We start from the raw sequence: 89,123 nt of genomic DNA on the forward strand, positions 1-89,123 counted from the left end.
CGGCCCACCCGCCAGCACGCCGGCCCACCACCGCCCGCGTGTTGCTGCGGTGCGTTCGGGCATGAACCGCAAGTAGTCGGCCTGCTCGCCCATCTGCGTGATGAGCGCGATGCCAACCGTCAATGCCGCACCAAAGAGGCGCAGGTCGAAGCCCGCCGAGCCGCCCTTCTCACCGCTGTAGTGCGTAATCCCGGCAAAGGCGCCCGGATCGCGCACCACGACGAAGCAGAACGGCACGACCAGCATCAGCAGCCAGATCGGCTGGGACCAGAGTTGCAGGCGGCTGATGGCCGATACACCGTGCGTCACCAGAGGGATCACGACCAGCGCGCAGATCAGGTAACCCCACACCGGCGGCACACCCAGCGCGAGCTCCAGCGCATAAGCCATCACCGCCGCTTCGAGCGCAAAAAAGATGAAGGTGAACGACGCATAGATGAGCGACGTGAGCGTCGAGCCGATATAGCCGAAGCCGGCGCCACGGGTCAGCAGGTCCATGTCGACGCCGTAGCGCGCCGCGTACACGCTGATCGGCAAGCCCGCCAGAAAGATGATGAGCCCCGTCACCAGGATGGCCCAGAACGCGTTGGCAAAACCATACTGCACGAGCAGCGTGGCGCCGACCGCCTCCAGGATCAGGAACGAAGCCGCGCCGAAAGCCGTGTTGGCGACCCGCCATTCAGACCACTTGCGAAAGCGCTGCGGCGTGTAGCGCAGCGCGTAGTCTTCGAGCGTTTCGCTCGCGACCCAGCTGTTGTAGTCGCGCCGCACCTTGACGATGCGCTGTGGCGCTTCGTCGGGTCCAGGGGGCGTGGCGGGGTTCGGATTCACATTTTCCCGGTGCAGATTTCATGCCACGGCACAGGCACGCGCAAAGGGCGGCATGACTGTTGCAACGCTTACCCGTTGCTCATAATGCCCTGATCATGGAACTCACTCCGCGCGAAAAAGACAAGTTGCTGATCTTCACTGCCGCCTTGCTGGCCGAAAGGCGGCAGGCACGGGGACTGAAGCTCAACTACCCCGAAGCCATTGCGCTGATTTCTGCCGCCGTCATGGAAGGGGCGCGCGATGGCAAGAGCGTCGCCGAGCTGATGAGCGCCGGCCGCAGCGTGCTGACGCGTGCCGACGTCATGGACGGCATCGCCGAAATGATCCCCGACATCCAGGTCGAAGCGACCTTTCCCGACGGCACGAAGTTGGTGACGGTTCACCAGCCGATCGTTTGAAGCCCGACGACCACAACGACCATCACGAGGATCTCTTTTCATGCGCACCGCTTCTGTATCCACGAGCTTCATCGCCCTGCTCGCACTGCTGCCGCTCGCGGCCAGCGCGCACACCGGCGTCGACGGCGGACTGCACCATGGCCTGGTCAGCGGCTTCATGCACCCGCTGACCGGCGCCGACCATCTTTCGGCGATGGTGGCGGTAGGCCTCTGGAGTGCGCTGTCGGCACGTCGCGCCTGGCCCGATCTGTTGTGGGCGCCGCTCGGCTTCGCGGCGATGCTGCTGGTCGGCGCGCTGATCGGTCTGGCGGGTGTCCAGCTGCCGGCGGTCGAGCCGATGATCGCGGCATCGCTGCTGGTGCTCGGGTTGCTCGTCGTCACGCAGAAGCATCTGCCGCCTGCCGCAGCAGCGGTGCTGGTCGGCGGTTTTGCGATTTTTCATGGCGTCGCGCATGGGCACGAGTTGGCAATCCAGTCCGGCGCGGCGCTGACGCTCGCCGGCATGGTGGCCGCGACGGTGCTGCTGCATCTGTCCGGCATCGCTGTCGGTTGGGCGCTGCGTCGTGGCAATGTCTGGCTGCCGCGTGCAGCAGGTGCCGCGGTGGTGGCACTCGGCGCCGTGCTGCTCGTGCAAGCCGCCTGAACGGAGCCCTCGCATGATCCCCGGCGAACTCTTCACCGACGAAGGCGACCACACGCTCAACCCCGGCCGGCGCACGCTGACGCTGGTGGTACTCAACACTGCCGACCGGCCCATCCAGGTCGGCTCGCACTATCACTTTGCCGAGACCAACGGCGCGCTCGGCTTCGAGCGAGAAGCGGCGCGCGGCATGCGGCTGAACATCGCATCGGGCACTGCGGTTCGCTTCGAGCCGGGCCAGCAGCGCACGGTCGAATTGGTCGACTTTGCCGGCGACCGCGTGGTCTACGGCTTTCGTGGCCTGGTCCAAGGAAAACTCTAGATGGCAACGATCGGACGCCGCGCCTATGCGGAAATCTTCGGCCCCACCGTAGGCGACCGCGTGCGGCTCGCCGACACCGACCTCATCGTCGAAGTCGAGGCCGACTACACCTTGCGCGCCGGTGCCTACGGCGAAGAAGTGAAGTTCGGCGGCGGCAAGACGATCCGCGACGGCATGGCGCAATCGCAGCGCACGCGCGACGGCACAGGCAGTGGCCCGACGGCCGGTGGCGCCGTCGACACGGTGATGACCAACGCGTTGATCCTCGACCACTGGGGCATCGTCAAGGCAGACATCGGACTGAAGGGTGGCCGCATCGTCGCCATCGGCAAGGCCGGCAACCCCGACGTGCAGCCGGGTGTCGACATCGTCATCGGGCCTGGCACTGAAGTCATCAGTTGCGAAGGCAACATCGTGACGGCTGGCGGCATCGACAGCCACATCCATTTCATCGCGCCACAGCAGATCGAAGAGGCGCTGACCTCCGGCGTGACGACCATGCTCGGCGGCGGCACCGGCCCGGCGACCGGCACCTTCGCGACGACCGCGACGCCCGGCCCGTGGCACATCGAACGCATGCTGCAGGCCGCCGACGCGTTCCCGATGAACCTCGGCTTTCTGGGCAAGGGCAACGCCAGCCTGCCGGACGCGCTGCACGAGCAAATCAATGCCGGCGTGATCGGCCTGAAGCTGCATGAAGACTGGGGCACGACGCCTGCCGCTATCAGCAATTGCCTGGACGTGGCCGACGCCACCGACACGCAGGTGGCGATCCATTCCGACACGCTGAACGAATCGGGCTTCGTCGAGAACACCATCGCGGCGGTCGGCGGGCGCGGCATCTGCGCCTTTCATACCGAAGGCGCGGGCGGCGGTCATGCGCCGGACATCCTGCGGGTGGTGGGTGAAGAGAACTTCTTGCCATCGTCGACCAACCCGACGATGCCGTACACGGTCAACACGCTCGACGAGCACGTCGACATGCTGATGGTGTGCCATCACCTCGACCCGGCCATCGCCGAAGATCTGGCCTTCGCCGAGTCGCGTATCCGCAAGGAGACGATCGCAGCCGAAGACATCCTGCACGACCTGGGCGCCATCAGTATGATGAGCAGCGACAGCCAGGCGATGGGCCGTGTCGGCGAAGTCATCATCCGCACCTGGCAGACGGCGCACAAAATGAAGGCGCAGCGCGGCTGGCTGGCACCGACCGGCCAAGGCGAACTGGTCGAGACGCTGCAGCGCAACGACAACTTTCGCGCCAAGCGCTACATCGCCAAGTACACGATCAACCCCGCCATCGCACACGGCATCGCGCACGAAGTGGGCAGCATCGAGGTCGGCAAATGGGCCGACCTGGTGGTGTGGAAGCCGGCATTCTTCGGTGTGAAGCCGTTCACCATCATCAAGGGCGGCACCATCGCCATGGCCGCCATGGGCGACCCCAACGCGTCGATCCCAACGCCGCAACCGGTGCACTACCGGCCGATGTTCGGCGCCTACGGTGGTTCGCTCCACAAGAGCTCGCTCACCTTCGTGTCGCAGGCCGGCTTGGCAGCGGGCATCGGCGAAAAGTACGGTCTGCACAAGACGCTGGTGGCGGTTAAGAATGTGCGCGGCATCCGCAAGAAGCACATGGTCCACAACGGCCTGACGCCGAAGATGGAGATCGATCCGCAGACCTACGCGGTGCGTGCCGACGGCCAGTTACTGGTGTGCGAACCGGCGACTTCGTTGCCGCTGACGCAGCGGTACTTTTTGTTCTAACGCGTCTGATCTCGCCTAGCGTTGAACACGCTATTCCCTCCTCAATTTTTTTGCCCCCATGCTGACCGCCAACAAACTGATGCCGCAGGGCAAGGGCCTCGCGCCCGTGCTGCTCAAGCGTGCCGCCACCATCGAACTCGACTGGGACGTTCGCCAAAAGAGCCGCTTCGACACCGTCGATTCGCAAGGCCGGCAGGTCGGCATCTTCTTGCCACGCGGCACTGCCGTACGCGGGGGCGACGTGCTGGTGGCCGAAGACGGCTCGCTGATCCGGGTGATTGCGTCGCCGCAACCGGTGCTTGTCATCACCCATTGCACGGAGCACGGCACGCCCTTCGATCTGACACGCGCGGCCTACCACCTGGGCAATCGTCACGTGCCCATAGAGCTCAAGCCCGACCACCTCAAGATCGAGCCCGACCATGTGCTGGCCGCCATGCTGCGCTCGATGCACCTGATCGTGCGCGAGGCGGAAGAGGCCTTCGAGCCGGAGGGCGGCGCGTATGGCGCGCATGCGTCCGGCGACCATGGTCATGCGCACGGGACTCAATCTCATGCGGCCACCGGCAAGGCGCTCGTCGGCCCGGTGCTCCACCCCGACGCCTATGCACAGCCGCAAGACAATGGCCATCCGCACAGCCATGAGCAAGGTCATGACCACGGCCACGATCACGATGGTCCGCACCACGCGCACTGACCTGCATGCCTGACCCTGCCGCGCCTGTGGGCGCCCTGCCGGCGTCCAGCCTGCTCCAGCTCATCTGGCTGGCCTCGCCGGCGCTGCCCATCGGCGGCTTCTCGTACTCCGAAGGCATCGAGGCCGGCGTCGAATGGGCAGGCCTTGCAACGGAAGCGGCAGCCTCCGACTGGCTGGTCGATCAGCTGCATCTGACCCTGGCACGCGGCGACCTGTCGATCGTCGCCCAAGCCATCGACGCCTGGCGCACGCAAGACGCCGAGCGCCTCGCCCGCCTCAACGCCTGGGTGCTGCAGACCCGCGAGACCGCCGAGTTCCGCTTGCAGACCGAGCAGATGGGCCGCTCGTTCGTCGAATGGCTGAAGCTGCATCACGACGACGTGCTGGCCTCGTTCGACAAGATGCCGGTGACCTACCCGATCGCATTCGCTTTTGCCGCATCGCGCACGGGAGCCACCGTGCGCGATGGCTGCCTCGCCTTTGCGTTTGGCTGGGCAGAGAACATGACAGGCGCCGCGGTCAAGTGCGTGCCGCTCGGCCAGAGCGCCGGCCAACGCATGCTGGGCCGGCTGGCTGCTGAAATTCCGCATGCGGTCGACCACGCCATCGCACTCGGCGACGACGATCGTCAGGCCTTCTCTCCCATGCTCGCCGTGCTTTCCGCGCGGCATGAAGCCCAGTATTCACGCCTCTTTCGAAGCTAAGGTCCACACCATGTCCTCCGCCCTGCACCACATCCCCAACCGCACCAAGAAACTGCCGCCGCTGCGCGTGGGCATCGGCGGTCCGGTCGGCTCGGGTAAGACGACGCTGCTCGAAATGCTGTGCAAGGCGATGCGCGACAAGTACGACCTGATCGCCATCACCAACGACATCTACACCAAGGAAGACCAGCGCATCCTGACGGTCGCCGGTGCGCTGCCAGCCGAACGCATCATGGGTGTCGAAACCGGCGGCTGCCCGCACACTGCCATCCGGGAAGACGCGTCGATCAACCTCGAAGCCATCGACCGCATGCTGGGCGAGTTTCCGAACGCGGACGTGGTGTTCGTCGAGAGCGGCGGCGACAACCTGGCCGCCACCTTCAGCCCCGAGCTGAGCGACCTGACGATCTACGTCATCGACGTTGCCGCAGGCGAAAAGATCCCGCGCAAGGGCGGTCCCGGCATCACCAAGAGCGACCTCTTCATCATCAACAAGACCGACCTGGCGCCCTACGTCGGCGCCAGTCTGGAAGTGATGGAAGCCGACACCAAACGCATGCGCAAGCAGCGGCCGTACGTCATGACCAATCTCAAAACCAAGACCGGGCTGGCCGAGGTGGTCGCGTTCATCGAGGAGCGGGGCATGCTGGCCGAAGCCTGAGCAGAGGAGAGCGGCGCGCCAGCGCGCACCGCGACTTCGACCACGGGTTTTCCCGGAGTCGGAGTGCAGTTGGGAAGTCGCGCAGCCATTTCACGGCTGTCGCAGCCTCTGGTTTGAATCCAATGTGAACTTGTTCACGTAGAGCTTTGGCTAGCGTGAATTCGACCGGGAAATTCGGCCGGATCAAGCAGCACCGGGCCTCTCAAACCAAACCAACTTTCGAGGTGAAGTGATGAAATTGACAAGACTTCCAGTTCAGGCCTGCGCGCTGGCGTTGTGCGCCATCGCCGCGGGCGGCGCGCTCGCATCGAGCCACCGCGAGGCGCCGTCGATTGCCGGGTCGCCCAAGCTCGACGGCACCGACTTCTACATGTTCCGCAGCTACGACCCAGCCCGTACGGCCTACACGACGCTGATCGCCGACTACCAGCCCGACCAGAGCCCGTACGGCGGACCCAACTACTTCAATATGGACCCGAACGGCCTGTACGAGATCCATATCGACAACGTCGGCGATGGCAAGGAACACATCACTTTCCAGTTCCGGTTCCAGAACACGTTGCGTGACATCGCCCTTCCCATTAACGGCGTGAAGACCTCGATCCCACTGGTGCAAGCCGGCGGCATCACCGGCCCGAACCAGCCGACCAGCAATCTCCGCGAGACCTACACGGTGAACGTGGTGCGTGGCCCGCGTCGGGGTAGCCTGGGTGACCCGGTCAAGAAGCTCGACGGCACCACCGTGTTCGACAAGCCGACCGACAACATCGGCGAGAAAACATTCGGCGTGGCGCCGGGTTATGCCAACTACGCAGCCCAGCACGTGTACGACGTCACCATCCCCGGATGTGATGCGCCGGGCAAGGTCTTCGTGGGTCAGCGAAAAGATCCCTTCGTCGTCGCACTCGGTCCGATTTTCGACCTGATCAATCTCGCACCGCTGGGCTCCGTCAACGTACCGAATTCCGATTCGCTGGCCGGCAAGAACATCACGTCGCTCGAAATGGAAGTGCCCACCTCCTGCCTGACCACTGCCGGCAGCACCATCATCGGCGGCTGGACGACGTCGAGCGCACGCCAGGGACGACTTGTCGCCAGCCCGCCGAAAAGCGGCCACGGCACCACCTACCTTAACGGCGGCGCATGGACCCAGGTGTCGCGACTCGGCATGCCGCTCGTCAACGAACTCGTGATCGGGCTGAAGGACAAGGATCGCTTCAACAATTCGCAACCGAGTGACGACAAGCAGTTTCTGCCGTACGTGACAAACCCCGCGTTGCCAGCGCTGATCGAAACCTTGTTCCCCTCCGCCAAGGCTCCGACCAACTTCCCCCGGACCGACTTGATCGCTACATTCCTGACAGGTATCGACGGGCTCAACAAACCAGCCAACGTCGTGCCGTCGGAAATGCTGCGTCTGGAAACGAAGATCGCGCCGACCCCGATGGCGAACCAGAGCAACCTCGGCGTAGCCGGTGGCGACCTCGCGGGCTTCCCGAACGGACGCCGGCCGGGTGACGACGTGGTGGACATCGAGTTGCGCGTGGCCATGGGTGCACTCTGCGTGTTGACCACCGATACCGACAAGTTCAAGCTTGGCTGCAAGCCATCGGACGCACCGGCCGGTGGCCTGCCATTTACCGACGGCGCACTGCAAACGCCCGCCGCGTTCCCTGCCGTGTTCCCATACCTCAACACGCCGCTGCCAGGCGCCGTGACCCAGCAGCAGCCGTAAGGAGTTAGCACCATGAAGAACAAGCTTCTGAAACTGGGCGTCGCGCTCGCTGCGGCACTCGTGCTCACGGCCTGCGGCGGTGGGGGTGGCGGAGGTGGCTATGTGCCGATCGGGACAGCACCGCCGGCGCAGAACCCTCCGCCGCAGACCACGCAGCCCCCCATGATGGCGGATGCCTACGACAGCTTCATTTCGTATGTAAAACAGCTCGTGGCCGGTACCTCGGAGACCGACCCACCGGCCGACGTGTCGAAGTTCGACCCGCCGCCGACATCGGAAACCAAAGACCCGGTCTCTACGCAATAGAGAAGGCCCAGTGGTCGCGTTCGCATGATCCGATACGGTGCCGCCGCAGCCTCGCTGCTCGCGGCGGTACTCTCGGTCTTCGTCGCCAGCGGCACGGCACATGCCGTGCCGCGGGTGCCGACGAGCGACAACGAGATCGTCGAGTCGCTTCCTTCTGTGGCAGGCTGGTCACGCGAGGAGCGCCGTCTCCGTCGCGAACTGGTCCAACGGCCGCGCGACGAGGGCACTGCCCTCGAAGCCGCCAAAACTTATCTCGATCTCGCGCGTTCGCAAGGCGACGCGCGCTACGCCGGCTACGCCATGGGCGTGCTGCAGGCATGGCAACCACTCACGGCGACCACGCCCAACCGCATCCTGGTGATGCATGCGACGGTCGCCCAATTTCTTCATGACTTCGATGGCTCGGAGCGCACGCTCAAGCTCGCGCTCGCTGCCGACCCGTCTAACGCCCAGGGCTGGCTCACGCTGGCGACCATCCTCCGAGTGCGCGGCCGCTATGCCGATTCGGATGCGGCATGCCGCTCACTGGTCAAGCTGCGACAGAACCTCTATGCCGTGGCGTGCCTGGCCGAGAACGCGGGCCTGCGTGGCGACCATCGCGGCGCGCAGGAGTCGTTGCAAAGCCTGCTCGACAGTCCGCCGCTGAAAGATCCGCGCCAGAACGCGACGCGGCAATGGCTCCTGACGACAGTGGCAGAAATCAATGAACTGGCAGGCCGTGCGCCCGCTGCCGATACCGCCTACCGCCAAGCACTGGGCGCCGAGCGCGCAGGCTACGACGTGCTGGCCTACAGCGACTTTCTGCTGAGCCAGAACCGACCGACCGAGGTCTTGCCCCTGCTCAAGTCCGAGCCGCGCAGCGACGCCGTGCTGTTGCGCATCGTCATGGCCACGCAACGGCTCGGCGAACAAAAGAAGTTGAGCGCCGCGCAACGCGCAACGGCGCAGAGCGACGTGGACGAGCTGGCCGCGCGCTTCGATGCGGCGGCGCTCCGGCCCGGCAGCACGGTGCTGCATGCGAGAGAGCACGCGATGTTCGCGCTCGACGTACAAAAGGATGCGCACCGCGCGCTCGAGCTCGCGCGGCTCAACGTGCAGTTGCAGCGCGAGCCGATCGACCTGCTTGTGTTCGCACGAGCCGCCGCCACGGCCAACGACGATGCGGCGCGTGCAGAAGTCAAGGCGTTGATGCAGCAGATCGGGCTGCGCGATGCGCGGGTCGATGCGGTCTTGTGATGAGGCGTGCCTTTGTCGTTCGCGTCCTTGCTGTGCTGGCGATCGGCATCGTGTTCATCCTTCCCGCGCAAGCCCACAAGGCCAGCGACGCCTACCTGCAGTTGAGCCGTGCCGGCGACCATTTGAACTTGCGCTGGGACATCTCGCTGCGCGATCTCGACGCCATGCTCGACATCGATAAAGACGGCGACCAGAAGCTGAGCTGGGGCGAAGTCAAGGCACGCATGGACGACATTCGTGCCTATGCGCTGGCGCACCTGCAATTGCAGCAAGGGCGCTGCGTGTTGAACGAAGCGCAGCCGCCCGCCATCGAAAGCCGCGTCGACGGCACCTACCTCGTGCTGCAGCTTCAGTCGCAGTGCGCTGCGGGCGATCGCCTCGATGTCGACTACCGGTTATTCAAAGAAGTCGACCCGACGCACCGCGGCTTGTTGCGCGTCGACATGGGCAGCGCTGCGGCTCCAGCGCTGCGGTCGCTCGATCCGGTGGGCGGAGCAGTTGCTGTGGCGCTGCCGCACGATGCGACGACTGCGTCACCCTCACCGCAATCCTCCGGCGACACCAGCTTTCTCCTCGACGGCATCCATCACATTCTGATCGGCTACGACCACATCCTGTTCCTGATCTGCCTGCTGCTGCCCGCCGTGCTGGTGCGCACGCGCGAGGGCTGGCGGCCGGTGGCGCGGTGGCAGCAGGCGGTGTGGCCGATGTTGGCGACCGTCACGATGTTCACCCTTGGCCACTCGATCACGCTGGCGCTGGCGGGGCTCAAGATCGTGTCGCTTTCACCGCGCCTCATCGAGCCGGCCATCGCGCTCACCATCATCGTGGCGGCGGTCGACAACATCGTGCCATTGCTGCGCGGGCGCCGTCGCATCTTCACTTTTCTGTTCGGCCTGATTCACGGCTTCGGCTTTGCGAACGTGCTGGCCGAGCTCGACTTGCCAGTCGCGAGCTTCGTGTCGGCATTGCTGAGATTCAACCTCGGCGTAGAGGCCGGCCAGTTGATCATCGTGACCATTGCGCTGACGGTCTTGCTGGCACTGCGGTCTTGGCGACGCTACCCGCCAGTCGTGTTGCGCGGCGGTTCGGTCTTTGCGGTGATCGTTGCCGCGCTGTGGTTTGTCGAGCGGGTCTTCGACCTGAAGATCCTGCCGGTCTAGCAGCTCTGATTGGAGCAGGCAGCTTGCCGACCACTTGCTCATCAACGCCGAGTGGTCGCCGTTGCCCGGGCGGCGACTGTAGCCTGGGAAGTCAGGGGTCGAAGCGGCGCGAGCGACCGCGCGCCCACATGGATCGAGCTCTACTGGCCGGCGAGCTGAACGCTCAGACCTACTAAGTTTTTTTCGATGGGCTTTTCGAGGCGTCCTTAGGGAAGTCCAGCACGTCCATCGCTTCCTTCAGGCTTTGCGCCGCACCCGCCAAGTCGTCCCACGGCTTGTTGCCGACGTCGAGGCGGCTGTGAATGTTCGCAAGCTTCCACTGGTCGCCACCGGTGACGTGGTCGATCTCGTCCCAGCCGATTGGCACCGACACGCCAAGGCCCGGCCGGGAGCGCAGCGTCCATGCACACGCCGTCGTGGCGCCGAACCCGTTGCGCAGGTAGTCGACGAAGATCTTGCCGACGCGATTGCGTGGCCCGCTCTTGGCAACGAACATCTGTGGCAGGGTGCTCGCCAGATGCTGGACGATGGCTTGCGAAAAGTCCTTCACGGTGTCCCAGTCGAGTTGCTTGCGAATGGGCACCACGACATGCAGGCCCTTGCCGCCGCTGGTTTTCACGAAAGACCTCAGCTCCAGTTCTTCCAGCAGCACGCGGACCAGCTTGGTAGCTTCCTGGATGGTCGCCCAGCTAACGCCCTCGCCGGGGTCGAGGTCGAAGGTCATGCGGTCGGGCTTGCCGATGGATGTCTTCACCGCATTCCACGTGTGGAACTCGATCACGTTCATTTGCGCTGCCGACAGCAGGCCTTGCATGGTCGGTATTTCGAGGTAGCGGCCGTGGTCGGGGTCGAGCGCGGGGTCGAGCTCACGCACGCCGGGCAGTTTGCATTTGTCCAGGTGCTTTTGAAAAAACAAACTGCCGGCGATGCCATCCGGCGCACGCAGCAAGGACACCGGGCGGTTCTTTAAGTGGGGCAGCATCAACGGCGCAATCAACGCGTAGTAGCGAACGATGTCGATCTTGGCGGCGCCGGTGCTGGCGTCCACTACGCGATCCGGGCTGGACACCTTTAAACCCGCGGGCAACGAGGTCGATGTCTTCCCCGACATCGACGCATTTTGAACATGCACCGGTTTCTCCCGCACGATGGCTGTCGGCGGCTTGTCCGTTCTCAGCCCATGGAACACAGAATGGCGCACGCTGCCTGTCGTCGTCCATTCGCCGAAAGAGACTTCTGCGATGAGTTTGGGCTCGACCCAATGGGCCTTGCGATCGATCGCAGTCTTCGCAGAGAACGGGCTCTTTTCGGCCGCGAGCGCATCGAGTTGCTTCCGCAATTGCGCCAGCGATTGCGCGTTGAAGCCGGTGCCGACGTTGCCTGCATAGCGCAGTGCACCCTTGTCGTCGTGAACACCCAGCAAGAGCGACCCGAGACCAGCGCGCGATCCCTGCGGATCGGTCCAACCACCGATGACGAACTCCTGCCGCTGGGTGCATTTGAGCTTGATCCAGTCCGGCGAACGGCTGGCGCGATAGATGGAATCCTTGCGCTTGCCGATGACGCCTTCAAGGCCGAGCTTGCATGCGGACAACGTGATGTCGCGGCCCGACGCGTCGAACTCGTCGCTGAAGCAGATCGCATCGGAATCGATGCCGTCGACCAGCGACTTGAGGATGCCACGCCGGTTTTCCAACGCCACTTCGCGCAGGTCCTGTCCGCCGCAGAACGGCAGATCGAAAACGAAGTACACGATGTCTTTGGTGCGTGCCTTGTCGAAGGCGTTCTGCAGCGCCTGGAAGTCCGGCACGCCCGCACTGCCATGGACGACGATCTCACCGTCTAGCCAGCACGGTGGCAACCCGGCCTTGCGCAACGCTTGGGCCAAGTGCTCGAGCTTGTGCGTCCAATCGTGGCCGTTTCGGGTGAAGAGATTGACGTTGGCGCCGTCGACGCGTGCCAGCAAACGGTAACCGTCGAACTTGATCTCGTACAGCCAGTTGGCAGGGTCGGACGGTGGCGCGTCGACCAGGGTGGCGAGCTGCGGCTTGAGCGCGGGCGGCAGCTTGGCGCGCTTGATCCCTGGAATGCCGATGGGCTCGATTGGTGAGTTATCCGCCTTACGGGTCTTCATCGTGCGTTCGCCTCCATCCGGTGCTGGCAACTTCGCGACGCTATCGGGCAGCTCATCGACCACGCTGTACTCGGTGGCGGAGCGCTCGTATGCGTCGTGCTCCTTGATGAGCAGCCAGGGCGGTTGCTTGTCGGCGTCCCTGCCCTTCATGCGCACGAGGGTCCAATGCCCATGCAGCTTGTGGCCATGCACCTCGAACTTGAGCTTGCCGGTGCGATAGCCCTCGCGCGCGTCGCCGATCGGCGCCCAGGTGCCTTTGTCCCAGATGATGACCTTGCCGGCGCCGTACTGCTTATCCGGGATCTGCCCTTCGAAGCTGTTGTACGCGATGGGATGGTCTTCAACCTGCACTGCCATGCGCTTGTCCGCCGGGTCGAAGCTCGGACCCTTGGGCACAGCCCAGCTTTTCATGGTGCCGTCGAGCTCGAGGCGCAAGTCATAGTGCAGGCGCGTCGCCCAATGCTTCTGGATGACGAACTGCAGACCGCGCTTCGACTCTGCACGACTCTCGCCGCCGTCCTGCGGCTCCGGCGTGATCGAGAAGTTCCGCTTGGCTTTGTAAGGCCCGAGTGCATCGTGTTTCGCCATGGCGATGCAGCCTAAGCCCGAGTCCCCTTCATGCACTGTAGGACGGCGCAGCGTCGCTGCATGAGGTCAGGTTACAAGCCCGAGCCTTTGCCGGCGCGCAAGCTCTGCGCCGTGATGCGGCCGAGTTCTTCGGGACAGCCGGTTGGCGAAGAGTGTCGTGCTGCTCCGCGGCGGGGCAGCACTCTACCGCCGAGCACCTTGATTCGGGCCCGGTTCGGGAAGTCGACGCTCAGTGCTTGATCAGCAACTTGAGAACGTAGACGATGACCGCGCAGATCAGGATGGCGGCAACGATGCGCCCCCACGGCAGGCCGCCGTGCGACCGCGCCTGCACGAAATCCGCCCGGCTCAAAGGCGTGAACTTGCTGTGGTCCGGCTTGTCTCGCGCCCAATCATGGAAGTTGTCGCGTTCGGTGTTCATGTAAGCCATTGTATTTACACCTTGAAGCAGTGGTAACTCCATTCAGGGGCAAAAACATGCCTCTCGTCACCTGCTGCCAAGGGCGACTCAGCGTGCGCCGGTCGCGTACTTCGCTTCCAGCGCATCCAGCGCCGGCTTGCCTACCAGCCGCTGCCGCTCCGCGAACGACACGACCAGGGCAGGGTCCTCGTCGATGCACCCCGTCTCACGCAGCACTGTCAGCGCTTTCTGCATGCCAGCGACGGCGCCCTGCAACGCCGCGTTGGCATAGAGCACCAGGCCGTAGCCCAGCCCGGCCAGTTCGTTGGCGCTGAAGATCGGCGTCTTGCCGCCGATCACCATGTTCATCAACTGCGGCCGCGCCAACCGCTGCGGCAGCGCGCGAATCTCGTCGACCGTGGTCACGGCTTCGACGAACAGGATGTCGGCACCCGCTTCGCTGAACTTCTGCGCGCGTTCGAGTGCCGCCTCGAAGCCCTGAGTAGCGCAGGCATCGGTGCGCGCGAGGATGAGCAGGTCAGGGTCGGTGCGGGCGTCTACCGCGGCCTTGATCTTGGCGACGGCTTCGGCGGTGCTGATGACATCCTTGCCGGAGAAGTGGCCGCAGCGCTTGGGCGAGACCTGGTCTTCGAACTGGATGCAATCGGCGCCGGCACGTTCGAGCACGCGCACCGTGTGCCGCACGTTCAGCGCGTTGCCGAATCCGGTGTCGGCATCGACGATCAGCGGCAGGCTGACCGCGTCGCGGATTCGTGCCGTATGGTCTGCAATCTCGTGCAGGCCCATGAAGCCCTGGTCGGGCAGGGCGAACCACATGTTGGTGACGCCGGCGCCGGTGATGTAGATGGCCTCGAAACCCAGGTCCTCGATGACGCGGGCGGAGAGGGCGTTGAAGGCACCTGGCACCAGCACGCCGCGGCGCGCCTCGGCCAGCGCGCGAAGGGTTTTGCGTGGGCTGCTTGACATGAGGTGGAGGGTAACTCCCCTCAATCCTCAATCCTCAATCCTCCGCACTCGGTGCTCGCGCGACCAAGCAGCTGTGCGCCTCGCTGTAGTTTCCCGAGAGCCGGCCCCATCCGTTTGAACAGATTCCGAATCTTTTCAAGTGGATCCTGCGGGGTCAGGCTGCCCTGGCCGATAGCGGTGACGGCGAGTCAAAGAGTGCCCGGCAGCTGTATCAGTTGTCGGATATTGGCGCAAAACTTGAAAAAATGCAGCACTTCAGGCGCGAGCAACGACCGCTCCGTTGGTGGGATCAACCTGCTCGAACGGCACGGCGCCAGTGGCCTGATCGGCCTCCGGCGGGCTGCCGGCCTCGATGAAAAGGCGCTTGATCATCGGGTAGCGCGCTCGCACCTCGCGCTGTAGCGTCGAGATGGTGGCGGCCGCCTGGTCGGTGGCGGTGCCGTCGTCGAAGTCGAGATCGATGGTCACCAGCGCGTCATCGGGCCCGATGTACATCGACAGTATTTCCCCGACGCCGTTGACGCCCGGATGCGCCAGCGCCAAAGCACGAATCTCGCGCGCGGTTTCCGGGCGAATGCCCTCACCTATGAGCAACCCGCGCGACTCGCGAATGAGCAACACCGCCACGCCCACCAATAGCACCCCGATGACCACCGACGCCGCGCCGTCGAGCGCCGGCATCTCGAGCCGGTGACTGGCGTAGATGCCGACGGCCGCGACCAGCAGACCGGCCAGTGCCGCCGAATCTTCCGCCATTACCGTGTAGGTCGTCGGGTCCTTGCTGCGGTGGAGCGCTGTCCAAAACGGCTGCCCGTGGGTCTGGCCAATGAACTGCTTCAGTGCGATGGTGAAGCTCGTGCCTTCGAAGACGAAGGCGGCGGCCAGCACGATGTAGTTCCACATCGGATCGCGCATCGGCTCGGGATTGCGAATGTGCTGGATGCCTTCATAGAAAGACACGCCGCCGCCCAGACCGAAGATCAGTACCGCCACGATCAGGCTCCAAAAATAGAGCTCCTTGCCATGCCCGAAAGGGTGCTCCGGCGTTGCGGGCCGCTGGCTCAGCCTAAGGCCGACCAGCAGCAAGATGCCGTTGAAAGTATCGACCGCCGAATGGATGCCCTCCGACAGCATGGCCGAGCTGCCCGTAACGCCCGCGACGACGAACTTGGTGACGGCGATCGCCACGTTGGCGCCGATCGCGCCATAGATTGCAGTTTTGGATTCGGCCATGCGTGCATGTTGACGGAACCCGGTCGATCAGCGTGTGGGACTGTCGAGCATCAAGATGAACCAGCGCAATCCCTGCGTGTCCCAGATCTGCCGCCGTGCGGAATCGCGCGCGTACCGATGGCGTCTTTCACGCCGTCATTGTCTCCAGAACGCGAACACCGAGGTTCTTTTTTTGAGGGTTTTCCCTAGGTTTTCCGGTTCAAAATTCAGCCCATGGACAGCAATCGACACCACTTCCGGACCCGTCGAGTCATCCAGAACACCTAAGGAAATTGAAATGAACACCTCGAAGATCCTCGCTGCCGCTGCACTCACACTCTTCGCCGCCGCTGGCGCGCAAGCAGAAACCTATGACGGCGTGCACGCGCTGACGCATGAAGCAAACCGCACGCAGGTGCAGGCTCAGGCCGTTGTCGCCGCACACAGCGAAAACCCATACGCTGAAGGCGCCGACTCGGGTGTGCTGACGATCGCGTCGTCGACCGACCGCAGTGGTATCCGTGCGCAAGCCGTCGCTGCAGCGCACAGCCCTAATCCATACGCTGATGGCTACGGACAAGGCGTCTTGACGCTGGCCGGCAGCACGCTCGACCGTGCCACCGTGCGCGCACAAGCTCGCGCTGCGGCACGCGGCATCAACTCGGCTTCGCTGTAAAAGCCGGTGCGCGCCGGGACATAATCCTGGCGCGCAATTTGCATCCGGCAGAGCGCAGAGTAGAAGCGTTCAGCCCTGGGCGAGTTTTCGCATTTTTCGCACTCGCGGCAGGAAATTGCTCTTTCAAGTTCGTATCCCCACACGCAACCCGAAGGACTTTTCATGCTGGTCACCCAACAACCCGTTTTTCGCAAGTTCTGGCATGCCGTCATGCCGCTGACCGAACTTGCCAACGGCCCCAGACCTTTCAAGCTGCTCGGCGAAGACATCGTGCTCTTCATGGATGCCGACGGAGAGCCGGCCGCGCTGCGCGACCGTTGCTGCCACCGCACCGCGAAGCTGTCCAAAGGCTGGTGCGTCGATGCCGAAGGCAAAGCCTGCGGCCAGGGCGCGATTCAGTGCGGCTACCACGGCTGGACCTACGACCGCAGCGGCCAGGTCGTTCGGATTCCCCAATACGAAGCAGACCGCGCGATCTCGCCCGACTACAAAACGCCGGCCTACCACTGCACCGCTCGCTACGGCTTCGCCTGGGTGGCGCTCGAAGACCCGATCGCCGACATTCCGGCGATTCCCGAATTCGACGACCCGGGCTATCGCACGATCTTCCAGTTCTACGAAACCTGGAACACCAGCCCGATGCGCGCGCTCGAAAATTCGTTCGACAACTCGCACTTCAGTTTCGTGCATCGCGGCACTTTCGGCGTGGCCGCCAGCCCGAAGCCGAGCAAGTACAACCTGGTCGAGAACGACAACGGGTTCTATGCCGAGACGGTGATCGAAGCGGTCAACCCGGAGAAGTTTCACGCCATCAGCGGCGTGACCGAGCCGATCACGACGCGACACATGCGCAACGCCTACTTCTTGCCCTTCTCGCGCCGGCTCGACATCGAGTATCCAGCGCCAACCGACGGGGACGGACAGCCCGTCAAGCCGGGCAAGCGACACATCATCATCAACTGCTTCACGCCGATCGACGACGGCCGCATGCAGCTGTGCCAATGGCTCTTTCGCAACGACACCGAAGCCGACTGCGCCGCGCAGATGCTGACGGCCTTCGATGAAGAGATCACGCGCGAAGACAAGGACATCCTCGAATCGACCGACCCCGATGCGCTGGTCGACACGCGCCGGCGCGGCGTCGAATATTCGATGGATTCCGACCGGCCCGGCATGTTGATACGAAAGCATCTGATGCAATTGCTGTCCAAGCATGGCGAGGCCGAAGTCCACCGCGCCATGAAGGTCGTCACGCTACGGCAGGCCGCCTGATCAGACGGCTTTGTCGTCCTCATCACTGCTGCCCTCGAGCATGTCGCGCAGCATTGCAAGCGCCGCTTCCGCCGTGGGCGCCATGACGGTGGAGCGTGTCAGCATCAGGTTCATGCGCTGGCCCAGGCCTTCGACCAGCACGCCGCTTTGGGTCTCGCGCAGATTGCCGTCCGAACCTGGCGTGGTCGGGATGACCGCGGCCACGCGGCTGGCGTAGGTGCCTTCGGGCACGCCGTACGTGACCACCGGCTTCTGCAGGGCAGCGGCAAAGCCGACTTCGAAAGCCGTGCCCGAATCCGGCTCGACACCTCGAAAGCTCATCAAGTTGGCGATCACGCCATCGGCCTCTTGCATGAGCGCCACGTTGCCGTCGTAGATGCGCTGCGCCAGTTCATCGTCGGTTCCAACGAATCCTTCGGAGATCCCGCCATCGGACGGCACCAGGCCGACCATACCGAGTCGTTCGCAATGGGCCAGCAAGCTCTGGAAAATCTGCTTGCTGTCGGGAAAGAAAACGTCGGGTCCGGCGAGGTAGACGCGAGGACCGCTGGCTCTGGCTTTCATTTCTTGCATCCCATCTCAAGCCAGCGGCAGTTCGATAGTGCCAGCCAGCGGAACCTGATCGATGCGCTCGGCGCTGGCGATGACGATAGCGCGCTCAGACGAATTGGCACGTTCTCCCAGCACGCGCCACAGGCAGCGAATCGAGACCGCGTCGAGCGCACTCGTCGGTTCGTCCAGCAAGGTCAGCGCCCGACCGGAAGCCAGCGCGCTCGCCAGCCAGACCTTGCGCTTGGAGCCGGTCGACAACATGTACATCGGCTTGTCGATGTGCGGGGTCAACGAAAACCCATCGACCATGTCTCGCCACGCGCTCTCGTCGAATGCCGCGTCGCCCTCGCGCAAGGTCGCCGTGCATGCGCGCGCCGTCATCTGATCGAAAATCGATGTCCCTGAGTCGACGAAGAACACGTTGCGTCGATAGGCTTCAGGGCTCTCGTCCAATCGCCCGCCCGAGAGCGTCAATCGGCCGCTGGCGGGCTGCACGCCGGCCATGATTCGCAGCAAGGTCGATTTGCCGCCGCCGGTATCGCCGAACATGAGTGTCACGCCGGAGCCGATCGATGCAGACCAACCACTGGCAAGGGGCGGTTGCTCCGGATAAGTGAAGTTCAAATCCTGTATTTGCAGGAAGGGGGGATTCAACGCGATGTTCATCGGCGCCACCGTACCTCAATGCCGAAGCCGACCTGCGGAACCGCCGTTCAGCAGGCTCTTTGTAGGAAAGCTTCTCGTGTTGAGGCCGATACGTCGACGCGTTGCTCCGATGCGCGTTGAATACGCTCTACAAACACACCAACATCCCCGGAGTCACCATGCGCATCCACGTTCTTGCCATCGCCGTTTTATCTTTTGCCGTCCTGAGCGGTGCCGCCGAAGCCAAGGGCTGTCTGAAGGGCGCTGCAGTCGGTGGCGTCGCGGGCCACGTCGCCGGCAAGCATGGCGTATTGGGTGCCGCAGCCGGTTGCGCCATCGGCCACCACGAAGCCGCCAAGAAAGACAGCGAGTCTGCGGCCAAGGCGCAAGCTCAGGCAGCCACGCAATCCGCTGCAGCACCAACCCAGCCGCTGAAGAAATAAGACACCCGCAATCGACCCGCGTCGGCCAGCCGTTCGCTAGTCCGGAACGGACTCGCTGACGGCATCTGTGGGCTGCACAAACAACAACGCGCGCCCGCTTCCGCTCGACTTCGCAAGGTACATCGCCGCATCGGCAGCGCGCAACAGCGCATCGGCGCCCGTACCCGAGGCAGGGTAGAGCCCCACGCCTACGGAAGTGCCGAGGTGGAGCACGTGCCCTTCGATTTGCATCGGCGTGCGAAAGGCGTCGAGCAAGGTTTGCGCGAACATCATCGCGCCCGCCGGCCCGTCGACCTGACGCCTTAGGATCGCGAACTCATCGCCGCCCAGCCTCCCGACCACGTCGGATACATCGACCAGTCGCCGCATGCGATCGGCCACCTGCACCAGCACCTTGTCGCCGATCGCGTGACCGAAGTGATCGTTGATCGACTTGAACTTGTCGAGGTCGATGAAGTACACGGCAAAGATTTCACCGGTGCTTTGTGACTCATCCGTCGCGTCATGCAGCTCTTCGAGAAACACCTCGCGATTGGTCAGAGCGGTGAGACCGTCGTGCTGCGCCATGTGCCGAATACGCTCTTCACTGCGCTTGCGCTCGGTGATGTCGGCATAGGTGCGGACGACGCCGCCGCCTTCGATAGGCACGCTCTGGATTTCCACCACTTGCCCGTTCGGACGCATGCGGTCGTAGCTGTGCGGCCGATCGAGAATGCCGCCGCCACGAACAAAATCGAGCACATCCTGCGGCGTGTGCATGAACTCGTCGCTGGCCCATTGATGCGCCAGCACCTGGCTGAACGTCGGTCGAGACGCCATCAATTCCGGCGGCAGGTCGAGCAGTTCCATTGCACGTCGGTTGCAGACTTCGACCACCCGGTCGGCGTTCACCATCATGATGCCCTGCTCCATCCGGTCGAGCGTGGCTTCGAGCAGCATCGACTTGCTCTGCAACTGCGCCTCACTCTCCCTCGCGCGTGCTTCGGCAACGCTCAGGAGGTGGTGCTGGCGCTTGAGCAAGGTGATGTCGACATGCACGAAAAATCCCTTGCCATCGGGGCTGCGCTGCGCGATCACACGACTCCACCGGTCGCGGGGCAGCGGCAGTTCGAAGGGCGCGCCGGCAAAACGCATGTTGTCGACCAGCGTCGCCAGGCCGCGCTCGTACAGGGCCTGCTCTTCGCTTGCGTGCGCATCCCAGGCGGCGCGGTAGACGTCGGCAAACCCAGTGCCGACCGCCGCTGCCCTCGCAGCCACGCCATACATCGAAACGAATGGCTCGTTGACCCAGAGAATGCGGTCGGCAATATCCGTCACCATCACGCCGTCGGCCACGTGGTCGAGCAGTGTTGCTTCGACAATGACCTGCTCACTTGCCTGTCGGGTGCTGGCCGGTTCGACGTTCATGCCGTCTGCAGACTCCGTGGCTACGCTTACTTCGGGCTCAACCTTCCACAGGCGTACCCGGCACGCTCCCGGCACGGGAAACGCCGTCACCTGGAGGCGCCTGCCCAAATGCTCGAATGAAAAGGGGCGCTGCTGAGTGCGGTGGCGATCCAGGCCTTCCTGCACGTAACGCTCGATCAGCGGCAGCTCGTCCGGGCCCAGGCGCTCCCGATAGAAGCGGCTCAGATTGTCGACGTAAGGCTCACCCACATGAACGTAGGCTGCGTGCTCCGGAAAGAACTTCAGGAACGTCCGGTTCCAGAGCACGGTGGCATCGGCACTGTCGAAGACGCACATCGCAACGCCCAGCCCATCGAAACCTTCGGCCATCGGACGAAGCATGTTCAAGGTCTCGATCTGCCCCGTCTCGGGCGGCATAGGGTTGTCGGCTGCGTTCATTCCACCATCTCCGCATCGAGCTCGGCATCGAACTGTTCGAAGCTCACAGGCCTGCCGAAGAAGTAGCCCTGGCACAACAGGCAACCGTGTTTCTCCAGAAACTCCAGCTGCTCCTGCGTCTCGACCCCTTCGGCGACGATCGACAGATCCAGGCTTTTCGCCATGCCGATGATGGTCTGGATGATGAGTTCGACCTTGGGGTTGACGCCGATGCCATGCACGAAGAACTTATCGATCTTTACCTGATGCAGCGGCAATTGCGTCATGTACGACAGCGACGAAAAACCGGTGCCGAAATCGTCCATCGAAAACTGGATGCCGATGGCGGCCAGCGATCGCATCTTGCGGATCGTCTCGCTCACTTTGTCTTGCAGCAGGCTCTCGGTCAGTTCGAGCTTGAGCCGCGACGGGTCGGCGCCGGTGCGGATCAGCACGTCGCGAACCTGGTCTGCGAAGTCGTCGCGGCGGAACTGGCGCGCACTCACGTTCACCGCGAGCACCAGATGCGACCGCTTCGGATGGTGGCTCCAGCGTTCCAGCTGCGTGCAGGCCTGCTCCAGCGCCCACAAACCGATGGGCACGATCAAGCCGGTCGTCTCGGCCAGCTCGATGAAGCCGGCCGGCGGCACCATGCCGCGATGCGGATGCATCCAGCGGATCAGGACTTCGGCACCTATGACCTCGCCTTCCGAGGTTACCTGCCGCTGGTAGTACAGGACAAACTCTTTGGCCGACATGGCGGTGTGCAGTTCGTTCTCGAGCGTGGCGCGCGCGGTGATGGTGGTCTGCATCGCCGTCTCGAAAAAATGCATGGCGTTGCCGCCCGCCGTCTTGGCGTAGTAGGTGGCGATGTCGGCCTGCTTCAGCAATTCTTCGAGCGACAGGTCCTGCGCGCCGAAGAGCGTGGCGCCGATGCTGCAGGTGATGTGGTGCTGCTGGTTGCCGAGCTCGAACGGCTGCTGCAGTTCCGACAGGATCGCCTCTCCCAATGCCTTGGTCTGCATCGCTGCGACAGCCGGGTCTTCGCTTAGATTCTCCAGCAGCATGACGAATTCGTCGCCGGCCAGCCGGGCCACGGTGTCGCCGTCGCGCATGCTCACCAAAAGCCGGAAGGCAACCTGCTTCAAAAGCAGATCGCCGATGATCTGGCCGCGTGCGTCGTTGAGCGTCTTGAAATGGTCCAGATCCAGAAACAACAAAGCGCCCTGGCGCGGGCGGCGAGCGTTGTTGTCCGTAGCCGCCTGCAACCGATGCAGCAGCAGCCGCCGATTCGGCAGCCCGGTCAGGTTGTCGTAGAACGCCAGATGCTCGATTTCGCGTGCAGCCGATTTGCGCTCGGTGATGTTGCGCAGGATCACGATGAAGCGCGCATCGGCCCCTTCGCCCACGGCCTTGCGCGAGACCGACATTTCGAACCAGGTGGTGCCATGCGCCGCGCGCCGCTCGAACTGGCGTCCGGTCGAAAAGCCCGATACATAAGTCTCTTCGAGCGCCGACATGACTTCGGCTGCGGCATCGGGCGGCAACAGATCCGAGATCAGATTGCCGACCGGGTGCGCCACGTCGATCGCCGGTTCGAGCGTGCGGGGCGAATGAAAGCGATGGCAGCGGCCATCGAGCCCCAGCTCGAGCAGCACGTCGGGCAAGGCGTCGAGCGTGGCCTGCAGTTGCGCCTTGCCGTCGATCACGTCGGCGATGTGACGCCGCCTCTCCGTGACGTCGCGGTACACGCACACCAGGCCGCCATCCGGTGTGCGGCTCTTGACTGCCAGCACGACCTGCCCGCCTTCGAAGGTGAGTTCGCGCTCGCCCTGCCTGGGCCGCTGGCGCCGGTCCGACTCGGTGCGCACGTCGTCGTCCTGATTGACGATCTCGGCGCGCACATGGGGCGCGCCCGCGTCGATGATCCGGTCGAACGGCAACAGCGGCGCCATCATGTTCCGTGCCCATGGGAAGGTGTCGACGAAGCGGCGGTTCCATGCGAGCACGCGATCTTCGGAGTCGAGCAGCACGAAACCGTCGACCATCGACTCGAGTGCCTGGTCGAGCGTGACCCGCGAATGCCATTGCCGCCGAAAGTGCAGCTGCGTCAGGTAGGCCACCCCCAGGATCATGAGCATGAAAACCGCGGCTGCGCCCAGAATGAAAGTGCGCTGCCGTCGCCATTCGTACAAGGCCGAACTCAACGGGATGCTCGCGACGATCAGCAGGTTGCGATGCAACGTCGGCCTCGCCACGACCAAGGCAGGCTCGCCGCTCAGGCGAGCCGGCAGACGCTGCACCTGTCCGGCGCTGCCGCGCTCGCTCAGCGCCGGCAGGATAGGCCGACCCGAAAGGTCGTCGCGCGGCGGCATGCTGGCGAGCATCGGACCTGCATCCTGCTCGAGCGTCACTTCGAGACCCCTGATGTCCGTGCCCTGGGTCAGGACGGTGGTCAGCAGGGACAACTGCACTTCGGCAATGGCCACGATGTGGTTGCCGTCCGCTAGCTGCAGATCGCGTGCGAAATAGACGACTCGCTGCGATGTCAACGAACTCACCGACGGCGTGCTGATCTCCAGCGACGAGGCAGGCTGCGCGAGCACTTGCTGCAGAAAGCCGGTCGGCAGCCGGACCACGAGCCGGGTGCCGCGCCGCTCCGACGTCGCCACCACGTCGCCCCTGGCATCGACGAAGGCGATGTACCTGACCAGCAAGTTTTGCCGCACGATCTTCTGCATCAGCTGTGCCACGTCGGTTCGCGATGCATCGGCTGTGACTGTCGCGAGCGTGGAGGTTTGCAGAGGCTCGCTCAAACTTGCCAGCAACAAGTCGACGCCCAGCAAGCTGCGATTGAGCGCGGCCTCCGAGCCTCTGACGAAGCGTACGGCCTGGCTCTCGCTGTCAGCCAGCGCCTTGTCGCGCATCTCGGATGTCAGGATCACCGCAGTGCCCAGGACGGCCAGCAGGAACAGGGCTGCGACGCCGTAGATGACGGCGATGAATCGGCGAGGCAGCAGGTTATTCACTGGATCGCGGGCGCCTTGATGTCCACCGCGGGACCAATGGTCTTTTCCCACAGTTGAGCGCAGGCTGCGCCGCACCGTTGCACCCAGGGTCCGAGCACGTTGGAGGTGAAGATCTCGCGGCGACGGCGCTCATCCGCAACGGAAGGCCGCGCCACAGTCATCGTGCCGCGCGTGCCGCGAACACAGGTGTCGGCGCCGCTGTTGCAGGCCACGCCGTCGCCGGTTTCACGCTCCGATTCGGCCCACACCGTGGCTTCGAGTTTCGGCAACTCGGTCTTCAGGAGTGCCTTCAAATCCGGCGGCAGCGTGTTCCACATGTCCTTGTTGGCGCCGAACACGGCCAGCCCCCAAGTCACCGGCATCGTGTACAGCGCGCCGGTGATCTTGTGCAGCCCCATGGTGTTGCCCGACATCGCGCCGGTGACGGCGCACTCGGTGTTGTCCGAGTTCATGTTGGACATCAGCGAAGCGAACTCGATGACCACCGGCGTCGCCTTGAGGGCACTGAAGAAATCCGCTTGGCTCACGCTCGAAACACGGGTACGCCGACCGGCGAGATCGGACAACTGCGTCACCGGCCGTTTGCAGAAGATGACCTGCGCCGGATAGACATAGACCGCAAGCAGCTCGACATTGAATCGATCGCGCAAGGTCTTCTCGAGCGTGGGTCGAAAGGCGCCGATGACGCGGCGCATCGTCGCCATGTCGGGATTGAGGCCAGCCAGATCCGCAGCGCCCAGTTCAGGCTCTTCGCTCGACACCTGGCTCAGCAACGCGGTACCGAATGGAATCACACCCAGCTTCATGAGGTTGAGCATCTCCTCACCCGGGACCCCTGCCTGGTTGAACGGCACGATGCTCGCGCTGTATTTGCCGCCGCTCAGACGGGCCAGGTCTTGCGCCCAGAAGCGCTCTTCATGCAACGTGTACTGGTTGACCGCTGCCAGTCCACCGACGATTCGCAGCCGACGTTCAGCGCCTGGTTCGCCCGCGCGCACGAATCCCGTGCCGAGCACGAGTGTTGCGACGTAAGCCAAAAGCATGCATCGCCGCACCGAGGCGAAACAACCGAATTTCATGGTCTCGATCATGGCCTCTAACTGGCCAAAGACACATCAAATTACAACCAATCGACGCACATTTTTCACGCGACGTGGTCTCCACGCGCCAGGTAATGCCGCGCCTTGTCTGCATACATGGCCTTGTCGGCGCGCTGAAGTGCCGAATCGAGGTGCTCGCGTGCTTCGCAGGTCGCTGTGCCGATGGCGAAGCTCAACACATGACCGCTTTGCCCGGAATAGAACTGGTTGTTGAGTTCGAGCAAGGAGAGGATCCGGTCGCGCATCGCTTCGGCACCCCGCTCGTCGGTCTTGGGCATCAGCACCGCGAACTCGTCGCCACCGATGCGCGCAGGCCAGGCCGGCGCATCCACCGCCATGCTCAACACCTCGCCCGCGCGCCGCAGCAACACGTCGCCGGCGGCGTGGCCGGCTTCATCGTTGACGTGTTTGAGCCCGTTGAGGTCGATGGCCAGCATCGACACCGGCCACGGGCCTTTGCGTGAAAGCCGGTTGAGCTCTTCGGAATAAAAAGTGCGGTTGTTCAACTGGGTCAGCACGTCGTGCTTTCCGAGGTATTCGAGGTAGGCCTCGGCCTTCTTGCGGGCGGTGATGTCGACCAGCGACACCAGCACCAGATCCCATGTGGCAAGTCGGTCTTCAAGCACGGCGAACTGCATGTGGATGTTGATGGTGTCGCCCGCCAGCGAGTAGTTGACGACCTCGCGCTGCTGCAGCGTCTTGCCATTCCACAGGTCTTGCAACTGGTCGGCGAAAGACTCCGTCATTTCGTCGCGAAAAACGCGCGAGAGGTTGTGCAGCAGCATGTCCTTGTCGGTGGCCACGAACATTCGCAATGTTTCGCGGTTGACGTCGATGACGCGGATCTCCTGCATGCAGCGCGTGACGAACTCGGGGTGCACCTTGATGAAGGTCGCAAAGTCGTCGATGCCGCGCTCGCGGATGTCGTCCAGCAACAGCTTGACTGCGCTGAAGTCTTCGACCCACAGCGAGACCGGCGAGTGCTCGAACAGGCCGCGCGCATAGTGCTCGCTCTCGATGCGCTCCCGCTCCGCACGGACGCGTTCGGTGATGTCGTCGAGCGACACCAGCACGCGATCCCATGTGGTCTCGTGACCCGGCAGCACCCGCACGCGCACCTGCACGTCGAGGCGGCGGCCGTCCAGCGCGTAGTTCACCGTCTGGTTGTCGAAGCACAGATGGCCTTGCCACAGTTGCGTCAGTTCGTGGACGACTGGCGCAGCCATGTCGCCGCGAAACACCTTGTCGAGTTGCGACAGCAAATGCTCCTGCGAGTCGGCCGAAAAGAGAGAAAGCGTACTTTGGTTGACACGCAGCACGCGCCACTGCGCCATGCATTCACGAACCCGTTCAGGGTCTGCTTCAAGATGCGCTGCAATGTCCTCGACGCCCTCGGCGCGCCAGCGGTCGAACAACTGCTTCAACCCGCTGTAGTCCTCCAGCCAGAGGGACACGGGGGCCAGGTCGAACATCGATTCAAAATCGGTCATGGACTCCATCGGTCGGCAATTCCTCTGTCTTGATGACAGACGTTAAACGTTGCTGGTCGCGCGCACTTCGTCGATCGTGGTCTGGCCCGCCAGCACCTTGTCGATGCCGTCTTGCCGCAGCGTTCGCATGCCTTCGCGCATGGCGGTCTCTTGCAGCTCTTCGGCGCGCGCGCCGTTTTGCACCAGGCGGCGCAGCGGGCGCGACATGACCATCAGTTCATGAATGCCGACGCGCCCCTTGAATCCGGTGTCGCCGCACTGCTTGCAGCCCACGCTTTGGTACATCTGCAGCGCGCCGTCACGGGCAGAACGCGTGAGCCAGCCGCTGCGCACGGTGTCGTGATCGGCCGCCATCTCCGTCGCTCCGAAGGAGTGCATGTAGTCCGACAGCAACTCGTCGACCTCGGCCCCGGTCGCCGGTCGGCTGGTCACGCAATGCGTGCACAGGCGGCGCACCAGACGCTGCGCCAGCACCGCCAGCAACGAGTCCGCGAAGTTGAACGGGTCCATGCCCATGTCGAGCAGCCGCGTCACGGTCTCGGGCGCGCTGTTGGTGTGCAGCGTAGACAGCACCAGGTGGCCGGTAAGCGACGCTTCGATGGCGGTCTTGGCGGTTTCTTCGTCGCGGATTTCGCCGACCATGATCACGTCGGGATCGGCCCGCACGAAAGCCCGCAGCGCCTTCGCAAAGGTCCAGTCGATGCGCGGATTGATCTGCACTTGCCGCAAACCGACCTGCGTGATCTCGATCGGGTCTTCGGCCGTCCATATCTTCCGCTCGGGCGTGTTGATGTGCATCAGAGCCGAGTGCAGCGTCGTGGTCTTGCCGGAGCCCGTAGGTCCCACGCAAAGCACCATGCCGTAAGGCCGTTCGATTGCCGCCTTGAGCTGCGCCAGGTTGCGCTCCGACAAGCCCAGCGCGTCGAGCGCGATCGGCTTGGCAGAGGCCAGCAACCGCATCACCACGTCTTCCAGGCCGTTGTTGGTCGGCACGGTCGCCACCCGCAGTTCAAGCCGATGCTGTGGTGAAAACTTCGAGAAATTGATCTTGCCGTCTTGCGGCTTGCGCTTCTCGCTGATGTCGAGATCGCACATGATCTTGATGCGGGCGATGAGCGCGTTGCGGTAGTTTGGCGGCAGTTCCAGGTACGTGTAGAGCCGGCCGTCGCGCCTGAAACGGATGCGGATCTTTTCGCGGCCCGGATAGCTCTCGATATGAATGTCGGACACGCCCTCGCGATGCGCTTCCAGGATCATGCGGTTGATCATCCGCACCAGCGAGTTGTCGGACTGCTCGATCGGCGCGTCTTCGTCGGACGAAGGCTGGCCTTCTTTTTCGAGCGTCTCCAGCAGCTCGTTGGTGCCGGTGATGTCGAACTCGATCGGCCGGTCGAGGTCGGCGCTCGCCGGTCCCACTTCGGTCGCACCGATCTTCTCGTAGGCCTTGAACAGGATCGCGTTGAGGTCGGCGTATTGCCCGAGCACCGGCACCACCTTGATGCCGGCGATGAATTCCGCCTCGTCGATGGCCGCGTGCCGGTTGGCCGGATCGTCGAGCGCCACGATCAGACGCCCTTCGTTCACCATCAGCGGCATGACCTGAAGGCGTCGTGCGGCACCGTGGCTGATCTTTCGCAGTGCCTCCGCCGCGGGCGTAAAGAGCTGCAGATTGACCAGTGGATATCCCATCTTGCGGGCCAGTGCAGTCTGCAGGTCCAGCCGCTTGATGACGCCCATGCGAATCAGCGTTTCGCCGAGCGGCACGGTACGGTCGAACTGTTGCTGGGCCAGGCCGTCGCGCAACTGCTCTTCGGTGATGAGGCCGAGCGAGATCAGCGCCTGGCCGATGCGTACCATCGGCATGCGGCTCTGTGCTTCGAGTTGCGCCACCAGTTGCTCCGGTGTAACGACTTCGGCTGACAGCACGGACTCGCTCTCGCGATCCGGCGATGCCGCACCGGAAGCCTGGTCCTCGGCTGGTTCCACGTCGAGCGGCTGCAAGCTCAAGGAAGGTTCGGCAGGCGCGTCTGGCGCCGATGCATCCGGCTCGGACAACAACACTTCCTTGAAGCTGCTGCGCGGCACGAAAAGCCGCACCACCGAGTTCTTGTCTTCACCGGCGACAAAAAGAAAAAGCCCCGGAGCGGTCTTGCGCTGGCCCAGCGATTCGCCCTCTAAAACACTGCCGTCGTTCCAGGTGATCTTGAAGGACGACCACTTCGCGGTGCCGGCGGCGGTCCCGATGGACAGTGGCCGTGTCAGGCGCAGCATGCGGAACTGATTGAAGCGCACGGTGGTCGCTCGGCTCGACTGATTGAGCTGCACATGAACCGCTTCTTCTTTCGGCAAGAAGCGCGTCAGCTTGCCAACCACGCGCTGGTTGTTCGCGCCAAAGAACTCGCAGGCCGGCGCGTCGTTGATGACGGCGTTCGGTGCGAAGCCCGGCGCGACCGGGTTCGGCCACGTGAAGCCACTGGCTTGGGCAGACTCGTCGGCGGGGCTTTCCAGAGCGGCCGCCCCGGCTGAAGATGGCTTTTCAACTTGCATCCCGGCGATGCTACGCCTGCTGAAACGCAGTCCGAGTCGGTCCCGGCATTTTTTGAAAGTCACAGGGAGTCAAAACGCCGCAAGCATGTCGCTCGCAAGTTCCTCGAAGAGCTGCATGTGCAGTTCGAAGGCGCGGCGGGCCTCGGCCACGATGGCTCGCGCAGTCGCTTCGGCAGGCTGCAGTTGTTCGAGCCCTTCCCGGTAGGCACGCTTCAACTGCACCGTTTCTTCCGATGTGCCGAACTCATAGAACGCTGTCCCTTGTCCGGGCGGCAGCGCCATGCTGTCGCGCACGATGCGTCGCAGCATCTGCCCGCCGCTCAGGTCGCCGAGGTAGCGCACGTAGCTGTGCGCGGCCAGCAATTCGGGCTGTGCTTCGTCCAGCGTGCAAAGTCGCGCCACGTAGTCCACGGTGGCCGGCTGCATGGCGTAGGCATCGGCCCAACCGGCGCCGTGCAGTGCGTCGAGGTCGGCTTGCAACGGCCCTTCGCGCCGCAACTGGGAAAAGGACAAAGGAGACAGAAGCGGATCGCTCGCATGCCGCTCGAGCGCCGGCTCCAGCGCGGCATAGATCGCATGCAGGTTGCGCAGCATGGCGCAGTAGGCCTGTCGTTCCATCCGCCCGCGGAGCAACGCGCCCATGAAGGCGCTGCGCTCGGCTTGTGTATGCAATTCGCGGGTTTCGGTTCTGAGGGATTCGGAAAGACTGGGCTTCAAGCCGGACTCCCCGTGGCCGACATGGCCACGCATCCCTTCGATCATAGGCAGCGGAACGACCCGCATGCGCGAACCGCAACAAGCGAGCGATGTCACTTCGCGCCAATCCGATCGAGCTTCGCGACCGCATCGCTGTCCAGCGTCAGATCGACCGCTGCCAGGTTCTCGTGCAGATGCCCCACAGACGATGTGCCGGGAATCAGCAGGATGTTCGGTGCACGTTGCAGCAGCCACGCCAGAGCGACCTGCATCGGCGTCGCGCCCAGCGAACTGGCAACGTCGGACAGAGCCGTCGACTGCAATGGGGTGAAGCCGCCGAGCGGAAAGAACGGCACGTAGGCGGTGCCGTATTTCGCGAGGTCGTCGATCAACGCGTCGTCGTCCCGATGCGCCAGGTTGTACAGATTCTGCACGCAGGCGATCTTGCAGATGCGGCGTCCATCGGCGATCTGCGTGGGCGTCACGTTGCTCAGGCCGATGTGATGCACCAGGCCTTGCCGTTGCAGTTCGGCCAGGGCGGCGAGCGGCTCTTCCAGCGAGCCCTCGGCTGGCCCATGCACGTCGAGCATGCTGCGCAGGTTGACGACTTCCAGCACGTCGAGCCCGAGGTTGCGCAGGTTGTCGTGCACGGCCTGCGTCAGCTCCTTGGGCGACATGGCCGGAATCCACGAGCCGTCTTCGCCGCGGCGGGCACTGATCTTCGTGACGATGACCAGATCGTCGCGGTAGGGGTGCAGCGCCTCGCGGATGATCTGGTTGGTGATGTGCGGGCCGTAGAAGTCGCTGGTATCGATGTGGTCGACGCCGCTTTCGACGGCAGCACGCAGCACCGCGACAGCGCCTGCGCGGTCCTTCGGCGGCCCGAAGACGCCGGGGCCTGCGAGCTGCATCGCGCCGTAGCCGACGCGCTTGACGGTGCGGACACCGAGAGTGAATGTTCCTGCTTTTCCGATATCGATCACGATGGTTCCTTTGCGGTTTGACTTGGCGTCTGGCGATCAATGTAGGTCGCATCGACTCGGGCGATAAGATGCCGCGCTCGGCACAGGCTGTACGGAATCTCGAACAATGGCGGCAGACCTCGGTGATCTCACGGCGCTGGTCGCGGTCGCGCGTGCAGGCGGCTTTCGCGAAGCGGCCCGCCTCACCGGCAGCAGTGCCTCCAGCCTCAGCGAAGCGGTTCGCCGACTCGAAACCCGGCTCGGCGTGCGGCTGCTCAACCGCACCACCCGCAGCGTCGCGCCGACCGAAGCCGGTGCGCGGCTCATCGACCGGCTCGGCCCGGCGCTGCTCGAGGTGGAGGCCGCACTCGACGTCGTCAACGGCTTCAGGGATCGCCCCGCGGGCACGCTCAGGCTCAACGTGCCGATCAGCGCCGTGCGCCTCGTGTTGCCACGCATCGTGCCGCCGTTTCTGGCGGCCTACCCCGACATCGTTCTCGACATCGTGGCCGATGACAGCTTCGTCGACATGCTCGCGGCCGGCTGCGACGCTGGCATCCGTTACGACGAACGGCTAGAGCAGGACATGATCGCCATCCCCATCGGCCCGCGCGAACAGCGCTACGCGACAGCGGCATCCCCGACGTATCTCGACCGCCGCGGCCGCCCCGAGCATCCGCGCGACTTGCTCGACCACGACTGCTTGCGCGGCCGCTTCGCCAGCGGTGCGATGCCGGTCTGGGAGTTCGAGCGCGACGGCGAGGTCGTGAAGGTGGACCCCACCGGACCGCTCATCGTGCGCATTGGTGCCGCCGTCGACCTCGCCGTCGATGCCGCGATCGCGGGCACAGGCGTAATCCAGCTGTTCGACGACTGGTTGAAACCGCACCTCGACAGCGGCGCGCTGGAGCCGGTGCTGCAGTCATGGTGGCCGCGGTTCTCAGGCCCGTTCCTCTACTACCCTGGCCGCCGATATCTGCCGGCGCCGCTGCGGGCGTTTGTTGATTTCATCCGGGTTTCGTAGATCAAGATTGAACAAAACCGGCATTTTGCAAAGCAATAGGGAAGCACTGGCCGCGTCGGCGAATCCGGCCCACGACCTCGCGGCGCTCGAAGGTGAAGTTCAGGCGGCTTCGCGCAGGGGAGCCAAGAGCCATGCCTGAAGGCGCCGTGCCTGGACCTAGTTTCTACCGCCTATAAGTCCGTTGTCGAGATCGACGGACATCCATGGGTGGTCAAGTTCGGTGAGGGGGAAGACGAAGACACGCCTCTCATCGAGCAGGCCACGATGCCGGAAATCGCCTCGGTGGTCGAAGACTGGCACAGGTGATCTGATGGCCGACGGCATACCGCCGACGCCGAACGTCAAGCGCCCGCTCGCACGCTGCCGAAATCGGTGAAGGCGTCGATGACGCCATCGGCATCGACATCGCGCACCGGCTCCCCGTGGTTGTAGCCATAGGTCACCAGCACGACGGGGCAACCGGCCGCGCGCGCGGCGCGCGCATCGTTGCTGGAGTCACCGAGCATCAGCGTGCGGGCTGGTGACGTTCCGAGGTATTCGCAAGTCTTCACCAACGGCATTGGATCGGGCTTTTTGCGCTCGAACGCATCGCCACCGAACACCACCTCGAAGAAGCCGTCGAGTCCTTTTGCCGCCAGCAGCGGACGCGCGAAATCGGTCGGTTTGTTGGTGATGCAGGCCAGGCGCAACCCGCGGGACCGAAACAGTTCCAGGCCCTCGCGCACGCCCGGAAAAACGGCTGACTGCTGCCCGTTGACGAGGCGGTAGTGATACTGGTAAGACGTCCAGGCCCGATCGAAGAGCGACGCTGTTCGCGCGGCTACGGTTGGCGCGAGCACATGGTCGAGTACCGAACTGATCAGGTGTTCGGAACCCTTGCCGACCATCGGCTCGACGGTCTCGGCGGTGATGCCGGGCAGGCCGAGTTCGTTCAGCATGAGGCCGAGAGCGGCCACGAAATCGCCCAGCGTGTCGACCATCGTTCCGTCGAGGTCGATGATCGTGGCGTCGTAGCGAGACAGGTCGAAGACAAGTGATTTCACGACGCCGATTTTATTTGCGCTCGGCGTCGACCCTGGCGGCTGTTACCGCTTGGCTGCGCGCAGCGCGGCGCGCAAGGCCAGATAGCCTGCCACCCACGCGGCGGCAGTGTCGGTTTCCGGCTCGCCGATCCGCCTCGGCTTGAAGCTGAATCCATCCTCCAACGAGCCGTCTTCCTCGAGCAACATCCAGTGGAATTCCCCTGGCTCTAGCTCCTTGACAGCGAGAGCCAACGATGTGGCGGCGTTCATATGTGCTTCCCGTGTTTACGTGAAGTCGACAGTTTCTGGCTGAGAAGTTGCATCTCATAGGAAGCTGTGCACAGAATCCGGCCTCAATTTCGGGCCAGCTGCATCATTCGTCCAACAGTGTCGAATGTTTCTCATTGTTCGATAACGAACATACCTAATGTGCTTCGAGTGAGCTGCCTGCAGCTATTTGCGCCGTAACTGCAGGGGCACATCCGGCGCAGTCGGTACGTGTTCTTCCAGGTCGTCGACGATCCAGTTCGGCACTGAAGAAACCCCTTGGGCAACCACCTCGCTGTATTGCTGATCTCCCGACACAAAACACATCGCACATCCACCGAGGTCAACGACGTCACCGTCGGCCAGAGTCTGCGTCACCACGCGCTGGCCATTGACGAAAGTGCCGTTACGGCTGTTGGTATCACGGATGGTCACGAAGGCTGCATCGACAGTGATCACCGCATGTCGACGGCTCGCAGCGATGTCGTGGAGCACGATGTCGTTATGCAGGCTTCGGCCGAGGGTGGTTTCCGGGGCGGTCAACTCGACCGATTCAAGGTCGCCACCGGATCTCGTCAGTATCAGTTTGGGCATGGTGTCCAACGCCGGGTTGGCAACCGAAAAGTCCGCCGCGACCTGCGAGCTTCATGATAACCACGCGGCCCGCACCGGCGCAGCAGCTTGCGCGATCAGTGTCCTGCGCGGGAGCGGTGTAGCGCCTCGGAGCGCGACTCGATCACCGCGTAGTCAGCGACCGCAGCCAGCAGCAAATCCGCGTCGACACGGTGCTTTCTTGCACTCGCACGCACGTCGTCTGCCAGTGCGGTCGACGGATCTCCTTGCGCGCTGCCGAGCCGCGTCGTCGCCGCCGAGAAGGTCTCGGCGAGATCGCGAATTTGCTGCGTATACCGGGCGGCATAGCCTTCCAGCAGCTGCTCGATGCTGGAATCCTGCACTGCACTCCCGGTGACAGCGGATTTTTCAGATTTGTCGAACGTCATGCGACGCACTCTACGGTCAATCCAAAGGCGCTCGTGTCAGCCAACGCCACGAACTTCAAGGCGCAGCGCACTCGAAACTTGCAGCGCGCCTGGGGTCACCCTGCCCTCGGTATTTGACCAGTGTCGGCCAACGGCACATCGGCCGCGCCAGGGTTTCGGCAAACGGTGCCACGGCCTGCAGGTCGACTTGCACCAGATCTTGCGGCGCGTGTGCGCGCTCGACCCAGTCGGTCAGCGTCTGCAGCATGTCGACGCTCACGGGCGCCCCGGTGCCGACATGGTCGGCGCCGGGCGTGGTGTAGAGCCGCACAAAGGAATCTGCGCGCTCTTGACCCATGCGCGCCACCACCGAGCGGTAGTAGTCGATTCCCGCATACGGGTTTTGCGCGTAGTCGGCCAAGTGCTCGCTGATCACCAGCTTGCCGCCGCGTGCGCGAAAAGCCGACAGATCCGGATCTGTCGAGTCCATCAGTGCAGAAACTTCGCGCACGCGGGGTGCGAAATCCTCGGGCCGGAATCGGCTCGGATCGAACGCCGGATCACGCGCGTAGAAATATTGAATTGCGCCATTGCCATAGAGCCAGGCACGGCTGCTGGTCGGCCCGACCGGCAACGACTGTCGCGCGGTACCGGTCTGCCAGCTGACATAGCCACCCACCGGCCCGGTGCCAGAAGCAGCCTCGCCGCCCCATCCCCAACCCGGGTAGCTGCGAATGCCGTTGGCCAGCGGAAAGCTGAATTCATACGGTGCATGCAGCGTTCGCACCGCCTGAACCTGCGCATCGCTCAGGCAGTCGGTCGTGGCTGAACCCGTGCAGCGCAATGTCGCAGGATCGAACAGCTTGCCGCACCCCATCGGGTTGCCGACGATGCCATCGACCAACCCGTCGAGCGCATCGCAACGGGCCAGCACCGCGCTCGCCAGCAGCTTGACGAGCGGCGGCGGCAGCCAGCCGTCGCCGGTTTGCGTGGCGCCCATGCGCGTGCCGGCCGCCTGCAGGCCGGCCCAGTTGATGACCGGCACGCGGCTGAAGATGCCGTCGAAATCCTGCGGATAGCGCTGGGCCAGCGTCAGCCCTTCGCGGCCGCCCTCGGAGCTGCCCATGAAGTAGAGCTTGGCCGGAGCTTGCCCGTAGCGGCGCTTCATCAGATCCACCGAAACGTCGCGCACTTTCTTGTACGACGCGTGCGCGAAATTGACGAGCGCCTCGTCGTTGAGCGCGAAGGCCTGGAGCGCGACACCGGGCGCGTTCTGGTGGCCCGAGTCGGTACCGACGGTGACGAATCCGCGCGCCAGCGGCGACGGCTGATCGATGCGCGCGGAAGGTGGCAGCCCGACCGCGTTGATCAACACGCCGTTGAAACCACCTCCGCCGTACTGCAAAGAGCGGCCGTTCCACTGGCTCGGCAGATTCACCTGAAAGCGGATCGGCGGCGCCGCCGGATCGACAGACTGCACGGCACCCAGGACCCTGCAGTACTGCGGCGTGGCAGGCACCACCACCACTTCGGGTGGTGGCGGAACAAAGGGCAATGGATTCGTCAATGAGAGTTCGCTGGCTGACACCAGCGTGGCCGATTCGATCACCGCGCCCGAGCTCGGCAGGCCGATGGCCGCGGCTGGAATCGGCTGCATCATTGCAGCGCACGCAGCCGCCGGATCGGCCACGGCGCGGACCGAGCCGGTGCCTGCGCAGCCGGCCAGCAGCGCGACGGTGAGGGCTGCCAGCGGAGCCAGCGGCGCAGTGCCGGCACGCGCCCACGCGGTCGTCGATTGCTTCATATGTCTCCTGTTGTTTTTTGAAATCGGGTGCCAGTATGAAGCAGCGCGATGTGTCACGTCGGGCCGCATTCCGCCATGTGCGAGCCGCTTGTTGCAACGAAAATAGACGCCATGCAAATGCCTCCGTCGACCCCTTTCCAGATCCGGCAATTCGATGTCTTCGTGTTTCGCGCGCCGGCCGACCCGCCGGTGCAGACCTCGTTCGGAATCATGCGCGACCGCCCTGCCGTTCTGGTGCGCCTGACCGATGCCGACGGTCATGTCGGCTGGGGCGAGATCTGGTGCAACTTCCCCACCGTGGGCGCAGAGCATCGCGCGCGGATGGCGTTGGCTTACTGCAAGCCGGTGGTCATGGCGCACGCCTGGACGCACCCGCGCGAGGGCTTCGAAGAACTCACGCGCCGCTTCGCCGTGCTGGCGATTCAGACTGGCGAATACGGTCCGTTGCATCAGATCGTCGCCGGCGTCGACACGGCGATGTGGGACCTCTTTGCGCGCCGCGCCGGCAAGCCGCTCTGGCAACTGCTGGGAGATACCGATGGCGCAGAAGACGGTGCGCATGCCCCACCGATCCAGGTCTACGCCTCCGGCATCAACCCGACCGAGCCCGACCGACTGGCGCTGCAAAAACGTGACGAAGGCTATCGTGCGTTCAAGCTCAAGGTCGGCTTCGGCGCCGAGCGCGACCTCGCCAATCTGCGCCTGTTGCGCGACGCACTGGGCAACGAAGCGACGCTGATGGTCGATGCCAACCAGGCCTGGGATTTCGACGAGGCGCGCCTTGCCGGCCAGCGCATGGCGGGCTTCGATCTGCTATGGATGGAAGAGCCGATGCGTGCCGACCAACCGGCACCACGCTGGACCGAGCTCGCGCAGACGCAACCGCTGACCCTGGCCGGCGGCGAGAACCTCACCGGCCTGTCGCAGTTCCGCGAGTTCATCGCGGTGAAAGGGCTGTCGATCATCCAGCCCGACCTCGGCAAATGGGGTGGCATTACCGCGTGCCTCGACGTCGCCCTCGAAACGGTGGCCGCCGGCAAGTGGTACTGCCCGCACTGGCTGGGTGGCGGCATCGGCCTCGCCGCGTCGATGCATCTGAAAACCGCTGTCGGCGGTCCGGGCTATGTCGAAGTCGACGCCAATCCGAACCCGCTGCGCGAACTGACTGCGCTGCCGAACTTCGTCGTGCGCGACGGCGCCGTCACGCTGTCCAACGCACCCGGCCTGGGCGTCGTGCCCGACCTGGAGGCATGCCACCAGTACCTGATCGAGATCTCGCTGACCGGTGTCTGAGACACCGGTCGCTCCTCAGTAAATGGCTGGCTCCGGCGTCGGCCCGTTGCCCGACAGGCTTTCGAAGTCGCAACCCAGATGCGCCTGCGTGACCTCGCGCTGGAACATGCGCGTGTAGCCGCGTGTGAATGGCTGCACCGGCGCGACCCAGGCCCGGCGCCGTTCGGCCAGTTCTTCATCAGACACCAGCATGTCGAGCCGGCGTTCGCCGATGTCGAAGCAGATCATGTCGCCGGTTTTCAGCAGCGCGAGCGGCCCGCCGATCGCCGATTCTGGCGACACATGCAGGATGCAGGTGCCGTAGTGGGTGCCGCTCATGCGCGCATCGGAGATGCGCAGCATGTCGCGCACGCCCTGGCGCAACAGCTTCTTAGGGATCGGCAAGTTGCCCCACTCGGGCATGCCGGGTCCACCGACCGGGCCACCGTTGCGCAGCACCAGCACGGTCGATTCGTCGACGTCCAGTGCTTCGTCGGCCATCGCCGCGAGCATCTCGGCGTTCGACTCGAAAACAAGCGCGCGGCCGGTGTGGCGCAGCAATTTCGGCGTGGCGGCGGCCGGCTTGATGACGGCACCGTCCGGGCACAGGTTGCCGCGCAGCACGGCCAGCGCCATGCCGGCTTCGGGACAGTCGGTATCGCCCTTCTTCAGCGGCGTCTCTGGGTCGAGGATGGTGCCGTCGTCGGTCGACGGCCAGTTGGCGATGTTGTCACCCAAGGTGCAGCCAGTGACGGTCATGGCCGACAGGTCGAGGTGCCTGGCGATCTTGTTCAGCACCGCCGGCAAGCCGCCGGCGAAGTGAAAGTCCTCCATCAGCTTGTCGCCCGAGGGGTAGAGGTTGGCGATGACCGGCACCTTGCGCGCGATTTCATCCAGGTCGTCTATGGTGATTTCGATGCCGGCGCGCCCGGCCATCGCCGGAAGGTGCACGGCCGCATTGGTCGAGCCACCCAACGCCATGTAAGCCGCGATGGCATTCAGGAACGATGCTTTGCTCACGATGCGCGAAGGCTTCAGGTCTTCCCACACCATGCCGACGATGCGCTCGCCGCAGCGCCACGCCATGCGGCTGTGCTCTGCATCGACGGCGGGAATGCTCATGGCGCCCGGCAGCGAAAGCCCCAGCGCCTCGGCGATGGCGGTCATGGTGCTGGCCGTTCCCATGGTGTTGCAGGTGCCGGTGGTGCGCGTCATGCGCGCTTCGAGCCCGACCCATTCGGCCTTGTCGATGTTGCCGATGGTGTACTCGGCCCAGAACTTCTTGGTGTGCGTGCCGGCGCCGACCGCCTGGCCCTTGTAGCGGTCGTTCAGCATCGGGCCGGCGGGCATGAAGATGGCCGGGATGTCCATCGACAGCGCGCCCATGATGAGCCCGGGCGTCGTCTTGTCGCAGCCGCCCATCAGCACCGCGCCGTCGATCGGCAGGCTGCGCAGCAGCTCCTCGCACTCGATCGACAACAGGTTGCGGTAGAGCATGGTGGTCGGCTTGACCATCACTTCGCCGAGGCTCAACGCCGGCAGTTCGAGCGGGTACCCGCCGGCCTGCAGCACGCCGCGCTTGACCGTCTCGGCCCGCTCGCGGAAGTGCGCATGACAGGGCGAAAGGTCGCTCCATGTGTTGATGACCCCGATCACCGGCCTGCCCATGAACGCTTCACGCGCCAGCCCTTGCGCCTGCATGCGCTGACGATGCGCGAAGCCGCGAATGTCGTCGCTGGCGAACCAGCGCTGGCTGCGCAGCTCTTCGATGGATCGGGTCGGCTTGGCGGTGTGGGTCACCGAAACATCAACGGACATACGAGGAAGACGCTTTCATTCAGTAGGTGGCGGGCGCTTTGGCCGCCGCATTCACGGGCGCGCCGGGCACCGACGCCGACTTGAAGCGCGCAGCCACGTCGTCGGCAGCCTTGCGCAGCAGCACCTGGTCGGTGGCGACCGCAACGAACAGCGCACCGAGGTTCAGGCACTCGCGGGCGCGCGGCTCGTCGATCATCAAAATGCCCGGCGCCTTGCCGCACGCCAGGATGCGGCGGATGGCGTCGTCGATGGCGGCACGTACCGTCGGGTGATTGACCTGGCCGGCCACGCCCATGCTGGCGGACAGGTCACCGGGGCCGATGAACACGCCATCGACACCGTCCACGTTGGCGATGTCTTCGAGTTGCTCCAGCGCTTCCGCCGTTTCAACCTGCACCAGCACGCACAGCTCGCGCTCGGCCTCTTTCACATAGCCGGTGTCGCGACCGAAGCGCGAGGCGCGCATGCTGCCGCCCATGCCGCGGATGCCGCCCGGCGGATAGCGCGTGGCCGCGACGGCAGCTTCAGCCTCCGCTCGGTTCTGCACGAAGGGCAGCAGCAGCGTTTGCGCACCGATGTCGAGGTACTGCTTGATGAGCACCGGATCGTTCCACGGCGGCCGCACCACGGCCGACGTCGGCTTGTCTTTTTCAGCCTGCACCGCTTGCAGCTGTTGAAGCATGAGCACCGGATCGCTCGGCGCGTGTTCGGTGTCCAGCAGGATCCAGTCGAAGCCGGCACCGGCCAGCAACTCGGAGATGTAGGGATACGGCAGCGTCGACCAGATGCCGATTTGCGGCTGCTTGGCGGCGAGTGCGTGTTTGAAGAGGTTGATGGCGGGCATAAGCACTTTCGGTTCGGTTCGAGTGGATCGGGTGGCGTTCAGTCGATCTGCACGTTGCCGGCTTTGATGACCTCGCCCATGGTGGCGTAGTCGGCCTTGATGCGTGCTTCGAATTCCTGCGGCGTCGACGACAGCACGTCGAAGCCCTGATCTTCCATCGACTTGCGGAACGCCGGTTCCTTGAGGACTTCGCGCATCTCCTTGTTCAGCCGATCGACGATCGGCGCTGGCGTGCCGCTGCGCACGAGCATGCCGCTCCAGGCGAGCTGCACCACGCCGGGCGCACCGGCCTCGGCCATCGTCGGCACGTTAGGCAACGACCTGGAACGATGCGTGTCGGCGACCGCGAGCACCCGCACCTTGCCGGCCTTCTCGAAGGCGAGCACCGCCGAAAGGTTGTGAAACATCATCGGGATTTGCCCGGCGATGACATCGTTGAGCGCGGCCGGACCGCCCTTGTAAGGGACGTGGATCAGCGACGTGCCGGTCCTGGATTCGAACTGCAGCCCGGTCAGGTGCATGGTGTTGCCGTTGCCGGCCGAGCCGAAGGTCAGCGTGCCCGGCTTGGCCTTGGCGTCGCCGACCACGTCGGCCACCGTTTTGTAGGGCGTGGCGGCACCGACGATCAGCACATTGGGCGTCTGGTTGGTCAGCGTGACCGGCTGAAAATCCTTGAACGAATCGAAACCCGGCGTCTTGTACAGATGCGGGTTGACTGCCATCGTGCTGACCGAGCCGAAGAAGATCGTGTAGCCATCGGCCGACTGTTGCCGCGCCACATAAGCAGCCGCGATGTTGCCGTTGGCGCCGGGTTTGTTCTCGATGACGATCGGCTGATTCAGGCGCTTGGCCAGTGCCTGCGCGAACGGCCGCGCGAACTGATCCGCTGCGCCACCGGCCGGCTGCGGCACGACCATCATGATCGGCTTCTGCGGATAGTCGGCGGCGGACTGCGCATGGGCGGGGGCGGCGCACAGCGCCAGGGTGGCGGCGAGAACCGGCAAGGCCCGTCGCGTCATCTTGAACTTGGGCACGTATCTCTTCGGCATCTCGATCTCTTCGTTAGATCACTTGGGCAAGGCGTGATGGTCGCCGCGCCAGAACGCGATCTGGTGTGCCACTTGGTGCTCGACCATCGGGCGCCCGCCGAGCACGCGCAGCCCGCGTGCTGTGGCGGCGGTCATCAGTTCGGTGTCGCGCGCGGCAATGATGTCGAACAGCGCGGCATCGGCCGGCAGCAGCGCCGCATCGAAGGGCATCGGATCGTCGTCGTGCAGGCCCATCGGCGTGGCGTTCACGGCCAGCCCGGCGTGGGCCAGGGCTTCGCGGCGATGGCCGATGACGAGGTCGGGAAATTTCCGCTGCAGCGCGTGTCGCAGGGCTGCGGCGCGGTTGGCGTCGGTGTCCAGCACGTCGATCTCTCGCACACCGGCTGCGGCCAGCGCGAAAGCGATCGCGGTGCCGGCGCCGCCCGAGCCTGCGATCACCACCGGCCTACCCGTATCGAGCAGCCCGTTCGCGCGTGCGGCGCCGAGAAAGCCGATGCCATCGGAGTTGGCGCCGGCCCAGTGGCCATCGGCTTCGAGTCGCAGCGTGTTCGCCATGCCGGTGTCACGCGCCTCGGCCGTGGCCCGGCTGCACAGTGCGAAAGCCGCCGCCTTGTGCGGAATGGTGAGGTTGACGCCTTGCAGGTTGGTCACGCGCGCCAGCTGCGCCAGCGTCGCGCTCAGGTCGGCCGGCAAGACGCCCATCGGCACCATGTGCCAGTCGAGCCCGGCGGCGGCGAACGCGGGGTTGTAGGTGCGCGGCGCGCGCACATGGTCGACCGGATGGGCAAGGATAGGGACGATGCGCGTTGCGCCGGTAAGGGGTGGGTGGGACACGCTCAACCCTTCACCGCGCCGGCCGTCAAACCGCTGACCAGATAGCGCCGCACCAGCATCGAGAACACCAGCACCGGCGCCATCACCAAGGAGCCGCCGGCGGCGATCTTGCCCCACTCCCAGCCTTCGTAATTCATGAAGTTGACCACTGCCACCGGCGCCGTGCGCGCATCCGTGCGGGTCAGGATGAGCGCGAAGAAGAAGTCATTCCAGGCGTACAAAAAACACAGGATGGAAGTGGCTGCGATGCCCGCCGTCGCCATCGGCATGACGATCTCGAAGAACACCGTCGGAAAGCCGGCGCCGTCCATCAATGCCGCCTCTTCGAGCGATTCCGGCACCGCGTCGAAGAAGGGTTGCATCATCCATATGACCAGCGGCAGGTTGAAGGTCATGTAGATCAGGATGAGGCCGGTGCGCGTGTCGAGCAGGCCGAGCCAGCGGTACGCCAGAAAGAACGGAATGGTGAAGGCGATGGGCGGCGCCATGCGCGTCAGCAAAATGCCGAGCCCCAGGCCGAAGCGCCCTCTTCCGGTCCAGCGCGACAGCGCATACGCCGCCGGAATACCGAGAAGCAGCGCGAGCACCGTCGACACGACGCTGGTGATCAGGCTGTTGACGAACGACTCCGGAAAGCCCGCTTGCCAGAGCCCGACGTAGTGCTCCAGCGTCGGCGTGAAGAACATGCGGGGCGGAAATTCGAGGATGAGCGGTGTCGGCTTGAACGACATCTGCAACAGCCACAGGAAAGGCAACAGCATCGCCAGCAGGATGATCGGCACGGCCCAGCGCGCCAGCGGCCAGCGGCGGCGCAAAGCCAGCACGCGTTGCGATGTCATGAGTCGATTCCCCGGTTGCGGCTGACCCGCATCGCGGCCCAGCTGATGAGCACCGTGGCCACCAGCAGCACCACGGTGATGGCGCTCGAATAGCCCAGCTCGCCGAAGTTGAAAGCCACCAGGTAAGCGTAGTAGTTGGTCACCTCGGTCACCGAACCGGGCCCGCCGCCGGTCAGCAGGAAGATGAGCGGAAAGGCCTTGATGCTGTCGATCAGCCGGAACAGCGTGCACACCAGCAGCACCGGCGCGATGTACGGCAGCACGATGTGGCCGAACACGCGCCAAACATCGGCACCGTCCATGCGCGCGGCCTCGACATATTCGGCGGGCAGCGTCTGCAGTGACGCCAGCACCATCAGGAAGGTGAACGGCGCCCACTCCCAGGTGTCGGCGATGACGATTGCCCACAGCGCGAAGTCGACATGCGTCGTCATCGCCGGCAGCGCGATGCCGAGCATCCGCGCGGCCTGGTAGATCGGACTGATGTCGGGCGTGTAGATCAGCTTCCAGATCACCGCCACGACGATGGGCGGCAGCACCATCGGGATCACGAACAGGTGCCGCAACGACTTCCAGCGGTCTTGTCCCGAGTGCACCAGAAGCGCCAGCCCGGTGCCGAGCAGCACCTGCAGCACCACCGTGTAGACCGAAAGCCGCGCCTGCACCCAGAGCGAGCCGACGAAGCGCTCGTCGCTGCCGAGCAGCTTGTAGTTGCGCAGCGGCTCGGTGAAGTCGGTGAGCGAACCGGGGTTGACCAGCGCCCCCGGCGTCAGGCTGGTGACCAGCAGAAACAACGTCGGCAAGCCCGCCACCAGCAGCAGAAACAGCAGGCTCGGCGCGATGGCCATCCGCACGAAACTGCGGCGTTGACGTTCGTAGGATGCAGCGGCCATCGGCGGTGCGGGCTCAGACTTTCGCGCCAGCGCGGCGCAGGCTGCCGAGTGCGGCCTCTTGCGCCGACTTCATCGACTCGGCTGGAGGCATCTGGCCCGACACCACGCGCTCGACCGCCTTGTTCACCACGTCGCCGATCAGCGGAAATTCTTTCACCGTGCGGTAGGCCATGTAGTTGTGCGTCTTGCTCGGCATGTCGAGCACTTCGAGGTAGAGCTTGCCGATGTCCTGGCCGTTGACCGTATTGATGCGCTTGTACTCGGCGCTCTCGATCACCGAGCGGCGGCAGATCGACGGATGGCCGGTGTCCTTCACGATGCGTGCGGTCAGCTCGGGGCTGAGCGTCCACTTGATGAACTCCCAGGCGGCTTCCTTGTTCTTGGCGTTCTTCGGAATGCCCAGGCCCTGGCTGTTCGCTGCGGGAAAGTCGCCCTTCGGCCCGGCCGGCATGCGCATCACGCGGGCCGTGTCCTTCACTTTGCTGTCGGGCGAGGTGAGCATCGCGGTGACCCACGAACTGGAGTGGATGAAGATGTTGGAACGGCCGCTGATGAGTGCGGCGCGGGCCTGGTCTTCGGTGTAGCCGAGCACGCCTTGCGGCCCGTATTTCGACAACAGCGTCGTGTAGAAAGCGGTGGCCTCGATGGACGCCGGCGTGTCGAGTGCCGGCTTGATGTCGGTGGGCGGGTTGACGAACAGATCACCGCCGTAGCCCTGGATGTAGGGTGGCAAAAACCAGTGATGCAGATTCGAGCTGACGAAGCCGGTGACCGGCCCGCTGCCGCCGTCCTGCCCATTGACCGCGTCGCACACCTTCATGAGTTCGTCGAAAGTGCGCGGTGCTTCCACGCCGCGCTTTTTCATGAGGTCGGTGCGGCTGATTCCCATCAACATGGCGCCGCCTTCCCATGAATAGCCGAAGGTCTTGCCGGCCTTGTCGAGGTACGGCAATTGCGCACCCTTGACGAAGTCGTCCGGGTTCCAGCTGGCCGGCGTGAGCTTGCGGTCGTTGCAGAAATCGTCGAGGTTGGCGAGCAGCCCGGCCGCCACCCAGCGCGCTGCCAGGATGAAGGTGACGTTGCAGAAATCCCAGGCGCTGCCGCCCGACGACAGCTCCAGGTCGGCCTGCTGGTTGTAGACCGGAAAGGCCGACAACTGCAGGTCGACCGTCATGCCGGTCTGCGCCTCGAACTCGGGAATGTATTTGCGCAGGATGTTGAAGAAGCCGTGCTGGTAAGCAGCGCCGCGCAGCTTCACGCCAGCGAAGGGCTTGGCCTGCGCGAGGGCCGGAAATGCCAGCGTGCTGCCGGCACTCACCGCCACGGTGGCGGCGGCGGCCTTGATCAGGCGGCGACGCTGGGCGTCGATTCGAAGCGGTTCGTTGGTGCGCATGGTGTGTCTCCTGGAGGCTCTGCCGGGGATGGACCGCAGGCAGGTTCGACATGCTCCTTGCCTTTGGCAGCCAGGAATATGACAGACAATTTAAATTCGTACCGTCGTGGAAAACCCGGAGATCATACGCAATTCGCCTCGTATAACCTCCATCAGCCAAATTATTATGTCTGACCAGAATATCTCCTCCATGACTTCGGCCAGCCCCGCTGCGCGGCGTGGGCCGCTGGCCGTCACCGAGGCGCTGGCGCGGCGAGTGATGGGCGGCGAGTGGGGGGACGGCACCTCGCTGCCGACCGAAGTCGAGTTGGCCGAACAGTTGGGCGTGGCCCGCACCTCGGTGCGCGAAGCCTTGAGCCGGCTCAAGGCCAAGGGCCTGCTGGTGTCGCGGCAAAAGGCCGGCACCCGCGTGCTGCCGCGCATGCAATGGAACATGCTGGACGAAGACGTGTTGCGCTGGGCCTGGTCGGGCAACGACCGCGTGCAGATGGCGCAACACCTGATGCAGTTGCGGCGCATCGTCGAGCCGGCCGCGTGCGAACTCGCGGCCACCTCGGCGCCCGATGCCGCCATTGCCGCCATCGAGCGTGCCTACCGTGCGATGGATGCTGCGGGCATGGACCCGGTCGCCTATGCGGGGCCCGACCTGGAGTTCCATCACGCCATCCTGAGCGCCACCGGTAACCCGTTTTTAGTGGCCTTCGGTGCCACCATCGAGGCCGCGCTGCGCACCTCGTTCGAGCTGTCGACGCGGCAACCCGGTGCGCCGCGCAAGAGCCTGCCGCTGCACCGCGCAGTGCTCGACCAGATCTGGGCGCGCAAGCCAGCCGAGGCGCGCAAGGCGATGGAGGAACTGCTCGGACTGACCGAATCCAACATCCAGCGCGGGGTCGCGCAGGCGGCCAATACGCCCACGGGCTGACACCTTTTTCAACGCAACGCAGCAAAGAAATTCATGGCCGAGATCCAACTCAAATCCATCAGCAAGCGCTTCGGCGACGTCGAGGTGATTCCTGACATCGACCTCACCATGCCCGACGGCCAGGTGACCGTGCTGCTCGGTCCGTCGGGCTGTGGCAAATCGACCTTGTTGCGCATGATCGCCGGCCTTGAAACGCCGAGCGGCGGCGAGGTGCGCATCGCCGGCCGATTGATGAACGACGTGCCGCCCTCCGACCGCGGCTGTGCGCTGGTGTTCCAGAACTACGCGCTGTACCCGCACAAGACCGTACGGCAGAACCTGGCCTTCCCGCTGCGCATGGCCAAGGCGTCGGCCGCCGAACAGCAGCGTAGCGTCGACGAGATCGCCGGCACGCTCGAACTCACGCCTCTGCTCGACCGCTTTCCGCGCCAGCTCTCGGGCGGCCAGCGGCAGCGTGTGGCCATGGGCCGCGCGATGATCCGCCGGCCCGAGGTTTTTCTGTACGACGAGCCGCTGTCGAACCTCGACCTCGAGCTGCGAGTGCGGCTGCGCCTCGAGATCGCGCGCATGCAGCGCACGTTGAAAGCGACCGCGGTGTACGTGACGCACGACCAGACCGAAGCCATGACGCTGGCCGACCAGATCGTGGTGTTGCGCAAGGGTCGCATCGAGCAGGTCGGCTCGCCGCTGACGCTGTACCGGTCGCCTGCCAACCTGTTCGTCGCCGGCTTCATCGGCACGCCGCGCATCAACCTCTTCAAGGTCCAGCGCTGCGAGCCGGATGCGCGCGGCACCTTCTTGAGGCTGGGCGACGCGACGCAGCAGGTGCCGCTTCATGTCCCGCTTCGGCTGCACGGCGAAGCCGCCACGATCGGCTTCAGGGCCGAGCAGGCCCGCATCGGCGAACCGGCGCCCGGCGAGGTCGTGCTGGAACTGCGCGACTGCGAAACGCTGGCCGTCGAGCAGCTCGGCGATCGCGCCTTCTGCTACCTGCGCTCGGCCCTCGGCGAGCTCGTGTTGCTCGCACCGACCGCCAACCCGCAGCTCAGCGGCACGCTGCGCCTGTCGATTGCGCCCGAGTCATTGCACTTTTTCAGCGCCGACGAGCGCGCGGTGCAAAGCGAGGCGATTCGCGCCGTCGCCTGAGTTCGCCGACTTCGAGGCACTACGTCGGCACGAAGGTCCCGTGCAGGCCCAATGGCAGCGCGTACGGCAAGGTGGCTTGCGCAACCGGTCCATCGGTCAAGGCGTCGGCGGCAAAACAGGAGAGCACCGTCTTTTTCTGCGCATAGTCGAACACGGTGCCCAGCACCCAACCCGGGCCTCGACCGTCCGGCACGAACAGGTGTTCCTCGACCACCGATTCCTTTCCATAGCTGAAGACCTGGGACGATCCCGACTCGACGTTGGTGTTGGCGATCGCACTCAACATCGGCAGGCCGACAAGCGGATTCGTCGCATGAATCACGTGGCCATGTCGCAGTCCGACCGAGCGTGGATCGATGCGCGGAAACTCGGCTTCTGCTGCCAGGTCGACCTGCGTCGCCTTGCCGCTTCCAAGGTCGAGGCTGGCGACTGCGAGCGTCGGGCTCGCAGCGCGTACCAGCTGGCCGCGCATGACGTCGCGCGTGCTTACGAAGAGGGTCGACGCATCGGCGGAGCGCGCATAGTCGACATGGACCACGGTGCCGCTTGCGGTCTCTTCTTCCCAGGCATTTCCGAGGTGAAACAGAAAGCCGACTGGCAGCATGAATGTCTGCTGCCGCTTCCAGTCTTTCTTGTCGATGACCAGCGCGCGCATGCCGAGTTCGGGCCGCCACACATGCGAGTCGAGAACGCTGGCGCCGGCCATCCTTCGCCTGACGTCGTACACCAGCGGCGGCAGCAAAAAGACGAGGTGCCTGGCGGTCACTGCGAAGTCGTGAATCATCGGCAGGTCGGCGAGCGGCAGCGCATCGGCACGTCGCAGCACGCCGTCGGGCGCGATCTCGTAAAGCAGCAACAGGCCGCTGTTCGAGCTCACGCCGAAGTTCCAGACCGTCCCGTCGGGCTCGACCCTCGGATGGGCGGAGAACGGGACGCCCGCAAGATCGGCGCGCCAGGTCTTGATGCCGCGCGTCTCCAATGTTTGCGGATCGAGGCGCGTGGCCGAGCCGCCTTCCCAAAGCGCCAGCAGTTCGCCGCCCACGTGCAGCATGCTGATGTTGGCGACGTTCATGCTGTCGGGAGAGGTCACTTCGTCGGTGCCCTTGAACACGGTGCCGAAGCCCTCCGTCAGCCGCCGCCCGGCGCGCATTTCAGCCGCGCGCTTGGCGGTCGCCACATAGCGGCCCTGGTGGTGAACCTCGCTGCCGGCGATCACGAAACGATGCGCCATGCCGTCGCCGTCGAACCAGTGGTGGTAGCGCTCACCGCCCAGGTCATGGCCGGCCGGGCCGATGCGATAGAGCGTGCCGGCGACGGCATCGGGGAAACGCCCGCGCACCCTGGCGGCAGTCAGCGGCAGGTCGCCCCTCGGCGTAGCGAAGGCCGACTTCCAGGGCATGGTCGAGGCATCGAACTGCGCCTGCCAGGCGTCCGGCGCGTCGAGCGTGTCGGCGTGGGCCGACATCGACGGAATGAGCTGCAAAAGCGGCGACACACTGCCTGCGGCAAGCAGGCGACGCAGAAGTTCACGGCGGTCCATGGCCTGGCTCCTCGCTCAGTGCAGGCGGAAGGCGATGGTGCTGTCGGCATCCACCTTGACCGCAGCCGCGTCGAACGACGGCGGACCCATGCGCCCCTTGGCATCGTTCGAATACCCGTAACGCTCGGTCGGGAATCCCACCAGATTCGTGTCGAGCTTTTCATTGCCGTTCTCGTCGGCGAAAGACTTGACCACATAGCGCCCCGCTGCCAGACCGGCAAAAGCGAACTGCGCTGTGCCGTCCCGCATTGGAACCTTCTGCGATACCAGCGGCTTGTCGGCGGCAAAGGCTTCGGCCGAGTCGAACAGCGCCACGAAGAGCGTGGCCGGAACCGTCGGTCCATCGGTGACCGTGACTTTGAGGTCGGCTGCACTGGCGGCGAACGGGAGCAGCAATGCAAAGACGGTCGCACTCAGCGGTCGGAAAAAATTCATGTCGAAGCCCCTTGGGAAGTGGAACTCCGACCATCGCGCGAAGTGTTCTCGACGGCCATCGGAATGCGACAAGATGCTGCCGGCTGGCGCGAAGCGTTCGGAGGCTTCGCGGTGAATGCCGACGGCGTCTTGCACCGGCCGATCCGGGAAGCTGAACAAGACGACTTCCACTTCGGCCTCGAGCCGCAGCGTGGGCCACGACGGCACCACGAAAGTATCAGCTCGCGCGTTACAACACCCGTGCCCGTGCCGATTGCATGAACGCCGTATCGGTCGTGGTCACGCCGACGATCTTGGCAAGCTGCCGGCTGACGGTGACATACGCGTGGCCGATGCGACCTTCGAAATACAGCGAATCGCCACGGGCCAGGTGCACCACCTCACCATCCTCGAAGTGCACGTCGATCGCACCCGAAAGCACATAGGCGAACTCTTCGCCGGCATGCCGTGCGAAATCTTCCGGGCCGTTCAGGGTGCGCGAATGGACTGTCCCGACCACCGGGCTCATCTGCTTGCCGGCCGCTGTGGTGCCGAGAAACTCATACGCGAAAGACAGGCCGCGATACACCACGCCCTTGCCAGCGCGCGTGACCACCGGCCCGTCGAGCAAGGCCGGCTCGACACCGTCGCTGGCGAACATGGCGTTCATGTCCATCCGCAGTGCGCGCCCGAGTGCCGCGAAGTTTTCGTAGCCGAGGGCGAGCTGCCCACGCTCGGCACGCGAGATGGTCGTGATCGACACGCCCGACAGCGCCGACAGTTGCGACAGGGTCCAGCCAAACGCTTTGCGAGCCGTGCGCAAACGCTTGCCGAAGGTCTCGCGGTCGAGCGTGGTGGGCTCGACCGCGGGGGCGCTGCGTGGATGTGCTTTCAAGGCTTGCCGTCCAGTCGTTTTCGTTGCCGAATTCTGCCAGCCAGAACAATGTTCATACGTACGCCGCACCGCGAACTGGCCTGAAATTTGCGTATCCGCAAATTGTGATTTACGCTGCGCCAACTTTCGGTCCTCCTTTGCCCTGCTTCTTCCCCTCAATGCACCACTTGCGCGCGGTCCGCACCATCTTCCAATGAGCGTCACGGCTTCATCACCTTCCGCAGTCCAGGCGGACTTTCTCGTCATCGGTGCCGGCATCGCCGGCGCCTCGGTTGCGCACTGGCTCGCACCGCACGGCCGGGTCGTCGTGCTCGAGCGCGAAGACCAGCCCGGCTATCACTCGACCGGCCGCTCTGCCGCGCTCTTCATGGAAAGCTACGGCACGCAACAGGTGCGCGCGCTCACGATGGCGAGCCGCGCTTTCTTCGAGAACCCGCCGCCCGGCTTCACCGCCCATCCGCTGCTGACGCCACGCGGCGCCATGATGATCGCGGCGCCGGGCCAAGAGGCGCATCTCGATGAGCACTGGGAGGTGTTGCGCGGCATGGGCAAGGGCGCGCAACGACTCGATACCGCCGGCGCCCTCGCGCTGGTGCCGGTGCTGCGCGCGGAGCAGGTCATCGGCGCCGTCTACGAACCCGACGCGGCCGACATGGACGTACACGCCATTCACCAGGGTTATCTGCGCGGCATGCGACAAGCCGGCGGCAAGTTGGTTTGCAACGCGCCCGTCGATGCGATGGAGCGCACCGCGCAAGGCTGGCGCGTGCGGGCTGGCGGTGTCACGTATGAAGCGCCTGTCGTGCTCAACGCAGCCGGTGCCTGGGTCGACACCATCGCGAAACTGGCCGGCGTGCAGCCGATCGGCATCGAGCCACGGCGGCGCTCGGCCTTTATCTTCGCGCCGCCGGAGGGCGTCGACGCATCGCGTTGGCCGATGGCTTTCGGCGCGACCGAAGACTGGTACATCAAGCCCGACGCCGGCATGCTGCTCGGTTCGCCGGCCAACGCCGACCCGGTCGAGCCGCAAGACATCCAGCCAGAAGAGTTCGACATCGCGCTGGCGATTCACCGCATCGAAGAGAACACCACGCTCGCGATCCGCCGGCCGACGCGCACCTGGGCCGGGCTGCGCTCCTTCGTCGCCGATGGCGATCTGGTGGGCGGCTTCGACGACGCAGTGCCCGGCTTCTTCTGGGTCGCGGCGCAAGGCGGCTACGGCATCCAGACCTCGCCCACGATGGGCGAAACCTGCGCGGCACTGGCGCGCGGGCTGCCGGTGCCGGCGCACGCCGCGTCGTTTGGTCTCACCGCGGAGATGCTCGGCCCACAGCGGTTGCGCAAGGCCGCAGCCCTTTCACCCACCTCTTAAGGAGCCCCCCATGCGTGTCTTCAGCGGATCTCTCGCCACCGAAACCAACACCTTCGGACCGATGCCGACCGGCCTCGCGTCGTTCAAGGACCGCGGCTACTACGCCGCGGGTAAGCACCCCGATGCGATGACGTTCTTCTCGGGGCCGCTGTGGGCGGCCCGCCTTCGCGGCAAGGAACTCGGCTGGGACCTGGTCGAGGGCATGGTTGCCGGCGCGCAGCCCAGTGGCACCACGACGCGGCACGCTTACGAAACGCTGCGTGAAGAGTTGCTGGCCGACCTCGCCGCCGCATTGCCGGTCGACATGGTGGTGCTCGGCCTGCACGGGGCCATGGTCGCCGACGGCTACGACGATTGCGAGGGCGACCTGCTCACCCGCGTGCGCGCACTCGTCGGGCCCAAGGTCGTCGTCGGCGCCGAGCTCGATCCGCACTGCCACCTCACACCGGAAATGATCGCGCAGGCCGACCTGCTGATCGCCTTCAAGGAGTACCCGCACACCGACGTGCTGGAGCGCGGCATCGAGCTGGTCGACCTCTGCGCAGCCATGGTCGAAGGCAAGATCAAGCCGGTGGCCTCGGTGGTCGACTGCGACATGATCGTGACCGTCCACACCTCGCGCAATCCGGCGCGCGCTTTCGTCGATCGCCTGCAGTCGCTCGAAGGCAAAGACGGCGTGCTGTCGATTTCGGTTGCACACGGTTTCTCGTGGGGCGACGTGCCCGAGATGGGCACCAAGCTGCTGGTCTATGCCGACGGCGACCAGGCCAAGGCCGATGTCCTGTCACGCCAGCTGGCCGACGAACTGATCGGCATGCGCGAGGCGCTGGCGGTGCGCTATCCGGACATCGACAGCGCGCTCGACGAAGCGCTGGCTTTCGCTGGCGGCCCGGTCGTGTTGGCGGACGGCGCCGACAACCCCGGCGGCGGCGCGGCGGGCGACTCGACCTTCATCCTCCGACGCATGATCGAACGTGGCATCGACAACGCTGCGGTCGGTCCGATGTGGGACCCGATCGCTGCACGCATCGCATTCGAGGCCGGAGAAGGCGCACGGCTCGCGCTGCGCATCGGCGGCAAGATCGGCCCGATGTCGGGCGACCCGCTCGACCTGATGTGCACGGTCAAGGCACTGCGCCACGACATGGTGATGACCGGCCTGGCGAATACGCCGGTGGCGCTTGGCGACTGCGCGCTGGTCGAGGCCAACGGCATAGAGGTCGTGCTGATCACGCTGCGCAATCAGGCGATGGGCACGGATGTGTTCACGCAGCTCGGCTGTGACTTGGCTTCTAAAAAGATCATCGTGGTGAAGTCTTCGCAACACTTCTACGCATCGTTCTCCAAGGTCGCGAAGCACGTCATCTACGCGGGCGCGCCGGGCGCCGTGACCATCGATTTGTCGACCTTGCCGTACCGCAAGGCGCGCATGCCGAAGTGGCCGCTGGTGCCCACCGTCGCCGCTGCCTGATTCCCTTCTTTGTTTTCAGCCCAACTCACCACCGGAGTACCGACGATGAAACGACGCACGCTTGCCACCCTCGCTGCATGGGGCAGCCTGGGCCTCTCTCTGGCGCTTGCCGGCCTGCCCGCGCAGGCGCAGACCAAGACATTGAAAGTCGTCGCGCATGCCGACGTGAAGATCCTCGACCCGACCTTCACCACCGCCTATATCTCGCGCAACTTCGGCTACATGGTCTACGACACGCTCTTCGCGCAAGACGCTACCGGCAAGCCGCAACCGCAGATGGTCGACAAGTACGCCATGTCGAAAGACGGCAAGCAGTGGAGCTTCTCGCTGCGGCCCGGATTGAAGTTCTCCGACGGCAACCCGGTGACCTCGGCCGACGTGGTCGCATCGCTGCAGCGCTGGGGTGCACGCGACAGCCTGGGCCGTGCCATGGGCGCGGTCGGTGCCGAGTGGAAAGCCGTCGATGCCAACAACTTTTCGCTGACGCTGAAGGAGCCTTTCGGCATGGTGCTCGACGCGCTGGCCAAGCCCTCGGGCTTTCCGCCGGTGATCCTGCCGGAGCGACTTGCCAAGATGCCGGCGACTTCGCCGCTGACCGAAGTGCTCGGCTCCGGCCCCTTCATCTTCAAGCGTGACGAATGGGTCCCAGGCAACAAGGCGGTGTTCGTGCGTAACCCCAACTACGTGGCGCGCAGCGAACCACCGAGCGGTTTGGCCGGCAGCAAGAAGAGCAACTTCGATCGCGTCGAATGGCTCTATCTGCCAGACGCCAACAGCGCCATCGCAGCGCTGAAGAACGGCGAGGTCGATCTGGTCGAGCAAGTGCCGCCGGACTACATCACGCCGCTGCGCACCGACAAGAACGTGAAGATCGGCGCCGGCGGCTCGTACCAGGGCTTTCTGGTGCTCAACCACATGTACCCGCCGTTCAACAACCCGAAGGCGCGACAAGCGCTCGCGATGGCGGTCAATCAGGAGAAGTTCACCGCGGCGATGGGTTATCCGCTCGATATGCGCGTGACCTACTGCGCGACGTATTTCATTTGCGGTGGCCCCAATGAAACCAGCGCCGGCGCAGAGCCCTATCGCAAGACCGATCTGGCAAAGGCCAAGCAGTTGCTCGCCGAGTCGGGCTACAAAGGCGAGAAGGTCGTGCTGCTGGTGCCGACCGACGTCACCTACCTGAACGCCGAAGCGCTGATGGCTGCGCAGACGATGCGCAACATGGGCATGAACGTCGACATGCAGAACATGGACTGGGCCTCGATCGGCGCGCGCCGTGCCAAGAAGGATGCGCCCGACGCTGGCGGCTGGAACATGTACGTGACGGTGGCCGGCGAGTTCGACGTCAACTCGCCCATTACCAACGCCTATCTCAGCGCGGCCTGCGGCAACTCGCTACCCGGCTGGCCTTGCGACAAGGAACTGGACGAACTGCGCACCGCCTGGATCAAGGAAACCGTGCCGGCCAAGCGCAAGGAGCTGCTCGACGCCTTCCAGAAGCGCGCCTACGAAGCGATCCCGTATGTGAACGCAGGCCAGTATTCAGCAGCCTTCGCGGCACGTTCCAACATCAAGGGCATCGACAAGCTGTGGTCTGGCATGCCGGCGGTGTGGGTGCTCGACAAGTAAGCAGTCGAACCAGAGACCCGAGACTTTCGCCATGGGCTACATCCTTCGCCGCCTGCTCGCCACCCTGCCCGTGATGGCGGTGGTCGCCGTCGTGGTGTTCCTGCTGATTCACCTGTCGCCCGGCGACCCGGCGGCGCTCATCGCCGGCGACCTGGCGACCGGTGAAGACATCGAGAAACTGCGCACCGCGCTGGGCCTCGATCAACCGTTGTGGCAGCAGTTCGCGCTGTGGCTAGGGCGCCTCGCGACCGGCGACCTCGGCATCTCGATCTTCACGCAGGTGCCGGTGACGCGACTGCTGGCGCAGCGACTGGAGCCGACGGCATCCATCGCGGCACTCACCATGCTGCTCACCTTGCTCATCGCCGTGCCGCTCGGCACGCTGGCGGCCTACCGCGCCGGCAGCTGGATCGATCGGCTGGTCATGCTCTTCGCGGTGCTGGCCTTCTCGGTGCCGGTCTTCATGATCGGCTATCTGCTGGTCTACGTCTTCGCGATCCAGTTGCCGTGGTTCCCGGTTCAGGGCTACTCGCGCATCGCGGACGGCGTCGGCCCGTGGCTGCGCAGCCTGGTGCTGCCTTGCGTGAACCTCGCGCTGGTCTATATCGCACTGGTCACTCGCATGACGCGCGCGACCGTGCTCGAAGTGCTGCACGAAGACTACATCCGAACCGCGCGCGCCAAAGGTCTCGGTGTGCTGCCGGTGCTGGGGCATGCGCTGCGCAATGCAGCGATCCCGATCGCCACCACCATCGGCGTCGGTATCGCGTTGCTGATCGGCGGCGTGGTCGTCACCGAGACCGTGTTCGCCATTCCCGGCGTCGGCCGGCTCGTCATCGATTCGGTGCAGCGCCACGACTATCCGGTGATCCAGAGCGTGCTGCTGATTTCGGCCGGCGTGTATGTGCTGATCAATCTGCTGATCGATTTGAGCTACCGCCTGTTCGACCCGCGCATCCAGTACTGAACGCCACCGCCTCATGTCTACCGCTCTGCCTCCTGTCGTGCCCGATTCAATCGCTGCAGCAGACGTCCCCTTCGTGCTGCCACGTTGGCACTGGGCGCGCAAGCACCCGACGCTGATCATCGGCGCGCTGCTGCTGATCGCGATCGCGGCGCTGTCGATCGCGGCACCCTGGATTGCTAATTTCGACCCTCAGGACATCGACCCGCTGGCGCGCATGCAGCCGCCTTCGGCCGAGCACTACTTCGGCACCGACGCGCTCGGGCGCGACGTCTTCAGCCGCGCCGTGTGGGGCGGGCGCGTGTCGATGATCGTTGGCCTGTGGGTCGGCGTGCTGGCGACCGTGCTGGGCGTGCTGCTCGGCCTGCTCGCGGGCTTCGTGCGGTGGGCCGACACGCTGGTGATGCGCATCATGGACGGGCTGATGGCGATCCCCGGCATCCTGCTGGCGATTGCGCTGATGGCGGTGACGCGCGCCAGCCTGACGACCGTGATCGTCGCGATCACCATCCCCGAGATACCGCGCGTCGTACGCCTCGTGCGCTCGCTGTCGCTGACGTTGCGCGAACAGCTCTATGTCGAAGCGGCGCATGCCGTCGGCACCCGGCTGCCGGTGATCCTGGCGCGCCACGTGCTGCCCAACATGGTTGCGCCCCTGATCGTGCAGGCGACCTTCGTGGCAGCGGCCGCGGTGCTGACCGAGGCCGCGCTGTCGTTCCTCGGCGTCGGCATCCCGGCGCAGACGCCGAGCTGGGGAAACATGATGGCCGAAGGCCGCAATTTCGTCGCGGTGGCGTTCCACATCATCCTGTACCCCGGCATCCTGCTGGCCATCACGGTGCTGGCAATCAACCTGCTGGGCGATGGCTTGCGCGATGCGCTGGACCCGCGTCTGGCACGTCAGCTATGAACGCGCAGCGCACAGGAACGCCCACCCGATGAAAGCCCTGTCCCGCATTGCATTGCCCACCGGCGAGCCATTGCTCGAGGTCGACAACCTGCGAACCCACTTCGACACGCTCACCGGCCCGGCCCGCTCGGTCGACGGCGTCTCCTACACCGTGCGCGCCGGCCAGACGTTGGGCGTGGTCGGCGAGTCCGGCTGCGGCAAGAGCGTGACTGCGCTGTCGATCATGCGGCTGCTGGCCACACCACCCGCGCGCATCAGCGGTTCGGTGCGGTTGCGTGGCATCGACCTGCTGAAGCTGAGCGAACGCGAGATGCGGCAGATCCGCGGCAACCGCATCTCGATGATCTTCCAGGAGCCGATGACCTCGCTCAACCCGGTGCTGACCATCGGTCGGCAGATCGCCGAGACGGTGCAGGTGCACCAGAAGGCGACCCGATCCGAAGCCTTGGCGCGCGCGGTCGAGATGCTGCGCGTCGTGCAGATTCCGGAGCCGGAGCGGCGGGTTCATGAGTACCCGCATCAACTCTCCGGCGGCATGCGACAGCGCGTGATGATCGCGCTCGCCCTTGCCTGCAATCCCGAGGTGCTGATCGCCGACGAGCCGACCACCGCGCTCGACGTGACGATCCAGGCGCAGATCCTCGACCTGATCCGCCGGCTGCAGAAGGAGCTCGGCATGGGCGTCGTGATGATCACGCATGACCTGGGCGTGGTGGCCGAGAGCTGCGACCGCGTGGTCGTCATGTACGCCGGCCGCACGGTCGAGGAGGCCGACGTGATCGACCTGTTCGAGCGGCCACTGCATCCGTACACGCGCGCGCTGATGGCGTCGATGCCTTCGATGAACACGCACAGCGCGCGGCTGACCGAGATCCCGGGGCTGGTGCCGTCACCGCAATCGCCGCGTCATGGCTGTGCCTTTGCGCCGCGCTGTACGTATGCCAATGCGCGCTGCGTGGCAGAAGTGCCGGGCCTGACGAATCATGGTGATCCCCGACAACCCGGCGAACGTCACACCGCTGCCTGCTTCGCGGTCGAAGAAGGTCGCATCGACCATGAAGAAGGTGCCATCGCATGAACGCGGCTGTCCTCGATCCAGTGACGCCTCTCGCAGCGACTTCAACGACGTTGCTCGAAGTCACGAACCTGAAGAAGCACTACGCCGCACCCAAACGCTGGCTCGCCAAGCAGAAGCCGCCGGTGCAAGCGGTCGATGGCGTCTCCTTCACCGTCGCGCGCGGCGAGACGTTGTCGCTGGTGGGAGAGTCGGGCTGCGGCAAGACTACGACCGCCAAGTCGGTGATGCGGCTGATCGAGCCGACCTCGGGCTCCGTGCAGCTCGATGGCGAAGAGCTGACCACGCTGAGCCCCAAGCACATGCGGCTGCGCCGGCGAGATGTGCAGATCATTTTTCAGGACCCTTATGCGTCGCTGAGTCCGCGGCTGGCAGCGGGCGAAATCGTGGGCGAGCCACTGCGCAACTTCGGCATGTCACGTGCGGAGCGGCACGAGCGCGTGACCTGGTTGTTCGGCAAGGTGGGCCTGCGACCCGAATCCGTCAGCAGGTTCCCACACGAGTTTTCTGGCGGCCAGCGACAGCGCCTGGGCATCGCGCGGGCACTGGCGCTCAACCCCAAGCTGATCGTCTGCGACGAGCCGGTGTCGGCGTTGGACGTGTCGGTGCAGGCGCAGGTGGTCAACCTGCTGATGGACCTGCAGGCGGAGTTCGGCATCGCCTACCTCTTCGTGGCGCACGACCTGGCTGTCGTGCGCCACATCAGCCATCGGGTGGCGGTGATGTACCTCGGACGCATCGTGGAGGTGGCCGATCGCGACACGCTGTTCTCGGTACCGCGGCATCCGTACACGGAGATATTGTTGTCGGCGGTGCCGGTGCCGAACCCGCGCACGCCGGCCAAGCGGATGCTGCTGCAGGGCGATCCGCCGAGCCCGGCGAACCCGCCGTCGGGCTGCCGGTTTCATACGCGCTGCCCGATCGCCAAGGACATCTGCAAGCAACAAGACCCGACGTTGAGCGAGCGCGATTCCGCTTCGACCGGCGGGCACTGGGTGGCTTGCCATTTCCGCTAGCCGCATAAGACAGACGCTACAGCCGACCGTCAACTTCGCACCCACGCCGTAACCCAACAAAGGATTTCCCATGACGCCAGCGCCAAGCCATTACGACCTGCTCATCCACGGCGGCACCGTCATCGACGGCACCAAGGCGCCTCGTTTCATCGCCGATATCGGCGTGATCGACGGTCACATCGCAGCCATCGGCAAGCTCGACGGCTGCACGGCAGACCGCACGCTCGACGCGACCGGCCGTATCGTGGCGCCGGGCTTCATCGACTCGCACACGCACGACGACCAAGCCGTGCTGTCGCAAGCGGCGATGCCCTTCAAGGTGTCGCAAGGCGTGACCACGGTGGTGGCCGGCAACTGCGGCATCAGCGCCGCACCGCTGCGCGCCGACATGGAACTGCCGATGCCGCTGAGCCTCATCGACTCGCCCGCCGAAGGTCGCTTCACGACGTTCAAGGCGTACCTGGATGCGCTGCGCGCGACGCCGTCGTCAGTGAACGTGGCGGCGATGATCGGCCACTCGACCTTGCGCGCGTTGACCATGGGCGACCTGGATCGGCCAGCCAACGCTGCGGAAATCGCGGCCATGCGGGCGCATGTCGAAGAGGCGATGCAAGCGGGTGCGATCGGCCTGTCGACCGGCACCTTCTATCCGCCGGCGGTCAAGGCCACGACCGAGGAAATCATCGAGGTGAGCCGCCCGCTGAGCAAGCGCAGCGCGGTCTACGCGACCCACATGCGCGACGAGGGCGATCACGTGATGGAGGCACTCGAAGAGACCTTTGCGATCGGCCGTGCGCTCGACATCGCGGTGGTCGTGTCGCATCACAAGGTGCAGAACACGCACAACTTCGGCCGTACCAAGGTCACGCTGCCCTTCATCAGAGAAACGATGAAGCACCAGTGCGTGTCGCTCGACTGCTACCCGTACACGGCCGGCTCGACCATGATCCGCACCGACCGCGGCATGCTCGAAGGCCGTGTGCTCATCGCCAGCAGCGAGCCGCACCCCGAGTGCGCCGGCCGCGACCTGGCGGACATCGCCACAGAATGGGGCATCCCCAACGACGCGGCCGCTCGCAAGCTGCAGCCGGGCAGCGCGATCTATTTCATGATGGACGAAGACGATGTGCAGCGCGTGCTGGCGTTCGACGAGACGATGATCGGCTCTGACGGCATCCCGCTCGGCGACAAGCCGCATCCGCGCTTGTGGGGCACTTTCCCGCGAGTGCTAGGCCACTACAGCCGCGACATCGGTTTGTTCCCACTGGAGACCGCGGTGTGGAAGATGACCGGGCTCACTGCGCGCAACTTCGGCCTGCATGGCCGCGGCACATTGAAGGTCGGACAGCACGCCGACATCGTGATCTTCGATGCGGCGAACGTTCGTGATGCGGCGAATTACGAGACGCCGACAAAGCCGGCGGAAGGCATCGATACCGTGATCGTCAACGGGACCATCACCTGGCATCACGGCGTGCACAGTGGTGCGCGCAGCGGTCAGGTGATTACGCGCCGTGACAAGGTGACGGCGGAAGCGTCGTAAGCCCTCTTCAGGCGCGGCGCGCGGGCGCGGGCTCGATGTGGCGTTGCATCGCAGCGATTCCGGCCTGAACGGCCTGGCTACGCGTCGGTTGCGGCGTGGCCGCTTTTTCGAGCGTAGCGCGAGGCAGGCCGAAGACTTCACGCCCCAGCACCGCCCACAAGAAACGTCCGCTGATGGGTTCGTCCACAACCAGTTCCAATCCTCTTCGCACATCGATACCTCTGAGTTCCATTGATGAGGACTCGATTGGACTTGGGCTGTACATGGCTGCGATGTGCGGATTTCACGCTTTCGCAAAGTAGGTAACAAAACGCTTGTCGGCGAGGCTTTTTACCAACGTCGGCTGCACTTCAATGGCAGCCCTCGAACGGGCTGGCCGGATCGCAGGCGACGGTTCCCACCGGTCTGCTCGTTGGGAGCACCGCGACAGCGTGATGCTGCACACCCTGGCATCTCCCGTCCGCAATATCGGCAGGGTCGCAGGTGCATTCGCCGGAATCCACGCGCGCGCCTTTCATGACGCCCGATCCTCTCGGAAAAGCGCAATGCGCGACCCGCGCCGCGCAGTACCACGCAACCTTTTCTCCACCTTTTCGAACCGCCTCGGAGGCGGGTCCCGGATCGCATGAATTCGATGCGCACCGGGCGTCGCGTGCGCCCCATTCGCTCATGGGCCCAGGGTCGGCACCTGCCGCCAAGCAAATACCCCCCAATGGGATCTTGCCGGGAAACAGCGTGTCCGCTTGCGAGGCACCTCCGGCCAGCCACAGAAGCAGCGCAAAAACAGCAGTCGTGAAACGCATGGTCGTCCTCGTATCCATGACAGACGTCACGGTCACGAAAAGTCTCGCGTTTTCGCAGCCTTAGCGAAATATCTCGAAGGGCGACCATGGGCCCGCTACTCGATCTATCCCCTGGTCAATTTGGCTAAATGGTCATCGGCCACCGTTCATCGGCAGACGACCGTCGTGCCCACAGGCTGGCACCTCTGGCCGTTGAGACCTTGATAGCTCTGCAGTTTGCCGTTCGGGTTGTAGCGATTGCCGAGCGTGTCGTTGCAGCCGCCGGCATCGCACGAGCGGAGTTGCGGTCGCATGTCTTGCGGCGGGCCGGGTTGGCGGTACCTGCTGTCGGGATACGCGTAAGGGTATGGATATGGCGTGCCCGCGCTGTCGTCCGCGTATTCAGCGGCACGACGTTGGCGTTCCAGCGCGCGTCGCTGTGCTTCGGCACGTTCTTCGGCGAAGCGATCGGCCGGTGGCGATTGCGGCGCTCGCGTTGCCGATGGCGGCACGGACGATGACGGCTGCCGCTCCGGCAGAGCCAGCCGCGGGTCGGTGGCCTCGGGGCCCATCACCTGTTCTGCGCTGCGCGTATTGGCCGGACACTGGTGATCGGTGTAGCTCACGTTGCCGGCACTATCGACGCAACGAATGACCTGGGCGTGCGCCGCTCCGCATGCCAGGGCGCCGGCGTTCAGACAGAGCGCGAAGACGAAGAGGTGTCGCATGGGTTTCCATTGTCCTCAGTTCGAGCGCGGAGTGAATTGCGTGAATCGCATCACACCATCGTCGACGGCACCGAAGCGCATCGCAACCCTGTCGCTCAGGTAGTTCTGGTTCAGCTTGAATGGCCGGGTCACGCCCTGCCGAGGCAACTGGCCAGCGGCACGCTCAAAGTAGCCCGATGAAAAATCGGTCCATGGACGCAGGGGCGCGTCGGGAGCCAGCGCGGGAACCAAGCACTGTCGTGCGCCGGTCTTTCGCATGTGATTGAGCAACCGGCAAACGTAGCGCGCGGTGAGGTCCGCCTTGAGCGTCCACGACGCGTTGGTGTAGCCGAAAGTGTTGGCCATGTTGGGGACGCCGGTCAACATAAGACCCTTGTAGTTGACGCTGCGCGAAGGCTCCACACGCTGGCCGTCCACATACAAGGCGGTGTTGCCCAGCACCGCCAGCTTCAGTCCGGTGGCCGTCACGATGATGTCGGCATCGAGCAAGGCGCCCGACGCGAGGCGCAAACCGGTCTCGGTGAAGGACGCGATGCGGTCTGTCACTACGGAGGCTCGCCCGGACTTGATCGCTTCGAAAAAATCACCATCGGGCACGAGGCACAGGCGCTGCTCCCAAGGGTTGTAGCGCGGCGTGAAGTGGGTGGCGATGTCGACGCCCGGCCCGAGCGCCCGGTGCACCCCACTGAGCAACAGCTTGCGCATGCGCTGCGGACGGTGCTTGCAGAGGGCGACCACGAACTGGCTCAAAAGCACGTTCTTCCAGCGCGCGATGCCGAGCGCCACACGCTGAGGCAAGTAGCGCCGCAGCCGGACGTCCAGTGCGTCGACCGACGGACGCGCCGCCATCCAGGTCGGAGAGCGCTGCAGCATCGTCACGTGCGCTGCCTTGTCAGCCATGGCCGGCACCAGCGTCACGGCGGTGGCGCCACTGCCGATCACCACCACGCGCTTGCCCGCACAGTCCAGATCGGTAGGCCAGTGCTGCGGATGCACGATCCGCCCTTTGAAGCGGGCCTCACCGGGGAACTCGGGCCGGTAACCCTGGGCGTAATCGTAGTAGCCACTGCACATGAAGAGGAAGCCGCAGCGAATGGACAACGCGTTGCCCCCTGCAGCGCAGCCGACTTCCACACGCCACTCCGACTTGGAGGAGGACCATTCCGCGCGCAGCACCTTGTGACCGAAGCGAACCTTGCGGTCGATGCCGTGCTCTTGCATGGTGTCGCGCAGATAGTCGAGGATGGCGGGCCCTTGCGCGATGGCTTTGGCATCGGTCCACGGACGGAACGAAAAGCCGAGCGTGTGCATGTCGGAATCGGAGCGCACGCCGGGATAGCGAAACAGATCCCAAGTACCGCCGATAGAGGCGCGTGCCTCCAGGATTGCAAAGCTCCGGTCGGGGCAGTGCTTCTGCAGGTGGTACGCCGCGCAGATGCCGGAAATGCCGGCACCCACGATCAATACGTCAACGAATTCATCCGCCATCGAGTGTCCTTTTCAGGTCGTCTGCGGCCGAGTGTCACGCGAAGCGGGCGAAGGGCGCAATCAAGTCGATCACTGCCCTCGTGGCGAAGCACCGCCTCAGGAAGCGCAGCTCAACTTCAGCGCCTCGATACGACCGCCGAAACCCAGCTTGCGCACCAGGCCGCCTTCACGGCTATTGGCTGGAAAGTCCACCACGCGGTCCTTGAACATCGCGTGCTCGTAGACCTGCAGCGTCGCTTTGGGGCCGACCGACACACTGTCGATTTCGCGCTTGAGCGCGCGTGCGGTGCCTTTGTCCATGCTCTCGGCTTCGGCAGGCCCGACCAGGGTCACCATGTCGCCTTCGAAGTTGCGCTGCGAATAGAACTGCGCCCAGCAGCCGGACTGTAATGCCGGATCGGTGATCTGCACCGGCACCAGCAGGATCGTCGGATCCGGGCTGTTTACCGCGGTTGTCGTGGTCGACGGCGCGGTGCTGCAAGCACCGAGGGCCAATGCGAACGTGAGCGCGGTGGCTGAAGCGAAGGGAGTGGTTTTCATGGGATGCGCAACGGTGTGAAAGTAAGAAACACGGAGGTTAGACGCCGTCTCGTGCAGTCGCCACGGAAGCGCAGGCCGTGACCCTGTAGGCGCACTTCTTCAGCGCCGTCAGGGTGGCGTCGCACCGACACAGCCCCTTTTTGGAGGACGTTTTCAAGTCGGTCGCGTCAGAAAGCGCACTAAATCACGATCGAAAACAAATGTTTCCACCCAACCTTTTGCGAGCCGCACTTGCGTCCGAATGTAACTAAAATGGATTACATGAACGACGATACAGATACCAATTTCGGCTGGTGGACCGACAAGCCGGAACGAGCCACCCGCACCGCGGCGCTCGAGCGGAGCCGGCGCGAATACCGCAACAGCGGCGGCTCGCGCGTGTGGCTGCACGCGGGGCTGGTGATCGCATTGATGGTCGCTTTTGGCGTGTCGATCGTTTCTCTGGCAACCCGCTGATCGAACCCCATGGCCAACCAAAAAAACACTCGCTCCGGCAACGACACAGGCTTTGCCGATTTGAGCAAGGCCGATGGAACCGGAGATCCCGCGCGCCGCGTATCGTGGCTGTGGATCGCGGCGGCGGTCGTCGCAGTCCTCGTCATTCTGGCCGTGGTCGTCCTTCGCTGAACCGCCCTATCGCTCGGCCGCTGAACTCCCAACCGCTCAACGCTCGATCGTCTTGTTCCAGCGCGCGTTCCAGGCGGGACGGTTCGCGTTGATGCTTTCCCAGTCAACTGTGATCGCGGTCTTCATGTAGCCGTTGATTGCAGCGACCTGCCCCACCCCTTCGCCGACGGCCGGCGCCTTCGGATTGGTCGGGATCTGGCTGCCGTACTGCAGCACATTTGCTTGAGCCAGCGGCGACAACAGGAACTCGGCGAGCTTTTGTGCGAGTTCGGGCTCGCTGTTGTTGGCGATCACGCACTGGCCGACCATCAACACGACAGAGCCTTCTTTCGGGTTCGCGTACTCGACCGGAATGCCCTTTACCTTGAGCGCGGCCATGGCGGTTGGCGTCAGCGGAAAGATAGCCGCTTCATTCGTCTGCACCATCTCGGAAATCTTGGCCGAGCTCGGGATGTACTCCAGCACGTTCGGCCCGATGGTCGTGGGCCAGGCCTTGAAGCCAGGCTCGACGTTCTTGTCGTTGCCACCCTGGATGCGGTTGAACATCAGGAAGCCGTGCAGTCCGAACGACGATGCCGACACCGACTGGAACACGACCTTGCCCTTGAACTTGGGGTCGGCCAGGTCCATCCACGAGGTCGGCGCGGCCCAGCCCTTTTCCTTGAACATCTTCGCGTTGTAGGCAAGGCCCGTCACGCCCAGGCTCACGCCGCTGGCCATGTCGTCCTTGAAGCGCGCGGCCGGATAAATGTCGTTGAGCGCAGCACTCGGGCGCTGCTTTTCGCACAAGCCCATGCCGATGGCGCGCACCATGATGCCGTCGTCCAGGAACATCACGTGCATCTGCGGCTTGTCCTTGTTGGCCTGCGCCTTGGCCAGGATGTCCGACGAGGTGCCCGGCACCACGACGACCTTCGCGCCGTAGAGCTTTTCGAAGGCAGGGAAGACGTACTGCGAATACGCCTTCTCCATCGTGCCGCCGTTCATGCCGATGTAGATCGTCTTGGTCTGGGCGTTTGCCATGCCGCACGCGGCAAGGGCGGCAACCGCGGTCACGGTGAAGAGCGCGCGGCGCGACGCGATGGGCTGTTGGGTGGAGCGGATGGAGCGGAACATGGGCTTTCCTTTCGAGGGTGGGGACGAGGAACGGGAAACGAAATGACTTACGAGGCAAGCGCCGGCGTTGCTTCCGGCACGGATGAAAAACGGTCGACCGCGAAGGCACCGATGGGTGTGCGGGTGCGGCCGTCGCGCGCCAGATCGGCGAGCACCTCGCCGACGGCCGGTCCGATCTGAAAGCCACCGCCGGAAAAGCCGAAACCATGGAACAGACCCGGCGTCGTGCGACTCGGGCCGATCACCGGCTGACGGTCCGGCAGATAGCCTTCGGTGCCGCCCCACGTGCGAATGAAGTGAGCATTGCGCAGCATCGGCAGCAGCTCGATTGCCTGCTTCGAAAGCAGGGCGATGGTGTCGCGATCCGAGCGCGAGCGGTCGGCATCGAGCAGGCGACCCGGACCGCCGCCCAGCACCAGATTGCCCCGCGCGACCTGGCGGCAATACACACCGCCACCTTCCACGCCAAGGCTCCACTGCATGAAAAACGGCAACGGCTCGGTGACGGCCATGGCGGGGCTGCGCGAAACCATCGGCACCACATCGCCGAACTGTTCAGCGATGGTGATGGCCCACGCGCCAGCGCAGTTGAGCAGGACCGGCGCCTCGACGTGGATCGCGTTGCCTGATTCCAGATTCAAAGCCCGCAGATGAAAGCGCTGGCCGTCGTGCGCGATCTCATCGACGCGCGTGCGCTCATGGACTACCGCACCGGCGCGCCGCGCGGCCATCGCGAAGGCGGGCGACACCAGCCGCGGATTGGCCTGGCCGTCTTCGGCGCAGAGCGATCCGCCGACCGCCTTGCCGCCGAGCCACGGACACTGCACACGAAGCGTGGCGCCCGACAAGATTTCAATGCCGAGATCGAAATCGCGCGCCCTGTCGCGATAGCTTTCGAGCGCTGCCAGGTCGGCCTCGCTGCGTGCGATCTTGAAGTGGCCGGAGCGCAGGTATTCGCCATCGGTGCCGATGAGTTCGGGCAAGCGCCCCCACATTTCGTGCGCGCGCTGTGCCAACGGCAACTGGCTGAGCGGCCGACCCTGGCGGCGCACGCCACCATAGTTGATGCAGCTCGACCGCGAGCCGCACAGGTCACGCTCCAGCAGCAACACGCCAAGCCCCATGCGGCGCAAAGCGAGCGCGGCCGAACTGCCGACGATGCCGCCGCCGACGATGGCCACATCGGTGGCGTTGCGCTGCGTCATGCGCTGGCTCCTTCGCTCGCTACATGCATCAGGTGAATCGGGATCGGCTTGATGGGTGCCTGACCACGCAGGCGACCGACCAGTTGCACCGGCTTGCCGACGGCGTGCGCAAGAATTTCCGCCGCCGCCACGCCGCACATGCGGCCCTGGCAACGACCCATGCCGACTCGGCTCAAGGCCTTGAGGCGATTGAGTTCATCGGCACCGCTGTCATGGATGGTCTGGCGCAGCTCGCCTGCCGTCACGTTCTCGCAGCGGCACACCACGAGCTCGTCAGGTGCGTGCGCTGCCCAATCTTGTGGGAACGGAAAGGCGCGTTCGAGGCCCTCGCGAAAACGCGACAGCTTTGCAAGCTTGCGCTCGAGTTTTCGCGCACGGTCGGCGTCGATGTGCACGCCTTGGTCGGCGAGCAGTGACAGCGCTGCGAGTTCACCGGCCCACTCTGCGGCATCGGCGCCCATGATGCCGGCGCCATCGCCCGCCAGGTACACGCCGGCCACGCTGGAGCGGCCCACCGCATCGCGCTCGGGCAGGTGTGCCCGCTGCGTCGGTGCGAAGGCGAAGCGGCAGCCGAGCAGGTCTGCCAATTGCGTCTCGGAGCGCAGCGCGTAGCCGAAGCCGATGGCGTCGCAATCGAGCGTGTGCTCGCGGCCGTCTTGCTCCCACACGACAGCGCTCGTGCGCTGGTCGCCCAGCACGCGCACGGGCCGCACGCCGCTGTGCAACGCCACGCCATGCGCACGCAACCAGCCGACGTAGTACACGCCCTTCATGAAGACAGCAGGCTGCGTCAGCAGGGCCGGGACCGCGGCCAGTTGGTCGGCGAAGCGCGCGGTGTCGAGCACCGCCGCCACGTCGACGCCGGCCTTCGCGTACTGGTACGCCACCAGATACAACAACGGCCCGGTGCCCATGAACACCACGCGGGAGCCTATCGTGCAACCCTGAAATTTGAGCGCCACCTGCGCACCCCCGAGCGTGTACACGCCGGGCAAGGTCCATCCCGGCACGGGCAGCACACGGTCGGTCGCACCTGAGGCGACGATGAGCTGGCGATAGGGCACGGTGTGCGTGGTTTGCGTCGGTCCGTGCATCACGTCGAGCCGCCCGTCTTGCACGTTCCAGACCAGGCTGTCGGGTTGGTAGTCGATTGCATCGACCACGGCATCGATCGCGCCATGCAGCGCTGTCGCGCGGGACGCTTCCATGCCGTAGAGCGATTCAGGCGCACGCTTGAAGTGCACCGGCGGGCGGCGATAGATCTGGCCGCCGGCGCGAGATGCTTCATCAATGAGCACGGGCCTGATGCCGTAGCCGGCCAGCGTCTGCGCGGCACGGATGCCGGCCGGTCCGGCGCCGACGATCACCGGCAGCAACGCGAGGGTCGTCTTCATGCAAGCGCTCCATCCGTAGCGCCTGATCTGCCTGTAGTGAGCGCCATGCCCGACTCGATGAACGTCGAGCAGGCACGCAGCCGCGCGCCATCGGCCGTCTCGACCCAGCAGTCCTGACATGCACCCATCATGCAGAAGCCGGCCCGCGCCTCACTGCTGAACTCGTTGCGCCGCAGCCGGCCGACCTGCGTGAGCATGGCCGTCAGCACCGTGTCGCCGACCAGCGCGCTCGCGGCCACACCGTCGATGCTGAAGGCCACGGCTTCGCGATCTTGTTCAGCGACGCGGCGCAGCAGGGGTTGGGATGAAGACATGGCTAGCGGCGCCCCACCAGCACGCGGTCGAGCCCATACACGCGGTCGAGCAGGATCATCGCGACAGCAGTCACCGCCACCATCAGTGCCGACACCGCTGCCATCAGCGGATCGATCGATTCGGTCGCGTACATGTACATGCGCACCGGCAAGGTCACGGTGCTGGGCGAGGTGACGAAGATCGACATCGTCACTTCGTCGAAGCTGTTGATGAACGCCAGCATCCAGCCACCCGTCACGCCAGGCAGGATCATCGGCAGCGTGATGCGCGTGAAGACGGTGACTTGCGTCGCACCGAGCGACAGTGCCGCCTGCTCGGCGCTGCGGTCGAAGCCGACGAGCGCCGCGACGACCAGCCGCAGCGTGTACGGCGTGACGATCAACGCATGCGCCATCACCAGAAAGCCGAAGCTGCCGGTGCCGCCGACCAGCGCGAAGAGGCGCAGCAATGCCACGCCGAGCACCAGATGCGGAATGATCAGCGGCGACAAGAACAGCGCGTTGAGGAAGTCGCGCCCCGGAAATTCATAGCGCGTGATCGCCATGCCCGCGGGCACCGCCAGCAGCGTCGCGATAGTGGCCGACGCCAGCGCCAGCCACAGGCTGTTCCAGAACGACTGCATGAAGTCCGGGTGCGCGAACACCGCGCGAAACCACCGCAGCGAGAACTCGGTCGTCGGCAGCGTGAGCGTGTTTTCGGGCGTGAAGGCGACGACGCACACCACCACCAGCGGCGCCAGCATGAAGGCGATGACCAGCGCGTTGAACGCGAGGGCGAAGGGTCCGTTCTTGGTCATGAGCGCGTGGAGTTCATATCAACCCAAGGACTTCTTGTACCGGCCTTCGACCAGCCGGTTGTAGCTCAGCATGACCACCAGGTTGGCGACCAGCAGCACCAACGCGACGGCGGCGCCGAGCGGCCAGTTGAGTTCGTGCAGGTACTCGTCGTAGACGACCGTCGCGACCATCTTCAGCCGGCGCCCGCCGAGCAGACCAGGGATCGCGAAGGAACTGGCAGACAACCCGAACACGATCAGGCTCCCCGACAGGATGCCCGGCATCACCTGTGGCAGCACGATGCGGCGCAGTGTGGTGAAGGGCGACGCCTTGAGCGACAGCGCAGCGTTTTCGACGCCCGGATCCAGCTTCTGCAGCGAGGTCCACACCGGGATGACCATGAAGGGCAGCATCACGTGCACCAGCGCGATGACGACCGCCGTCTCCGTGTAGAGCATCTTGATAGGCCCGATGCCGACAAGGCCGAGCAACCCGTTCACCAGGCCTTCGGGGCCGAGCAGCATGCTCCAGCCGAACGCGCGCACCACGACCGACACGAGCAGCGGCGCCAGCACCACCAGCAGCAGGATCGAGCGCCACGGGTTGCGCATGCGGCTGAGCACGTAGGCTTCCGGCGTGCCGATCGCCACGCAGATCAGCGCCACTAGCCCGGAAATCCAGAAGGTGCGCCAGAAGATGCCGTAGTAATAGCTGTCGGTAAAAATCAGTGCGTAGTGCTCCAGCGTGAACTCGCCGGCCTTCGGTCCAGTGACCGGGTCGTAGACGTTGAACGACAGCACCGCGGTGAGCACCAGCGGCACCACGAGCAGCGCGGCGAACAGCAGCAGCGCCGGGCCCGACAGCCACCACGGCGTGGCTTTGCTGCGCTCCTTGTTCGGCAGGCTCATCGTCTGGCTCACGCTGCGACCTCGGCGACCACCGTTTCGTCATCGGCCGGCAGCAACCGCGTGCAATGGTCCGGCCAGTCGACAGCGGCGTGCGCGCCCTCTTCCAATGCGTCGCGGCCATCGTTCGGGCACAGCACCATCAGGTCACCGATGGGCGTGGCGACGCGATAGAGCCATTGGCTGCCGAGAAAGAAGCGCTCGCCGACTTCGCCATCGAGACGGCCGCTGCCCGACGCCACCAGTTGCAGCTTTTCCGGACGCACGCTGAGCAGAACGGACGCACCGGCGCGGAACCCGGCGTCGGCCACATCGACGCTCAATGTGCCGATCCGCACGGTTTGCCTCGGGCTGTCGCCGGTGATTCGGCCTTCAAGCAGGTTGGCCTTGCCGACGAAAGTCGAGATGAAGCGCGTGCGCGGATGCTCGTAGACGTTGTGCGGATGGTCGATCTGCGTGGCGCGGCCGCCTTCCATGACGACGACGCGATCGCTGATCGACATCGCTTCGCTCTGGTCGTGCGTGACCATGACGGTGGTGGTGCCGACCTTGCGCTGGATCTGGCGCAGTTCGAACTGCATTTCTTCACGCAACTTGGCGTCGAGGTTAGACAGCGGCTCGTCGAGCAGCAGGACAGGCGGCTCGATCACCAGGGCACGCGCCAGCGCCACGCGCTGCCGTTGTCCGCCGGACAACTCGCGCGGGTACTTGTCGGCATGCGCTTCGAGATGGACCAGGGCCAGCGCATCGCGAACCCGCTCGCGCCTTTCGCGCCTTCGGCAATTTGCGCATCTCCAGCCCGAAGCTGACGTTGTCGCGCACCGTCATGTGCGGAAAGAGCGCGTAAGTCTGGAACACGATGCCGAGGCCGCGCGTGTTGGCCTTGGCATGGGTGATGTCGCGGCCGTCGAGTTCGATGCGGCCTTGTGTCACCGCCTCGAAGCCGGCGACCATCTGGAGCGTGGTGGTCTTGCCGCAACCGGACGGCCCGAGCAGCGAGACGAACTCGCCCTTCTCGACCGACAGGTTCATCGAAGACACGGCGCAGGTATCGCCGTAGAACTTGGTGACGCCCGTGAGTTGCAGGAAAGACATGCCGACCTCTTTTTCATCTACTTCCACCGTCGTGGCGGAAGTCAGGCAATCTATTGCAAGGAATGCGCCCTGAGCGCTCGGGTATTCCATAGAATAGAATCTTTCTTTTATTTATTCCATTAAATGGAATACTTAAAGCACTAAAAGATAAGACTATTCCGCGCAACGACATGACAGAACCCATAGCCTCGACGGCTGCAGTGCCTAGGCTGTTTTCGGTGATCCGCGCGCTCACCGAAGTGCACCCGGATGGGGGCCGCGTGACCCAGATCGCGCGCAGCGTCGGGCTGACCCAGGCCACGGCGCACCGTTTGCTGCAGTCGCTGGTCGCAGAGGGCATCGTCGAGCAAGACGCGCGCAGCAAGCTGTATCGGCTCGGCATCGAGTTCTTTGCGATGGCGGCGCACGCCGGCAATCCGGGCGACCTTCGCACGCTGTGCCGACCTGCCCTGTTGCGCCTGTGCGCAAGCCTCGGCGACAGCATCTTTCTGCTGGCACGCAGCAACTTCGACGCGATCTGCCTGGATCGAAGCGAAGGGCCGTTTCCCATTCGCTCTTTTTCCGGCGACATCGGTGGGCGCGTGGCACTCGGCGTCGGCCAGGGCGCGATGGCCATCCTGGCGTTCTTGCCCGAGGCTGAGCGTGAAGAAGTCATCCGCTTCAACCTGTCGCGGCTGCGCGAGTACGGCATCCACGACGAGGTCTATCTGCGCACCGAGATCGATCGCGTTCGGCAAGCCGGTTTCGCCGCTCGCAACGCAGGGCTGCTCGACGGCATGGCCGGTGTCGCGGTGCCGATCCTCGATCGCGAAGGCCGCGCCGTCGCCGCGCTGGCCGTCGGCACGATCGCCGACCGACTGAATGCCGACCGCTTGCCGACCGTGGTCGAACTGCTCAAGCGCGAGGCGGTCGCGATCGGGCCGAAGATCAATCCGTTCGATCCCACCCTGCGCCGGCCCTCGCAGATCCTGGCCAATGCGTCTGCTTGATGTCGCGAATGCAGCCGATGCGCCTTTCTCACGTGTCTTCGTCCTCCACCTATGCCTCCACTTTTTGACGCCATGACCCAAGCCCAAAGCTCCCCTGCATCCGCTCTTTCCGAAGAAGTCGCAGCCCTGCTGGAGCGTCTCGGCGTGCCGCGCGCCGCAACCGTCGGCGGCGATCTGCCGGCACGTTCGCCCGTTACCGGGGAGACCATCGCCGCGGTCACGCAAAGCTCGTCCGCCGAGGCGACTGCCGCCATCGGGCGCGCCCACGCGGCGTTCCTCGAATGGCGCAAGGTGCCGGCACCGCGCCGCGGTGAACTGGTCCGCCTGCTGGGCGAAGAACTGCGCGTGGCCAAGGCCGATCTCGGCCGGCTCGTGACCATCGAGGTCGGCAAGGTGCCATCCGAAGGCGCCGGCGAAGTGCAGGAAATGATCGACATCTGCGACTTCGCGGTCGGCCTGTCGCGCCAGCTCTACGGCCTGACGATCGCCACCGAGCGAGCGCAGCACCGCATGATGGAAACGTGGCATCCGCTGGGTGTCTGCGGCGTCATTTCCGCCTTCAACTTTCCTGTGGCCGTGTGGTCGTGGAACGCAGCGCTGGCGCTGGTATGCGGTGATTCGGTGGTGTGGAAGCCTTCGGAGAAAACGCCGCTGACCGCGCTGGCCGTGCATGCCATCGCGCAGCGCGCGCTCGCACGCTTCGGTGACGCACCTGCCGGCCTGCTCGAGTTGCTGATCGGGCAGCGCGACATCGGCGAGACACTGGTCGACGATGCGCGCGTGGCGGTGCTTTCCGCCACCGGCTCGACCGCCATGGGGTGCCAGGTCGGTCCACGCGTGGCCGCCCGATTCGCTCGCGCCATCCTCGAACTCGGCGGCAACAACGCCGCCATCGTCGCGCCTTCCGCCGACCTCGACCTCACGCTGCGCGGCGTCGCTTTTTCGGCCATGGGCACGGCCGGCCAGCGCTGCACTTCGCTGCGCCGCCTGTTCGTGCACGACAGCATCTACGACGCCTTCGTGCCGCGCCTGGCCAAGGTGTATGCCAGCGTGCAGGTCGGCGACCCGCGCGAGCCCGGCACGCTGGTCGGTCCGCTGATCGACGCTGCGGCCTTTGCCGGCATGCAGAACGCGCTGCACGAGAGCCGCGCTGCCGGCGCCACCGTACATGGCGGCGAGCGCGTGACGGGCATCGGCGGCGCCGACGCTTTTTATGCGCGGCCTGCGTTGGTCGAGTTGAAAGCACACGAAGGCGCGGTGCTGCGCGAAACGTTCGCGCCGATCCTCTACGTGGTGCGCTACGAAAACATGGACGAGGCCATTGCCTGGCACAACGCGGTCGGCGCCGGCCTGTCGTCTTCCATCTTCACGCTCGACATGCGCGAGGCCGAGCGCTTCATGTCGAGCGCCGGTTCCGACTGCGGCATCGCCAACGTCAACATCGGACCGAGCGGTGCCGAAATCGGCGGAGCTTTCGGCGGTGAAAAGGAAACCGGTGGCGGCCGCGAGGCCGGCGGCGACAGCTGGAAGGCGTACATGCGGCGTGCCACCAACACGATCAACTATTCGACCGAATTGCCGCTCGCGCAGGGCGTGACCTTCGACATCGGCTGAGCCCATGGCAGCAGGTTACGAAGCGAATCGCGTCCTCGTCGTCAAGTCCGGCGGCGAAGCAGCGGTAGCCGAATGGCGCAGGCACTTTCAAGCCGTTGCGCCGCACATCGACGTGCGCTGGTGGGACGACGCATCGGTGTCGCCGGAGCAAGTCGACTACGCGCTGGTCTGGGAGCCGGAGCCGGGCCGCCTGGCTGCGATGCCCAAGCTGCGGCTGGCGCTCAGTAGCGCCGCCGGCGTCGAGCACATCACCGCCGACCCTGCCTGGCCACGCCACTTGCCGCTGCTCCGCGCTGCCACGCCCGAGGCCTCGCAGCGCATGAGCGAATACGTTTGCATGGCCGTGCTGGCGTTGCTGCGCGACTTGAAGCGCATGGTGCGGCAGCAGGCAGAGCATCGATGGGACATGTTTGCGACCGAGCGCACCGCGACCGACACCTGCGTCGGCATCCTCGGGCTCGGCGCGATGGGCGCGCACTCGGCGCAAATGGTGCGGGGGTTGGGCTTCGAGGTGATCGGCTGGTCACGCAGCCGCAAGGTGCTCGACGGCATCGAATGCCATGCGGGTGAAGATGAGCTGCCAGCCTTTCTCGAGCGCTGCGATGTGCTGGTCTGCCTGCTGCCGGCGACGCCTGAAACCGAAGGCATCCTCAGCGCGAAAACGTTCGCCCTGTTGCCCAAGGGTGCGGGCTTGGTGCATGTCGGCCGCGGGTCGCATCTGCGCTACGACGATCTGGCCGCGGCGCTCGATGCGTCGCACCTGTGCGGCGCCTTCATCGACGTGTTCGAAGAGGAGCCGTTGCGATCAGACCATCCGGCCTGGGCGCACGAAAAAATCTTCGTCACGCCGCATGTCGGCGCCATGGCTTCACGGCGCGCACGCGCTGTTTTCTTTGCGAAGCAGATTGCGAAGTTCGAGCGGGGCGAGACGCCCGATGGGCTGTACGAGCCAGTCCGGAGCTACTGAAAAACAGTCCGGCGCCGGTATGCGGCCACACAGCGCCAGACGAACCAGAGCAGCGCCACGTTCAGGCAGACACCGCCCACCACGAAGAAGCCGGCGCGTTCGGCAAAGCCGGGGGCTTGGTCCAGTGTCAACAGCACCAGCGACCACGGCAGGGCGCAAAGAATCGCAGCGCTCAGCAACCAGCTTTCTTCGTTCGGCGTCAGCAGTGCAGCAACCACCAGCACGCCGGCCAGTGCCGTGACACTGACGCCGAGAGCCACGGTCAGCCACCAGTTACGACGCTGCCAAAAGGGTGATTGCGCAAGAACCATGAACAGAATTCTGCCCCGCGCTGCATGCCGTGTCTGCGTAATTTGACACGTCTGGACGGAGTTGCGTGCAAGCGTTTTCAGGGCACCACAGTTTTGCCGGCAGCCGCATGGGCAACGGCGTCGCCGGGCCGCTTCGCCTCTGCGTTTTCGGCGTTCTGCGCGTCTCTTGCTTCCTTCAGTCGCCGCAGTTCCTGCATCTCCTGCTCGGTATGCTCCAGCACCGGCTCTGCCACGAAAAAGACGTTGGCGATGTCGGAACTGGTCAAGAACAGGAAGCTCAGGCCGGCATCCAACTCGGCCGGCGGGATGTCTTGCACGGCGATCGCTTCCATCGAGCCCGCGTCACCGATCCTGATGTGCCCCTTCTTCGGGTACCGGAGCACCAGCTGGCTGATCGTTCCGTCGGTCTTGACGAAAAAATCCTCGACCACGCCGGTGTAGATGAGCACGGCTCCGCTCGTGTCGCTGGACTTGGTCAACACGTTGGCCCGGACCCGCTTCGCCTTCTTCGAGCCGCCTGCATGACGCCGCCCCTCGTTGAGCGAATACATCCAGCGATGGCGCGCGAAACGCCGCATCGCCCGCAATTGCATGACCATGCCGGCGGCCAGCCCGAGCAGCGCGCCGGTCACGGTGACGACGAAGAAATACGCCGTGATCTGGACAGCGTTGTCGTCAACCATCTTGCTGGTGGAAGCGAGCGTGCCGCGAATGGCCGACAACGTCTGCGGCGTGTCGCTCAGCCGGGGCGGCGCCGGCAGGCTGTCGATGCGCAGCAGCGGAATGAACTCGTCGAGCGCGACACAGCGGGCACCGAGGATTTCAGACCGGCACAGCCAGCCATTGATGGCGACATACCAGCCAGCGTGCACGAGAAAAGCCACGCCGACGACGATTGCGAGCTGCCCGAGCGGGCTGATGGGCGTCGCCTCGCGCGTGACCTGGTCGGGCAGATAGAACCCGAAGAAGAACGCGAAGCCCGGCAACAGAAGCACGACGACAACGACGGTTGCCCAGGCAAGGGACATGAGCAGAGGCCGGGTGCGGAGGCTAAAAGGAAACGGGGCGCGCGAGCCGGTCGAAAGGCTGGACGGCTAGACCGGTGCGACTGCCATCGCGCCGGCCCCCGTTGCGGCCGAGCCAGCCATTGCAAGCGGCACGTCGAGCACTCGCGAGCGGAGTGCTGCCTGGCTTTTGCGCGCTGCCAGCAGCTCGTCGATTTCCTTGATGACCTGTGGCAGCCTCACGCTGTCGCGCCCCGGGCGGGCCATCACCTCGGACACGATCTCGCTGCTGCCGGCATAGCCGATCAACAGGTCGAAAACTTCGTCGTCGGTGTCAGTGAGAAATCTCATCGAATGCGCTCCCCGGTTCGTACATGCCCGGAATGTAGAGCCTCGGGCGCATGAGTTCAAGAGCGCAGTTTGTGGTGCGCTCGGCGTCGCCTCATGGATTCAGAGCTTTAGAGCTTTTTCTTGACGAAGCCGGCCGCGTTTTCGTCAGCGCCGGGCTCACCCTCGTCCGAGTGAGGATTCGTCGGATCCTCGTCCGTCGGGAACTCCGGCTGCACGGGGAGCTGCGCCGGATCGTCTTCGGAAGGCACTTTGGGCATGTTCATTTGAGGGGGCTCCTTTGTTGCGACAGGTCCGACCCAGTCGGCGTGACGGGGGCCTTCGGCGCCATTGGCGCTACAGGCCGTGGGTCGGTCGAAGCGGGTCCGACGTACTGCTGCGGCGGCGGTTCCGCGCTCGACGCGGCGCCGCACACGCGCTGTACGTCGCGCCAGGCCAGTTCGACGCTGCGCGGTTCGCGAACCGGCGCGCCGTTGACTGCCTGGTAGTTGCTATTGGCCTGCTCGCAGGACAAGGCGGGCCCTGCCGCTGGCGCGAGTTGCGCGGTGGCCGGCTGCACCATCGCGATAAGGAGCAGACCGCCGAGTAGTGAGCCTGGTGCAAAGATGCAGCGCCAATGCTGCCTGGGTATAGAAGAAGAATAAGAAGACGAAGACACAACGCACACGGTAAGCCCGACACGCCAGCGGGCATGTAAGGAGATCGCTTTTCCTCGACATCGGGGCACGCGGTGCTGCAGTCGCACTGGAGAACGCCAGCTGACCGCCGCCAGCGCGTGACTGGCCGATGCATCATGGTCAATAAATCTCCGCCTCGATGCTGAGTTTTTTGCTGTTCGCGCCGCGGGCATCTCACTAACATGCCGAGAGATTCCCAACCCGCTGCCGAGCCCGCCATGCCATCGCCCACCTCCACTGTCGCGCCCACTGCCACCACGGCCACGGCCGCCCGCTTCAACCAGCCGCTCGGCGGCGACGTCGTGCCACGCTTCGCCGGCATCGCGTCGATGATGCGATTGCCGATTCAGGAAACCAGCGATGGGCTGGACGCCTGCTTCGTGGGTGTGCCGTTCGATCTCGGCACCTCCAACAGGTCAGGCGCCCGTTTCGGGCCGCGCCAGGTGCGCAGCGAGTCCGTGCTGCTGCGGCCTTACAACATGGCAACGCGCGCCGCGCCCTTCGACTCGCTGCAGGTGGCGGACATAGGCGACGTGGCGACCAACGCGTACAACATCTTCGATTCGATCGACCGTATCGAAGCTGCCTACGACCGCATCATCGCCAACGGCTGCCGGCCCATCACCATCGGCGGCGACCACACCATCGCCTGGCCGATCCTGCGCGCGATGCACAAGAAGTACGGCCCGATCGGCGTGGTGCATGTCGATGCGCATGCCGACGTCAACGACACGATGGGTGGAGAAAAGATCGCGCATGGCACACCCTTTCGTCGTGCGGTCGAAGAAGGCCTGCTCGACTGCGACCGCGTGGTGCAGATCGGCCTGCGCGGCACCGGCTACCACGCCGACGATTTCGACTGGTGCCGCAAACAGGGCTTTCGCGTGGTGCAGGCCGAAGAGTGCTGGCACAAGAGCCTGACGCCGTTGATGAAGGAAGTGAAGGAACGCGTCGCGGGCTTGGCAGGTCAGGGTCCGGTTTACCTGAGTTTCGACATCGACGGGCTCGACCCCGCCTTCGCACCCGGCACCGGCACGCCGGAAATCGGTGGCCTGAGCGTGCACCAGGGCATGGAAATCATCCGCGGCCTGCGCGGGTTGAACATCGTCGGTGCCGATCTGGTCGAAATTTCCCCGCCTTACGATCCGCACGGCACGACCGCTTTGGTCGGCGCCAACCTGGCGTTCGAAATGCTGTGCGTGTTGCCGGGCGTGCAGTATCGGGATTGATACCGCCCACAACTTCAGGTCATCAGGTCAGCGCTCGACTTCATCGACTACTTGAATTCGGGCGTCCAGTTCTACACACTGGCTTCGACTGCCGACGTGAGCGCGCCGATCGACCTCTGCGGCAAGACCATCGGCACCAGCCGCAGCACCGCATTTCCGGCGGAGATCAACACCTGGAGCGACATCAATTGCGTTGCGGCGGGCAAGGCACCGATCACGGTCGAAGGGCCCTCGCCATCAAGCAAATCGCGATCAACGGCACGCCTGCGCCCTGATGCCGGGCTACGAGGGCTAGCATGGGGCGATCGCTGAAACCATTCGATTCAGCAAACCTCAGAAAGCTTTCATGCCGCGTCCCGTCTTAGATGAAGCCCATATCCATCCCGCTGTGCGCACCGCGATTTCGGAGAGCCGGCAAGGGATCGTGCGCGAAGTGATGGGCGCCATCGCAGCCAATGACATCGTGGTGGTCGGCATGGCGATCAACCCCTATCCGAAGAAGGCACGCAAGCTGCTGGACGAGGCCAGGCAGGCATTCAAGTACCTCGAATACGGCAGCTACCTGAGCGGATGGCGCGACCGCAACGCGCTCAAAATGTGGACCGGCTGGCCGACCTTTCCGATGGTGTTCGTCAAGGGCGTGCTCGTCGGCGGCGCCGATGAGTTGAAGGCCTTGATCGACAGCGGTGCGTTGAAGGGCATGCTGGACCGCCGGGTCTGAACCTCAGGCTGCCCCTCGAGCCCGGGCCGCTCAACTATTTGCAGGCGAACACAATCCCGTTTTCCGCTTGTGCTCTGCCCAGAATGGAAGCGGTTAAGCCGTCCTTCTGGCAATAACTGATGGCTTGGTCGTAAAACGGTGCCCGGAACGTGCCGTCACGGAGCGAGATGACCTGGTTGGGCGGTGTACCGCAGCCCGCGATCAGCAGGACGAAAAGAAAGAGTGCGAGCCGGTTCATCGCGTCATTCTGGCGCACTGGGCCATGGCACGCAGGCCACAACCGACGTTCCAAGCTGGAACAAATAGCCGCGGGCCTCTGAATATCAAGCAACACCGCGCGTTGATCGTTCAGGCGATTGCTGCTTCTTGAACGCCTCGGCGCATGCACTGAGTGTGTGTCTACCTGATCCGCGCCGGATTGCCGATCACCGCCTCACACCGGCTGGGTAGGCGGGTCGTAACTGCATGGGTCGGAGGACGATCAGCGCTGCCGCATCGGCATGCGATCGATCGTTGCAAATACTTGATCCAGATCGACGTCGTTGCCCTTGACCAGCTTCACGCCGCCGTCCTTGCCGACCAGCACGAAGGTCGGTGGGCCGTCCGGATTGAGCTAAAGCGCGCGTAGCAGGGAACGGGTCTGCTCGCGCGTCATCACCAAGCCGTTTCGTCGACCCTGACCCGCTTCGACGGTGTAGAGAACCATCTCGCGCTCGACGAACGCTGCGCGCGTCGTGGGGCGTTCCAGCGCTGATTCGACGCGCCGCAGCAGAGCACGATCGGAGGCCGGAACGACAACCACGATCGGCCGCGACTGCCATCGTTCGGCGGCCAGCGGGTTATCGGTGGGTGATGCGGCGTGCGACGGAACAATGGGCAAGACCATTGCAAACGCAATGGCTCGCCACATGGCACCTTCTGGAAGCGGCGATAAACATGTCGGTTTCATGATGGTGAGGTATAGCGCGCAAGCCTCAAGGCCTGAGTCGGACTATCGCGCAAGTGCGCGCGAACGAGAAACAACACGACGGCAGGCACCGTCATACTCGCCCACATGAACGAACCCGTCAGCCTCCGCACAAAAATCCAGTCCATCCGGGATGCTTCCCTGAAAGAGCCACCCTTTCCGTACAGCCAGGTGCCGCCCCACTTCGACATCGGTGACGTGGCAAGGCTCACGCACAAACCTGCGGGTGATCAGCGCGTTCGCCAGCAACGCATCGAAGCCTGGGTGCGGGACGTGGATGCGACTTGGAAGCGGGTCGCCATCAACCAAACGGCGGCAGCGAAGGCACCGGGCAAAGTGGACTAGCGCCACGGTGATCGGCAACCATCCCGGACCCTTATCCCACGCTCCGCACATGGCTCAATGGCGGTCCTTAATCGAGCAAGCCGTGTTTTAAAGCGAAGTAAGTCAGGTCGCTGTTGGTCGACAGCTCTAGCTTTCTCACCAATCGCGACCGGTAGAGCGTGACGGTTCTGGCCGAAAGATGAAGCTTCTTTGCGATCACGGCCGGCTTGTCTCCCGCCGCCAGAAGCAGAAGAATCTGGAACTCCCGTTTGGACAGGCGTTGATGGAGTGGCAGGGCCCCCTCGCACAGTTCGCGCGCAAAATGCTGTGCCAGCGTTGCACTCAGGTATCTGCGACCGCTGGCGAGGCGGCGGATCGCAACGATGAGCTGATCCGGATCGCAGGATTTGTGAAGGTATCCATGGGCCCCTTCCTCGAGCAGCTTGCGGGCGTACTGCGCTTCCGGATGGCCACTGAACACCAGGATGGCCATTCCCGGCGCCCTGGACCGAAGCGATCCGATGATGTCGAAGCCGTCCCTTCCGGGCATCGTGAGATCCAGCACCAGCACGTCCAGTGTGTTGCGCGTGGCGAGTTCAAGCGCTTCGAAACCATCGGCGGCTTCACCTGCAATGCAGAGATCCGAGTGTTCCAGCAACCAGTGCCGAAGTGCAGTTCGCACAACTGGGTGGTCATCCGCGATGCCGATCCTGATCGGGACGCGGGCAACTGGGTCAGCTGCGGCCACGAAACTGTCATTCACCGCGCATCCCGCCGTGCGAGATTCTCTTGGGGCTAAGCAGACTCGTCATTGCGCGACGCATGCAGTTCGCATTTCAGTTCGCCAGAACCGGATTGCGGCGCTCTTCGTCGAGGCGACGCTGCGCCACCGCTGTCGCGCACTGCATCTGCCGGGCATGGCTCGGTAAAGCACACATGTTGTTCATGCAAACGGCGCGCATCAGCACATTGCGACCTGCGCAAAGACCAGCTGAGCGTTCGCCACCGGAAGGCCTGTAGGAAGTCGATCTGCGAGAGGCGGCCGGCGCGGGCGCCACAACGGGAGCGACATAGCCTTGAGGGCTTCGGGCTTTCACATTGACGGGCTCCTGGGCCATGGACACCGGCGCTGCCGACTGAGCCTGCTGCGAGTCGTAGCTTTGCAACCGGTGGTGCAGCGCGTACCAAACGCAAAACGCGATGAACAGCAGCAACGGCACGATCAGCAAGCGTGCCATCACCCGGACGATCGGCACCAACGGCACGGCGCCCTGCCCTTCATCGCCTGTGATGGGAGAAGTAGTCGACGACGTTTCGTGAGGCATGTGCACGGTTCCACAAACATCGCACCGCGCCTTGCGAGAACCTGCTGTTCGACAGAATGCGCACACCTGGATTGGCGACCGATCGCGCAGCCACAGCAGTCCAACGAAATCGTTCGGGGCGATGTAAGCGCGCAGCGGGTCTGCAAATGCCGGAAAGGGCCACGTATGTTCCATGGAATCACTTGGCTCAGGCCGAAAAGATGCCCTGGAACCCCGAGCGCACGGGGACACGCTTCACTGCGCAGGCGTTCATGACCGGCCGCGCTGATAAAGCGGCCGACTGTCATCCACTCGACGCTCCGCTTCGAGTTCCCCGATGACTGTCTTGCTCCGCGCTACCGCTGCGCGTGTTGCAAGGTCGGGCTCGAACGCGGCCAGCGCCAGTAGTTGTTGCGCTCCGTACACCAGCCGTGCGATGGCGCTCGCTGTCGCATCCGTCGCGCTGTCCAGTAATGCGTTCAGATTGGGTCGTTCAAACAGCGCATGCTTCATCGTGGCCTCCGAAGTAAGGTGTGAAATGTGAGGAAGTCACATACTATTGCGATACTTTGGTACTCCATTTGTGAGACATTACGCCGTCGCTTGTAGGTTTTGGGAATTGTTTCGGGCTGATTTACAACAATGTGACAATGTCACATAATTGTTGGGGAATAACGCTTCTGCTAACTCCGGAGACGCCATGAGGGATGACAGTCTGTCGATGGGCGTTGCCTTTTCACACTGGCAACAACTCACCGATGAATATGCGCAATCGCTGCAAGCGCTGGCGCGGGGCGACCGCCATTGCGTCGAGAACCTTGACCGAATCGCGCGTACGCTGCTTCAAAGTCAGGTCGCGCGCGCACCGAAGTTGGCATCACCTCCGCCGGATGAGCCGTCAGGTCGGTGGAAGTGTTGGCGCAACGCGTTCGCATCTCTGTACAGGCTGTCGCGCACGGCGGTTCGTCACTGACATGTGCGTGATGTGCATGAAGGCACGTTGACCGCCGCCAACACCCAGGAAGCAGGCGTGGTCGCGCTGGACGCTTGCAGGCGTGTTTTGCGTCCAGTCATCCGGCTTGCACTTTCGCTTGGCCTGAAACACTCGCACTTGCAACGCCTGCTCACAGAGCTTCTGCTGGACGAGGGGACGCATCTGTGGCGCGAACAAGCTGTGGAACCCAACATTAGCCAGCTGTCTGTAACCACCGGACTCAACCGCAAAGCCATCACGCTCAGAGTACGAACGCCTGCCAAGGATGCTCCGCATACCGAACTGTCGGCGGCGGCCAAGACACTCACGCTCTGGGCCCAACTGCGCGAAGATGACCCCGCGCTCCAGTCGCTTCCAGTCTCCGCGGATGATGGTTCATTGACGTTTGAAGTCATTGCCCGTCGCGCCAGTCGGGGCAACCTGCACCACCGCGCCATTCTCGAAGAACTTATCCGGCTGGATTTGGTAGCGGTACAAGGCGGCCGGGCGAGCTTGAAGACTTCGAGTTTTGTGCCGCTGGCCGATCTGCGCAGCATGCTTGTCGTGCTCGGAGACAACGCCCACGATCATCTGGCAGCGGCCGTCTCGAATGTGCTGCACGACAACCCGCCCATGCTTGAGCGCGCAATCTATGCGCGCGGACTGACGCCTGAGGCCTGCGAGGCGATCCAACAGTTGGTGCGCACGCGATGGTCTGTGCTTCACCGTGAGCTTGCAGCCACAATGACGCGCGCGGTCGACGCAGACAGCGACGACAAGAGCGCCCGCATTCGTGTCGGCATCTATGCGTTCACCGAAAATAGCGGAGAAGATCCAGTAGCGAATGCAATCCGGCCCACGAGCCGACAGCTTGGAGCACCCCGCGATGAATAAAAAGATTTGGCAGCCCGTTGTGCTTTTCGCGCTGACCCTTCTCATCGGCTCGTGTGGCGGAGGTGGCAGCGGGGGCTCAGGCGGCATTGGCATTGCGGGCACTGGCACAGCCGTGAACGTAGGCGCTTCAGGCGCTGCGCAAGGCGATGGCGCGGCAAACACCGGAGGCGCCTCGTCTTCCGGCGCCGCCGGAGGAGTTGCTGCCGCAGCCGGTGGCGATGATGGCTCCGGGGTCGGGTCAGGAGGAACAGGCGTGAGCTCTGCGTCGGCCGCGGGAATCGGTTCGACCGACGGCTTGGGCAGCGTGATCCTCAATGGCGTGCGCTACAACACCGACAGCGCCGTGTTCAACTTGCAGGACGCGCCAGAGCTGCTGCTCGGCATGAGCGTCAAGGTCACAGGTCCGGTCAACAGCAACTTCACCGCGGGCACGGCAAGGACGGTCGAGTCGGCTGCCGACTTGCGCGGAACGGTGTCTAACATCGACCTGGCAAGCGGCACCTTCAGCCTGCTTGGCACCACGGTTTCCACGGACGGGGAGACCGTCTGGGCCGACGCGAGCGGGCTGTCCGGCATTGCGGACGGATCGACCTTGCAGGTCTGGGGCTTGCCCGCAGCGCCCGGCATGCTGCGCGCCACGCGTATCGCTCGAGTCGCTTCCGGAGTCGCGCCCATCCTGACGGGCACCGTGCAAAATCTGGACAAGGTTGCCGGCGTCTTCTCGATCGGCACGTTGAACGTGAACTACGCCAATGCCTTGTTTGCCGGTGGTCTCGATTCCGCGACGCTGGCGAATGGAACGATCGTCCGGGTTCGCGGGGTCGGATTTGCCAGCGCAGGTGCGCTGAATGCAACCGCCATTCAATCGTGGTACTCGCTTGCGCAGGCAACGGGACAGACGGCGACCCTTGACGGCGTGGTGACCGAATACGCCGGCCTGGCGTCCTTGAAGGTACTCGGCGTGCCCGTCGATGCGGGCGCAGCGCAGATCACCGGCGGGCCGAGTTCGAGCATTGGCAACGGCGTGAAGCTGGAAGTCGCAGGCGTCTTCTCCGCCGGTATGCTGCGGGCAACGAAGGTGAAGATCCGGCACATCCCCGGCACGGGCGGCCCGTCTTCATTCGCACTCATTGGCACGGTAGGCGCGTTCACCAGCACGGCGGACTTCAAGGTCCGCGGACAGCCCATCGATGCAAGCAATCAGAACGTGCTTTTCCAAAACGGGATCGCCGGAAACCTCGGCAACGGCGTCAAGGTGACGGTGACCGGATCACAGGTTCTGAACGGCGTTCTTCTTGCGAACACGGTGACTTTCAACTGAGCAATTCGGGATGAACCAGCGGCCAGGCGCCGGTCATGGCGCAGGCGCCTGCGATCTCAGTCGGTCGCGGCAGGCTTCGCCGCTGTTGCAGCGCGCTCTTCGTGATAGGCATAGACGCCCACGCGAATCCGAGCACCGCCTTGGCCTTCGGCCGCATCGACGGCCTGTGTCATCAGCCCGGCAAGTTCGTGATGCAAAGCGTCCCATCGCAGTCGCGCCAGTTGCTGGATCGCACCGCAATCGTCGAGCGTGAGGCCGCCAGCGAAAACCGACCGCTCCAGCATCTGGGGCGCCCGACCAAATGTGTTCGAGACGCCGGCGAGCAGATGATCCCGTGCGTTGTCGCCGAGGAACGCCAGCATGGATCGCACATCGTCGGCGGGCACGAAGCCAGCGACTGCTAGCGTGGCGCAGCCATCCTTTTCCTCGACCATATGCAGTCGCGTCAACTCGTCAAGCACGGCGCGATGATGGTGGTTCCCGCGGCTCGAGCGTCGGGCCAACATCTCGAAGCTGAGCAGCGGCTCCGCGGCAGTGACCGGGAGTGTTTTGAGATCGGGCAACGTGCTTACGATCTCAAGCCACGCCGTAAGGGTCTTGGAGGCGGCTGACATGTCGGTGTGCGGCAGTGCGTCCGCTGGTGCCCTGACCTTGTGCGTGACCGCCTTGCGATTAAGCCCGGTGGTGATCGACAACTGGCTGATGTTGGGTTCGACTCCTTTTTCACGCCAGGATGTCCGTGCCTCCTCTAGCAGCAGATCGCGCACCAACTCTTCGAGGTCACGATGCTTGACCCCCATATTCAGGGCAAGGCGGATCAAGGGACGCATGACGCGCGCGCAGACCGAAAGCGCCCAGCCTAAGCGTTCATCAATCAACGGTTTCCTCAACGAGCGATCGCAGGACGCGAAAGCGAACAATTCTCATACGCGAGGACTCTATGCGATTTCTACGCAATCGTTAAGGTCCGGTTCAGCAATAACGGCAGCCAGTAGCAGAAGTTCGGCCCAACGCAGCGGGACAAATCGGCTCAGACAGTCTCTGGACAGAAGAATGCGGTGCCGTCCCACATTCGCCCTGAGCACAAGGAATTTAGGCTTGGCCAGACATGTGAATTTTTCACATGAACGTTTTGAGGGATGCAAGTGATGGCCTTATTCGCTGGACAGAAAGTCGTGTGCTCCACAGAGATGATCAAAGCACGCGAGGTCGACGAATGAATACCGTTGCAATTCCAGAGCCTTTGACGGCTCTCAAGCCGCTGGTTGAGTGCCGGTTTTGCGGCAAGCAAAACGCAATCGACTCATTGCATTGCCGAGGATGCGGCAATGAGTTCGCCGAGGTAACGGTCAGCGACACCAGCAAGGGGCAGCGAATCCAAAATTTCAGCGCCTGGCAGCAAGTCAGCGCGCGCCCCATAACCGCAGCCAATACCGGACCACCACGCGCTCGCTGGTTGTATTGGATCGGCGGCGTCGCGGTGGCTTCGTTGTGCATCGCGGTGCTGGCTTTTCTTTTGTACCGACTGCCTGTCTAGCTTTAAGTAACGGCGCGGCGCCCTCACGCGACGAACGAGCTAATCAAGACGCAGTCACGAATGAAGAATCAAGAGTTAAAACCCGCTTTACACACATGCTCGGCGAAAACAAGAAGAAGCAAGGGAGACGTTGATGAAAGTGGATAACGACGACTTCTGGAAGCGACCCTCGCAGCTTGAGGAACTCGAAGCCACGCGGCGTGAGACCGAGCAGCTCCACTCACGCGCATGGCGACGCAACGTCGCTGCATTGCTGTTGATCGCGACGTTGCTGGGTGTCGTTTGGCTGCTGCGCCGATGAACGCAATACGACACGACAGCCTGCCACGAGCTGCTTTGCAAGCCTTGCTGCTCAGAAGGCCGATCATGATGACGATCGAAGCAGTCTGCGAGCAGGTCGAGAACTCCCAAGATTTCGGCGAGCTTCTTTACGGATGACTGTTTCATCACCACTGTCATCGACTTTTCGTCCCTTCAAAGGAATCACCATGCGCCTCAAAGCCGTCTTGTTCTGTCTGGCATTCAGCACTGTGTCTTCAGCAGCACTGTCACAGGTCTCGGTCCAGATCAATGTTCCGGGCATCGTGCAGATCGCTCCGCCGCCGCCCCGGTATGAGCCGGTTCCACGCGCGACACCGGGCCGGATTTGGATGCCTGGCAGATGGACCTGGAACGAGGGTGAATATGCTTGGCGCGCGGGCCAGTGGCAAAGTGCACGACCTGACTACGTGTATGCACCGGGTCGCTGGGTGGCAAGCGACGGAGGCTGGCGCTGGTCAGAAGACCAGTGGCGCCGTCGGCCTGAAGGCCGCCGCGGGCGTGATGAGGGTGACGAACGTCGGTCGTTGGACGACGAGCAACACGGTGGCGGCTACCACTGTCCGCCGGGCCAGGCCAAGAAGGGACGTTGCTGAAGGGACACCACCAGTGACGGGTGGACTGTTTGGCGCCAAACAGCAATAGCGCAACCTAAGACGCGGGCCGTAGGAATCTGGCTTCCTTTGGAAACCCGTGTTTATGGGCTAACTGGCGGAGAGTGTGAGACTCCCAGCAGGCGCCACCTAAGTCTTTGATTTTGTTGACTATTTAAAAATTCCCTAGAGTTACTTCGTAGCAACTTTTAGGGGTTGAGTCACGACGTCATTCTGCATCTCAGCGTGCAAGAACGCCGACGCAGGCCGACAGGCATGTCACCTGTTGATTCTGTTTGATCGCGTCGCCCTATGCCCCTAAAGCCCAGAGAACTGCGCCGGCCGACGCTCCACAAAATGCGCCACGCCTTCGGTGAAGTCCTCGCTACGAATGCTCTCCACCATCTCCGCGTTGGCCAGCGACACCGCTTCGCCGAGCGACTGGTAAGGCGCTTCCCACAGCTGCCGCTTCATCACGCGCACCGACCGCGCGGACACTTCGGTCGACAACGTGACCGCCAGCGCATGCGCCGCGGTCAGCAACTCCTCCGCGTGTACGACGCGATTGACCAGTCCCATGGCCAGTGCTTCTTTCGCGTCGACCTTGCGCGATGTCAGCAGCAGGTCGGTAGCATTTGCATGGCCCACGATGCGCGGAAGCATCCATGCGATGCCGTGCTCCGCAATGAGTCCACGCTTGGCGAAGGCCGTCGCGAACACCGCCTTGTCGGATGCGATCCGGAAGTCGCTGTACAGAGCCATCACCAGTCCCAGGCCCGCAGCCGCACCGTTGATGGCGGCGATGATCGGCTTGGGTGCCGCCGGGAAATAGGTGTAGCGCGTCTGGTAGTCGGCGCGGCGGTTCATGTCGAATGGACGCATCCACTGCTCGGCCTGGATGTCCTCGGGCGGCAGCACCTCGAGCTCTTCCATGTCCATGCCAGCACAGAACGCCCTTCCCGCACCTGTCAGCACGATGGCGCGCACCGCCTTGTCGCGGCCGGCCTCCTCGATGGCGGTGCGCAACTCGGCCTCGAGCACCTTGGTCAGCGCATTCATGCGCTCGGCGCGATTGAAAGTGATGGTCGCTACGGGACCGTCGACGACGTAAAGAATCTGTTCGTAAAGCATGGGATCTGTGAAATAAATGGGACCAGGGAAACTAGGCCGCTTGTGATTCAGGAAACGCGGCGGGTAACTGGATCGACATCGTTTCGACGAATTCTTCGATGCCCAAGCGTCCGTTCTCGCGGCCAATACCCGATTTCTTGAAACCGCCGAAGGGCGCGGCGGGATTGAACGGCGCAACATTGATGTCGACCTGACCCGCACGCAGCCGGCGTGCAATGCGCAAGGTCTCTGGCGACGGTGTGCCCCACACCGTCGCGGCCAGGCCGTAGTCGGTGCCATTGGCGAGCGCAACGCCTTCATCGACCGTGTCGTAGCCCATGAGCACAAGCACCGGGCCGAAGACTTCTTCTTTTGCGATCGCCATCGACTAAGTGACATCGGCGAGCACCGTGGCTGGCACGAAGAAGCCGCTGGCTGGCAACCCAACGGCCTCGCCGACACGACGCGCACCGGCTGCAACGGCAACGTCGATCATCGCCTTCACCTTCAGCTGTTGCGCGTGGGAAAGGAGCGGACCGAGGCGCGTTGTGGCATCGGCGGGATCGCCCATGCGATAGCTGTCCAACAGACCCGCAGCAATGGTCTCGGCCGCCGCAAGATCTGTATGCGGCACCAGCAGTCGTGTCGTCGCCGAGCAAGTCTGCCCTGAGTTCAGCATGCAGCCGCCCAACGTCACCTTGACGGCGGTCGACAGGTCCGCACCGTGCAACACAAGGGCGGCGGACTTGCCACCGAGTTCCAGCGCCACGCGCTTGATGTCGGCGCCGGCCAGCGCTGCGATGTGGCGGCCGGCGCGGGTCGAGCCGGTGAACGACACCATATCGACCTCGGCATGCCGCACAAGTTGCTCACCGACGTCGGCGCCGGTGCCGTGGACGAGATTGAAGACACCCGGCAGTGTTGGCGCCGACCGAGAATTGACCCACTTATGAGGGTTGTGCCGATCTCAAAGTGACCCGGGTGTTCAGCCTACC

General features: G+C 64.3%; 91 protein-coding genes and 2 pseudogenes. 40 read left to right on the top strand and 53 right to left on the bottom strand.

Going from position 1 to position 89,123, the window contains the following annotated elements:
- The coding region (locus QN413_RS17705; protein WP_416352202.1) for a purine-cytosine permease family protein at nt 1-846 on the bottom strand (846 nt) is incomplete at its 3' end.
- Nucleotides 847-926: 80 nt separating this feature from the next.
- Between QN413_RS17705 and QN413_RS17710 the strand changes: the two genes are divergently transcribed.
- The 11 genes from QN413_RS17710 to QN413_RS17760 all read left to right on the top strand — a co-directional run bounded on the left by QN413_RS17710 (nt 927) and on the right by QN413_RS17760 (nt 10,460).
- Nucleotides 927-1,229, top strand: coding sequence for an urease subunit gamma (locus tag QN413_RS17710; RefSeq protein WP_068631962.1), 303 nt, complete (start codon nt 927-929; stop codon nt 1,227-1,229).
- A gap of 40 nt (nt 1,230-1,269) precedes the next feature.
- Nucleotides 1,270-1,872 (top strand): HupE/UreJ family protein, encoded by a 603-nt coding sequence (locus tag QN413_RS17715; RefSeq protein WP_323497885.1) that lies wholly within the window; start codon nt 1,270-1,272, stop codon nt 1,870-1,872.
- A gap of 13 nt (nt 1,873-1,885) precedes the next feature.
- Nucleotides 1,886-2,191: an urease subunit beta gene (locus tag QN413_RS17720; protein WP_323497886.1), complete on the top strand. Its 306-nt coding sequence runs from the start codon at nt 1,886-1,888 to the stop codon at nt 2,189-2,191.
- The gene (ureC, locus tag QN413_RS17725; protein WP_323497887.1) at nt 2,192-3,958 is read left to right on the top strand and encodes an urease subunit alpha; all 1,767 of its coding nucleotides are present in this window, start codon (nt 2,192-2,194) and stop codon (nt 3,956-3,958) included.
- A gap of 58 nt (nt 3,959-4,016) precedes the next feature.
- A complete protein-coding gene (gene ureE / locus QN413_RS17730; RefSeq protein WP_323497888.1) occupies nt 4,017-4,655 on the top strand; it encodes an urease accessory protein UreE in 639 nt (212 codons plus the stop codon).
- Between the two features lie 5 nt (nt 4,656-4,660).
- Complete coding sequence (locus QN413_RS17735) at nt 4,661-5,359, top strand: urease accessory protein UreF (protein WP_323497889.1); 699 nt, start codon at nt 4,661-4,663, stop codon at nt 5,357-5,359.
- Between the two features lie 10 nt (nt 5,360-5,369).
- On the top strand, nt 5,370-6,020 hold the full coding sequence (ureG, locus tag QN413_RS17740) for an urease accessory protein UreG (RefSeq protein ID WP_187052887.1): 651 nt from the start codon (nt 5,370-5,372) through the stop codon (nt 6,018-6,020).
- Between the two features lie 232 nt (nt 6,021-6,252).
- A complete protein-coding gene (locus tag QN413_RS17745; protein WP_323497890.1) occupies nt 6,253-7,755 on the top strand; it encodes a DUF4331 domain-containing protein in 1,503 nt (500 codons plus the stop codon).
- 12 nt (nt 7,756-7,767) lie between these two features.
- Nucleotides 7,768-8,061, top strand: a complete 294-nt coding sequence (locus QN413_RS17750; protein WP_323497891.1) for a hypothetical protein — start codon at nt 7,768-7,770, stop codon at nt 8,059-8,061.
- A gap of 24 nt (nt 8,062-8,085) precedes the next feature.
- Nucleotides 8,086-9,297 carry a hypothetical protein gene (locus QN413_RS17755; RefSeq protein ID WP_323497892.1) on the top strand — a complete coding sequence of 404 codons (1,212 nt, stop codon included), beginning with the start codon at nt 8,086-8,088 and terminating at the stop codon, nt 9,295-9,297.
- Nucleotides 9,297-10,460 carry a HupE/UreJ family protein gene (locus QN413_RS17760; RefSeq protein WP_323497893.1) on the top strand — a complete coding sequence of 388 codons (1,164 nt, stop codon included), beginning with the start codon at nt 9,297-9,299 and terminating at the stop codon, nt 10,458-10,460. Before QN413_RS17755 ends, QN413_RS17760 begins: the two co-directional genes overlap by 1 nt.
- Before the next feature lie 172 nt (nt 10,461-10,632).
- On the opposite strand, the gene ligD is transcribed toward QN413_RS17760, so the two are convergent.
- From ligD to QN413_RS17780, 4 genes are all read right to left on the bottom strand, one after another.
- Complete coding sequence (gene ligD, locus QN413_RS17765; protein WP_323497894.1) at nt 10,633-13,182, bottom strand: DNA ligase D; 2,550 nt, start codon at nt 13,180-13,182, stop codon at nt 10,633-10,635.
- A gap of 229 nt (nt 13,183-13,411) precedes the next feature.
- Nucleotides 13,412-13,603 carry a hypothetical protein gene (locus QN413_RS17770; RefSeq protein ID WP_323497895.1) on the bottom strand — a complete coding sequence of 64 codons (192 nt, stop codon included), beginning with the start codon at nt 13,601-13,603 and terminating at the stop codon, nt 13,412-13,414.
- 87 nt (nt 13,604-13,690) lie between these two features.
- On the bottom strand, nt 13,691-14,569 hold the full coding sequence (locus tag QN413_RS17775) for an oxaloacetate decarboxylase (RefSeq protein WP_323497896.1): 879 nt from the start codon (nt 14,567-14,569) through the stop codon (nt 13,691-13,693).
- Nucleotides 14,570-14,824: 255 nt separating this feature from the next.
- On the bottom strand, nt 14,825-15,802 hold the full coding sequence (locus QN413_RS17780; RefSeq protein ID WP_323497897.1) for a cation diffusion facilitator family transporter: 978 nt from the start codon (nt 15,800-15,802) through the stop codon (nt 14,825-14,827).
- A gap of 277 nt (nt 15,803-16,079) precedes the next feature.
- Here QN413_RS17780 and QN413_RS17785 point away from each other — a divergent pair, with 277 nt between their 5' ends.
- Together QN413_RS17785 and QN413_RS17790 are read left to right on the top strand one after the other, a co-directional pair.
- Nucleotides 16,080-16,457: a helicase SNF2 gene (locus tag QN413_RS17785; RefSeq protein ID WP_323497898.1), complete on the top strand. Its 378-nt coding sequence runs from the start codon at nt 16,080-16,082 to the stop codon at nt 16,455-16,457.
- Between the two features lie 162 nt (nt 16,458-16,619).
- Nucleotides 16,620-17,729, top strand: coding sequence for an aromatic ring-hydroxylating dioxygenase subunit alpha (locus tag QN413_RS17790; protein WP_323497900.1), 1,110 nt, complete (start codon nt 16,620-16,622; stop codon nt 17,727-17,729).
- Here QN413_RS17790 and QN413_RS17795 read toward each other — a convergent pair whose 3' ends face one another.
- Both QN413_RS17795 and QN413_RS17800 read right to left on the bottom strand, forming a co-directional pair.
- Nucleotides 17,730-18,293, bottom strand: coding sequence for a nucleoside 2-deoxyribosyltransferase (locus QN413_RS17795; protein ID WP_323497901.1), 564 nt, complete (start codon nt 18,291-18,293; stop codon nt 17,730-17,732).
- A gap of 15 nt (nt 18,294-18,308) precedes the next feature.
- A complete protein-coding gene (locus QN413_RS17800; protein ID WP_323497902.1) occupies nt 18,309-18,947 on the bottom strand; it encodes an ABC transporter ATP-binding protein in 639 nt (212 codons plus the stop codon).
- A gap of 158 nt (nt 18,948-19,105) precedes the next feature.
- Between QN413_RS17800 and QN413_RS17805 the strand changes: the two genes are divergently transcribed.
- Nucleotides 19,106-19,369 carry a hypothetical protein gene (locus tag QN413_RS17805; protein ID WP_323497903.1) on the top strand — a complete coding sequence of 88 codons (264 nt, stop codon included), beginning with the start codon at nt 19,106-19,108 and terminating at the stop codon, nt 19,367-19,369.
- Between the two features lie 36 nt (nt 19,370-19,405).
- On the opposite strand, the gene QN413_RS17810 is transcribed toward QN413_RS17805, so the two are convergent.
- The 7 genes from QN413_RS17810 to QN413_RS17840 all read right to left on the bottom strand — a co-directional run bounded on the left by QN413_RS17810 (nt 19,406) and on the right by QN413_RS17840 (nt 31,038).
- The gene (locus tag QN413_RS17810; protein ID WP_323497904.1) at nt 19,406-21,214 is read right to left on the bottom strand and encodes a PAS-domain containing protein; all 1,809 of its coding nucleotides are present in this window, start codon (nt 21,212-21,214) and stop codon (nt 19,406-19,408) included.
- Nucleotides 21,211-24,222 (bottom strand): EAL domain-containing protein, encoded by a 3,012-nt coding sequence (locus tag QN413_RS17815; RefSeq protein ID WP_323497905.1) that lies wholly within the window; start codon nt 24,220-24,222, stop codon nt 21,211-21,213. The genes QN413_RS17810 and QN413_RS17815 overlap by 4 nt, the downstream gene beginning before the upstream one ends.
- Complete coding sequence (locus QN413_RS17820; RefSeq protein ID WP_323497906.1) at nt 24,219-25,301, bottom strand: TRAP transporter substrate-binding protein; 1,083 nt, start codon at nt 25,299-25,301, stop codon at nt 24,219-24,221. Before QN413_RS17820 ends, QN413_RS17815 begins: the two co-directional genes overlap by 4 nt.
- Nucleotides 25,302-25,366: 65 nt before the next feature.
- Nucleotides 25,367-26,821 (bottom strand): diguanylate cyclase domain-containing protein, encoded by a 1,455-nt coding sequence (locus QN413_RS17825; RefSeq protein ID WP_323497907.1) that lies wholly within the window; start codon nt 26,819-26,821, stop codon nt 25,367-25,369.
- A gap of 33 nt (nt 26,822-26,854) precedes the next feature.
- Nucleotides 26,855-28,738, bottom strand: a complete 1,884-nt coding sequence (locus QN413_RS17830; RefSeq protein WP_416352203.1) for a GspE/PulE family protein — start codon at nt 28,736-28,738, stop codon at nt 26,855-26,857.
- 690 nt (nt 28,739-29,428) lie between these two features.
- Nucleotides 29,429-30,142, bottom strand: a complete 714-nt coding sequence (locus QN413_RS17835) for a biliverdin-producing heme oxygenase (protein WP_323497909.1) — start codon at nt 30,140-30,142, stop codon at nt 29,429-29,431.
- A 26-nt stretch (nt 30,143-30,168) separates the two neighbouring features.
- Entirely contained in the window at nt 30,169-31,038 is an 870-nt protein-coding gene (locus QN413_RS17840) for an aldo/keto reductase family oxidoreductase (RefSeq protein WP_323497910.1), read from the bottom strand.
- A 106-nt stretch (nt 31,039-31,144) separates the two neighbouring features.
- Between QN413_RS17840 and QN413_RS17845 the strand changes: the two genes are divergently transcribed.
- On the top strand, nt 31,145-32,041 hold the full coding sequence (locus QN413_RS17845) for a LysR family transcriptional regulator (protein ID WP_323497911.1): 897 nt from the start codon (nt 31,145-31,147) through the stop codon (nt 32,039-32,041).
- 341 nt (nt 32,042-32,382) lie between these two features.
- Here the strand turns inward: QN413_RS17845 and gph are convergent, their stop codons facing one another.
- The 5 genes from gph to QN413_RS17870 all read right to left on the bottom strand — a co-directional run bounded on the left by gph (nt 32,383) and on the right by QN413_RS17870 (nt 36,114).
- A complete protein-coding gene (gph, locus tag QN413_RS17850) occupies nt 32,383-33,084 on the bottom strand; it encodes a phosphoglycolate phosphatase (RefSeq protein WP_323497912.1) in 702 nt (233 codons plus the stop codon).
- A 42-nt stretch (nt 33,085-33,126) separates the two neighbouring features.
- Nucleotides 33,127-33,333 (bottom strand): hypothetical protein, encoded by a 207-nt coding sequence (locus QN413_RS17855; RefSeq protein ID WP_323497913.1) that lies wholly within the window; start codon nt 33,331-33,333, stop codon nt 33,127-33,129.
- A gap of 183 nt (nt 33,334-33,516) precedes the next feature.
- Nucleotides 33,517-33,924, bottom strand: a complete 408-nt coding sequence (locus tag QN413_RS17860; RefSeq protein WP_323497969.1) for an FHA domain-containing protein — start codon at nt 33,922-33,924, stop codon at nt 33,517-33,519.
- 95 nt (nt 33,925-34,019) lie between these two features.
- On the bottom strand, nt 34,020-34,331 hold the full coding sequence (locus QN413_RS17865) for a hypothetical protein (protein ID WP_323497914.1): 312 nt from the start codon (nt 34,329-34,331) through the stop codon (nt 34,020-34,022).
- Nucleotides 34,332-34,386: 55 nt separating this feature from the next.
- Nucleotides 34,387-36,114 (bottom strand): tannase/feruloyl esterase family alpha/beta hydrolase, encoded by a 1,728-nt coding sequence (locus tag QN413_RS17870; protein ID WP_323497915.1) that lies wholly within the window; start codon nt 36,112-36,114, stop codon nt 34,387-34,389.
- A 111-nt stretch (nt 36,115-36,225) separates the two neighbouring features.
- Here QN413_RS17870 and QN413_RS17875 point away from each other — a divergent pair, with 111 nt between their 5' ends.
- Nucleotides 36,226-37,407 carry a mandelate racemase/muconate lactonizing enzyme family protein gene (locus QN413_RS17875; RefSeq protein ID WP_323497916.1) on the top strand — a complete coding sequence of 394 codons (1,182 nt, stop codon included), beginning with the start codon at nt 36,226-36,228 and terminating at the stop codon, nt 37,405-37,407.
- Between the two features lie 15 nt (nt 37,408-37,422).
- Here the strand turns inward: QN413_RS17875 and araD are convergent, their stop codons facing one another.
- The 7 genes from araD to QN413_RS17910 are packed head-to-tail and all read right to left on the bottom strand — an operon-like array spanning nt 37,423 to nt 45,056.
- The gene (araD, locus tag QN413_RS17880) at nt 37,423-39,204 is read right to left on the bottom strand and encodes an L-arabinonate dehydratase (protein WP_323497917.1); all 1,782 of its coding nucleotides are present in this window, start codon (nt 39,202-39,204) and stop codon (nt 37,423-37,425) included.
- A gap of 19 nt (nt 39,205-39,223) precedes the next feature.
- Complete coding sequence (locus tag QN413_RS17885) at nt 39,224-40,048, bottom strand: aldolase/citrate lyase family protein (protein WP_323497918.1); 825 nt, start codon at nt 40,046-40,048, stop codon at nt 39,224-39,226.
- A gap of 38 nt (nt 40,049-40,086) precedes the next feature.
- The gene (locus QN413_RS17890) at nt 40,087-41,097 is read right to left on the bottom strand and encodes a tripartite tricarboxylate transporter substrate binding protein (protein WP_323497919.1); all 1,011 of its coding nucleotides are present in this window, start codon (nt 41,095-41,097) and stop codon (nt 40,087-40,089) included.
- Nucleotides 41,098-41,115: 18 nt separating this feature from the next.
- Nucleotides 41,116-41,931 (bottom strand): shikimate dehydrogenase, encoded by an 816-nt coding sequence (locus tag QN413_RS17895; RefSeq protein WP_323497920.1) that lies wholly within the window; start codon nt 41,929-41,931, stop codon nt 41,116-41,118.
- A 2-nt stretch (nt 41,932-41,933) separates the two neighbouring features.
- Nucleotides 41,934-42,770 carry a carbohydrate ABC transporter permease gene (locus QN413_RS17900; protein ID WP_323497921.1) on the bottom strand — a complete coding sequence of 279 codons (837 nt, stop codon included), beginning with the start codon at nt 42,768-42,770 and terminating at the stop codon, nt 41,934-41,936.
- Nucleotides 42,767-43,663 (bottom strand): carbohydrate ABC transporter permease, encoded by an 897-nt coding sequence (locus QN413_RS17905; protein WP_187052915.1) that lies wholly within the window; start codon nt 43,661-43,663, stop codon nt 42,767-42,769. Before QN413_RS17905 ends, QN413_RS17900 begins: the two co-directional genes overlap by 4 nt.
- Nucleotides 43,664-43,676: 13 nt before the next feature.
- Complete coding sequence (locus tag QN413_RS17910; RefSeq protein ID WP_323497922.1) at nt 43,677-45,056, bottom strand: ABC transporter substrate-binding protein; 1,380 nt, start codon at nt 45,054-45,056, stop codon at nt 43,677-43,679.
- Nucleotides 45,057-45,246: 190 nt separating this feature from the next.
- On the opposite strand from QN413_RS17910, the gene QN413_RS17915 reads away from it, so the two are divergent.
- Together QN413_RS17915 and QN413_RS17920 are read left to right on the top strand one after the other, a co-directional pair.
- The gene (locus QN413_RS17915) at nt 45,247-45,978 is read left to right on the top strand and encodes a FadR/GntR family transcriptional regulator (protein WP_323497923.1); all 732 of its coding nucleotides are present in this window, start codon (nt 45,247-45,249) and stop codon (nt 45,976-45,978) included.
- Nucleotides 45,979-46,011: 33 nt separating this feature from the next.
- Nucleotides 46,012-47,124 (top strand): ABC transporter ATP-binding protein, encoded by a 1,113-nt coding sequence (locus QN413_RS17920; protein WP_323497925.1) that lies wholly within the window; start codon nt 46,012-46,014, stop codon nt 47,122-47,124.
- A gap of 19 nt (nt 47,125-47,143) precedes the next feature.
- Here QN413_RS17920 and QN413_RS17925 read toward each other — a convergent pair whose 3' ends face one another.
- Genes QN413_RS17925 through QN413_RS17935 form a run of 3 tightly spaced genes read right to left on the bottom strand, consistent with a single transcriptional unit; the run spans nt 47,144 to nt 49,973 of the window.
- Complete coding sequence (locus QN413_RS17925) at nt 47,144-48,664, bottom strand: carotenoid oxygenase family protein (protein ID WP_323497926.1); 1,521 nt, start codon at nt 48,662-48,664, stop codon at nt 47,144-47,146.
- A 15-nt stretch (nt 48,665-48,679) separates the two neighbouring features.
- The gene (locus tag QN413_RS17930) at nt 48,680-49,306 is read right to left on the bottom strand and encodes a DUF2141 domain-containing protein (protein WP_323497927.1); all 627 of its coding nucleotides are present in this window, start codon (nt 49,304-49,306) and stop codon (nt 48,680-48,682) included.
- Between the two features lie 22 nt (nt 49,307-49,328).
- On the bottom strand, nt 49,329-49,973 hold the full coding sequence (locus tag QN413_RS17935; protein WP_323497928.1) for an XRE family transcriptional regulator: 645 nt from the start codon (nt 49,971-49,973) through the stop codon (nt 49,329-49,331).
- Nucleotides 49,974-50,166: 193 nt separating this feature from the next.
- On the opposite strand from QN413_RS17935, the gene QN413_RS17940 reads away from it, so the two are divergent.
- The 8 genes from QN413_RS17940 to QN413_RS17975 all read left to right on the top strand — a co-directional run bounded on the left by QN413_RS17940 (nt 50,167) and on the right by QN413_RS17975 (nt 59,956).
- Nucleotides 50,167-51,345: an FAD-binding oxidoreductase gene (locus QN413_RS17940; protein ID WP_323497930.1), complete on the top strand. Its 1,179-nt coding sequence runs from the start codon at nt 50,167-50,169 to the stop codon at nt 51,343-51,345.
- A 10-nt stretch (nt 51,346-51,355) separates the two neighbouring features.
- Nucleotides 51,356-52,816 carry a M81 family metallopeptidase gene (locus QN413_RS17945; protein ID WP_323497931.1) on the top strand — a complete coding sequence of 487 codons (1,461 nt, stop codon included), beginning with the start codon at nt 51,356-51,358 and terminating at the stop codon, nt 52,814-52,816.
- A gap of 45 nt (nt 52,817-52,861) precedes the next feature.
- A complete protein-coding gene (locus QN413_RS17950) occupies nt 52,862-54,448 on the top strand; it encodes an ABC transporter substrate-binding protein (protein WP_323497932.1) in 1,587 nt (528 codons plus the stop codon).
- Nucleotides 54,449-54,479: 31 nt separating this feature from the next.
- Nucleotides 54,480-55,415, top strand: a complete 936-nt coding sequence (locus QN413_RS17955) for an ABC transporter permease (protein ID WP_323497933.1) — start codon at nt 54,480-54,482, stop codon at nt 55,413-55,415.
- A 13-nt stretch (nt 55,416-55,428) separates the two neighbouring features.
- Nucleotides 55,429-56,322, top strand: a complete 894-nt coding sequence (locus QN413_RS17960; RefSeq protein ID WP_323497934.1) for an ABC transporter permease — start codon at nt 55,429-55,431, stop codon at nt 56,320-56,322.
- Between the two features lie 28 nt (nt 56,323-56,350).
- A complete protein-coding gene (locus QN413_RS17965) occupies nt 56,351-57,400 on the top strand; it encodes an ABC transporter ATP-binding protein (RefSeq protein WP_323497935.1) in 1,050 nt (349 codons plus the stop codon).
- On the top strand, nt 57,397-58,413 hold the full coding sequence (locus QN413_RS17970; RefSeq protein WP_323497936.1) for an oligopeptide/dipeptide ABC transporter ATP-binding protein: 1,017 nt from the start codon (nt 57,397-57,399) through the stop codon (nt 58,411-58,413). The genes QN413_RS17965 and QN413_RS17970 overlap by 4 nt, the downstream gene beginning before the upstream one ends.
- A gap of 70 nt (nt 58,414-58,483) precedes the next feature.
- Nucleotides 58,484-59,956: a D-aminoacylase gene (locus QN413_RS17975; protein ID WP_323497937.1), complete on the top strand. Its 1,473-nt coding sequence runs from the start codon at nt 58,484-58,486 to the stop codon at nt 59,954-59,956.
- Nucleotides 59,957-59,963: 7 nt separating this feature from the next.
- Here QN413_RS17975 and QN413_RS17980 read toward each other — a convergent pair whose 3' ends face one another.
- The 4 genes from QN413_RS17980 to QN413_RS17995 all read right to left on the bottom strand — a co-directional run bounded on the left by QN413_RS17980 (nt 59,964) and on the right by QN413_RS17995 (nt 63,494).
- A complete protein-coding gene (locus QN413_RS17980; RefSeq protein ID WP_323497938.1) occupies nt 59,964-60,143 on the bottom strand; it encodes a hypothetical protein in 180 nt (59 codons plus the stop codon).
- A gap of 762 nt (nt 60,144-60,905) precedes the next feature.
- The gene (locus QN413_RS17985; protein ID WP_323497939.1) at nt 60,906-61,466 is read right to left on the bottom strand and encodes a DUF4124 domain-containing protein; all 561 of its coding nucleotides are present in this window, start codon (nt 61,464-61,466) and stop codon (nt 60,906-60,908) included.
- Nucleotides 61,467-61,481: 15 nt separating this feature from the next.
- On the bottom strand, nt 61,482-62,954 hold the full coding sequence (locus QN413_RS17990) for an NAD(P)/FAD-dependent oxidoreductase (protein WP_323497940.1): 1,473 nt from the start codon (nt 62,952-62,954) through the stop codon (nt 61,482-61,484).
- A 96-nt stretch (nt 62,955-63,050) separates the two neighbouring features.
- Nucleotides 63,051-63,494, bottom strand: a complete 444-nt coding sequence (locus QN413_RS17995; RefSeq protein WP_323497941.1) for a hypothetical protein — start codon at nt 63,492-63,494, stop codon at nt 63,051-63,053.
- A gap of 261 nt (nt 63,495-63,755) precedes the next feature.
- Here QN413_RS17995 and QN413_RS18000 point away from each other — a divergent pair, with 261 nt between their 5' ends.
- Both QN413_RS18000 and QN413_RS18005 read left to right on the top strand, forming a co-directional pair.
- The gene (locus tag QN413_RS18000) at nt 63,756-63,950 is read left to right on the top strand and encodes a hypothetical protein (RefSeq protein ID WP_187052933.1); all 195 of its coding nucleotides are present in this window, start codon (nt 63,756-63,758) and stop codon (nt 63,948-63,950) included.
- Between the two features lie 9 nt (nt 63,951-63,959).
- Nucleotides 63,960-64,121, top strand: coding sequence for a hypothetical protein (locus QN413_RS18005; RefSeq protein WP_323497942.1), 162 nt, complete (start codon nt 63,960-63,962; stop codon nt 64,119-64,121).
- Nucleotides 64,122-64,157: 36 nt separating this feature from the next.
- On the opposite strand, the gene QN413_RS18010 is transcribed toward QN413_RS18005, so the two are convergent.
- The 7 genes and pseudogenes from QN413_RS18010 to QN413_RS18040 form a co-directional block, all read right to left on the bottom strand.
- A complete protein-coding gene (locus QN413_RS18010) occupies nt 64,158-65,144 on the bottom strand; it encodes an ABC transporter substrate-binding protein (protein ID WP_323497970.1) in 987 nt (328 codons plus the stop codon).
- A gap of 140 nt (nt 65,145-65,284) precedes the next feature.
- Nucleotides 65,285-66,442, bottom strand: coding sequence for an FAD-dependent oxidoreductase (locus QN413_RS18015; protein ID WP_323497943.1), 1,158 nt, complete (start codon nt 66,440-66,442; stop codon nt 65,285-65,287).
- Nucleotides 66,439-67,836, bottom strand: a complete 1,398-nt coding sequence (locus tag QN413_RS18020; protein ID WP_323497944.1) for an FAD/NAD(P)-binding oxidoreductase — start codon at nt 67,834-67,836, stop codon at nt 66,439-66,441. Before QN413_RS18020 ends, QN413_RS18015 begins: the two co-directional genes overlap by 4 nt.
- Nucleotides 67,833-68,150, bottom strand: a complete 318-nt coding sequence (locus tag QN413_RS18025; RefSeq protein WP_323497945.1) for a (2Fe-2S)-binding protein — start codon at nt 68,148-68,150, stop codon at nt 67,833-67,835. Before QN413_RS18025 ends, QN413_RS18020 begins: the two co-directional genes overlap by 4 nt.
- Before the next feature lie 2 nt (nt 68,151-68,152).
- The gene (locus QN413_RS18030; RefSeq protein ID WP_323497946.1) at nt 68,153-68,947 is read right to left on the bottom strand and encodes an ABC transporter permease; all 795 of its coding nucleotides are present in this window, start codon (nt 68,945-68,947) and stop codon (nt 68,153-68,155) included.
- Nucleotides 68,948-68,965: 18 nt separating this feature from the next.
- Nucleotides 68,966-69,835 carry an ABC transporter permease gene (locus QN413_RS18035; RefSeq protein ID WP_323497971.1) on the bottom strand — a complete coding sequence of 290 codons (870 nt, stop codon included), beginning with the start codon at nt 69,833-69,835 and terminating at the stop codon, nt 68,966-68,968.
- A gap of 8 nt (nt 69,836-69,843) precedes the next feature.
- Nucleotides 69,844-70,927: pseudogene (locus QN413_RS18040) on the bottom strand (ABC transporter ATP-binding protein).
- 170 nt (nt 70,928-71,097) lie between these two features.
- On the opposite strand from QN413_RS18040, the gene QN413_RS18045 reads away from it, so the two are divergent.
- From QN413_RS18045 to QN413_RS18055, 3 genes are all read left to right on the top strand, one after another.
- Nucleotides 71,098-71,916, top strand: a complete 819-nt coding sequence (locus QN413_RS18045) for an IclR family transcriptional regulator (RefSeq protein ID WP_187052941.1) — start codon at nt 71,098-71,100, stop codon at nt 71,914-71,916.
- Between the two features lie 72 nt (nt 71,917-71,988).
- The gene (locus QN413_RS18050; RefSeq protein WP_323497947.1) at nt 71,989-73,530 is read left to right on the top strand and encodes an aldehyde dehydrogenase family protein; all 1,542 of its coding nucleotides are present in this window, start codon (nt 71,989-71,991) and stop codon (nt 73,528-73,530) included.
- Between the two features lie 4 nt (nt 73,531-73,534).
- Nucleotides 73,535-74,497 (top strand): glyoxylate/hydroxypyruvate reductase A, encoded by a 963-nt coding sequence (locus QN413_RS18055; RefSeq protein WP_323497948.1) that lies wholly within the window; start codon nt 73,535-73,537, stop codon nt 74,495-74,497.
- Here the strand turns inward: QN413_RS18055 and QN413_RS18060 are convergent.
- The 4 genes from QN413_RS18060 to QN413_RS18075 all read right to left on the bottom strand — a co-directional run bounded on the left by QN413_RS18060 (nt 74,491) and on the right by QN413_RS18075 (nt 76,426).
- Nucleotides 74,491-74,808, bottom strand: a complete 318-nt coding sequence (locus tag QN413_RS18060; RefSeq protein WP_323497949.1) for a hypothetical protein — start codon at nt 74,806-74,808, stop codon at nt 74,491-74,493. The two genes, QN413_RS18055 and QN413_RS18060, sit on opposite strands and share 7 nt — an antisense overlap.
- A 77-nt stretch (nt 74,809-74,885) precedes the next feature.
- A complete protein-coding gene (locus QN413_RS18065) occupies nt 74,886-75,836 on the bottom strand; it encodes a hypothetical protein (RefSeq protein WP_323497950.1) in 951 nt (316 codons plus the stop codon).
- Nucleotides 75,837-75,902: 66 nt separating this feature from the next.
- A complete protein-coding gene (locus QN413_RS18070; RefSeq protein WP_323497952.1) occupies nt 75,903-76,163 on the bottom strand; it encodes a hypothetical protein in 261 nt (86 codons plus the stop codon).
- 107 nt (nt 76,164-76,270) lie between these two features.
- Entirely contained in the window at nt 76,271-76,426 is a 156-nt protein-coding gene (locus QN413_RS18075) for a hypothetical protein (protein ID WP_323497953.1), read from the bottom strand.
- A 629-nt stretch (nt 76,427-77,055) separates the two neighbouring features.
- Between QN413_RS18075 and speB the strand changes: the two genes are divergently transcribed.
- From speB to QN413_RS18090, 3 genes are read left to right on the top strand one after another with little or no spacing between them, the layout of a single operon-like run.
- Nucleotides 77,056-78,066 carry an agmatinase gene (gene speB / locus QN413_RS18080; RefSeq protein ID WP_323497954.1) on the top strand — a complete coding sequence of 337 codons (1,011 nt, stop codon included), beginning with the start codon at nt 77,056-77,058 and terminating at the stop codon, nt 78,064-78,066.
- A gap of 51 nt (nt 78,067-78,117) precedes the next feature.
- The gene (locus tag QN413_RS18085) at nt 78,118-78,378 is read left to right on the top strand and encodes a hypothetical protein (RefSeq protein WP_323497955.1); all 261 of its coding nucleotides are present in this window, start codon (nt 78,118-78,120) and stop codon (nt 78,376-78,378) included.
- 34 nt (nt 78,379-78,412) lie between these two features.
- The gene (locus QN413_RS18090; RefSeq protein WP_323497956.1) at nt 78,413-78,787 is read left to right on the top strand and encodes a glutaredoxin; all 375 of its coding nucleotides are present in this window, start codon (nt 78,413-78,415) and stop codon (nt 78,785-78,787) included.
- A 34-nt stretch (nt 78,788-78,821) separates the two neighbouring features.
- Here QN413_RS18090 and QN413_RS18095 read toward each other — a convergent pair whose 3' ends face one another.
- From QN413_RS18095 to QN413_RS27365, 3 genes are all read right to left on the bottom strand, one after another.
- Nucleotides 78,822-79,025 carry a hypothetical protein gene (locus QN413_RS18095; protein WP_323497957.1) on the bottom strand — a complete coding sequence of 68 codons (204 nt, stop codon included), beginning with the start codon at nt 79,023-79,025 and terminating at the stop codon, nt 78,822-78,824.
- A 243-nt stretch (nt 79,026-79,268) separates the two neighbouring features.
- Entirely contained in the window at nt 79,269-79,373 is a 105-nt protein-coding gene (locus QN413_RS27360; protein ID WP_416352200.1) for a DUF4174 domain-containing protein, read from the bottom strand.
- A gap of 27 nt (nt 79,374-79,400) precedes the next feature.
- Nucleotides 79,401-79,697 carry a hypothetical protein gene (locus QN413_RS27365; RefSeq protein WP_416352201.1) on the bottom strand — a complete coding sequence of 99 codons (297 nt, stop codon included), beginning with the start codon at nt 79,695-79,697 and terminating at the stop codon, nt 79,401-79,403.
- A 144-nt stretch (nt 79,698-79,841) separates the two neighbouring features.
- Here QN413_RS27365 and QN413_RS18105 point away from each other — a divergent pair, with 144 nt between their 5' ends.
- Entirely contained in the window at nt 79,842-80,099 is a 258-nt protein-coding gene (locus QN413_RS18105) for a hypothetical protein (protein WP_323497958.1), read from the top strand.
- Nucleotides 80,100-80,166: 67 nt separating this feature from the next.
- Here QN413_RS18105 and QN413_RS18110 read toward each other — a convergent pair whose 3' ends face one another.
- The 3 genes from QN413_RS18110 to QN413_RS18120 form a co-directional block, all read right to left on the bottom strand.
- On the bottom strand, nt 80,167-80,841 hold the full coding sequence (locus tag QN413_RS18110) for a response regulator transcription factor (RefSeq protein ID WP_323497959.1): 675 nt from the start codon (nt 80,839-80,841) through the stop codon (nt 80,167-80,169).
- A gap of 73 nt (nt 80,842-80,914) precedes the next feature.
- Nucleotides 80,915-81,403 (bottom strand): hypothetical protein, encoded by a 489-nt coding sequence (locus QN413_RS18115; protein WP_323497960.1) that lies wholly within the window; start codon nt 81,401-81,403, stop codon nt 80,915-80,917.
- A 249-nt stretch (nt 81,404-81,652) separates the two neighbouring features.
- Nucleotides 81,653-81,895, bottom strand: a complete 243-nt coding sequence (locus QN413_RS18120) for a hypothetical protein (RefSeq protein ID WP_323497961.1) — start codon at nt 81,893-81,895, stop codon at nt 81,653-81,655.
- Between the two features lie 487 nt (nt 81,896-82,382).
- On the opposite strand from QN413_RS18120, the gene QN413_RS18125 reads away from it, so the two are divergent.
- Nucleotides 82,383-83,249 (top strand): DUF6502 family protein, encoded by an 867-nt coding sequence (locus QN413_RS18125; protein ID WP_323497962.1) that lies wholly within the window; start codon nt 82,383-82,385, stop codon nt 83,247-83,249.
- Between the two features lie 253 nt (nt 83,250-83,502).
- Nucleotides 83,503-84,570, top strand: coding sequence for a DUF5666 domain-containing protein (locus QN413_RS18130; protein WP_323497963.1), 1,068 nt, complete (start codon nt 83,503-83,505; stop codon nt 84,568-84,570).
- 56 nt (nt 84,571-84,626) lie between these two features.
- On the opposite strand, the gene QN413_RS18135 is transcribed toward QN413_RS18130, so the two are convergent.
- On the bottom strand, nt 84,627-85,490 hold the full coding sequence (locus QN413_RS18135) for a DUF6502 family protein (protein ID WP_323497964.1): 864 nt from the start codon (nt 85,488-85,490) through the stop codon (nt 84,627-84,629).
- Nucleotides 85,491-85,786: 296 nt separating this feature from the next.
- Between QN413_RS18135 and QN413_RS18140 the strand changes: the two genes are divergently transcribed.
- The 3 genes from QN413_RS18140 (at nt 85,787) to QN413_RS27370 (ending at nt 87,021) form a co-directional block, all read left to right on the top strand.
- The gene (locus QN413_RS18140; protein WP_323497965.1) at nt 85,787-86,107 is read left to right on the top strand and encodes a hypothetical protein; all 321 of its coding nucleotides are present in this window, start codon (nt 85,787-85,789) and stop codon (nt 86,105-86,107) included.
- Between the two features lie 133 nt (nt 86,108-86,240).
- Nucleotides 86,241-86,408, top strand: coding sequence for a hypothetical protein (locus QN413_RS18145; protein ID WP_323497966.1), 168 nt, complete (start codon nt 86,241-86,243; stop codon nt 86,406-86,408).
- A 349-nt stretch (nt 86,409-86,757) separates the two neighbouring features.
- Nucleotides 86,758-87,021, top strand: coding sequence for a hypothetical protein (locus QN413_RS27370; RefSeq protein ID WP_416352204.1), 264 nt, complete (start codon nt 86,758-86,760; stop codon nt 87,019-87,021).
- 315 nt (nt 87,022-87,336) lie between these two features.
- On the opposite strand, the gene QN413_RS18155 is transcribed toward QN413_RS27370, so the two are convergent.
- Entirely contained in the window at nt 87,337-88,149 is an 813-nt protein-coding gene (locus QN413_RS18155; RefSeq protein WP_323497968.1) for an enoyl-CoA hydratase, read from the bottom strand.
- Between the two features lie 31 nt (nt 88,150-88,180).
- Nucleotides 88,181-89,047 (bottom strand): annotated as a pseudogene (locus QN413_RS18160) (aldehyde dehydrogenase family protein).
- Nucleotides 89,048-89,123: the final 76 nt, after the last annotated feature.

Origin of the sequence: Variovorax sp. LG9.2, from assembly GCF_035018885.1 — a bacterium.
Classification (GTDB): domain Bacteria; phylum Pseudomonadota; class Gammaproteobacteria; order Burkholderiales; family Burkholderiaceae_C; genus Variovorax.

Excerpts from the sequence above, each read along its gene's own strand:
- QN413_RS17745 (WP_323497890.1), top strand. The coding sequence starts at position 6,253 with ATGAAATTGACAAGACTTCCAGTTCAGGCCTGCGCGCTGGCGTTGTGC.
- QN413_RS18070 (WP_323497952.1), bottom strand. The coding sequence starts at position 76,163 with ATGAGATTTCTCACTGACACCGACGACGAAGTTTTCGACCTGTTGATC.
- QN413_RS18010 (WP_323497970.1), bottom strand. The coding sequence starts at position 65,144 with ATGGCAAACGCCCAGACCAAGACGATCTACATCGGCATGAACGGCGGC.
- QN413_RS17885 (WP_323497918.1), bottom strand. The coding sequence starts at position 40,048 with ATGCCCGCCATCAACCTCTTCAAACACGCACTCGCCGCCAAGCAGCCG.
- QN413_RS17780 (WP_323497897.1), bottom strand. The coding sequence starts at position 15,802 with ATGGCCGAATCCAAAACTGCAATCTATGGCGCGATCGGCGCCAACGTG.
- QN413_RS17920 (WP_323497925.1), top strand. The coding sequence starts at position 46,012 with ATGGCCGAGATCCAACTCAAATCCATCAGCAAGCGCTTCGGCGACGTC.
- QN413_RS17940 (WP_323497930.1), top strand. The coding sequence starts at position 50,167 with ATGAGCGTCACGGCTTCATCACCTTCCGCAGTCCAGGCGGACTTTCTC.
- ureC (WP_323497887.1), top strand. The coding sequence starts at position 2,192 with ATGGCAACGATCGGACGCCGCGCCTATGCGGAAATCTTCGGCCCCACC.
- QN413_RS18025 (WP_323497945.1), bottom strand. The coding sequence starts at position 68,150 with ATGTCTTCATCCCAACCCCTGCTGCGCCGCGTCGCTGAACAAGATCGC.
- QN413_RS17760 (WP_323497893.1), top strand. The coding sequence starts at position 9,297 with ATGAGGCGTGCCTTTGTCGTTCGCGTCCTTGCTGTGCTGGCGATCGGC.
- QN413_RS18120 (WP_323497961.1), bottom strand. The coding sequence starts at position 81,895 with ATGAAGCATGCGCTGTTTGAACGACCCAATCTGAACGCATTACTGGAC.
- QN413_RS17875 (WP_323497916.1), top strand. The coding sequence starts at position 36,226 with ATGCAAATGCCTCCGTCGACCCCTTTCCAGATCCGGCAATTCGATGTC.
- QN413_RS18005 (WP_323497942.1), top strand. The coding sequence starts at position 63,960 with ATGGCCAACCAAAAAAACACTCGCTCCGGCAACGACACAGGCTTTGCC.
- QN413_RS17835 (WP_323497909.1), bottom strand. The coding sequence starts at position 30,142 with ATGCGGGTCGTTCCGCTGCCTATGATCGAAGGGATGCGTGGCCATGTC.
- QN413_RS17960 (WP_323497934.1), top strand. The coding sequence starts at position 55,429 with ATGTCTACCGCTCTGCCTCCTGTCGTGCCCGATTCAATCGCTGCAGCA.
- QN413_RS17755 (WP_323497892.1), top strand. The coding sequence starts at position 8,086 with ATGATCCGATACGGTGCCGCCGCAGCCTCGCTGCTCGCGGCGGTACTC.
- QN413_RS17945 (WP_323497931.1), top strand. The coding sequence starts at position 51,356 with ATGCGTGTCTTCAGCGGATCTCTCGCCACCGAAACCAACACCTTCGGA.
- QN413_RS18065 (WP_323497950.1), bottom strand. The coding sequence starts at position 75,836 with ATGTCCCTTGCCTGGGCAACCGTCGTTGTCGTCGTGCTTCTGTTGCCG.
- QN413_RS17955 (WP_323497933.1), top strand. The coding sequence starts at position 54,480 with ATGGGCTACATCCTTCGCCGCCTGCTCGCCACCCTGCCCGTGATGGCG.
- QN413_RS18045 (WP_187052941.1), top strand. The coding sequence starts at position 71,098 with ATGACAGAACCCATAGCCTCGACGGCTGCAGTGCCTAGGCTGTTTTCG.
- QN413_RS17915 (WP_323497923.1), top strand. The coding sequence starts at position 45,247 with ATGACTTCGGCCAGCCCCGCTGCGCGGCGTGGGCCGCTGGCCGTCACC.
- QN413_RS18050 (WP_323497947.1), top strand. The coding sequence starts at position 71,989 with ATGACCCAAGCCCAAAGCTCCCCTGCATCCGCTCTTTCCGAAGAAGTC.
- QN413_RS17870 (WP_323497915.1), bottom strand. The coding sequence starts at position 36,114 with ATGAAGCAATCGACGACCGCGTGGGCGCGTGCCGGCACTGCGCCGCTG.
- QN413_RS17900 (WP_323497921.1), bottom strand. The coding sequence starts at position 42,770 with ATGACATCGCAACGCGTGCTGGCTTTGCGCCGCCGCTGGCCGCTGGCG.
- QN413_RS18000 (WP_187052933.1), top strand. The coding sequence starts at position 63,756 with ATGAACGACGATACAGATACCAATTTCGGCTGGTGGACCGACAAGCCG.
- QN413_RS17910 (WP_323497922.1), bottom strand. The coding sequence starts at position 45,056 with ATGCGCACCAACGAACCGCTTCGAATCGACGCCCAGCGTCGCCGCCTG.
- QN413_RS27370 (WP_416352204.1), top strand. The coding sequence starts at position 86,758 with ATGCCTGGCAGATGGACCTGGAACGAGGGTGAATATGCTTGGCGCGCG.
- QN413_RS17785 (WP_323497898.1), top strand. The coding sequence starts at position 16,080 with ATGAACACCTCGAAGATCCTCGCTGCCGCTGCACTCACACTCTTCGCC.
- QN413_RS17860 (WP_323497969.1), bottom strand. The coding sequence starts at position 33,924 with ATGCCCAAACTGATACTGACGAGATCCGGTGGCGACCTTGAATCGGTC.
- QN413_RS17975 (WP_323497937.1), top strand. The coding sequence starts at position 58,484 with ATGACGCCAGCGCCAAGCCATTACGACCTGCTCATCCACGGCGGCACC.
- QN413_RS17735 (WP_323497889.1), top strand. The coding sequence starts at position 4,661 with ATGCCTGACCCTGCCGCGCCTGTGGGCGCCCTGCCGGCGTCCAGCCTG.
- QN413_RS18145 (WP_323497966.1), top strand. The coding sequence starts at position 86,241 with ATGAAAGTGGATAACGACGACTTCTGGAAGCGACCCTCGCAGCTTGAG.
- ureG (WP_187052887.1), top strand. The coding sequence starts at position 5,370 with ATGTCCTCCGCCCTGCACCACATCCCCAACCGCACCAAGAAACTGCCG.
- QN413_RS17810 (WP_323497904.1), bottom strand. The coding sequence starts at position 21,214 with ATGAACGCAGCCGACAACCCTATGCCGCCCGAGACGGGGCAGATCGAG.
- QN413_RS18020 (WP_323497944.1), bottom strand. The coding sequence starts at position 67,836 with ATGAAGACGACCCTCGCGTTGCTGCCGGTGATCGTCGGCGCCGGACCG.
- QN413_RS17715 (WP_323497885.1), top strand. The coding sequence starts at position 1,270 with ATGCGCACCGCTTCTGTATCCACGAGCTTCATCGCCCTGCTCGCACTG.
- araD (WP_323497917.1), bottom strand. The coding sequence starts at position 39,204 with ATGTCCGTTGATGTTTCGGTGACCCACACCGCCAAGCCGACCCGATCC.
- QN413_RS17925 (WP_323497926.1), bottom strand. The coding sequence starts at position 48,664 with ATGGACCGCCGTGAACTTCTGCGTCGCCTGCTTGCCGCAGGCAGTGTG.
- QN413_RS17820 (WP_323497906.1), bottom strand. The coding sequence starts at position 25,301 with ATGAAATTCGGTTGTTTCGCCTCGGTGCGGCGATGCATGCTTTTGGCT.
- QN413_RS18030 (WP_323497946.1), bottom strand. The coding sequence starts at position 68,947 with ATGACCAAGAACGGACCCTTCGCCCTCGCGTTCAACGCGCTGGTCATC.
- QN413_RS17970 (WP_323497936.1), top strand. The coding sequence starts at position 57,397 with ATGAACGCGGCTGTCCTCGATCCAGTGACGCCTCTCGCAGCGACTTCA.
- QN413_RS17995 (WP_323497941.1), bottom strand. The coding sequence starts at position 63,494 with ATGAAAACCACTCCCTTCGCTTCAGCCACCGCGCTCACGTTCGCATTG.
- QN413_RS18115 (WP_323497960.1), bottom strand. The coding sequence starts at position 81,403 with ATGCCTCACGAAACGTCGTCGACTACTTCTCCCATCACAGGCGATGAA.
- QN413_RS17805 (WP_323497903.1), top strand. The coding sequence starts at position 19,106 with ATGCGCATCCACGTTCTTGCCATCGCCGTTTTATCTTTTGCCGTCCTG.
- QN413_RS17905 (WP_187052915.1), bottom strand. The coding sequence starts at position 43,663 with ATGGCCGCTGCATCCTACGAACGTCAACGCCGCAGTTTCGTGCGGATG.
- QN413_RS17825 (WP_323497907.1), bottom strand. The coding sequence starts at position 26,821 with ATGGAGTCCATGACCGATTTTGAATCGATGTTCGACCTGGCCCCCGTG.
- QN413_RS17800 (WP_323497902.1), bottom strand. The coding sequence starts at position 18,947 with ATGAACATCGCGTTGAATCCCCCCTTCCTGCAAATACAGGATTTGAAC.
- QN413_RS18015 (WP_323497943.1), bottom strand. The coding sequence starts at position 66,442 with ATGACGCAGCGCAACGCCACCGATGTGGCCATCGTCGGCGGCGGCATC.
- QN413_RS17855 (WP_323497913.1), bottom strand. The coding sequence starts at position 33,333 with ATGAACGCCGCCACATCGTTGGCTCTCGCTGTCAAGGAGCTAGAGCCA.
- QN413_RS17720 (WP_323497886.1), top strand. The coding sequence starts at position 1,886 with ATGATCCCCGGCGAACTCTTCACCGACGAAGGCGACCACACGCTCAAC.
- QN413_RS18035 (WP_323497971.1), bottom strand. The coding sequence starts at position 69,835 with ATGAGCCTGCCGAACAAGGAGCGCAGCAAAGCCACGCCGTGGTGGCTG.
- QN413_RS17865 (WP_323497914.1), bottom strand. The coding sequence starts at position 34,331 with ATGACGTTCGACAAATCTGAAAAATCCGCTGTCACCGGGAGTGCAGTG.
- QN413_RS18060 (WP_323497949.1), bottom strand. The coding sequence starts at position 74,808 with ATGGTTCTTGCGCAATCACCCTTTTGGCAGCGTCGTAACTGGTGGCTG.
- QN413_RS18095 (WP_323497957.1), bottom strand. The coding sequence starts at position 79,025 with ATGAACCGGCTCGCACTCTTTCTTTTCGTCCTGCTGATCGCGGGCTGC.
- QN413_RS17965 (WP_323497935.1), top strand. The coding sequence starts at position 56,351 with ATGAAAGCCCTGTCCCGCATTGCATTGCCCACCGGCGAGCCATTGCTC.
- QN413_RS17710 (WP_068631962.1), top strand. The coding sequence starts at position 927 with ATGGAACTCACTCCGCGCGAAAAAGACAAGTTGCTGATCTTCACTGCC.
- QN413_RS18105 (WP_323497958.1), top strand. The coding sequence starts at position 79,842 with ATGAACGAACCCGTCAGCCTCCGCACAAAAATCCAGTCCATCCGGGAT.
- QN413_RS17770 (WP_323497895.1), bottom strand. The coding sequence starts at position 13,603 with ATGAACACCGAACGCGACAACTTCCATGATTGGGCGCGAGACAAGCCG.
- QN413_RS17845 (WP_323497911.1), top strand. The coding sequence starts at position 31,145 with ATGGCGGCAGACCTCGGTGATCTCACGGCGCTGGTCGCGGTCGCGCGT.
- QN413_RS17890 (WP_323497919.1), bottom strand. The coding sequence starts at position 41,097 with ATGCCGAAGAGATACGTGCCCAAGTTCAAGATGACGCGACGGGCCTTG.
- QN413_RS17990 (WP_323497940.1), bottom strand. The coding sequence starts at position 62,954 with ATGGCGGATGAATTCGTTGACGTATTGATCGTGGGTGCCGGCATTTCC.
- QN413_RS18055 (WP_323497948.1), top strand. The coding sequence starts at position 73,535 with ATGGCAGCAGGTTACGAAGCGAATCGCGTCCTCGTCGTCAAGTCCGGC.
- QN413_RS17950 (WP_323497932.1), top strand. The coding sequence starts at position 52,862 with ATGAAACGACGCACGCTTGCCACCCTCGCTGCATGGGGCAGCCTGGGC.
- QN413_RS18155 (WP_323497968.1), bottom strand. The coding sequence starts at position 88,149 with ATGCTTTACGAACAGATTCTTTACGTCGTCGACGGTCCCGTAGCGACC.
- QN413_RS17795 (WP_323497901.1), bottom strand. The coding sequence starts at position 18,293 with ATGAAAGCCAGAGCCAGCGGTCCTCGCGTCTACCTCGCCGGACCCGAC.
- QN413_RS17775 (WP_323497896.1), bottom strand. The coding sequence starts at position 14,569 with ATGTCAAGCAGCCCACGCAAAACCCTTCGCGCGCTGGCCGAGGCGCGC.
- QN413_RS17985 (WP_323497939.1), bottom strand. The coding sequence starts at position 61,466 with ATGCGACACCTCTTCGTCTTCGCGCTCTGTCTGAACGCCGGCGCCCTG.
- QN413_RS18075 (WP_323497953.1), bottom strand. The coding sequence starts at position 76,426 with ATGAACATGCCCAAAGTGCCTTCCGAAGACGATCCGGCGCAGCTCCCC.
- QN413_RS17790 (WP_323497900.1), top strand. The coding sequence starts at position 16,620 with ATGCTGGTCACCCAACAACCCGTTTTTCGCAAGTTCTGGCATGCCGTC.
- QN413_RS27365 (WP_416352201.1), bottom strand. The coding sequence starts at position 79,697 with ATGTGGCGAGCCATTGCGTTTGCAATGGTCTTGCCCATTGTTCCGTCG.
- QN413_RS18090 (WP_323497956.1), top strand. The coding sequence starts at position 78,413 with ATGCCGCGTCCCGTCTTAGATGAAGCCCATATCCATCCCGCTGTGCGC.
- ligD (WP_323497894.1), bottom strand. The coding sequence starts at position 13,182 with ATGGCGAAACACGATGCACTCGGGCCTTACAAAGCCAAGCGGAACTTC.
- QN413_RS17750 (WP_323497891.1), top strand. The coding sequence starts at position 7,768 with ATGAAGAACAAGCTTCTGAAACTGGGCGTCGCGCTCGCTGCGGCACTC.
- ureE (WP_323497888.1), top strand. The coding sequence starts at position 4,017 with ATGCTGACCGCCAACAAACTGATGCCGCAGGGCAAGGGCCTCGCGCCC.
- QN413_RS18140 (WP_323497965.1), top strand. The coding sequence starts at position 85,787 with ATGAATACCGTTGCAATTCCAGAGCCTTTGACGGCTCTCAAGCCGCTG.
- speB (WP_323497954.1), top strand. The coding sequence starts at position 77,056 with ATGCCATCGCCCACCTCCACTGTCGCGCCCACTGCCACCACGGCCACG.